Source organism: Streptomyces sp. NPDC002838, from assembly GCF_040295365.1.
GTDB lineage: Bacteria > Actinomycetota > Actinomycetes > Streptomycetales > Streptomycetaceae > Streptomyces.
In genome coordinates this window covers 54,695-168,364 of the sequence record NZ_JBEOVF010000019.1, presented here as the reverse complement: position 1 = coordinate 168,364, position 113,670 = coordinate 54,695, and the positions used below count along the sequence as shown (strand labels likewise).

The following is a 113,670-nucleotide window of genomic DNA, read 5'->3' as shown; positions in this document are numbered from 1 at the left end:
GTGTGACGGCGGGCCGCTATCCGGATTCGTCGCCGAGCCGTTCGGAGTCCAGGACGGTGATGCGGCCGCGGGCGAGACGGATCAGGTGCCGGTCGGCGAAGTCGCGCAGGACTTTGGTGCAGGTCTCCCGGGAGGTTCCGGCCAGGGCAGCGAGCTGTTCGTGGGTAAGGGCGATCTGCGGATGGCGGGTGCCGGGGCGCAACGGTCCGGCCGGTGGCTGAGCTGTGGTGAGGGTGAGCAGGGTTGTGGCGATGCGCTGGGCGACGGATTTGAAGACGCTGTCGGACAGGCGCTGTTCGAGGTCGGCGAGACGGCGGCCGAGGCGGAGCCCGGACGGGACCCGCCAGTACGTGGCGGCCAGGGCGACCTGCGCGGCGGCTGGCGTTTCATCGCCTGAGGTTAGGGCTGCTGCGAGGCGGTGGTGAGTTCCACGGCTTGAGCTTTGCGCGCGGCGGCGAAGACAGCCCTGCGGGCACTGAACGGGTCGTGGGTGGCGGGCAGCCATGGGTGGGTCGCCAGGGCGGCGGCCAGTCGCCTGCACTCTTCCTGGGCTGCGAGCCACCGCTCTCGTTCTGTGTGCGTGATGTCGATTCGTCCCGCTGCGATGTCCGCTCCACCCGGGAGGGTGTCGGCGAGTGCTTTCAGGCGCTGAAGGGCGGAGTCCAGCGCCAGCCTCGCCGCCACTAGATCGCCGGGAATCTCCCAGCCGTCCACGTTCCACGTGGACCTGTACTCCGGCGGCGGTCCCTTCGACAGCCAGTCGGAGGCATCGATGGGATCGCCACTGTCGCGGGGCCGCGCAAGCTCCGTGCGAATCCCGGTGTCCTCGCCATAGTGGCAGTGCGGGTCGGGCGGGAGCGGCTCGGCGGGGAGGAGCGCGGCGGTCGAGCCGGCAGCCGACGCCGGCAGATAGGGATCCGGTTCCGGACGGCCCTGGAGGAACTCCGCCTTGTCCGACGGCTTCACCCACATGTGCCACCCGCGCCGCCGCCCTGTGCGTGCTCGCATGAACAGCGTCACGAGCTCGCCTGTGGCCGTGATGCGCACCATGTCGTCGTAGTGCGCCTGCGTCGATTCCCACGTGGCGTGCCAACCGCCACAGCGCGTACCAGTCCTCGGGCATTCGCGCTGAGTGCTCCAGTCACAGCGGACCATGCGCAACGCCTTCACGCCTCCTCGTACGCGCAAGGCGTCCCGACTGCCCACGTCCTGCCATCGCTGGACATTCAGCCTGGCCCAAGGCGCCCGATCGATGGCGAGCGAGTTCTCGTTCGTCACGAGCCACAGCGGTGTCAGGCCGTCGCCCAACGCAGTGCGCGTCCTGTTGTCCACAGAACCACTCGCGATCGGCGAGATCTGGATCTCGTAGCCGATCTTCTTACCGCCGACCCCGGCGACCGTTACATCCGTACGACGGCGACCATGTACGGCTCGGTCTTCGACGGAGACGTTGAAGCCCTCTCGACTGGCTGTTTCGGCGGTGTGGTTCTTGAGCGCCTTGTGCAGCTCGCTCTCGCCCGCTGTCTCGGACACCTCGCCCCTGGTCACATGCCGGGCGTGGTAGCGGCCGTTCTTCTCGACGATGGTCATGAACCCGGGGCAGACGGTGCCGTATTCGTGGGCCCCGAGGCAGTAGAGAAGGTCGGGCTTGTAATTGCGGTGAATCTCCTGCAGGAGCTCCGGTCGGTCCGGGTTACCCAGGTCTGATGCACTCAAGTCGATAGTGATCCCGTAACCGCGATGCAGCACGTTGTGGGTCATGCTTTGAGAGTAAGTCCTGCCTCTGACAACAGAGTTGGCTGCTGCTGCTGCTGCTGCGGCAGGGCTGGTCGGTGGCGGTGCCTCTGTCGACGAGCAACCACGCTCCCTGAACGCGCCGCTTGCCTTCGGGCGCTGTTGTGGTCGGCTGGGATCCAGTTCTGGGTGTTGCGTGAGGGGGATTGAGCATGTTCTGCGGCCCCTGAGCGGAGGTGAGATGGGGGCGGGAGGATGGGTGGGTGCTGTCCCGGGCCTGGGGTCTGACTCATGACATGTTTGACCGAAGTGTCCTGATCTCACGGTGTCGGCTGCTGGCCGGGGATGGTGCGTTGTCGGTGCCGGGCCGGCGGGGTGTGTCCCGATAGGGGCCTGCCGATCGTTGTGGCGTCCTCACGATTCTGACCGCCCGACGCGGCCCGGTACCGGCAACGCGACGCGCCGTCGGACTGGAAAGGGGAACGGACATGTCTAGATCGACCATGTCCAGTACGCCGCCTGCTCCCAAGACCCGCCGCCGTCGCCCTGCGGGTGAGGTGGTGTTGGGAGTGGACACGCACCGGGATGCCCATGTGGCTGCGGTGCTTTCTGTGATGGGGACAGTGCTTGCCACTGACGAGTTCCCGGCCACTGCGGCCGGGTACTGCGATCTGCTGAAGTGGGCCAGGAAGTCGGGAGCCGTGAGGCGGGCCGGGGTGGAGGGGACCGGTTCCTACGGGGCGTCCTTGTCGCGCTATCTGCTGGCCCAGGGCATAGACGTGTTTGACGTGAATCGGATGGATCGGGCAGATCGCCGTCGGCGCGGCAAATCGGATCCGCTTGATGCTCAGAACGCGGCGCGAGCCGTATTGAGCGGGCGGGCCCGCGCCCGGGCGAAAGCGCGCGACGGGCCGGTGCAGATCGCGAGAATGTACAAAATCACGAAGGTGTCGGCCGTCAAAGCGCGCACGCAGGCCATCAATCAGCTCAAGTCCGTCCTGATTACTGCCGATCCTGCCTTGCGGGAAGAACTGGCCGGACTGGGCAATGCCGAACTTTTCCGGGCCTGTGCGCGGTTCGCCGACGTGAGCAGTCGCGAGGAGGACGGTGAGGAGTCGGTGCTGCAGGCCACTCGGATCACGCTGGGTCTGCTGGCTCACCGGATCGGCCAGCTCTCCGAGCGGATCCGGGATGTGGACGTTCGTCTGGCCCGCCTCGTCAAATGTCACGCCCCGCAGCTGCTCGACGTGGTGGGGGTCGGTCCGGACACGGCCGTCGCCTTGCTGATCACGGTGGGGGACAACCCGGAACGCCTGGACAGTGGCGTCCTTCGCCGCCCTGTGCGGGGTCAGTCCTGTCGAGCGTTCCTCGGGACGCCGGCAGTTCCGTCGCCTCAACCGTGGTGGCGATCGTCAGGCAAATGCCGCGCTCCATCGCATGGTGTTCACCCGCCTGCGGGTCGACCCGCGCACTCAGGACTACTACGAGCGCCGGATCAAGGAGGGCAAGACCCGGCGTGAAATCGTCCGTTGCCTCAAACGCTACGCTGCTCGGGAGGTCTTCCACCTGGTCAAACAGCTATAGCCAGGACCCCGCTTATAGGGGCTGTCGTGACAGATGAGAGGCTCGGACGGGTGAGCGAGACACCACCGAACACCCTGCAGTACCGCTTTGACGGGCCAGAAGAGGCTCCCGTCCTGATCCTGGGTCCCTCTCTGGGTACCACATGGCACATGTGGGACCGACAGGTCCCCGAGCTGGCCAAGCAGTGGCGTATCTTCCGGTTCGACCTGCCGGGGCACGGCGGCGCGCCCGCGTACCCGGCCGGCTCGGTCGGCGACCTCTCCGCACGGCTGCTCGCCACGCTCGACAGCCTCGGCGTGCAGCGCTTCGGCTACGCGGGCTGCGCCCTCGGCGGTGCGGTCGGCATCGAGCTGGCCCTGCGCCACCCGGAGCGCCTCGCCTCGCTCGCGCTGATCGCCGCCTCGCCCCGCTTCGGCACGGCCGACGAGTTCCGGCAGCGGGGCGTGATAGTGCGGACGAACGGGCTCGACCCCATCGCCCGCACTTCCCCCGACCGCTGGTTCACGAGCGGGTTCGCCGCCGCGCAGCCGGCGATCACCGAGTGGGCCGTGCAGATGGTGCGCACCACCGACCCCGGCTGCTACATCGCGGCCTGCGAGGCGCTCGCCGCGTTCGACGTACGGCCCGAACTCGGCCGCGTCGGCGTCCCGACCCTCGTCCTCGTCGGCTCGGACGACCAGGTCACCGGCCCCGCCGAGGCCCGCACCCTGGTCGCGGGCATCCCGGACGCCCGGCTCGCCGTCGTCCCCGGCGCCTCCCACCTGGTCCCGGTCGAGCAGCCGGCCGCCGTCACCGACCTGCTGGTGAGACATTTCTCCACCGCCTGGCAGCCCGCCTTCGACTCCACCACCGGCCAGATGGCGGCCATCGGGGCGGCCCCGGTCAAGCCGGTCCTGTCCGCCGCACCGCCACAGCCCGCGCCCCGCCCCGAGATCGCCCCGGCCGTGGAACCGCAGGTCATGAGCCGCCCCGACCCGTACGACGCCGGGATCAAGGTCCGCCGCGAGGTACTCGGCGACGCGCATGTCGACCGGGCGCTGGCGCAGGCCGACGAGTTCTCGGGAGACTTCCAGGAGTTCATCACCCGCTACGCCTGGGGCGAGATCTGGGACCGGCCCGGCCTCGACCGCCGCTCGCGCAGCTGCGTCACCCTCACCGCGCTTGTCGCGGGCGGCCACCTGGAAGAACTCGCCTTCCACACCCGCGCCGCCCTGCGCAACGGCCTCACCCCCGCCGAGATCAAGGAGGTGCTGCTGCAGGCGGCGGTCTACTGCGGCGTACCGGCGGCGAACAGCGCGTTCAAGGTGGCCCAGCAGGTCATCCGCGAGGAGACCACCCCCACCGAGTGAGCCCCGCCCCCGCCCCGGGGGCAGGATGGATCCATGAAGCTCACGAAGAAGTCGCACGCCTGCGTCCGCCTCGAAAAGGACGAGCAGACGCTCGTCCTCGACCCCGGTGGATTCAGCGAGGAGGACGCCGCGCTCGGCGCGGACGCGATCCTCGTCACACACGAGCACCCCGACCACTTCGACGAACTGCGACTGCGTGCCGCCATGGAGAACGACCCGGCCGCGCAGATCTGGACCCTGAAATCGGTCGCGGAGAAGATCTCGTCGGCCTTCCCCGGCCGTGTGCACACCGTCGGCCACGGCGACACCTTCACCGCCGCCGGCTTCGACGTCCAGGTCCACGGCGAACTGCACGCCGTCATCCACCCGGACATCCCGCGCATCACCAACGTCGGCTACCTCATCGACGACGGCAAGGTCTTCCACCCCGGCGACGCCCTCACCGTCCCCGACCACGCCGTCGAGACGCTGATGCTCCCGGTCATGGCCCCCTGGAGCAAGATCTCCGAGGTCATCGACTACGTCCGCGAGGTCAAGCCGCAGCGCGCCTACGACATCCACGACGCCCTGCTCACCGACCTCGCCCGCCCGATCTACGACCGCCAGATCGGCGCCCTGGGCGGCGCGGAGCACCTCCGGCTGACGCCCGGGGACTCGGCGCAGGTGTGACCGCACCCGGGCGGGCGGCGTTGTCGGACCCGCCCGGTAGGTTGTGAGGCATGCGCATCGCGACCTGGAACGTGAACTCGATCACCGCCCGCCTGCCAAGGCTCCTGGCCTGGCTGGAGAGCAGCGGCACGGACGTGCTGTGCCTCCAGGAGGCCAAGGTCGCCGAGGAGCAGTTCCCGCTCGACGAACTGCGCGACCTGGGCTACGAGGCGGCGGTCCACGCCACCGGCCGGTGGAACGGCGTGGCGGTGCTCTCCCGCGTAGGCCTGAAAGAGGTCGTCAAGGGCCTGCCCGGCGACCCCGGCTACGACGGCCTCCAGGAGCCCCGGGCCATCTCCGCGACCTGCGGCCCGCTCCGCGTCTGGTCGGTGTACGTGCCGAACGGCCGCGAGGTGGACCACCCCCACTACGCCTACAAACTCCAGTGGTTCGAGGCCCTGAAGGCCGCCGTCGCCGGCGACGCGGCAGACAGCCGCCCGTTCGCGGTGATGGGCGACTACAACGTGGCCCCGACGGACGACGACGTGTACGACAGGTCCGCTTTCGAAGGCTCCACCCACGTCACCCCCGCCGAGCGCGCCGCCCTGGCGTCCCTGCGCGAGGCCGGCCTGTCCGACGTGGTCCCGCGGCCCCTGAAGTACGAGCACCCGTTCACTTACTGGGACTACCGCCAGCTCTGCTTCCCCAAGAACCGCGGCATGCGCATCGACCTGGTGTACGCCAACGAGCCGTTCACCAAGGCGGTCACCGACGCATACGTCGACCGCGAGGAGCGCAAGGGCAAGGGCGCGTCGGACCACGCACCGGTCGTGGTGGACCTCGAGGTCTAGCCCAACAACCTCAAGTCCACCGACTCCGCCAGAGCGGCCAGCCCCGCGTCCCCCGGATGAAGATGGTCCCCGCTGTCGTACGCGGGCAGCATCCGCGCCGGATGCGCGGGGTCGCGTACCACCCCGTCGAAGTCGAGCACGCCGTCGAACACGCCCGCGTTCCGGATCCACGCGTTGACCGCGACCCGTTCCGCGTCGACGGCGGCCGTGCACCGTGCCTCGCCCTCGCACGGCAGGATCGTCGCCGCCAGCATCCGCAGGCCCCGCGCGTGCCCTCGGTCCGCGAGTTCCCGCAGCCCGGCGATCACCTGCCCGGCCGTCGCACCCCACCGCACGTCGTTCACGCCCTCGAAGACGATCGCCGTACGCGCGGACGTCTGGGCGAGGACGTCCCGGTCGAACCGGTGCAGCGCGCTCACCCCGCCCGTGTCGGTGGAGACCCCGTCGCCGGGATACCGGTCGGTGACCACACGGTTCGCGGAGATCCCCTGGTTGAGCACCCCATAGCGGGGGACCACATTCTGGTGCAGCAGCCGTGTGGCCAGCACATTGGACCACCGCCGGTTCGCGTCCACCGTGGACTGGTCGCCGTCGGTGATCGAGTCCCCGAGCAGCACCACCGAGCCCGGCCCACCGCCCACGTCCACCCCGGTCAGCAGTGGCCAGCTCGTCACCACCGAGGTGTACGCCGCCGGGGAGGCGTCCGCCGCGTGATCGCCCGGCTCGCTCACGTACGACCGCTGCATCGCCAGCCGGTGCACGGGCACGGCCGTCACCGCCCGGGGCAGGTGGAAGCTCACCAGCAGATTGGCGTCCGCCGGCACCGCGAAGCCCAGCGGATCACTGAACGTCTGTGCCCCCGCCGGGATCTCGACCCCCGCCGCACCCCGGAAGGCCAGCGGCACCGGTGCTCCCCGCGCCGCCGCGCCCCGCGCCTGCACCGCCACCGTGGCACTGCCGATCCGTACCGGCGCCGCCGCGAACGTGTTGTCGAACCGCAGCCGTACCCGCGGCCCGCCCACCGATGTGTGCACCACGAGCCGCACCGTCCGGTCCGACCAGGGGCCCACAGCCGGATAGCCGGACGTCGCCGCCGCCCAGCTCCCCGTCCAGCCCGGCGCGGCGGCCCGCACCGACAGCGCGAAGACATGCAGGTCGGATGCGAGAGGCAGCCGTACGGAGACGACCTCGCGCCCCGGCACGAGCGGCACTGTCACGACGTACAGCCGTGCCTTTTCGGCGAGTTGGCCGCCGGGCGTGTTGATGTGCGGCAGTGCGACCGCCTTCGTGGCGAGCGGGCCGGTGCGCCAGTCGGGGGCGGTCAGCCGGTACGAGGAGCGGCTGCCGTCCGCGTACGAGACCGTACCCGTGCCGCTCACCGCGTCACCGCCAGTGCCCGCCACGAGGAAGGCGAGCGCGTCACCGCGCCCCCGCACGCGGACGTCCTGTCCGGCGGCCCGCACATTGTCCGGCTCGCCCGGCTGCCGCCCCGGCCAGGTGAGCCGCGCTCCCTGCACGGTGAGGGCCCGGCCCGCCGTCCAGCCCGCGGCCGTGAGGTCCCGCGCCGACAGGGAGGCGCCCGAGCCGTCGAAGTCCGCCTCGCCCGGGAGGGAGTCGTCGCTGACCGCCCTGTTGTCGAAGAGCCGCTCCAGCGGAGGGGGTTCCGCCCCTGTGTCGGGGGCTGCCGACGCCGAACCTCCCGGCACGAGGGCGGCGAACAGGGCGAGGGCGACCGCACCACCCCAGAAGCATCGGCGCAAGGCCGACTCCTTCCGTTCACGACGGGACAGACAGGACGGGACAGACAGGACGGGAGAAAAAGTCGGGACGAGAGACGGGACGAAAGGCGCTTCGTGAAGCTAAAGAGGCATCGGTGAAGCGTCAACGAGCCATGCGCGAACATGGCGTGAAGTCGACCGGAATCGAGGGCCCGCGCGCCTGTGGTGCGCATGGCAGGGTGGATGACACGCTGGGTGTATGAAGATCCCTTTTCTGGGCGGCCGGCGGGAGAAGCCCGGCGCCCCCGACCCCGAGGGCATCGCCGAACTCCTCTCCGAGTGCGAACTGCTGCGCTCGCAGGCGTCCCAGGAGGGTGTCCGACTCGACGACACGGCGGCCTCACTGGAGGCATTGGACCAGCTGGTGCCGCGCTGGCGGGACGACGAGGAGATCCTGCCGTGGCTCGGCAACGACGCCGGGCTCTATCTCGGCACGGTCATCGTGCGGACCGTCCCCGGCGCCACCTGGGATCTGTGGCCGGACGGCCAGCCCGTCATCCGGCTGGCCTCCGGCCGTGAGTTCGACGTCGTGGCCTCCGGGCACGAGTGGGCCGCCAGCGGCGTGCCAGAGCTCTCGCAGCTGTACGCCGAAGTCGCCGAGGCGTGAGTCCCTGGCCCGCAGTTCGACGTAAATACGGCTAATGCCCGAAAAGTGCGTGTCGCGGCTTAGTTCAGATTTTGTCCGGATAAGTTGCGGCAATCACGAGACAGCTGAGAGTGGGTAGGGCTGCGTATGGCCGTCGATCCGTTGAGCGAGCGGGCCAAGGACTTTCTCTCCAAGATCCTCAGGCACTGAGAGGGGCGGCGGTCACCGAGCCCGCCCCGCCCGGCAGCAGCCGGAGATCACTGCTCGCGCACCGGAATCGACACGCACGACGGGTCGTTCGCCGGCGAGGAGAAGGTCAGCTGCGCCCCGGTCGGGTTGTGCTCGACGTAGAGCGGGTCGACCGTGTCGACCACCAGGGCCAGCCGGTGCCCTGCCGGGACGTCGTAGGCCGTGGAGAACAGTTCCAGGTCGACGTCGAACGGCTTCCCGGGCGTCTGCCCGTGGAAGGTGTACGGCGCGTTGCTGACCAGCTTGCCGAGGCCGAGCGGCCCCACGTCGTAGAGGTAGGCGACGAGGGTGCCGCTCTCCTTGGTCGGGGTGAGCGTGGTGTGCATCTTCGCTGTGCCGCGCACTCGTTGGGCGGTGGCGTACTTCCCCGACTGCCATACGGCGGTCCAGCGGCGGGGGAGCAGGGGGATCGAGGCGACCGGGGGCAGCTGGGCCACCTGGTCGAGGATGCTGGAGAGGAAGACCACTCCGCCGTTGGCGCCCGAGTCGACGTTCGCGCGGATCGTGGTGGTGCCCGCGAGGGCGATCTTCTTCCGGGTCGCGCCGACGGACTTCCAGTCCGGATAGCCCTCGTAGCCGCCCGAGGAGCGGGACTTGAGCCGGACGGGCCGCTCGCGGTCGATGCCGTTGTCCTCGCCCTGGAGGTAGTGGTCGAACCAGCGCTCGGTGTCGGTCCACACGTCGTTGGGTAGGCCGAACAGTCCGGTGACCTCGGCGGTCGCGTGGTCGCCGGGGCGCATCTCCAGTCGCTTGGGGCCGGTCAGCTTCTCGTAGAAGTCCGTGTACTGGTTGGGCGGGAAGATCGTGTCGCCCCAGGCGTTGGCGAGCATGACGGCGGTGTCGTTCTTGTTCAGCTGGTCGACGTACGTCGCAGCGGAACGTTTCTTCCCCCAGGCGACGATCTCCGGTTCCTTGGCCAGGTTGGAGGCGTAGAAGTTGTCGAAGATCTGCCGGAGTTCGGCGCTCTGGCGGCCGGTGACCAGGCTGGCGCCGTCCAGGAGACCGGCGGCCTGGACGTGCTGGGTGCGACCGGAGTAGATCGAGTCGATCAGGTCGGCCCAGCCGCTGAGGGAGGCGACCGCCTTGACCCGCTTGTCGTGCGCGGCGGCGAGCAGGCTGATGCCGGCGCCGTACGAGACGCCCGCCATGCCGATGTGCTGAGCGTCGGCGGGGGTGTTGGCGAGCGCCCAGTCGATGACCCTGGACGCGTCGGCTATGTCGGGCGGGCCCGCGACTTCTATCTCGCCGCCCGATTGCCAGAAGCCGCGCACGTTGTAACTGACCACGATGTAGCCGGAGTTCGCGAGCTTCTGGGCCTGGGCGAGGTACTCGACCTGGGGCAGGCCCCAGCTCGTGGGCAGCACGAGCAGCGGGTGGCGGCGGGTGCCGTCGGCGCCGGCGGGCGTGATGACGTTCGCCTTGAGGACCGCGCCGCCGTCGCCGGTGATGTCGACGAAGCGGATGCCGGTCGCCGCCTGGGCGGTGGGGGCGAGGCCGAGGGCGCTACCGGCGATCAGGGTCGCGGAGACGGCGCCCGCGGCGGTCGTACGCAGGGCCTTGCGATGGTGTCCCACTTGTCACTCCTCACTCGTGTCAGTGCAAAGTGACCCGACGGTAACCTCGGGCTCTTACCGTAGGTAACCCGCCGGTAAGTTACGTGGGAGTAACGATTGTTGAAATGTGTTGAAAATCAGGAGGCGCGGTGGGAGTTGCGCGGAGCCGACGGTGCCGGCAGCGGGGTCTGTGCCGCCCGGGTCACGTCCGCGACCAGCTCGACCACATCGGGGCCGTACGCCTGCGAGTTGACGACCTTCAGCAGCAGGACGAAGGAGTTGTTGCCGTGCTTGCGGGTGAGCCGTTCGTGGTTGCGGGCGAGGTAGCGGGTCGTGGCCTGGTTGGTGATCGAGGTCTGGCCGCAGAAGAGGAAGACGGGGCGGCTGCCGTTGCTCTGGTCGACGGTGAGCCGGGCGAGGAGCGCGTACTCGGCCTTGCCGGCCTCGACGCGGTGGCGCTCGGAGCCGACCTGGAAGGCGCCGCGGTCCGGACCGGGTTCGGCGTCGACGTTCACGCGCACGCCCGGGAGCAGGGAGGACAGGTGGGCTGCCATACGGCGATTGGAGGCCGGGCCGCCCACGCAGAACTCGGTGCGCTCGCCGAACCCCTGTCGTGCCGCGTCGTGCGGGACGACCTGGGCATGGGCCTTGCAGTCCTTGATCAGTGCGGCGAGCTCGAGGAGCGCGAAGACATCGTGGCGCATCACCATCAGCTCGGGACCGCTGGCGCCGCGGTTCACCACCAGCACTGACTCGGCGTTGTCCGGCAGCCCGAAGAAGGCCTGCTTGCGGCGGAGTTTCCGCTTCCACAGGTAGGTCCGGGCGAGCCAGCCGAGCGCGGCGCTGATGCCGGCGGCCACCACACCCAGGACGATGTTGCGCACGTCGTCATTCATGGGCGCGCATGGTAGCGGGCGAACGCAAACCCATGTTCGACACGGGGCACGCCGGGCCCATTTGTGGTCCTGACGAGGGCATGGCGATGGGATTAGGCTGCGCCCACGGTCTCTTCTGGAGGTGCGGATGCGTCGCCCTGTCGCGCGCAAGCTGTCGGTCCTGGCGGTTTCGGTCGCCGTGGTGTCGGTGGGAGCGGCCGCGCCGCCCACCCCTCAAAGTGGCGCCGTCGAGAAGGCGCCCCTCGCCGTCGGCTACGGCGGCGCGGTCGCCAGCGTCGACGCGGACGCCTCCGCGGCCGGCATCGAGGTGCTGAAGAAGGGCGGCAACGCCGTCGACGCGGCCGTCGCCACGGCCGCCGCCCTCGGCGTCACCGAGCCCTACTCCTCCGGCATCGGCGGAGGCGGCTACTTCGTCTACTACGACGCCAAGTCCCGCAAGGTGCACACGATCGACGGCCGCGAGACCGCGCCGCTGACCGCCGACGAGAACCTGTTCGTGGAGAACGGCAAGCCGCTCGCCTTCGCCGACGCCGTCAGCAGCGGCCTCGGCGTCGGCACACCGGGCACTCCGGCCACCTGGCAGACAGCGCTCGGCAAGTGGGGCAGCAAGAAGCTCGGCAGCGTGCTGAAGCCGGCCGAGCGGATCGCCCGGAACGGATTCGTCGTCGATGGCACGTTCCGCTCTCAGACGGCCGCCAACGAGACCCGGTTCCGGTACTTCCCGGACACCGCCGAGCTGTTCCTGCCGAACGGCCAACTGCCCGTGGTCGGCTCCACTTTCAAGAACCCCGATCTCGCCCGCACCTACCGGGAGTTGGCCGAGATGGGCGTCGGCGCGATCTACCACGGCAAGCTCGCCGAGGACATCGTCGACACCGTCAACGACCCGCCGGTGGACCCTGGTTCGGGCTGGAACGCCCGCCCGGGCGAGCTGTCGGAGAAGGACCTCGCGGCCTACCGGGCCAAGCTCCAGGCACCCACCAGGACCTCGTACCGAGGCCTCGGCGTCTACTCCATCGCGCCCTCCTCCTCCGGCGGCACCTCCGTCGGCGAGGCCCTCAACATCCTGGAGAACACGGACCTTTCGAAGGCGAGCGAGGTCCAGTACCTGCACCGCTACATCGAGGCCAGCCGGATCGCGTTCGCGGACCGGGGGCGCTGGGTCGGCGACCCCGCCTTCGAGGACGTACCGACGAAGCAGCTGCTGTCGCAGCAGTACGCCGACTCGCGGGCCTGCCTCATCAAGGACGACGCCGTGCTCACCAGCCCCCTCGCACCCGGCGACCCGCGCAATCCGGCGGCCTGTGCCACGGGAGGCACGCCGGCTGAAACGACGTACGAGGGCGAGAACACCACCCATCTGACGGCGGCCGACAAGTGGGGGAACGTCGTCGCCTACACGCTCACCATCGAGCAGACCGGCGGAAGCGGCATCACGGTCCCCGGCCGCGGCTTCATCCTCAACAACGAGCTGACGGACTTCTCCTTCGCCCCGGCCAACCCGGCCGTGCACGACCCGAACCTGCCGGGCCCGGGCAAGCGGCCGCGCTCGTCGATCTCACCGACGATCGTGCTCGACCAGCACAACAAGCCGGTGGTGGCGCTGGGTTCGCCCGGTGGTGCGACCATCATCACGACCGTGCTGCAGACACTGACCGGGTTCCTCGACCGGCGGCTGCCGCTGGTCGACGCCATCGCCGCCCCGCGCGCCAGCCAGCGCAACGCGGCGCAGACCGACCTCGAACCCGGGCTCTACAACGACACCACCGGCCTCAAAGCCCAACTGGAGGCCATCGGGCACTCCTTCAGGCAGAACCCGGAGATCGGCGCGACCACGGGCGTGCAGCGGCTGCCGAACGGCAAGTGGCTCGCCGCCGCCGAGAGGGTACGGCGGGGCGGCGGCTCGGCGATGGTGGTCCACCCGGCGTCGTGAACGCGGCCGGGCACGGTCACAACTCGGGGGCGGGCGGCAGGTCTTCCGTACGGAACGTGAGCATCCCGCCCTCGACGTCGACCGTCACCCGGCTGCCTTCCTCGATCCGGCCGTCCAGGAGCAGCCGGGACAGCTGGTTGTCGACCTCTCGCTGGATGGTGCGGCGCAGCGGCCGGGCGCCGTACTCGGGCTGGTAGCCGCGCTCGGCCAGCCAGTCGACGGACGGGTCGGTGAAGTCGACCGAGATGCCCTGCGCGTGCAGCAGACGGCGGGTCTTCTCCAGCAGCAGATTGGTGATCCGCCGCAACTGGTCGGTGGTGAGCTGGCGGAAGACGACGACCTCGTCGACGCGGTTGAGGAACTCCGGCCGGAAGTGCTCGCGCAGCGGCCGCAGGATCTGCTCGCGGCGCGCCTCCTCGTCCGCCTCGGCACCGCCCGCCCCGAACCCGATGCCGGCACCGCGCCGGGTGATCGCCTCGGAGCCCAGGTTGCTGGTCATCACGATGACCGTGTTGGTGAAGTCGACGGTCCGGCCCTGTGAATCGGTCAGCCGGCCGTCGTCGAGGACCTGGAGGAGGATGTTGAAGACGTCCGGGTGCGCCTTCTCCACCTCGTCGAGCAGGAGCAGCGAGTACGGGTGCCTCCGGACGACCTCGGTGAGCTGCCCGGCCTCCTCGTGGCCGACGTATCCGGGCGGGGCGCCGACCAGACGGCTGACGGTGTGCCGCTCCTGGTACTCGCTCATGTCTAGACGGACCATGCGCTCCTCGCTGCTGAACAGGGCCTCCGCGAGCGCCCGGGCCAGCTCGGTCTTGCCGACGCCGGTCGGGCCGAGGAACATGAAGCTGCCGATCGGCCGGTCGGGGCTCGCGAGCCCCGCGCGGGAGCGCAGCACGGCGTCGGCGACGACCCGGACCGCCTCGTCCTGACCGATGACCCGCTGGTGCAGATGCTCCTCCAGGCCGAGCAGGCGGTCCTTCTCCTCCTCGGTGAGGCTGCTGACCGGGATGCCCGTCTGCCGGGACACGACCTCCGCGATCGCCTCGGCGGTGACCTTCAGGTCCATGCCCTCGTCGACCTCGTCGTCGCCGGTGGCCTCGGCGATCCGCCGCTTCAACTCGCCGATGCGGTCGCGCAGTTGCGTGGCCTGCTCGTACTGCTCGTCCGCGACCGCCTGGTCCTTGTCCCGGGTCAGCTGCTCGACCTCGCGCTCCATGGCCCGTACGTCCGTGCCCTTGGTGCGGGCGCGCAGCCGGACCCGGGCGCCGGCCTGGTCGATCAGGTCGATGGCCTTGTCCGGCAGACGGCGGTCGGTGAGATAGCGGTCGGACATCTCGACGGCGGCCACCAGCGCCTCGTCGGCGTAACGGACCTGGTGATGGGCCTCGTAGCGGTCGCTCAGCCCGCGCAGGATCTCGATCGTGTCCGCGACGGACGGCTCGGGCACCAGGATCGGCTGGAAGCGGCGGGCCAAGGCCGCGTCCTTCTCGATCCGGCGGAACTCCTCCAGCGTGGTCGCGCCCACGATGTGCAACTCGCCGCGCGCCAGGGCGGGCTTGAGGATGTTGCCGGCGTCCATGGACCCGCTCTCGCCGCCGCCTCCGGCGCCCACGACGGTGTGCAACTCGTCGATGAAGACGATCAGTTGTTCGGAGTGGGCGCGGATCTCGCCCACGATGTTGTTCAGCCGCTCCTCGAAGTCCCCCCGGTAGCGGGTGCCCGCGACCACGCCGGTGAGGTCGAGGGCGACCACCCGCCGCCCGTTGAGCACGTCCGGCACGTCACCGTCGGCGATGCGCTGGGCGAGCCCCTCCACGATCGCCGTCTTGCCGACGCCCGCGTCACCGATGAGGACCGGGTTGTTCTTGCCGCGCCGGGAGAGCACCTCGATGGTCTGCTCGATCTCCTCGTCCCGCCCGATCACCGGGTCGATACGACCCTGGCGGGCCAGGTCGGTGAGATCGCGGCCGTACTTGTCCAGGGTGGGCGTCTCGGCGGCGCGCGGCCGTTCGCCGCGGGCCTGCGTGGTGTCCTGTGCCGCCTCGGGCGGCAGGCCGGAGGGCGCGAAGCGGGCCGAGTTGAGGATGTGCCCGGCCGCCGAGTCGGGGTTCGAGGCGAGCGCGCTGAGCACGTGCTCCGGGCCGATGTACCCGGCACCGCGCGCCCGGGCCAGATCGTGCGCGTCCAGCAGGGCGCGCTTGGCGGCCGGGGTAAGGGACAGTGAGGTCGGCGGCGGGGCCTCGCCCGGCGGGTGCTGGGCCGGGCCGGAGCGCTCGTCGATCTCCGTGGCCAGCGAGTCGGGATCCGCACCGGCACGGCTGAGCAGGCTCCGGGTCGGCTCGGCGGCCAGCGCGGCCCGCAACAGATGCTGGGTGTCCAGATCGCGGCTGCCGTGCTCGGCGGCGTACTGGGCGGCGCCCCGCACCAGCTCCCGGGCGGGCTGGCTCAGCAGCCGTCCGATGTCGATCTGGCGGGGACCGGGGCGCGGTCCGCCGAAGAAGCGTGCGAGGAATTCTCCGAAGGGGTCGTAGCCCTCTGGGCCGGTGAAGCCGCTGCTCATGGCGTTCCCATCCGGCGTCCCTGCGCGGGCAGGGTCGCCCTCGCTGATCGACGTGCCGGAGTCGGGTAACCCGGGTGGAACCTGGTTACACCTGGGGCGCGCGTTCGTAGAACACCTTCGCACGATCGGTGGCCGGGGGCACCTCCAGAGAGCCGTCCGCGGCCCCGACAGCGGTCTTCGGGTCAGTCAGTTCTTCGGGTCAGTCAGTGGTCTTCCAATCAGTCTTCGAGCAGGGCCGGCTCCGCGAGCGTCTTGCGCACCCGCGGACGCCAGTCCGCGGTGCCGACCTCGTGGTGGGCGGCGGGGAAGCGGCGGGCGGCACGCCGTACGTGGACCACGGCGCCGACCGGGTTGGTCTGAAAGGTGACCTCCAGCTCGCCCGGACAGCCCGGGCGAGGCGCGTGGTCCGGTAGTCCTCGGTCTCGCCGTCGGAGCCCGTGCCGGCGTGGACGCGCAGGTAGACGCACTTGACGTACGTGTCCCGCCCACCGCCCCTGACCAGCACCTCCCCGCAAGTCCCCGCCGGCACGGGCTCCGACGGCAGGATCTGTGTGTCCACCTCGATCGCCTCGCCGGAATCCCTGATCCGGAACAGCCGCTCGAACCCCACGTGCGCCCCTCCTCGAGCCCGCGATGATCAGGCAAGAAGGCAAAACAGCGGCGTCGGGACAGGTCAGCGTGCCGTCAGGATCCGCGGCCCCGAGTCCGTGATCGCCACGGTGTGCTCCGCGTGCGCCGCCCGGGAGCCGTCGTTCGTACGGAGGGTCCAGCCGTCCGGTGCCGCGTGGTAGCCGTCCGTGCCGCCGCCGATGAGCATGGGTTCGATGGCGAGGACCATGCCGTGTCGCAGAGGGAGGCCGCGCCCCGGCCGGCCCTCGTTCGGGACCGGCGGATCCTCGTGCATACGGCGGCCCACGCCGTGGCCGCCGAAGCCGTCCGGGATGCCGTACCCCGCCGCGCGGCACACCGAGCCGATCGCGTGCGCGATGTCGCCGATGCGATTGCCCACCACCGCCGCCTCTATGCCCGCCGCGAGCGCCCGCTCCGCCGTCTCGATCAGGCGCAGGTCGGCCGCGCGCGGCCTGCCCACCACGAAGCTGATCGCCGAGTCGCCCGCCCAGCCGCCGAGCTCTGCGCCGCAGTCGATGGAGACCAGGTCGCCGTCGCGCAGCCGGTAGCGGGTCGGGATGCCGTGCACGATCGCGTCGTTCACGGAGGCGCAGACGACGGCCGGGAAGGCCGTGGGCGCGAACGAGGGCCGGTAGCCGAGGAAGGGCGAGCCCGCCCCCGCCTCACGCAGTACGTCGTGCGCCACCTCGTTCAGTTCCAGCAGGGAGACGCCCACGTCAGCGACCTTTCGTACGGCCGTCAGGGCGCGGCCGACGACCTGGCCCGCCTCGTACATGGCGTCGATCGATGTGTCTGTCTTCAGCTCCACCATGCCAATTACTATACCGGTATTACAATGACGGTATGGTGCGCACCCCTCTCACCCCCGAAGAACGCGAACGCGGCGAGCGGCTCGGCCGGCTGCTGCGCGAGGCCCGTGGCGGCCGCAGCATGACGGACGTCGCGGCGAGCGCCGGCATCTCCGCGGAGACCCTCCGGAAGATCGAGACGGGGCGTGCGCCGACACCGGCGTTCTTCACGGTCGCGGCGCTGGCGCAGGCCCTCGGTCTGTCGATGGACGACTTGGCGGGGCGGTGCGTGCTGGTCGGTTTGTGAAGCAAGTGCGGAGGCCGCCGCACGTCACGTTTCGGCAGGCCGGGCGTAGTCTGCGTCCGGTCGGAAAACTTCCTGTAGCGCTCCCGTAACACGGCTGGTGTTGCCTTACGGACCGGAGTGCTCCGGTCTGGCAGGAGTTGGGCGATGACTCTGGATCAACTCCCCAGTCAAGTGCGGGAGTTTGCGAACTACCTGGACGGCCTGCTGGCGCGCCTGGACCAAAACGGCGGCTGGTGCGGGGTGTTCTGGCAGCGCGACCCGGATGGCATGCAGGCCTGCCTCGACGGGCGTGAGATGCCGCCCTGGGACGTCGTGGAGGCGCTGCTGCAGGACCTGGCCACACAGTACGGCCCCGGTGGCGCCGCTCCGGAGGCCGAACGCGCCCGCGCCCTGCATGCCGCCGCGCTCGTCGCGTACGACGCCCGGCCTGGCGGGCGGGACGCCCTCGGGGACCGGTTCGACGTGATGCTCCGCGAGCAGCGGTACGCCGCCGAACGACACGCGGAACTGGGCCGGTCGCTCGCCTCCGCCACCACCCAGGAGGAGGCCGACGCCATCCGCCTCGACCTCGCCTGGGCCCGCGACGACCACGAACGCGCGACCCGCCGCTGCGCCGAACTCCGGTCACGCCTGGCGGAACTGGACCGACGCTCGACCGACAACCAGGCACAGGTGATCCGACGCGGGCAGGCGGGGGCCGGGGCCGGGTCGCGCGGGGGCGGCTCTTATGGTGTGGGGTCGGGTGGGCTTGAGTCGTATGGCGGGCGGCCGGACACGGGCGAGGCGTACGGTGGGCGGCCGGACACGCGCGAGTCGCATGGTGTGGGGCCGGATGGGCGTGAGTCGTATGGCGGGCGGCCGGACACGCGCGATACGCACGGCGCCCGGCCGGACACGCACGAGTCGTACGGCGAGCAACCGGACACGCGCCAGTCGTACGCCGAGCAACCGGACGCGCGCGAGTCGTACGGCGAGCGAGCGGGCGGGCACGGCGGGTACGGACCCTCCGGCGCGCGCGCGGACGCCGCCCCCGCAGGCCCCTCGTACGAGTCCGAGTTCCCCGACATACCGCAGCAGCGCGACGTGCGGTCCGCCGCCGAGGCGGCCGCCCGGCGTGAGAGGGAGCGGGCCCGTGGCTGGGCGGCGGACACGCATGACACCCGTGCGGGCCTGCGCGACCCCCGTCACGAGAACTCCGCCCGCCTGTCCGGACCCCGCACAGCCGCCGCCGACGCGATGACCGGCCTGCACGGCGGACCTGGCACCTCCGGTCCCGCCCAGGCCACGAACCCCGAGCAAGATCCCCGCTTCCCCGCTCCGACGGAGCAGGCCCCCGCCGATCCCCCCGCCCCACCCGAGCCGGCCCCCACCCCCAAGCAGCGCAAGCGGCGCCGTGGCGGTGCCCGCTTCGCCGGGATGGCCGAGGAGGAGGCCGCCCCCGTCGTCGTACCGCCGACCGCCGTACCGGACCTGCCCGCCGCGCCCGTCGCCACCGGCCGCACCCCGCGCGGGGCCCGGTTCGCCAGGGCCGCCAAAGCGAGCGCGCGGCCGGAGCCGCAGGCCGAGCCACTGGACACGGCGGACCGGCGGGAGACCGCCGAGACCGTCGAACGGCTGGTCCGGCTGCGCGGCGAGGGCCGCAGCGGTGAGGCGCACGCCCTGCTGGCCGAGATCGCGTACTGGCCCGCCGCCCGCTACCCGCTGCTCGCCGCCGAGATGCAGCGGGCCGGGCTCGGCGCCGACTGGGCGACCCTGCTGTGGGAGGCCGCCTCGCTGCCCGCCGACCGGCTCGTCGCCGCCGCCGACGCGCTGGTCGAGGCCGGGCGCGGCACCGACGGGGAGCAGATCCTGCGGCAGGGCGTCGCGCGGCCCGCCGCCGAGATCGGGCAGGCCGTGCTCGCACTGGCCGCCGACGACCGTCGCCGCGAGATCCGCGCGCTCCTCGACGCCTACGTCCGCGTCCGCACCCCGGAGGAGGCCGCCCGCAGCGCCGACCCCGACCCGCAGACCCTGGTCCCGCTCCTGGTGGAGGCCGCCCGGGGCGTCTCGGACGAGCGCCACTGGGACCTGGTCCACGCCCTGCGGGTCGCCGGACACCCGGTCTGAGAGCCGGACGGGCCCCGGCCCGCCACTCCTCTCACCGGCCCGTGGCTTTCACCCACAGGAGGGTGAAACGTGATCGACTCCGCGGGTTAACGACGATGGTCTTGGCAAGCCTGCCGGGGAGGCTTACGTTCGTGCCTCTACGACCTGCGTCTACGGGCGTAGAGGCTCTGACGTCACCGTCGAAGGAGCAGCTCATGGCCAACGTCGTACGTGCCGCTCTGGTCCAGGCCACCTGGACCGGCGACACCGAGTCCATGGTGGCGAAACACGAGGAGCACGCCCGCGAGGCGGCCCGCCAGGGCGCGAAGATCATCGGCTTCCAGGAAGTCTTCAACAGTCCCTACTTCTGTCAGGTCCAGGACCCGGAGCACTACCGCTGGGCCGAGCCGGTGCCTGACGGACCGACGACACGTCGTATGCAACAGCTCGCGCGCGAGACGGGCATGGTCGTCGTCGTCCCGGTGTTCGAGGTCGAGCAGTCGGGCTTCTACTACAACACCGCGGCCGTGATCGACGCCGACGGCACCGTCCTCGGCAAGTACCGCAAGCACCACATCCCGCAGGTCAAGGGCTTCTGGGAGAAGTACTACTTCAAACCGGGCAACATCGGCTGGCCCGTCTTCGACACGGCCGTCGGCAAGGTCGGCGTCTACATCTGCTACGACCGCCACTTCCCGGAAGGCTGGCGCCAACTCGGCCTGAACGGCGCCCAGCTGGTCTACAACCCGTCCGCCACCCACCGCGGACTCTCCTCCCACCTCTGGCGGCTGGAACAGCCCGCGGCGGCCGTCGCCAACGAGTACTTCGTCGCCGCGATCAACCGCGTGGGCGTCGAGGAGTACGGCGACAACGACTTCTACGGGACGTCGTACTTCGTCGACCCGCGAGGGCAGTTCGTGGGGGACACCGCCAGCGACAAGGAAGAGGAACTCGTCGTCCGTGACCTCGACTTCGACCTGATCGACGAAGTCAGGCAGCTGTGGGCGTTCTACCGCGACCGGCGGCCCGACGCCTACGAAGGGCTGGTGAAGCCGTGACCAAGGACCTGCTGGGCCGCCACCGGGCCGTCCTGCCCGACTGGCTCGCCCTCTACTACGAGGACCCGCTCGAGATCACCCACGGCGAGGGCCGGTACGTCTGGGACAGCGAGGGCAACAAGTACCTCGACTTCTTCGGCGGCATCCTCACGACGATGACCGCGCACGCGCTGCCCGAGGTGACGAAGGCGGTCAGCGAGCAGGCCGGGCGGATCATCCACTCGTCCACGCTGTATCTCAACCGCCCGATGGTCGAACTCGCCGAGCGAGTCGCCCAGTTGAGCGGCATCCCGGACGCCCGCGTCTTCTTCACCACCTCCGGCACCGAGGCCAACGACACGGCCCTGCTGCTCGCCACGACGTACCGCCGCAGCAACACGATCCTGGCGATGCGCAACAGCTACCACGGGCGGTCGTTCAGCGCGGTCGGCATCACCGGCAACCGCGGCTGGTCGCCGACCTCCCTGTCCCCTCTCCAGACGCTGTACGTCCACGGTGGCGTGCGGACGCGCGGCCCGTACGCCTCCCTGGGCGACGACGACTTCATCGCGGCCTGCGTCGACGACCTGAAGGACCTGCTCGGCCACACCCGCCCGCCCGCCGCACTGATCGCCGAGCCCGTTCAGGGTGTCGGCGGCTTCACCTCACCGCCGGACGGACTGTACGCAGCATTCCGTGAGGTGCTGAACGCATACGGGATCCTGTGGATCGCCGACGAGGTGCAGACCGGCTGGGGACGCACCGGCGACCACTTCTGGGGCTGGCAGGCCCATGGCCAGAACGGCCCTCCCGACATCCTCACCTTCGCCAAGGGCATCGGCAACGGCATGTCCATCGGCGGGGTGGTCGCCCGCGGCGAGATCATGAACTGCCTGGACGCCAACAGCATTTCGACGTTCGGCGGCACCCAGATCACCATGGCGGCGGGCCTCGCCAACCTCACGTACCTGCTGGAGCACGACCTCCAGGGCAACGCCCGGCGCGTCGGCGGGCTGCTCATCGAGCGGTTGCGGGCGGTCGGAGCGCAGATTCCGGAGGTACGGGAGGTACGCGGGCGCGGGCTGATGATCGGCGTCGAGCTGGTGAAACCCGGCACCGACCAGGCGCACCCCGAGGCCGCGTCCGCCGTGCTCGAAGCGGCCCGCGCGGGTGGGCTGCTTCTCGGCAAGGGCGGCGGGCACAACACCAGCGCCCTGCGGGTCGCCCCGCCCCTGTCCCTGACCGTCGCGGAGGCCGAGGAAGGCGCCGCGATCCTCGAAGACGCTCTGAGGAGCATCCAGTAGGCCCAGCCTGAGCAAGGGAAGCACACCGCCATGACCACCACCTTGGAGCCCCTGGAGCCGACCCTGTCGGTCAGGCAGGTCCTCACGCTGGAACGGGTCCTCGCCGGGGAGCCCGAGGTGGTGGCCGGCGCGAGCCAGCTCGACCGGGCCGTGCGCTGGGTGCACGTCGCCGAGGCCGCCGACGTGGGCGTGATGCTCAGCGGCGGCGAGATGGTGCTCACCACCGGGGTGCTGCTCGCCGGCGACGAGAGCGCGCAGGCCGAGTACATCCAGTCCCTGCACCGCGCGGAGGCGGCGGCCGTCGTCCTGGGCCTGGGACGGGCGTTTCCCGCCCCGCCGGACGTGATGCGCCGGGCGGCCGAGCGGTGCGGGCTGCCGATGGTCGTCCTGCACCGGCCCTTCCCCTTCGCCGAGCTGACCGAGGAGGTCCAAGCCCGCCTCGTACGGCGGAAGTTCGCCGCCGTCAGCCTCTCCGAGTCCGTACGGACCGCGCTCACCGGACTCATCACCGCGGGCGCCCCGCTCCAGCGCCTGCTCGACGAGATCGCCCACCACAGCGCCTGCCCCGTCGTCGTCACCAACCTCGCCCACCGCGTCCTCGCCACCGCGGGGGAACGGCCGGCCGTCGACGACGTGCTGCGCGACTGGGAGCGCATCGCCCGCCAGGCCGGCGGCAGCGAGGGCGACGGCTGGATCCGCGCCGAGCTGACCGGACGTGGAGAGCGGTGGGGACGGATCGTGTTGTGCGGCTACCGGGGCGACACCGCCACCGGGCGGCTGCTCGCCGACCGGGCCGCCGAGGCGCTCGTCCTGCACCGCATGCTCGGCGGCAACTCCGCGCACACCTGGGAGGAACAGTCCGCGCAGAGCCTGCTGACCGACCTGGTCAGCGGGGTCGTGCCGGCGCGGCAGCTGCTGCCCCGGGCGCGGGCGGCCGGACTGCCGGTCAACCGGCGCACCTTCGTCCCGCTGGTCATCCGCGACGGAGAACCGGCACAACTCGAGCGGGTACTGCGCCTGTTGGGGCTGCCCGGGATCGTCGCCGAGCTCACCGACGGCGCCACCGCCGTCCTGCTGAGCCTGGCCCGGGACCAGGACGCCTCGGTGCTCGTGGCGAACTTCGCCGCCCGGGTGCGCTCGGAGGCCGCCCGGACGGTCCTGGCCGCCGCCGATCCCCGCATCGCCTGGGACGACGTCCCCGCCGGGCTGCGCGAGGCCCAGCACGTCGCCGACGCCGTGGCCGACTCCTCGGCCGTGCTCGACCTTCCGGCCGTCGTACGCCTCAAGGACGTCCATCTGCGCGGCCTGATTCGGTTGCTGCGCGACGACCCGCACGTGCAGTCCTTCGCGGAGCGGGAGCTGGACGGGCTGCTGTGCGGGGCCGGCGAGGACCTGCTCGCCGTACTGCGCACCTATCTCGCCACCGGCCGCAACAAGTCGCGGACCGCGCAGCTCCACCACGTCTCCCGGCCCGCGCTCTACCGCCGGCTGGAGGCGATACAGGCCCGGCTCGGCGTCGACCTCGACGACTTCGAGCAGGCCGCCTCGGTGCACATAGCGCTCCTCGCGCACGACGCGCAACAGGGCTGAAACATGCGACGACCTGGGAAAACGGCGGTGAAACATGGGCCCACGACAGGGTGACACCGTGGCACGCCGCACGCCCGCAGACGTGACACCGTGCAACTCAAACCGGATCTCAGGACTTCCTAGGCTCCTCGCACACCGAGCGACCGGAGGTCCCGATGAGCAGAGTGATCCGTGCCGCCCTCTTCCAGACCGCCTGGACCGGCGACAAGGAATCGATGATCCAGGTACACGAGCAGGCGGCCCGCGACGCGGCCGCGCAGGGTGCTCAGGTCCTGTGCTTCCAGGAGCTGTTCTACGGGCCCTACTTCTGCCAGGTCCAGGACAAGGCGTTCTACGAGTACGCCGAGCAGGTCCCGGACGGCCCCATCGTCAAACGGTTCCAGGCGCTCGCCAAGGAACTGGGCCTCGTCCTGATCCTGCCGATGTACGAGGAGGAGCAGCCCGGCGTCCTCTACAACACGGCCGCCGTGATCGACGCGGACGGCTCCTACCTCGGCAAGTACCGCAAGCACCACATTCCGCAGGTGCCCGGCTTCTGGGAGAAGTTCTACTTCCGCCCGGGCAACCTGGGCTGGCCGATCTTCGACACGGCCGTCGGGAGGATCGGCGTCTACATCTGCTACGACCGCCACTTCCCGGAGGGCTGGCGGGCACTGGGCCTGGAGGGCGCCGAGATCGTCTTCAACCCGTCGGCCACCTCGCGCGGCCTGTCCGGCTACCTCTGGCAGCTGGAGCAGCCTGCGGCGGCCGTCGCCAACGAGTACTTCGTCGGCGCGATCAACCGTGTGGGCGTCGAGGAGTACGGCGACAACGACTTCTACGGGACGTCGTACTTCGTCGACCCGGAAGCCCAGTTCGTGGGCGAGGTGGCCTCCGACAAGGAGACCGAACTGGTCGTCCGGGACCTGGACATGGCCAAGCTGCGCGAGGTCCGCGATCGCTGGCAGTTCTTCCGCGACCGCCGCCCAGAGGCTTATGGCCCTCTGACCGCACCGTAGTCAGGCACGGGATCCCGCGCCCCGTAAGGGGCGCGGGGCTGTGTCCGATATGCGGCTACCGCCGCGCGGGCGCGACCAGCCACAAACGACCCGCACTTTTCGACCACACCCAGCGGAGCGTGAACGCATGAGCAGCCGTACCGTCATCCGTGGTGGTCTCGTCATCACCGCGTCCGACGAGATGCACGCCGACGTCCTGATCGAGGACGGCCGTATCGCCGCCCTCGCCGCGAGCGGCACCCCGGCCGCCGAGGCCTGGACGGCCGAGCGGACCATCGACGCCACCGGGAAGTACGTCATCCCGGGCGGGGTCGACGCCCACACCCACATGGAGCTGCCGTTCGGCGGCACCTTCGCCTCCGACACCTTCGAGACCGGCACCCGGGCCGCCGCCTGGGGCGGAACGACGACCATCGTCGACTTCGCCGTGCAGAGCGTCGGCCACACCCTGCGCGAGGGCCTGGACACCTGGCACGCCAAGGCCGAGGGCAACTGCGCCATCGACTACGCCTTCCACATGATCGTCTCGGACGTGAACCAGGAGACGCTCAAGGAGATGGACCTGCTGGTGGGAGAGGGCGTGACCTCTTTCAAGCAGTTCATGGCCTACCCGGGCGTCTTCTACAGCGACGACGGCCAGATCCTGCGCGCCATGCAGCGCTCCGCCGAGAACGGCGGCCTGATCATGATGCACGCGGAGAACGGCATCGCGATCGACGTCCTGGTCGAGCAGGCGCTGGCCCGGGGCGAGACCGATCCCCGCTATCACGGGGAGGTGCGCAAGGCGCTCCTCGAAGCCGAGGCCACCCACCGCGCCATCAAGCTCGCGCAGGTCGCCGGCGCGCCCCTGTACGTCGTGCACGTCTCGGCGATGGAGGCAGTCGCCGAGCTGGCCAAGGCACGCGACGAGGGGCTGAACGTCTTCGGGGAGACCTGCCCGCAGTACCTGTTCCTGTCGACGGACAATCTGGCGGAACCCGACTTCGAGGGCTCGAAGTACGTGTGCTCGACGCCGCTCCGTCCGAAGGAGCACCAGGCCCACCTCTGGAAGGGTCTGCGCACCAACGACCTCCAGGTGGTCTCCACCGACCACTGCCCCTTCTGCTTCGTGGGCCAGAAGGAGCTGGGCCGGGGTGACTTCTCGAAGATCCCCAACGGCCTCCCGGGTGTCGAGAACCGCATGGACCTGCTCCACCAGGCCGTCGTGGACGGGCACATCTCCCGCCGCCGCTGGATCGAGATCGCCTGTGCCACCCCGGCCCGGATGTTCGGCATGTATCCGAAGAAGGGCACCATCGCCCCCGGCGCCGACGCGGACGTCGTCATCTACGACCCGGACGCCGAGCAGATCGTCTCCGCCGAGACGCACCACATGAACGTCGACTACTCGGCGTACGAGGGCAAGCGCCTCACCGGCCGCGTCGAGACGGTCCTCTCGCGCGGCGAACTCGTCATCACCGAGCGGGAGTACACCGGGCGCGCCGGACACGGCACGTACACCCCCCGCTCCACCTGTCAGTACCTCAACTAGGAGCGGAGCCCATGGACTTCGGACTCGTCCTGCAGACCGACCCGCCGGCCTCGCGGGTCATCAGCCTGATGAAGCGCGCCGAGCGCAACGGCTTCACGTACGGCTGGACCTTCGACTCCGCCGTGCTCTGGCAGGAGCCGTTCGTGATCTACAGCCAGATCCTGTCGAACACGTCCAAGCTGAAGGTCGGCCCGATGGTCACCAACCCGGGCACCCGCACCTGGGAGGTCACCGCCTCCACCTTCGCCACCCTCAACGACATGTTCGGCAACCGCACGGTCTGCGGCATCGGCCGCGGCGACTCCGCGATGCGGGTCGCGGGCCGCAAGCCGAACACGCTGGCCCGCATCAGCGAGGCCATGAAGGTCATCCGGGCGCTCGGCCGCGGTGACGAGGCCGACCTCGGCGGTACGGTCGTCAGGTTCCCGTGGATCAAGCCGGGCGCCGAACTACCCGTATGGATGGCCGCGTACGGCCCCAAGGCACTGAAGATGACGGGCGAGGAGGCCGACGGGTTCATCCTCCAGCTCGCCGATCTGTACCTGACCGAGTACATGGTGAAAGCGGTCAAGGACGCGGCCGTAGCCGTCGGCCGAGACCCCTCCGAGGTGAAGATCTGCGTCGCCGCCCCCGCGTACGTCACCGAGGACGACTCGCCGGAGGCGCTCGCCCACGCGCGCGAGCAGTGCCGCTGGTTCGGCGGGATGGTCGGCAACCACGTGGCCGACCTGGTGTCGAAGTACGGCGAGCACTCCGCCGCCGTACCCGACGAACTCACCGACTACATCAAGGCCCGCGAGGGCTACGACTACTCCCACCACGGGCGCAGCGGCAACCCCGACACCCAGTTCGTGCCCGACGAGATCGTCGACCGGTTCTGCCTGATCGGGCCGGTCGAGAAGCACGTCGAGAAGCTGAACGCGCTGCGTGCGCTGGGCGTCGACCAGTTCGCCGTCTACGACATGCACGACGCCCAGGAAGCGGTCATCGACGCGTACGGCACACAGGTGATCCCGGCCGTCAACGGCTGACCCCGACCCGCCCACCGCTCAACTCCCCACCCCCCCCAACCCCCCACTCCTGTTCTCCCCTCCCCACCTCCCCGGGGAGGGGACCGGAGCCCGCACGGCCTTTCCGGACCCACCTCATTTGATTGGCCTGCCCATGACCGACACCGCTCCCACGGCCATACCGCCGTCCACTCAAGTCACCCTCGCCGACGGCCGGGTGGAGCTCGCCCCGGGCGCCCCCGCCCCGAGCGGCCGCTACGCCAACGAGGATCTGCTGCCGGTCCCGGTGGAGAAGCGCACCTGGACCACGTACAACTTCTCCGCACTGTGGGTCGGCATGGCCCACAACACGGCCTCCTGGACCCTGGCCTCCGGTCTGATCGCCGTCGGCATGGACTGGAAGCAGGCGGTGCTCACCATCGCCCTGGCCAATGTGATCGTGCTGGTCCCGATGCTGCTCACCGGGCACGCCGGTCCGAAGTACGGCATTCCCTTCCCGGTCTTCGCCCGTGCCTCCTTCGGCATCCGCGGCGCCAACCTGCCCGCCGTCGTACGGGCGTTGGTGGCGTGCGGCTGGTTCGGCATCCAGACCTGGATCGGCGGCGAGGCGATCTACTTCCTCGCCGGGAAGCTCATCGGCAACGGCTGGACCGACGTCGGCAAGATCGGCGGCTACGCCTGGACCATGTGGCTGTCGTTCGCGATCTTCTGGGCGATCCAGGTGGCGATCATCTACCGGGGCATGGAGACGATCCGCCGCTTCGAGAACTGGGCGGCGCCCTTCGTGCTCGTCGGCGCCTTTGTGATGCTGTGGTGGATGAGCGACAAGGCCGGCGGCTTCGGCCCGCTGCTCGACCAGCCCTCCAAGCTGGGCTGGGGCGCGGACTTCTGGAAGCTGTTCTGGCCGTCCCTCATGGGAATGATCGGCTTTTGGTCCACTTTGTCATTGAACATCCCGGACTTCACCCGGTACGGCAAGAGCCAGAAGGCCCAGACGTGGGGTCAGGCGCTCGGTCTGCCGACCACGATGACGCTGTTCGCGCTGCTGTCGGTGATGGTCACCTCCGGTTCGCAGGCGGTCTACGGCGAGACGATCTGGGACCCGGTACAGCTCGCCGCCAAGACGGACAACGTCGTGGGCTTGCTGTTCGCGCTGGTCACCGTGCTGGTGGCGACCCTGTCCGTGAACATCGCGGCCAACCTGGTCTCGCCGTCCTTCGACTTCTCCAACATCGCGCCCCGCAAGATCACCTTCCGCGCCGGCGCGCTCGCCACCTGCGTCCTCGGCGTGCTGATCTTCCCGTGGAAGCTGTACTCCGACCCGCAGGGCTACATCTTCACCTGGCTCGGCCTCGTCGGCGGTCTGCTCGGCACGGTCGCCGGCATCCTCATCGCCGACTACTGGATCCTGCGCCGCGCCAAGCTCGACCTGACCGACCTGTACCGCACGGGCGGCCGCTACTGGTACGAGGGCGGCTGGAACTGGCGGGCCGTCGTCGCTTTCGCCGTCGGCGGCGTCCTCGCCATCGGCGGCGCCAGCTTCAAGCCGCTGATCGACGGCCGGCCGATCCCGGCGCTGGAACCGCTGGCCGACTACGGCTGGGCGGTGGGCCTGGGCACGTCGATGGTGCTGTACGTGCTGCTCATGCTGGCGCGCGGACGGGACCGCCTCGAGGCCTGACCCGGCTGCCGGAGAACCGCTGCTCGGAGAACTCCCGTTGGAGAACTCCTGTTGGAGGACGGTCAGCCCTTCTGGCCGTCCTCCAACGCGGCGACCGCCTCCTTGGCGGCCTTGATGGCCCCCTTGTTGATCTCGTCCGTACTGGGCGCCTTCTTCGACTCGAAGTCGCTGCCGTTGTACGTGACGACCACCAGCGCGTTGGACGCGCGCACCACCACCGTGCCCTCGCGCGTCTGCTGCTTGTCCTCGGTGGTGAGGTTCACCACCGAGTACGCCGAGTCGCCGAGACCGGGCACGTCCCCGCCTCCGCTCTTCTCCGTCACGCTCTGCTTGTACGACTTCTGTGCAGCCTCGTCCGACTCGGTGATCTCGAAGGAGACGTCGAGCCAGCGGTAGTCGTACCCCTTGAGGGCGTTCCAGGAGCAGGTGCGGCGTACCTTCGAGTCCGTCGACCGAATCTCCTTGCCGGCCTTCTTGGCGCCCGGCACGAGCGACGTGATCGTCTTCCCGGCCAGGCTCGCGCACGGCGCGGGCGCGGCGGCGTACGTCTTCGACGCCGCCGACGTGGACGGGGCGGAGGCGGACTCGGTCCCGGTCTGCTGCGCCTCGTCGTGGCTCTCGGCCGGCGTCGCGGCGAACGGGCCGGACGCCAGGGCCCAGCCCGCCACGGCGAGCACGGCGACGGGGGACAGACGCGCGGTGAGGGCGAGCGGCAAGGGAAGCGAACTAGAACGCACGGCGCACTTTTCGTGGGGGACGGTGCGGAGGGAGTCCGCACTGCGGACGGGACGCCAGTGTCACATGACTGCCTGTGGGGCGGAAGTGCCAACTCGCTCCGTGGCCGTGCGATCACTGTGTCCCTCGAGGGGCGTCACGGTCACCTCCGCGTATCCGTCCAGGACTGTCCGGGCGGCGAAGAACATCTTGCCTGGTGGACGGCCCAGTGGGTGCCGACGGAGCCGCTCCACGCCGCCTGCCCGGGGTTGGCGATCGTCGTCATGAAGCCCCCTGAGTGATATGGGTGGAAAGGGAGCCTTCGATACGGTCCACGGCGGCGAAGGCGCCGTACGCGACGAGATGCACCAGACAGTGGTCGGTGTGCTCCGGCCGGCGCCAGGCCGCCACGTCCTCGTCCGTGATGCGGTACGGCGCCAGGGCGGCCAGCAGCGCCAGGCGCGCGCCCGGACGCTCCCGACGGTCCGGGAACCCGCCCAGGGCGAGCGGCGGATGCGCTCCGTCCCAGTCCCGCAGCGTCCGCCGTACGAGGGCCTGGTCTTCGGCGTCGAGGAGGCCGGCGCCCGCCATGGCCGCCGTGCGCAGGGCGTCGTACGCCGGGCCGACGGCCGTGCCGGCCGCCCACGCGGGTCCCTCGCCGGGGTCGTCGAGCAGGGCGAGGGCCGCGCCGGGGCGGGCGGCACGGCGTACCGTCCGCGCGAGCGAGCGGCCCACGAGACTGCGTACCGGCCTGAACCGCTGGGCGTTGCCCGGCAGGAGCCGCTCGGTGAGCAGGGCCGACACGATCCGGTTGATGAAGTGGAAGGAGAGCGCGGTGCCCACGTAGCCGGGGGTGTGCTCGGCCGGGAACGGCAACGGCTGCGCGGCCGGGCCCGGGACACGGGTCTGCTTCCCCCAGGCCAGCACGCGCGCGTGGGTCTCGTTCTCCGGTCGCTCCCCGCGGGCCAGGCGTTCGGCGAGCGCGTGGTCGCCGGTGGCGTGCAGCAGCATGGTGTGCGCGTCCACGCAGAACGGGCACTTGTTGGCGAGCGACACCCCGAGTGCCGCCACCTCCTTGCCGGTACGGCTGCCGGGGCCCGCGATCAGTGACTCGCGCATCAGCGCCCAGGCGGGCGCGAGGAGTTCGGGGGCGGAGGAGAGGACCACGAAGGTGACCGGTTCGGCGATGCCGAAGTCGTGCGCGATCTGCGCGTACACCTCGGCGACGCGACCGGTGGCCGCTTTGGGCGGCAGGGGCTCGGTGTGGCGGAAGGGTGTGGACATGGACAGCAGCGTGCGCCTCGGGGGCACCCGCGGTCGTCGTACGGCCGAAGTCAGTCGGCACTGCGTCGGCGGGGCGGGCCGGAGCGGCTCACTACTGCCGGGGGAGTAGTCGGGGAGTTGTCCACAGGGCTGACGCCGGTGTCGGTGCGGCGGTCTACTGTGCGTGCATGAGCGGACACGTGGCCGGCACAGTCACACGCAGACGGCTCGCCGACGCGGCCCTCGCGGTCGTGGTCGGCGCCCTCGTCGTGACCACGGCCGCGTTCGACGGTGACACCAGGCCCGTCGACTACGCGCTGATCGTGCTCGGTTCAGCCGCCCTGGCGTTCTACCGCGGCGCCCCGCTGGCTGTGCTGGCCGTCACCACGGCGACCGGCGCGGCGTACGTCCTGCACGCCCACCCGGGCACGCTCGCGGCCCTCCCGGTCCTCGGCGCCGTGCACACCGCCTCCCGTGCGGGACACCGGGGTTGGGCGGCCGCGGCGGGCGGGCTCTTCCTGGCGGCGTACGTGGCGACGGGGCCGATGACCCAGGAGGTGGTCGAGAAGACCACGCTGCTCGCGGGCTGGTTCCTGTGCGCGGTGGTGACGGGCCTGGCGGACCGCAACTGGCAGGCCTATCTGCGGCAGACCGAACAGCGCGCGCTGGAGGCCGAGCGCACCCGGGAGGAGGCGGCGTTGCGCCGGGCGGGCGAGGAACGCCTGCGCATCGCACGGGAGTTGCACGACTCCCTCACCCACAGCATCTCCATCGTCAAGCTCCAGGCGGGCGTGGCCGTGCACCTGGCCCGCAAGCGGGGCGAGGAGGTGCCGCCCGCGCTGCTCGCCATCCAGGAGGCGGGCGGCGAGGCGATGCGCGAACTGCGGGCCACGCTGGAGGTGCTGCGCACCGACGAGCCGACCGGCAGGCCCGCGCAACTGGTGGAACGGGCGCGGGCGGCGGGCCTCGCGATCGAGCTGACGGTGACGGGCGACGAGTGTCCGCTGCCGGCGACCGTCGACCGGGCGATGTACCGCATCGTCCAGGAAGCCCTGACGAACGCGGCACGGCACGCGGGCCCGGCGAAGGTGCACGTCCAACTCGACTACGAAGAGGATGGGTTGACGATACGCGTGGACGACGACGGAACCGCCGACCCGGCCCGCCCACCGACGCCCGGCAACGGCCTCACCGGCATGCGCGAACGCGTCACGGCCCTCGGCGGCACGCTGCACACCGCCCCGCGCGCGCAGGGCGGCTTCTCGGTCCGGGCCGAACTGCCCCTGGAGGCCGCGAGATGATCAGGGTGGCACTCGTCGACGACCAGGCCCTGATGCGCGCCGGATTCCACGCCCTGCTCGACGCCGAGGACGGCATCGAGGTGGTCGGCGAGGCGGCGGACGGCGAACAAGGCCTGGAGCTGATCCGCGCCCAGCTGCCCGACATCGCGCTGATCGACGTACAGATGCCGGTGATGACGGGCATCGAGACGACCCGCCGCATTGCCGCCGACCCGGCCCTGTCCGGCGTACGCGTCGTCATCCTCACCAACTACGGCTTCGACGAGTACGTCTTCGAGGCGCTGCGCGCGGGCGCGAGCGGCTTCCTGCTGAAGGACACCGAACCGGCGGAACTGCTCCAGGCCATCGAGGTGGTGGCCCGAGGCGAGGCCCTGCTCTCCCCGTCGATCACCCGCACTCTGATCGGCGAGTTCGTCTCACGGCCCCCCGACCGTGCCACGGCCCCCGGCCTGGAATGCCTCACCCGCCGCGAACGCGAGGTCACCGCCCTGGCCGCCCGAGGACTCACCAACGAGGAGATCGCCGTGCACATGGTCATCAGCCCGTTCACGGCGAAGACCCACATCAGCCGCGCGATGACGAAGCTGGGGGCGCGGGACCGGGCGCAGCTGGTGGTGTTCGCCTACGAGTCGGGGCTGGTCGCCGCGCGGGGCGGGGATCACCGGTTCGAGGCCTCGGAGTTCTGACAGGCGCTGTTCCGACAGATGCTGTCCTGACAGGTGCTCCGGCCGGTGCCTACGATCGCGCCGTGGCCCGGATCGTCGTCGCGGGGGGTCAGCGGGGCTCACCGGGATAGGTGCCGAAGTTCCACCGGTTGCCCTCGGGGTCGCGGGCGGCGAAGTCGCGGGAGCCGTGGTCGGTGACGTACAGGTCGGTGGTTATCTCGGCGCCGGCGCCCTTGGCACGGGTGTGGACGGCGCCCGGGTCGGCGGTGACGACGTAGGCGCTGAAGGCGCCGGGCGGCGTCGGGCCGGTACCGCTCTCCTGCCCCTCGCGCACGGAGCCCAGCATGATGCCACCGCCTTCGGGCCAGCTCAGCTCGGCGTGCTCGACCACGTCGCCGTCGCCGTACACCACGGTCTCCTCGAAGCCGAAGGCGTCGACGAGGAAGCGGATCAGTGCGCGGGCGTCGTTGGCGCACAGGGCGGGCCAGACCTGCGGGGCGGGCGGCTGCTTGGCGATGTCGGGCGTACTGGTCATGGGGATGCGCCTCCAGCCTGCGGGAGTCGGCAGTGGATCGGTCGATTTGTCCCCACCAGGGTTACGCGGGCGGATGGTGGCCGGATTGGATGTTTCGGAACTCCTCCGCCAGCCAGGCACTCGGCGTACAGGAGGCCAGGGCGGAGAACTCGCGGTCGAGGTGGGACTGATCCGCATAGCCGCAGTCGGCGGCCAGACCCGCGAGGTCGGGGAGGCCCATGGGCTTCCCCTCGCTCGAGCGGAGTCGAGAGTGGGAGAGGGTGGCCAGGCGGCGCCGTGCCAGGTCGAAGCGGATGACCCGGGCGGCCGCCTTCGGGGTGAGTCCGACCTCCTGGCGGAAGCGGTTGCGCAGGTGCCGGTCGCTGAAACCGGTCTCGGCGGCGAGCGTGTCGATGCGCAGGCGGCCGCCGGCGGTCAGCAGTCGGTGCCAGGCGTACGCGACCGGTGAGGCGCAGGTGATCCCCACGTGCTCGTGATGGAACATGACATCGAGCAGCCAGCTGTCGACGACGCGGAAGCGGGCAGGCCAGTCCGGCGCCTCGCGAATCCTGTCGTGGACCTCGTGCACGCCCGCGCCCAGGACGTCGTCGGCGTGGACGTCGGTCCCGGCCAGCTCCCCTGCGGGCAGCCCCAGCAGGACACGTGCGCCCAGTGGGCTGATGGCGACCTGGATGCCGGACTGCCGTCCCGGGATGTCGATGAGCGCGGGCGCGAGGTGCAGGCCGCCCAGCAGGGTGGGATAGTCGCCGGGGGCGGCGGCCGGATCGGGGTGGGCGGCCATGCTCAAGGGTTCGTCGAGGGTGAGGATCAGCGTCAGCCAGGGCGAGGGCAGCCCGCGGTGCCGGCTGGGAGGGATGCCGCGCTGGCGGTAGCCGGAGCACCAGCCGACCAGTCCCCGCAGCGGCGCCGCCGGAGTCGCCCGCACCGCCTCGTCCACGATCTCGGCACCCATACGGCCATTGTCGTGCCCGCACGCGCCGCGCAGCCAGGGAAGCCACTGCCTCTCCTGGTGGAGGGGTGGGCTCGGGGTGGCCCTCCAAACCGCCTCGACGTTGCGGGCGGCGACTTCCACCATGGCCGCGCGGGCACGCCGTGGTGGGTCGCGGGTGTGACGGGCAACCCGGCCTCCGCTGTCCGCGGCTCATGATCATTGATCGGCGGTCTTGCGGTCTTGCGGTCATGCGGTCATGCGGTCCTGCTGTCGTCCACCCGCTCGCCCTCCGCCTGGGACGGCTCGGTCCTGGGGACCTCTGCGTGCTGCTCCTCGGCGGCACGCTCGGCCGGTTCATCACGCTCGCCCTCGGCCTGGGAAGGCGTGTGAGAGTACAGCCAGGGGTCGTAATCCGAGGCTTTGGTTGTCATGGCGGGCCTCCCTCGGTCGCTCAGCTCCCATGCTCCCCCTCGACCGCGGCCGCGGCCAGAGCAGCCGGCATTCAGGGGTTTGCGTCCTTGTGAGTAGCCTGAGCGCAGATCCGACCGGCCGACGCGCGAAAACAGCGAGGTGAGAGCCCGAATGTTCACCACCCGCCCCACCCTCCAGGGCACCTTCGGCACGGAGGCCCCGGGGGCGGGCCACTGACCTGGGCTTTCGGAGCCTATTGAGTCTCTGACCTGCGGGAGCGTGTCTTTCGGTGTCTTTCACAGGGGTACCGGCTTGTGTCGCTCGAAGTCCCCAGAGCCTCCCCGAGCAACGAGAAACTCCCCAGCAGAAGGTCGTTCACCTGCGGCTTTGGGGTGCGTTCCTGGAGATGGTGTGCGGGTACGACCTGATCCGGGTTTGCTCCGGCTTAGGGCGTGCAGATCATTAACTCGTGGCTTTCCGCTCGGTGGTTCGTTGGACTGACATGAGCGGGATGGAACAACGGGCCGTGCTGGCAGCCAAGTTCGAGGCGATTCTGCCGCACCTCGACGAGCGGCAGCGTCGCCTGTTGATGGGGGCGGAGGCCCAGTCCCTCGGCCACGGCGGGATCAGAGCCGTCGCCCGTGCCGCCGGTGTCCGCGAAGCCACTGTCTCTGTCGGAGTGCGGGAACTCGACTCCGGCCAGGCTCCGTTGGGACGCATCCGCCGGCCCGGCGCTGGCCGCAAACGCGTCGTCGACCGGAACCCAGCCGTTCGGGAGGCACTCCTCACGCTGGTCGAGCCCGATGTCCGCGGCGACCTCATGTCGCCGCTGCGCTGGACCACCAAATCCACCCGCGAGCTGGCCGGGGAATTGACCCGCCAAGGCCACAGGATCTGTGCGGACACGGTGGGCGACCTCCTGCGCGAGGAGGGCTTCAGCCTGCAGAGCAACGCCAAGACCCTGGAAGGCAAGCAGCACCCCGACCGGGACGCACAGTTCCGCTACCTCAACGAGCAGGCCCGCGACCACCAGGAGTGCGGGGCTCCTGTGATCAGTGTGGACACGAAGAAGAAGGAACTGGTCGGCCCGTTCAAGAACAACGGCCGTGAATGGGAGCCGCGAGGCGAGCCGGTGCGGGTCGACACCCACAACTTCCCCGACCGCGAGCTGGGCAGGGTGGTGCCCTAGGCATCTGCGACGTCGCCGCGAACACTGGCTGGGTCAACGTGGGCACCGACCACGACACCGCCGCGTTCGCTGTCGAGTCGATCCGCCGCTGGTGGAACGGAGCCGGGCAGGCCGCTTATCCGACGCCCTGCCGGCTGCTGATCACCGCCGACGCGGGCGGCTCCAACGGGTGTCGCACCCGCACCTGGAAGACCGAACTCGCCCGGTTCGCCGCCGAGGCCCGACTGACGATCACTGTCTGCCACCTGCCTCCGGGAACTTCGAAGTGGAACAGGATCGAGCACCGGCTGTTCTCCCACATCACCATGAACTGGCGCGGCAGGCCCCTGACCAGCCACGAAGTCATCGTCGAGAGCATCGCTGCGACCACCACCAAAACCGGCCTGACCGTGCACGCCGAACTCGACACCAACCCGTACCCCACCGGCATCCAGGTCAGTGACGACGAGATCGCCGCCCTGCCGATCACCCGGCACCGCTTCCACGGCGACTGGAACTACACCCTCCACCCCCAGCACCCGCGGACGCGACAGCGATCAACAGCACGTCAGACCAGCCCCGGCGAACAGGCCACATCGCCTCACGCAGCGTGCGCTGCAGGACCCTGAACTGACCGGGATGACCCGCCAACAGCTCAGCGAACTTATCGCCACGCTGGCTCCTGCGCTGGAGGTTCAACGCGAGCATGTGCTCCGCGCACGTCGCGGTCACGAGCGCCTGGTCGCCCCCGGTACAGGCGCCAAAGCCAAGCTCACGCCAGCCGAGCGGATCCTGGCAACTGTGCTCCACCTGCGCAAACTCGCCACCATGGACCTCCTCGGCCAACTCTTCGGCGTCACCGCCCCGACCATCAGCCGCGCCAAACAGGAAGTCCACCCACTCCTCGAAGCACACGGTCACCACATCACCACCTCAACCGCCCGCCTCCGCACACCAGCCGACGTCGCGACCTTCCTCGCCTTCGACCCCACCCAAACCAAGGTCAAAAAGACAAGTTAATGATCTGCACGCCCATGACAACGGGCGGGGAGAGCACTTGGCAGGCGGGATCGCGGAACGGGGCGACTGGCGAACCGCCTGCGATGCGGGTCAGCTCACGATGAGCCCGCCGCGGGCCGGGTCGAGTCCGGTAGCGAAGCGGATGATGCCGACCCAGGTGGCCGCGCCGGCCAGCACGGCCGTGGTGCACAGCACCAGCAGGGCCCCGAGTCGGCAACGGCGGCCACGGACCTGGCGCGGGTCGGGCAGACGGTCCAGGACATCGGTCAGGCTGCCCCAGCGCTCGACGTCAGGGCAGGAGGTGTCCGGCAGGCGGTCGTGGTGGCGATTCGGGTGGCCAGGAGGACGCCGGTCGGCTGCTGGGGTCGCGGGTACCGACTTCCCCGCTCAGACCGCTCCGGCTGGGCTGCTGTTCGGGCCCCCGAATGCACGGCGGCATCGGCACGAGCGGGGTCGTCTCGCAGGGCTATCCAGACCTTGGGCTACACCGACCGCGCCGGCATGAAGTTCCCGATGCATGGGGCGGTTGTGGGAGGGAACTGGGGCGGAGTGGCATGCCTGGGCATGACCGCCCGGTTGCACCGGCATTACGTGAAGTCTGAGGGAGGCTCCATGAACTCTGGTGACATTCCCGTGCTGACCAGGCTCTCCGATTCGCAGCAGACGATCCCTTCCGCCGACGAGGACGTGCGGGGCCGGAAGGTGACCGACCGCTCCGGCAACGAACTTGGCAAGGTGAGCGACCTGATCATCGACGAGGAGGAGCGCAAGGTCCGCTTCCTGCTCATGGAGTACGGCGGCTTCCTCGGCATCGGCGAAAAGAAGAGCTACATCCCGGTCGACGCCGTGGCCGACGTCACCGAGGACGAGGTCCGCATCGACCGTACGCGGGACGACGTCGTCGATGCGCCCGAGTACGATCCGGAGCTCGTGGACCAGCGCGAATACTCCGACCGGGTCTACAGTCACTACGGCTACGCCCCCTTCTGGGGGACCGGCTACATTCCCCCGCGATTCCCCTACCGTCTGTGAGTACCGTGCGCGCGGCCCCTGCTCGCGCCCTCCGCCTTCAGGTCCTGCACGCCGACTGAGCACCGTCACGGACCGGGCGTTCGCTCAGGACTGTGCGGCCGGTGCGTACGGTGGGCGCGTGCAACTACTCCCGGAGCCGGTCCGGCGCCCTGCTGCCTGATGCGTCGTGATCTTGCTTGTCGCGGGGGTCGTCTACATAGCGGCTTCGAGGAGGCCAGGGTCGGAGTCGAGGTCGAGTCGCGGTTCTTGGCCGCCGGGAAGGAAAGCGCCCCACGGGCGGTGACCGGTTCGACCACCAGGCGGGACAGAGTCCACTCCAGCGCCGGACGGTTGACCCGAAGGTGGACGACCTCGACGAGGGTGGCCGCGGAGGTGATCACCACAGGTCATCGGCGCGTGCGAGGGCGAGCCAGCCGGTGACCGTACGGTCGCGCAGGACGGCCTTGGCCAGTCCCTCATTGTCCAGGACCAGCGTGCCGCCGGGAACGTCGGCGACATGGATGAGTTCGCTGAGATTGTCGCGCTCGATCTGGCGGGCGACGGCGGCGGCCCATGATGCCAGTGCAACCGGCGCCAGCGCGGTCACGCGTCAAGGGCCGGACACGCCGAAGGGTGCCTCGGCCGTGTCTGCCGCCATGGTCGGTGTGTCCGCATTCGCGTACCTCGCCTCAAGCATCCATGTCCGGCGCCGGGGCACCCCTGCCCGCCCGCCACGAGGAGGAGCAGTTCAGTAGGGCCCGGCTTCCTGGCCGGATTCCGCGGGCTTTGGGGGATGCGCGCGCAATGAGCCGGGGTGGGCTTTGGCGGTCGGGTCGCGCCTGGTCTTGATCAGGCTTGCCACGGTGACGACCGCGAGCACGAGGGCGATCACGGCGAGGCTGATCGGGGTGGGAATCTCTGGGACTCCGTCGTACAGGTCGACATGCGCCCAGTGCAGGATGAGCTTGACGCCGATGAACGCGAGGATCAGCGAGAGCCCGGCGGCCAGATACACCAGCCGGTCCAGCAGTCCCTTGACGAGGAAGAAAAGAGCGCGCAGGCCGAGCAGGGCGAAGGCGTTGGCGGTGAAGACGATGTAGGGCTCTTGGGTGACCCCGAACACCGCGGGGATGGAGTCGAGCGCGAAGAGCAGGTCGATGCTGCCGATGGCGAGCAGGACGATGAGCAGCGGGGTGACCATCCGGCGCCCGTCGACGCGGGTGGTGAGTCTGCCGCCGACGTAGTCGGCGGTGATGGGCAGGAGCCGGCGGGCAGCCTTGACCATGACGTTGTCCTCGATGTCGGGGTCCTCGTCGCGGTGCCGGAACAACTGGACGGCCGTGTAGATCAGCAGCAGGCCGAACAGCAGGAACATGAACGAGAACAGCGCCAGCAGGGTGGCGCCGAGCGCGATGAAGATCGCGCGCATGGCCAGGGCGAGCACGATGCCGAAGGTGAGCACCTTGTGCTGGTGTTCCGCCGGCACGGCGAAGGTGGTCATGATGATGACGAAAACGAACAGATTGTCGACCGACAGGCTCTTCTCGACGATGTAGCCGGCGAAGTACTCGGTGCCGAACTCTCCGCCGTATCGCGCGGCGAACCAGACGCCGAAGCCCACCGCGACGAGGATGTAGAACACCGACCAGGCGGTGGCCTCGCCGTAGCCGACCCGGTGCGGGCGTGCGGCGGCCAGGATCAGGTCGACAGCGAGCAGGGCGAGGATCAGGCCGATGGTGACGGCCCAGGTGAGTGCGCTGATGTCCAGCACCGGTCCTCCCTTCAGTATCGGTGCTGCGGCGGTCGCCTTTGCCGACGCCGCCTCCGGGTGAAGGCCGGCAGCAGGGCGGCTGGCATCCTGCTCGACGCAGTACTGGCAGTACAGCAGCATCAGGGCGCCCACGGCGACGATCCACAGCGTCAGCAGGACAGGGCTTCCAGCCGCAGGTCGACAGACAGCCTGAGCGAGGGAGCACACGACAGGGACTCCCGGTACTCTCTGCCGTCCGCGACCCGCGCCGCCCGTCTGCCCCGCCCAGCCCACCGCGGCCGACGGCACAGAGCCGCCACGACCCACACGGCGTGAGTTGCGCGAGGGCTCCGCAAAGCAGCTGCACAGATCCACCGTACGCACCCGCCGAACTGTCCTTTGTGAACGGCCCACCCCGGTGACATGCAGTCATCCTTGAGTGGCTGGCCTTCAGCGAGATTCGTTGGAGGGCCTTCTTGACTCCGCGCGGTCCTTCGTGCGTGACACGGCTGGAAGTGACAGGAGCGCGTGTTGACGCGGGCCTGCGCCCGGGAGCCGGTCGCGGCCGGACGTCCCCTGCAAAGAACCGGCGGCGGGTGATCGTGCACCGCCCCCGCCGCAGCGGGCAAGGCAGCGGACGACGGCTGAGGCTCTTCAGGCGAACGCGACGGCAGCATCAGTGGCGACCGTACGGTCGCGCAACACGGTCTTGGCCAACCGCTCGCTGTCAAGGTCGAGCGTGCCGCCCGGGTCGGGGTGGCGCACGCGCCCAGCCCGGTGGATGGTTGCGATCTTCGCCGGTCACCCGTTCCTATGATGGCCACATGCCCGGTCTGCGCGAGCTCGCGGAGCGCACACCGCCGCAGCGGGAACGCCACGTCGACCTGCTGCGGGCGTTCGCCATCCTGCATGATCCGGTCCTGGCGCGCGATGTGCTGGAGTCGCTGCGCCGCAAGCTCGACGGCGGTGAGGCGGCCGTGGAGACGCTGCGCCGCAAACGCAAAATGCTGGTGCACGCGCTCCACTACGCCGTTGAACGTGGCGAGTTGGGCAGTCACCCGCTGAACAAAGTTCGCTGGCGGGTGCCCAAACCGGCGGTCGGTGGACCCGCGGGTGGTAGCCAAGCCTCACCAGGCACGGGATCTGCTGAGCGCCGTCTCCTTTTCAGCGCACAATGATGCCCGGCACCGTCTGAAGTTTGGGGAACGCAGCCTCGATTACCGGGCTAATCACGATGACGGAGTGGAATACCTGCGTTCAAAGGATGCCCAATTCCTGCCTCCGGCCAGGACTGATCTGATCGGCGTGTACCCAACCCCTCTCAGCAATCGAGCTGATGGGACGAGTCGGGTGGAGTCGTCGGGAAGCGCTCTGAACAGACCTGCATGCCGCAGAGCGGCCTGCAGGTCACTGCCTGTCCTCGTGGCAGCGGTGGTGGGTGGGCGGGCCGCCGGAAGCTGGGGTAAGCAGCCGCCGTCCGGCAACCTCGGGAGGGACGATCGCGGCCGGTCCGCCCGGCGGCGTGTAGAGCGCCCGGCAGGACGTGGTCTTTGATGGCTGATGGATTGGTGTCCGGTCCGGCTGTGATCCCGCTGCCTCAGGGACGGGTCCGGCGCGGTGGTGCGCTTGGGGAGTGCTCCTGGTTTGACATGCATCTCGGCGGAGACCCAGAGCGTCTGGAATCTGCCGGATGCGCAAGCGCGGTATCCGGATGGAGGGGGCATTGGGTGATGGATGAGCTGACGGTGGTCTCTGGTGATGGGCAGCGGGCTGCGCAGAGCCAGGAGTTTTCTTCTCTCTCGGTGATGGCCCGGTCCGACGGCGTAGCCGCGGGGGGCCGGATGGTGAGCTTCTTCGTGGACATAGACCGAGAACACGCAGGTGTGGAGCGCCTGTCCCTCAGTGGTCGGGGCCGCCAGGGTGAGTCGTGTACGCGCGAGGGTGCTTGCGGTGGCGGTGGACGGCTGTGCTTGCCGCACTGAGGCCCAGGGAGAAGATCAGCGCGAGGGCCAGGCCGGAGCAGAAGATGGCCAGCGCGTTCATGGTGGCGATGTCCTGACCGAGTACGGAGACGGTGTACTCGGGTCCGCCAGAGAGGTTGTCGGCGATCACCAGGCCGGTGAAAGCCCCTGTGGCCGCCAGGAGGAGCAATCCGAGGACGATCATCTGGGTCATCTCCTCGACGGAGTTGTTCCACTGGTATTGGCTGGAGGCTGACCGTGTACCCCACAGTCCTGTCCGGGACACAAGGACGGTGCGCGGGAATGCGGGCGGGAATGCGGGCGCCGAGCATCGGCATTCTGCTGCCTGTCTTCCGGATCCGTCGGCCTGCCGAAAACGCGCGTGAGCGTTACATCTGGTCAGAGGACGATGTGGTCCTTCTTCTGCCCGGCCGGTGGCGTAGTGCGCACCAGAGCAGCAGGAGCCCCGCGGCAAGGGATCCACTGAGCCCGGCGGTGAGGTCGGCGACCGTGTCGGTGTAGCCGACCGGAATCTTCTCGTGGGCCACTTCGGTGGCCAGCCACTCGTACATTTCCCACACGGCCGCGATCGTGGCACCCAGAGCGGCGGTGATCAGCGGGCCGGCGGGGCGGCGCAGGGTTGGGTCACCGGGCGCGGGCAGCAGCCGCCACTTGGACAGCAGCAGGTGCAGCGTGGCCGCCGTGGCGCCGGGCGTGATGGAGTGCACGACGGTGTCGTACCAGTCGGCCACGCGGTACCAGTGGCCCACGTAGGACCATGTGGCCCAGGTCAGTGCCGCGCAGAAGACAAGGTCGAGGAGCGCTGGCAGCCGCGCGGCGCGGGGCACGAGCAGGACCAGGAACAGCAGGCCCAGGTATGCGGCGCCGTCCCCGGATGTGGCGGCGACAGTGATGGCGCTGACCAGCGCCGTGGCACGGACGGCGTCGGCGGTGAACCGCGCGGCACGAGCCCGAACTTGGGGCATACAGCCCCGACTGCCCCTCTCGGTGCCGAGTAGTCGTGCGACGCACGTCCGTGTTCCGCAGAGCCCGCCACCCGACGGGGTGCGCCGTAGGGAAGGGTGCGGTCGCGGTCGCGGAGGTGCAGGTACCGGCCAGGCGCGGAACCCGGCCCGGTGCGGGGGTGGTCGGCACCGCAGCAGAAGGGGCATCGGATGCGCACCGGGCGTTTCTCCTCGGGGAGCCGGTTGGGTATGGGTGCCGGGAAGATTCGCCAATGTGAGGGAGGCGGGCACGGTAAGGGGACCAGGAGCCCACGGCCCGGCGCACCGGCATCGCCGAGGGCAGAAGCGCAGCAGGCAGGGTGCACGGCGGCCGGATGGCCGGCAACAGTCGGCGTGCACCAGGAACACACCCCCGCGACGCCGGGTGGATCACCCGTCGGTCGGCGAACGGCGGCGCCCGGCCGTGCGGTCAGGGGACCGGGCTGTGCGCCCATCGCCCGGCCAGCGCCTGTTCGACGAGCTGGGTCAGCTCGGTCAGTCGGAGGCGCTCAGCAGGGTGGAGATTCTGGGCCTCGATGGTGGAGCGCAGCCGGGTGAGTGCGGCGACGACGGGCGGATGCCGGTCGGGTGCGCTGCTCCAGGCGAGTTCGCGCAGCAGCATCGCGATGCGGGCGAGGACGGCGGGCTCGGCGGCGCTGTAGCGCAGCGGCTGGGCCACCGCCAGATCCAGCAGGTCCGCCAGGTTCGGGCGTCGCAGCACCACTCTGACCTGCTGGTCGTCGTCGAACAGCAGGTGGGGGCCGAGGTCGCGCTGCGCCAGCTCGCACAGCAGCGCGGAGGAGTGGGACAGGGCGTGGACAGCGGTCGTCGGGTCGTTGACCCCTGGGGAGAGTGCTTTGGCGGCGATGTCGGTGAGCTGCCTCAGTCCGAAGGCGATGTCTTGGAGGTCGGTGCGTTCGGCACCGGTGATCACTGCTTCGGCGGCTGCTTCGATCAGACGTGCCCGTGTCTCGGGGGCGAACGGCTCGCCGGCGCGTGGCCAGGCGGCTCCCATGGGCGTGCCGGTGATCAGAGAGCTTCCGGGGCTGCGGTCGATGAGCAGGACGGCGTCGGCTTCCATGGCTGCCTTCAGAAGGTTCCCCTCGTCCACGGAGGTCAAGAAGCCGGAAGCGCCGACGGTCAGGGTCAGCGCGTTCGCGGGCGGTTCCGGTGGTGCGCCGCGATGGTTTCTGGCAGTTGGGTGCCCGCGTGGCGTGTCCTTCATTTCCGGAAGGAGGCGTTGGATGGTGCGGTCGGCGGCGGAGTGGACGCTGCTCATCATCGTCTCGACGCGGATCTCGCGCGCCAGGTGCGACAGGAAGAGCACGAGGGCGAGCATGCTGGCCAGCGTGAGCAGGAAGGCCACCGTGACCGACATCTGGGGGACGAAGCCGGTCTGCTCGTCCTCGCCGGTGCGTACGGTGCGCAGCACGGTCAGGGCGTAGGTGAACGTGGTGAGGAAGAGTGCCAGAGTCGTCTGGACGTACCGGTCGGCGGTGAAGGTCCGCAGCAGGCGCGGGGAGAACTGGCTGCTTGCCAGTTGCAGTGTCAGCACCGTGAGCGAGAAGGTCAGTGCCGTGACCGTGACCAGGGAGCCGGCGATCGCCTCCAGCACCGAGCGCGCGGCGTCCGAGTTGCCGCTGAACAGGTAGTCCCTCAGCCAGGACGGCATGTCGTGCTGGGTCCGTTTGTCCACCCGCGGCATTCCCACGCCTGCGACGACGGCGAGCGTGACTCCCAGCGTCGGTAGGGGCCACAGCTGCGCCCGGAGCGTGTCACGCATGGGCACAGGGGATACGAGTCGGTAGCCCGGCCGGGACCGAGGGGGTCGCCGAGGCAAGAGGGGTGGGCAAGCGCTTGGGCATCAGCACGAGCCCACGTTACAGACCGTGACAAGTCGGGCGAACGCTGAAACGCCACCGCGGGCCATTCCGCCCGGCCGAGCGTGTCGCGGGTTTCTGCGCCGGCTGCAGCCTTGGTCTCCCTAGCCTCGGCATGATGTGGGCGTTTCACGCCAGATAGCTGCTTATTTGTTGATACTAGCGTTTTGCTCCATTCAGGGTGGACAGTCGGCTTGCATGGGAGTGACGGGAGTCATCCGAAACGAGGGCGGATGGGCGTGGCGACGGCTCGCCGTAGTTCTATGCGTGCCGGTCATCGCACTGTCGCTGCTTGTGGGCTGCGGCCGGGACAATCCGCTGAACGAAGCCGCCGAGCGGTTCGAGATGGTGGAGATCGACTATGAGCGTGCCATTCGCCTGTCAGTGGCCGAGGTGACCGCCGGTGAGTTGGTTGCCCTGGAGCTCAAGGAGCCTGAGTCGGTGTCGCCGGTGTGGGAGAGCCGGGTCGCGGATCAGGACGGACAGCTCCGGACGGTGCGACTGGACGCCACCCGGGGTGATGTGCTGGGGACGAGTTCCGGTCCCGACCTGACCGGTTCCGAGCGGCAGGCGCTGGTGCGACTGCTGGAGCAGGCGCGGCTCCTGCCGGGTGAGGCGGCCCGTGAAGCGGCCGATACGACGAACGGCGAGGTCGTCACCGCCATCGAATTGGAACGGCGGGGCGGCGGCCCGGTCTGGATGGTCAGTGTTCTCGGGGTTGCCGATGAGTCGGCGACGGTCCACGTGGTGGACGCGAAGACCGGTGAGATCCTTGACCGCCGCCCGGCCTGACGCGGACACGGGTCGCAAGAGCCCGACGGCCGGGTACATCGGTGGGGTTGTCATGGCCGGTCACGGTGCTTGTGGCTATGCCCAATACCCAGGAAGCCGCCGTGCTCCAGGACCAGGAAGCGGACCTTCTGCTCCTCCTGGTCGATGCCCAGGGCGCCGACCTTGCCGAGTTCGTAGCCGGACCGGTCGGTCACCTTCCGGCCGCGAATGTCCTCGTCAGGGGAGGAGACCACGTGAGGTGAGTCGGAGAGCCTGGTCAGAACGGGGATGTCGCCGGATTCCATGAGACGTCCCTGGAACGCCATGGTGGTCGCTGCGGCCGGGGCGTGCCCGGCCGTTCGTTCCCTTCCCGGTTTCCAACTCCAGCCCGGGTATACGTGTGGCCGACGGCACGGGCGAGAAGCTGTGCCTCGCCGCACGCAGAGCGGGAAGCACGCGGGGCTGGGGCCCCGACGTTGGTGAGCAGGGATCGCTGACAGGGGTCGGTCCGCCCACTGCTTGGTCATCGTTTCTTGGCCGCGGTGAGTGCCAGAGTGGTCGTCTGCTCAGGGGTGCCCTCGATGGGGACAACCGCGCCGGACTCGTCGGCGGCCAACGGTTCCAGAGCGTCGATCTGGGACTGCAGGAGATGCGGCGGCATGAAGTGGCCTTGCCGCGCCGCGAGCCGACTGGTGATCAGCTCCGCAGAGCCGTCGAGGTGGAGGAAGAAGACGTCGGGTGCCGCGGCGGCCAGCCGGTCGCGGTAGCGGCGCTTCAGAGCCGAACAGGTGACTACGCCGCCCCGGCCGGCGTGCTCGGCGAGCCATGTGGCGATCATCTCGAGCCACGGGCGGCGGTCCTCGTCGTCCAGCGGGATACCGGCCCGCATTTTGGCCACGTTCTGTGACGGGTGAAAGTCGTCGGCCTCGGCGTAGGGAAGGGCGAGACGCTGGGCGATCTTCTGACCGATGGTTGTTTTTCCCGACCCCGAGACTCCCATGACGACGATCAAAGGAGCGGCGTTGCGCGACATCGGCTCAGTCTAGTACAGCCGTGACGGCGCTCTTACGGTGCGTCATCGCAAAAGAGTCCTGGCTCAGGCCCGCCCTACCCGCGCCAGCGACAGCGAGATGGTGGCCAGCAGGATCAGCACGCTGCCGGTGGCTATGTCGTTGATCCGCGCCGCATCTGCTTTCGCGTGTCGCCGTAGCTCACCACGAACGGTGCGGCGATGAGCCACGCACCTGCTGCGACGGCAAGGTCGGACACGGGCCCGCGCTGGCGCACCATGCGAGCGACAGCGACGAGGAACACCACCACACCGACGATCATCTCGTTCAGGTGCGCGTCGACCGCAGGCTCGTTGAATGGATACCCGATGATCCAAGCCCCGATGAAGAGCCAGACCCCTGCCGCCGGCATCATCGCGCTGATGAGCGAGTTCCGCACCTCTCGGGTCAGTTCGCGCTTCCGCGCCATGGGTGCCTCCTGGCTAGGCCGTGGGGCGACGGCGAGCGATGCCGACGTGCACTACGGGCTATGAGCTGGGACGGGCTCTGGTCGTACGTGGCAGCGTCCGGGTCCCTGTTCCGCAGCCATATGTACCAGCTCGGTATCAAGCCGGGGACGTAGTTCACGTGCCGTGGGCGTACGTCGTTGCGGATCGAGGGCCCCGCTCGGAGTTGCAGCCAGCCGTCCGCGCGAGAGACACCGTGGCTGTCGTCCTCTCGTATGTACGTGCTCAGCGGACGGTGGTGGCGCACGCCGCCCACGATCTCCGTGCGGTCACGGGTTGTCACAGTCACAGGCGACGAACGCCACCGCATGGTGTCGCGCCGCCATACGGCCAGTGGTGAGGCGGCATGCATTCAGCCGTGTGCAGGACTTCTGCGTTCCCAGACGCGAGAAGGAGCCTGCGCATGCCCGCGCAGCGCAGTCGGGCGGATCACGAGGTCAGGAATGCACAGCCGGAGTCCCTGTCTGTACAGCAGTTTCCGGTTGGATGGCTATGCCTGCAGGTCGATGACTACCTTGACGTCGTCGGGCTGCCGCTGGAATGCCTCCTTGGCGCTTTCGAGCGGTACACGTCGGGTGATCAGGCGTTCCAGCCAGGTCATGTCGGCCTTCGCCAGAGCGTTGGCGGCTTGCTGGTAGTGACGCAGGTTCGCGTTGACGGATCCCACCACGGCGTCGTTCTGCAGCACGATGTCCCTGTTGACGGTGCCGGCGTCCACGGTGATGTGGCGACCGGCGGGCGAGACGCCCGTCAGGCACACCACCCCGTACGAGGCCGTGCCAGTGATCGAAGCGAAAACGAGGCCGCTCGCTCCGGTGGCTTCGATGATGACGTCCGGGCACACCCTTTCGATCACTTGCTCGGCGTCGTTGGTGTGGTAAGTGGCATCGAGATCCTGGACCAGCTGGGGCTTGGGACCGTCGCTGACGCGGTCCAGTACGTGCACCTGCAGCCCGCGCTGGGTAGCGAGCAGGGCGGCCAGCAGGCCAATCGGGCCGGCGCCGGTGACCAGTACGCGCCGCGGTGCGAACCAGGAGCGCGCACCGACACGCTCAACCTGTTCCCACGCCTTGGCGACGACGGAGGTTGGTTCCATAAGCACGCCGACACGCTCCAGATGCGGCTGTAGTTTCACCGCATAGTCGGGCTCTACGCACCAGGCTTGGGCGCCGTAGCCGTCGAGTTCCTTGATGCCGCGCTCGGTGTAGCGGCCGTTGCGGCACATGTCGAACTCTCCGTGGCGGCAGGCACCGCAGGGCACGGGGTCCGGTCGGCGTACCACCCCGGCCACGAGGTCGCCGGCCGAGAACCCGCTGGCCGGCGGCGCTTGTTCCACACGGCCCAGTGACTCGTGCCCGAGGATGTGCCAGTCGCGGCCGGGTGGCGCCCATCCGTACTGGCCGTTCGCGATCTCTCGGTCCGTCCCGCAGACACCCATCGCCAAGCCTCGCACCAGCATCTCGCCGTCCACCGGTGTCGGGGTGTGTAGTTGCCGTACCTGGAGGGAGTGCCTCTGGCCAGGCTGTACGGTCAATGCGTGCATGGGTTGTCCCGCCTTTCTCCTCGCTCGTTCGTCGGTTCTGTCGCTCGCTACCGCAGTTCCGGCCCGGTGAGCGGATGCCGGCCGAGACGTGTCGTGATCAGTTTGCGGATGGTGATCACGGCCGCCGCGGCGGTGACGCTGCCCCACGAGGGTTCGTCCGCGAGCCTGATCAGCCCGGCAGCGGTGAGGAAGTCGAGCAGTACGCCCAGAGAGAGGTGTACCTGTTTGATCGACGTGTACACCACGCCGGTGCTCAGCAGCCCTGCGGCCGTTGCCGGCACGGCCGCTGTACGGAGCCAGTCCGTCCTCGGCTGGCGGCCTTCTTCTCATCGTGTTCAGCGCGTTCCTGGGCGGTCTCCCGGCCCAGGAAGTAGTTGAGCGCGGTACGGATCGCGGCGATGGCCGCCAGCTGCCCGATCTCGGTGAAACTCGGCGCCACTGCCGTGCGCAGGACGTCCCCCCGCGAGCTGGAACTCGAGCCCGAGAACCAGGAAGCGGCCCAGGCTGAGCCGGATGCGGTTGAAGCCGGACACCCGACGGCCCCCGCGCATACCTGCCATCACGAACTGGACGAACGCCCAGACGGCCCCGGCGAAGATGATCAACGCTCCGGCGGACTCGATCACTCTGACAAGCAGACCAATCACGTCACGCAGAGTGGACTCGGGCAGCACGTCCATCGACAGGAGCATGCTCCGCCGGTACCCGTCGTGCAGGCCGGGTCATCCATCTCCTGCGCGTCTCACCCGCGCGGCCCACGACGGAAGCACCAGGCGACAGCACAAAACTTGAAGCGGGCAGTCACGTGGGCGCCGGGCCTTGCGGGCCAAGCTCGTTTGGTATTGGAGGCCCCGTCAATTGGATCAGGTGGAGTTGCATGGGTGCGGACCAAAGGGGCACTTGAGGCGGAGCACTGTGCAGCACCGGAAAGTGAAGAGGGGAGCTCGGAATGGCCGCAGACAAGATTCCGATTCTGAGGAAGATCAGCGAGTCTGATCAGGCGGTGGCTTCCGTCGACCAGGACGTCCGGGGCCGGAAGGTGGTCAACATGGTCGGCGACGAGCTGGGCAAGGTAGGTGATCTACTTGTCGACGAGGAAGAGAGCAAGGTCCGCTTCCTGCTAGTGGAACACGGGGGCTTCCTCGGTATAGGGGAGAAGAAGACGTTCGTTCCGGTCGACGCCGTCACGGAGATCACCGCTGACTGTGTATACGTTGACCAGTCGCGAGAGCAGGTAGAGGGCGCTCCCGAGTACGATCCCGCCCTCGTTGAGGAGCCCGACTACTACAGCCTCGTGTACAACCACTATCGATACCCGCCGTTCTGGGGACCCGGTTACGTGTACCCCGGCTACCCGCCGCCCCGGGCTTGATAAAACCCATGGGCTGGCCGGGCCGAAATCAGGTCGGGAACCTCCGTCTTCGGCATCCAGCCTCCGGCTGTAAATGCCGACCAACGGCGCTGGCCGGTGAGTCCCTACATAGGGCTGTATCGAATGTCTGTGCCGAGCGGCCGATCGCTGACGGAACATGCCAGGCATGTTGCCAGGGGTGAAACCGTTCCACTGGTAGGGCGAGACGCGAGTCCCGCACTGACCGGCCGTGATCACGACAGGCACGGGCTTCTGCCCCTGCTCGAAGGCCAGGTGCAGCATGGTGGTTTGGCCGCCTTGGGCGTCCGAGACCGTGGTCGTCCGACTCGATAGCGGTGCCGCCGGGCAGTTCCTTCTGAAGATCGCCCCTTTGACTGGTGCCCCAGGCGATCAGGTTCTTCCCGCTCATAATCGGTGCTGTCCCTGATGTAGTCGGCCATGACGGGTTGCCAGGGCGAGCAGGGCGGTGGTGACGGCCGTGGGGATGCGCCTGGTCCCGCCAAGGAGGGTGCGCATAAGCCGATGCATACGCCGTCCCGGGCTGGCCCAGCCTTTCGCGTGGCTGTTCTCTGACGTCGGCCTGCGCGCGGAGGGCGCCGGGGCGGGTGGTGCGGTCGAGTGATGGGCGGGCCGAGGTCGCGTGCTGTCGTTCGGCGGTGGGAGATATGTGAGGACCGCCGTAGCGGTCGGTCGGCGGAGACCTGCCCCGGTTTGGCACCTGCAGGGTTCCGCGCCCGTTGCCGAGGCACGGGCGGGCTCTCCGCCGACCGGGGCGGTACTCGGAGCCACTTCGGCGTCCCTGCGGTCCTGCGGCCGACGCCCGCGCCGCCGGTACTGGACGGCGAGGAAGAAGGACACAAGAGACGCCATGACAAAGGCCACACTCAGGACGGCGGTTCCGGCAGGGTCGGCCGCGAGCCAGCCGTGGCTCCCGGCCGTGACCGCGAAGAACGCCGCCACACCGGCGAAGAGTACGGCTTCCGTTTTCATCCGTGGCGCCTCTTCTCTGCTCGTTTCATGTCAGGGTGGTGCAGGTCGAAGGCAGGCGATTCGGAGCGGTTGCGCGGCAGGGCGATGAAGTTGTGGCGCGGCGGTGGGCGGGAGGTCGCCCACTCCATTGAACGCCCGAATCCCCACGGGTTGTCCGACTCGACCCTCTTCCCGTATCGGGCCGTCTTCCAGACGTTGTAGAAGAAAGGGAGCGTCGAAAGGCCGAGCAGGAAGGCACCGATGGACGAAACGGTGTTGAGCGGGGTGAACCCGATTCGGCCGCCAGATAGTCCGGGTAGCGTCGGGGCATCCCGGTCTCACCGAGCCAGTGCTGCACCAGGAACGTCGTCTGGAAGCCCACGAACAGCGTCCAGAAGTGGATCGTCCCGAGTCGCTCGTCGAGTATTTTCCCGGTGAACTTCGGCCACCAGAAGTAGAACCCGGCGAACATCGCGAAGACGACGGTCCCGAAGAGGACGTAGTGAAGGTGAGCGACGATGAAATAGCTGTCGGTGAGGTGGAAGTCCAGAGGAGGTGACGCGATGATCACCCCGCTCAAGCCCCCAGCAGGAAGGACACCAGGAAGCCGACCGCGAACAGCATGGGTGTCTCGAAGGACAGGGAACCATGGCGCATGATGCCGATCCAGTTGAAGAACTTCGCCCCGGTCGGCACGGCGATCAGGAACGATGCCGCAGCGAAGAACGGCAGCAGCACCGCGCCCGTGGCGAACTTGTGATGCGCCCACACGACGGCCGACAGCATCGTGATAGCGATCGTGGCGCCGACCAGACCGAGGTAGCCGAACACCGGTTTCCTGGAGAAGACGGGAAGAACCTTGGTGATGATGCCGAAGAACGGCAGCGCGACGATGTACACCTCGGGGTGCCCGAAGAACCAGAACAGGTGCTGCACCAACTGGAGCCCGAGACGTGCGAGTTCAGCCCGCGTCAACAGCGCCAGCACCCCGCCTAGCAGGAAGAAGCCGAACGCGGTGACCATGTAGAGGTTGCCGATGACTTTGTGATCGGTGGTCCGTGTCCAGCGCACCAGCGCCCGCCCGAGCGGCGGGACCCGAGGCCGGTGGACCTGTGCGGGGCCTTCAGTCACTTCGGTCATGTCCTGGTCCGCAGTTCACCTGGGCTCACCGGGCGCTTCCTCGCGTCGCTCCGCCTTCTCGCCGCTGTGTCACCCACCCGTGCCGCAACCCGCTCCTGCCAGGAGGTATGAGTGGATTAGCCAGAGTGCCATAGTTTCTCCCCTGTAGTTGACAGCCCGGCCGGGCGCGGTACATGACGGCTTGGGTGCCAAGTCACCGGAGAAATGACGGACGCTCGGTCCCGACCGGAGCGGTGAGCGGCGGGCGCGATGCGGTGCGGCTCGGGCCGACAAGCAGGAGCGGCATGTCGAAGGCCGCCAGGCAACTCAGGGCGTAGCCACCGGAAAAGATCGGCGCGGCGCGGCTCCGGGCGCAGCGCCGACCGCGCGACACGTCGGGTTTCGAACCTCTCACGGTCGGTTGCGGCCCGAGGGCCTGTGTTCCCCATCGTTCGTTGAGGTTTCGTCCCTGGCGGGAGGGTCACCTGGGGATGGACAGGGTCATCTGGGCCAGAGGGAAACGGCAGCGGGACGTCCACGGCCCCTCATCCTGGGTGACGCCCCGCCGCTGTCGACTGCAGATGTTGATGCGCATATGCCGGTCCCTGGCCGTGGGCGCCTGCCCGATGCGGTGGCGCAACCTCGTCTCGCCGGTGGTCGATGTCACCCGGCACGGAGACCACCCAGGGGCTGGACGAGTGAGGTGGCTGCTGTGCGGGCTACGTTCTCACTGGGCCGCCTGGCCGGTGTTCGGGTAGGCGTGCACTGGAGCGTCTTGGTCATTTTCGTCGTGATCCTGGTGGGGCTGGCTGGGGGCCGCTTCCCGGAAGATCATCCGGATCGCCCGGCATGGCAGTACTGGTGCGCCTCATCGGTGACCGCAGTGGTCTTCCTGCTGTCGCTTCTGGCTCATGAGATCAGCCACGCACTGGTGGCCCGTCGCAACGGTGTGCCCGTCGACGACATCACCCTGTGGCTCCTCGGAGGGGTCGCCCGGCTCAAGAGCGAGGCGTCCACCCCGGGAGCGGAACTGCGTATTGCCGGCGTGGGGCCGCTGGTCAGCCTGCTGCTCGGCGGGGTGTTCGCTCTGGCGGCCGGGCTGCTGGACGGGGTGTCCGACGCCGGGCTCGTGGTGGAGGCGCTGGCCTGGCTGGCTGGGATCAACATCCTGCTGGCCGTCTTCAACGCCCTGCCCGCCGCGCCGCTGGACGGCGGCCGGCTGCTGCGTGCGATCGTGTGGTGGAAGACCGGAAGTCCGCTGCGCGCCACCGTGGTGGCTACGGGGGCGGGACGGCTGCTGGGGTGGGCGCTCGTCGGTATCGGCTTGTACCTCGTCCTCGTCGGGGCTTTCTTCAGCGGCGTCTGGCTGGTGGTCATCGGCTGGTTCATCCTCGCGATGGCAACGATGGAAGGCGGCCAGGCACGACTGCGTGAACTGCTGGGCGGAATCCCGGTGAGCGACGCGATGACGACCGATCCGGTGAGCGTCCCGGCCACCACGACCGTCAGCGAGTTCCTCGCCGATCCGCGCTATCGCTACCGTCACTCGGCCTTTCCCGTCGTCGACGACGGGAACACCGCGGCCGGCCTGGTCACCCTCAAGGGCGCCGACTCGGTCCCGGAGACGGAGCGCGCGTCCACCGCCGTCGCCCGCGTGATGGTGCCGGTCGACGACCTGCCGACCCTCCACCCCGACGACCCGCTGGCCCGGCTCGTGCCCGAGCTGCAGACCAGCTCCGCCCACCGTGCCCTCGTACTGGAAGGAAGCCGCCTGGTCGGGATCGTCACCTCCTCGGACATCAGCCGGGTCACCTCCTGGCTGAGCTCCTCGTCCGCCTGGCGGGGCCGGACCTTGTGAGCGAAGCAGTAGGGCCACGCCTGCGGTGTTTATTTACTGAGGGGCGGTGACGACAACCGCGTACCTGCCCACTCCGAGGAGTTGGTCGCCGGGGATCTGCTCTTCGTCGGTCAGCAGGTGACCGATGCGTCCTGATCGCTCGTCGAATTCGACATCGAGTACGGTGCCCTTGTCGAGGCCCGTTTCGGTCAGCACCGGTTTCCCGATGGGGTCGTGTGCCGCGTGGGCGTGGTCGGCGGGGTCGATGTTCTTCTCGTCGCGGATACGGCCGGCCTCTTCGACGGCGACAGCGTCGGGGCCGAACGACTGGACGTTGTTCCAGTCCAGGGTGTGGTGTCCGCGGCCTCCGGTCCTCAGGCGCAGTCCGGAGATACGCGCTGGTGACGGTGCGACGGTGCACGCGGAGACCGTCCCGACCGTCTCGGCTGTCGCGAGGTCCATGACGACCCTGCCCTGGGCCTGGGTGAACAGCATCAGTCGCCCTCCTGCGGGTCGTGCTGGAGACGGTTGCGCAGGCTCTCCGCGGCGGCACCGAACCCTCCCAAGTCACCAACGCTGCACTGTGCGGTGGCTTCCGGAACAAGCACCCGTTCGCCGGAGACGGTGACCGGGCCGGGCACCGGCACCAGGACGCGGCGGTGCTCAGCGGTTTCGATCTCGTAGCCCGCCACCACCGGTGTCCTTCCCATCCCGACGATGGCGTCGGTGACGGTACCCAAACGTGCGCCCCCGCGGGTCACGACGGCCACACCCAGCACGTTTCCGCCGCCCGGCTCCTTCGCGCCCGACCGGGCGGCCGTGTCGTCCTCCTCCAGCGTGCTCTCGTCGCGCACCATGACCGCGTGCGGCCCCAGGCCATGGACTTTCTCCCACAGCAGGGCACGGTGGAGTGGCCCCGCCAGCAGTCCGCGGCCTGCGAGGGTGAAGCATCGGATGCTGCCCGTCGAGGGATCGAAAACGAGGTCCTTGACCTGCCCGAGGTCTTCCCCCGCCAAGGTGACCACTGGTTTCTTCGTGATCGCGCTGGCTCGCATGTAGGCGGTCACGGCTTCCGCCCTCCTCCCCGCCGAGGTCGGCGGCCCTGGGCTATGACACCGCCGGAGCGGCGCCGTGCCTGCAGTGACAGAACGGAGGCGCCGGCGGCCAGGAGGATCGCGAGAGCGATGATGAGCCAGGTCCACCATTCCATCGCCGTGCCCCTTTGCTCAACGAGCTATCGCCCGTATGCCCTCTCTTCAGGGTCCGTCCACCGGTGCTCGGCTGTCGACCGGAAGAGGTGACGGTCGGACAGGGGTTTGTCAGGTACAGGGGACTGGATCGGGTCGCCGGACGTCTCGGCTCCTTGCCGCAGGACGGTGTTGAGCGCTGCCAGCCGTGAGCGCAGCACCTGGTGTGCGAACCGGGCAAGGCGGTTCTGGAAGAACGCGGTGGAGGCCTGGTCGTCACAGGACGGGGAGGCCGCGCGGAGCGTGACCAGGTCGGACCATCGCACGTCGTTTGCCCCGACACTGACCAGGACGACGGACGCCTCTGTGGCCCGCTGTGCCTGGGCGAGCTGCGGCGGGGCCACCTCGCGCCGACGATCTGCACGCCGAGGATGCCATCGCGGATCGTGGCGCCGGAGCAGGCGAGGTTGAGCACGCGCCAGTCGTTGGTCCGGGCCAGTACCCGCGGGTAAGGAGTCCGCAATGCGCCGGCAGGCCCTGTCCAGATGGCTGGCGTCGGGCAGGGAGCGGTTCCCGGTACCGGCGGCTGTCGAGTCGCCCAGGCCCTCCCGCACATCGGTCAGCGGTGGCCCTTCGGCCCTGGGTACCGGGAACACTCCAGCGGCGCGGAGCCCACTCGCACCGTCTGACCGGCCGCCGACACCGGTTGCAGCGGAGTGATGCGCACCGCCAGCCACACTGCGGCCAGCGCCAGAACCGAAAGCCCGAGAACGTACAAGGCGGCGACCGCCACCCGACGCCGTACCCCGCTGGCTTTCCGTGGTGCCGGTCGTTTCCGTCTCGACCTCAGTGCTCCCACTTCCGTCCCCCTGGCGCGGTGCGGGCAACGGCCGACATGGTTCGCGAGCGTGGTGAAGGAGGGAGCACGGAAGATGTGCGCCTCCGAGGCACGCGCGGACCGGCGAGGTAGGAGGTGGTCACGGGGACGACTCCGCCGTGCCCACCGTTCTGTGATCGCTCATTGCCTGTGGTCACTGCCTCGTTGACGTCATTCGTCCGGTGAGGGGGATGTCAGTCCTGGTGCGTCGGTGGCGTCGTCGTCGACGTAGGTGGGGATCTGGGAGTGCACCTGCAGTGCGATCTCGCCGGCTCGTTCGAAGCGCAGGGTGATCCACACGAAGTCCCCGCCCCGGATCTGCTGACGCAGGTCCCTGAGCAGCAGGTGGGCGCGTCCTTTCTCCAGTTCGACGAGATTCCCGGTGGGCAATGCGACCGGGCCTCGTACAGTGCCGTCCGCGCTCACGATGTCCACGGAGCGTGCGACGGCCGTCTCCGCGCCGAGCAGCCTGTCCTTCCGTTGTCCCTGGTTGAACAGCCAGAGATAGAAGGGAGCGTCGTCGCCCGGCTCCCACGGGCCGTCGGGGGGTTCGGCGATGTGCGCGTAACGGATCAGGACCGGTCCGACACGGGCGTTGGCACCCGGCGGGTTGTACTCGTTCTCTGTACTGCCGCATCCCGTCGCCCCCCACATGGCCGCGAGACAGCCCACCACGAGGAAGACGACTGCCCTCCGCCACGGCCCCGATGTCCTTGTCCACCCCGTCCACGCCACCTCGTTCCTGGAGTTCCGGCACCGCACGGGGCGCCGCTGTTACGCATGCCCCGCCCACCGTCGCCAGGCGTCACTCCTTGGCCCAGGCGAGGGGACAGCCCACAGGACCGGGGGTGGTGCGCCTACGGGGCGGCGAAGCCGGCTTGCGGCGTGTTCTGGATGGCCGGAGCGGAGCGGGGTGCCTTCCGGCCGCCCCGAGGCAGAGCAGGCGGGCAGGCTGCCAGGGGGACTTGCCTCCCTCCGTGCCGGGCGTCCTGGGCTGGATGCTCTTATCCGTCCGCCGGTGCCGGGATGACGGCGACGGGGCAGCGCGCCGTGTACAGGACCTCGCTGCTCACCGAGCCGAGGAGAAGCCTGCGCAGGCCCGCTCGGCCGCGCGAACCGACCACCAGCAGGTCGGTTTCCTCGGACAACTCCGTCAGGTACGTCGCCGGATGCGTCCACTCGAGACGCAGCGCGACCGGTACGCCTGGGTACCGTCCGTTGAACTCGGCGATCCGTTCCTCGAGGAAGTGCCGGGCACTGTCCTCGGTCTCGCGCACATCCGGTCCCACTGCGGTGCCGCTGACCGGGAGCGGCAGTAGCGCGGACCCGGTGCAGGGCATGCACGACCTGAAGGTGGGCCGCCCGGCGGTCGGCCTCCGCGAAGGCGAACTCCGCTGCCTCCGGCGAGTAATGCACGAGGTCGGCACCGACGACGATGGGCCGGCCCGGGGTCTCGACCGGTCTGCCAGGACGTGTCACCGGCACCGGGCACTGGGCGTGCGTGGCCACCTGAAGGCTTACCGAGCCGAGAGGCAGGCGCGGGAACCCGCCGGCGCCGCGATGACCCAGCACCACGAGGGACGCAACCCGTACGCATCCCTCGTGCTGGAGGCAGGAGAGTCGGTCGTCACCCTCGCCAAGTGGCTGGGGCATTCGTCGCCGACCATCACGCTCGACCACTACGCGCACTTCATGCCGGAGGCGGGGAAGAAGGGGCGCAGGGCGATCGATAGCCTGCTGGGGGAGCGAGCGGAGGAGAGCTCCGGCCCGAACTCCCCAGATTCTCCCCAGGCCCGATCTTGAGCGCAGATTGGACCGGCCGACGCGCGAAAACAGCGAGGTGAGAGCCCGAATGTTCACCACCCGCCCCACCCTCCAGGGCACCTTCGGCATGGTGTCCTCCACGCACTGGCTGGCCTCGCAGTCGGCGATGGCTGTGCTGGAGGGTGGTGGGAACGCGTACGACGCGGCCGTGGCGGGGGCGTTCGTGCTGCATGTCGTCGAACCGCATCTCAACGGGCCCGCCGGTGAGGTGCCGATCATGCTCGCCCCGGCGGGCGGTGAGGTGCGGGTGCTGTGCGGGCAGGGCGTCGCACCGGGCGGGGCGACGGTCGCGCACTACAGGGGACTCGGTTTGGATCTCGTACCCGGTACGGGGCCCCTCGCCGCCGCCGTGCCCGGCGCGTTCGACGCCTGGATGCTGCTGTTGCGGGACTACGGCACCAAGTCCCTCGCCGAGGTTCTGGGGTACGCCATCGGCTACGCCGAACACGGGCACGCGCCCGTGGAGAACGTCGGCGCGACCGTCGAGACCGTGCGGGAGCTGTTCGAGACGGAGTGGACCTCGTCGGCGGAGGTGTACCTGCCGGGCGGGAAGGCTCCGCGGCCCGGCACGCTGTTGCGCAACCCCGCCCTCGCCGCCACCTGGAAGCGGCTGCTCGCCGAGGTCGCGGGCGCGGGGGACCGGGAGGCGCAGATCGAGGCCGCGCGGGAGGTGTGGCGCACCGGGTTCATCGCCGAGGCCCTCGTACGGCAGGCGCGGCGGCCCACCATGGACACCAGCGGCGTGCGCCACACCGGCACGCTGACGGCCGCCGACCTCGCCGGCTGGTCCGCCACGTACGAGGAGCCGGCGACGTACGACTGGAACGGTTGGACCGTGTGCAAGGCGGGATCTTGGAGCCAGGGACCGGTGCTCCTCCAGCAGCTCGCCCTGCTCCCGCCCGAACTGCCCCGCTACGGGTCCGCCGACTACGTCCACCTGCTGATCGAGGGCTGCAAGCTCGCCATGGCCGACCGGGAGGCCTGGTACGGGGACGCGGCCGAGGTGCCGCTCGGCGAGCTGCTGTCGACGGAGTACAACGAGGCCCGGCGGGGGCTCGTCGACGACAAGGCCTCGTACGAGCTGCGGCCCGGGAGCCCCGGTGGGCGCACTCCGCGGCTGCCCACCGTTGCCCAGCACCCCACGTCGCCCCTGCCGGGTGCCGGTGAGCCCACCGTCGCCAAGTACCCCACGTCCCCCGTGCCCGGCGAGCCCGACGTGGCTGCCGACGGCCGTACCCGGGGCGACACCTGCCACCTCGACGTCGTCGACCGCTGGGGCAACATGGTCGCCGCCACCCCCAGCGGCGGCTGGCTGCAGTCCAACCCCGTCGTGCCCGAGCTGGGCTTCCCGCTCGGTACCCGGCTGCAGATGACCTGGCTGGAGGAGGGCCTGCCGAACACCCTCACCCCGGACCGTCGCCCCCGCACCACCCTCACGCCCTCGATCGCGCTGCGCGACGGCGTGTCGGTCATGGCGTTCGGCACGCCCGGCGGGGACCAGCAGGACCAGTGGCAGCTGCACTTCTTCCTCGCCGTCGCCCTGCGCTCCCCGGTGCGCGGCGGCCTCGACCTCCAGGGCGCGATCGACGCCCCGAACTGGCACAACGACAGCTTCCCCGGCTCCTTCTACCCGCGCGGCATGCGACCGGGCAGCGTCACCGTGGAGGCCCGCACGGACGCGGGCGTCGTCGAGGAGCTGCGGCGGCGCGGTCACGACGTCACCGTCGGGGACCCCTGGTCGGAGGGGCGGCTGTGCGCGGTCGCACGGGACCCGGAGACCGGGATCCTGTCGGCGGCCGCGAATCCACGGGGCATGCAAGGGTATGCGGTGGGCCGCTGACCTGGGTCCGGGTATTCATGGCGATTCCACCCCCTGTACCCCGGCCAGGTAGGGATTGTCAGTGGCGCGTGCTCTCATGGAGTCATGATCGAAGACACGGAAACCATCGACGAGTTTCTCGCCCGGCACGCGGCCGACGTGGAGGAAGCGGTGCGCAAGGCGGCCGCGGCCGAGATCATGCCGCGCTTCCGCCGGCTCGCCGCCCACGAGGTCGACGAGAAGACCGGCCCGCACGACCTGGTGACGGACGCCGACCGCAGGGCGGAGCAGTACCTCACCGAGGCGCTCGGCGCCCTCCTGCCCGGTTCCGTCGTGGTCGGCGAGGAAGCGGTGCACGCCAACCCGACGACCTATGAGGCGATACAGGGCGACGCGCCGGTCTGGATCGTCGATCCCGTGGACGGGACACGGCAGTTCGTGCACGGCGACCCCGGCTTCTGCACGCTGGTCGCGCTCGCGCAGGGCGGAACCCTGTTCGCCTCGTGGACATACGCGCCCGTGCGCGACCGGATGGCCACGGCCGTGCGGGGCGGGGGCGCGTTCCTCGACGGCGAGCGGCTGTTCGCCGGTGTCCCGGAGCCCGGCCGTGACCTGCGCGTGGCCACGTCCCACCCGGACTACACCACCGAGGAACAGAAGCGGGCACTGCTCGGCCTGTGGACCGAGGGCGTGGCACCGCGCGCGTGCGGTTCGGCAGGACTGGAGTATCTCGCCGTCGCCCAAGGCGAGTCGGACGCCACCGCGTTCTCGTGGGAAGCCGCCTGGGATCATGCCGCGGGCCTGCTCCTGCTCGAGGAGGCGGGCGGCACCCACCTGACCCGCGCGGGCGAGCCGTTCCGGATCACGGGGCACAATGTCCTCCCGTTCACCGCGGCCCGGGACGCGGCCACGGCCCGCCGGGTAGTGGGGCTGCTGGGAGGGTCGTAGCCCGAGTGCGTGGTGGGGCTGCTCAGGGCGTCGTGACCCCGGGTGGTGCCCCGTGGCCCGAGGCTGTCAGTCCTCCGTCATATCCTGACCTCACTGGCCATCGGCTGACGAAGGGGTCCGAAGGTGCCGTCGATGCTCGATGCGGTCGTGGTGGGTGCGGGGCCGAACGGGCTGACCGCTGCCGTGGAGCTGGCCCGCCGCGGCTTCTCCGTGGCCGTCTTCGAGGCCCGCGACACCGTCGGCGGGGGAGCCCGCACCGAGGAGCTCACCCTCCCCGGCTTCCACCACGACCCGTGCTCCGCGGCCCACCCGCTGGGCATCAACTCCCCGGCGTTCCGCGCCCTGCCCCTGGAGCGGTACGGCCTCGAGTGGCTGCATGCCGAGCTGCCCATGGCGCACCCCTTCACCGACGGTACGGCCGCCGTGCTGTCCCGGTCGGTCGGCGAGACGGCCGCCTCCTTCGGGCCGCGTGACGCGGGGACGTACCGCAGACTGGTCGAGCCCTTCCTGCCGCAGTGGGACACGCTGGTCCGCGACTTCATGTCCCTGCCGCTGACCGCGCTGCCCCGGGACCCGGTCACCCTCGCCCGCTTCGGGCTGGTCGGCCTGCCCCCGTCGACGTGGCTGATGCGCCGTTTCCGCGACGAGCGGGCGAAGGCCCTGTTCGCCGGCCTCGTCGCGCACGTCATGGCCCCGCTCAGTGGCCTCGCCACCGGCGCCATCGGCCTGGTCTTCGCCCTGGCCGCGCACGCCCGCGGCTGGCCCGTGGCCCGCGGCGGTTCCCAGTCCATCTCCGACGCGCTCACCGCCTACCTGAAGGACCTCGGCGGCACCGTCCACACCGACTACGAGGTCAAGCGCCTCGACGACCTGCCGCCCGCGCGCGCGTACGTCTTCGACACCTCGCCCACCGCCCTGGCCCGCATCGCCGGCCTCGGCCGCTCCTACGAGGGCTACCGGTACGGCCCCGGAGTCTTCAAGATCGATTACGCGCTGGACGGCCCCGTGCCATGGACCGCTCAGGAGGCGCGCAGGAGCACCACCGTGCAGATCGGCGCCAGCAGCGCCGAGATCGGCACCGCCCTGCGCGCGGCGTCCCGCGAGGGCCGGGCGCCCGACCGGCCGTTCATGATCACCGTGCAGCCCGGCGTCGTCGACCCGACGCGGGCCCCGGCGGGCAAGCAGGTCTTCTGGGCGTACGGCCACGTCCCCAGCGGCTGGACCGGAGACCTCACCGACGCCATGGAACGCCAACTGGAGCGCTTCGCCCCGGGCTTTCGCGATCGCGTCCTCGCCCGCGCGACCGCCGGCCCGCCCGAACTCGCCGCCCGCAACGCCAACTACGTCGGCGGCGACATCGGCACCGGCGCGTTCTCCGGGCTCCAGGTCATGCTGCGTCCCAGACTCTCCCTGTCCCCGTACAGCACTCCGCACCCGGCCGTCTTCATCTGCTCCTCGGCCACCCCACCGGGACCCGGCGTGCACGGGATGTCGGGACACAACGCTGCGAAGGCCGTCTGGAGGAAGTTGCGACAGACATGACCACCCTCACCCTCGTCCAGGGCGACATCACCCGGCAGAGCGTCGACGCGATCGTCAACGCGGCCAACTCCTCCCTGCTCGGCGGTGGCGGCGTCGACGGCGCCATTCACCGCCGAGGTGGCCCCGCGATCCTGGAGGACTGCCGCAAACTCCGCGCCTCCCACTACGGCAAAGGCCTGCCCACCGGCCAGGCGGTCGCGACGACGGCGGGCGAGCTGGACGCGCGCTGGGTGATCCACACGGTGGGGCCGCGTTTCAGCCAGGACGAGGACCGTTCGGAGCAGCTGGCCTCCTGCTACCGGGAGTCGCTGCGGGTCGCCGACGAACTCGGCGCCCGCACGGTCGCGTTCCCGGCCGTCTCCGCCGGCATCTACGGCTGGCCGATCGGGGACGCCGCCCGGATCGCCGTGGAGACGGTGCGGGCGACCGAGACGGCGGTCGAGGAGATCCGGTTCGTCCTCTTCGACGAGCGGGCGTACGAGGCGTTCGCCGCGCAGGTCCGCTGACGGTGTCGAGGGCCCTGGCCCAACAGGACCGCACAAAGTCCGACAGGATCATTGCTTCGATTGTGTTCGGGTCCTAGGGTTCCCCTGACTACTCGGTAGTTGTTTTTGTCACCAGCAGTTGTGTTCTGACCCGACATCAACTTGCGGATACCCCCACAGCAATCGACAAGACCTGACGCACCCTCAGTTCGCGCAGCGCACTGTCGTACCGAGGAAGGCCACCGTCATGCCGCACCCGCACGTGCTCCCCACAGACCGTCCGGTCGTCAGTCGCCGCCGTCTCCTGGAGGGCTCGGCCGCCGTCCTCGGCGCGCTCGCCCTCTCCGCGTCGCCCGTCACCGCGTACGCGGCCGGGCGACGCGAGGCCGCGGCGGACGGATCGCCCGAGTGGAACGGCAACATCGCCGTCTTCCGGCTGGGCACCGAGCCCCCGCACACCACCCTCATGCCGTACCAGGACGTCAGACAGGCCCTGGCCGGCGACCGCACGCGCTCCCCTTACCGGCTGAGCCTCGACGGGAAGTGGAAGTTCGCCTACGTCGACCGCCCCGACGACCGCGACACCGACTTCTACCGCCCCGACCTCGACGACAGCTCCTGGGACACCATCCCGGTGCCGTCCGTCTGGCAGATGCACGGCTACGACTTCCCGATCTACGTCAATATCACCTACCCCTGGTGGGGCCCCAACGGCCTGGGGGAGGAGCCGCAGCCGCCCGCCGCGCCGACCCGCTACAACCCCGTCGGCCAGTACCGCCGTACGTTCACCGTCCCCAGGAACTGGTCGGGACGGCGGACGTTCCTGCACTTCGAGGGCGTCAAGTCCGCCCACTATGTATGGATCAACGGGGAGTTGGTCGGCTATCACGAGGACTCCTTCACCCCCGCCGAGTACGACATCACCAAGTACCTCAAGCCCGGCACCAACCGGATCGCGGTGGAGGTGTACCGCTACTCCGACGGCGACTGGCTGGAGGACCAGGACATGATCCGACTGAGCGGCATCTTCCGCTCGGTCTACCTGTACTCCACCCCGGCCGTGCACCTGCGCGACTTCAAGTTGGACACCCCGCTGAGCGACGACTACACGGCCGCGGAACTGTCGGTCACCGCGAGCGTGCGGGACTACGAGGGCGGATCCGGTGGGCGGTATACAGTCGACGCGATGCTGTATGACGCCGACGGGCACCCTGTCTGGTCCCGGCCGCTCCAGCAGACCGTCGCCCTCGGCTCCGGCGCAGAGACGACCGTACAGGCCGCGAAAGCCGTACCCGCGCCCAAGCTCTGGTCGGCCGAGCACCCGAACCTCTACACCGCCGTCCTACGGCTGCGCGACCCTGCGGGCAGGGTGATCGAGACCCTCTCGCACCGGGTCGGCATGCGCGAGTTCGCGCTCAAGGACGGGCTGATGCGCATCAACGGCAAGCCCGTCTCCTTCCGGGGCACCAACCGCCACGAGATGCACCCCGCCCGAGGCACCGCCCTCACCCGCGCGGACATGATCGAGGACATCGAGATCATCAAGCGGCTGAACATGAACTCGGTCCGCACCTCGCACTACCCCAACAACCCGCTGTGGAACGAACTCGCCGACGAATACGGGCTGTACCTCGTGGACGAGACCAACCTCGAGACGCACGGCATCCGCGGCGAGTACCCCGGCAACCACGCCGATTGGACCGAGGCGTGCGTGGCCCGCGCGCAGAACATGGTCCACCGCGACAAGAACCACGCCTCGGTGGTCATCTGGTCGCTCGGCAACGAGGCCGGCGGCGGCAGCACGTTCGTCGCCATGCACGACTGGATCCGGTCGTACGACCCGACGCGCGTCATCCAGTACGAGGGCGACGACCGCCCCACCATCAGCGACATCCGCTCGGAGATGTACGACACGCCTCAGCGGGTCGAGCAGCGGGCGAAGGACACCGCCGACACCCGGCCGTACGTGATGATCGAGTACTCGCACGCCATGGGCAACTCGAACGGCAACTTCAAGAAATACTGGGACATCATCCGTCGACACGACGTCCTCCAGGGCGGCTGGATCTGGGACTTCGTCGACCAGGCGCTGAGTTGGCCCACCCCGGCGCGCAAGCTGCTGACCGAGACCGGCCCCGGAAAGCTGCGCGGCGAGATCCTCGCCCCCAGCGGCACCTTCGACCGCGCCAAGGGCGTCTACGGCGGCACCGTCTTCGCCCGCGACACCAGCCTCGACCTCACCGGCTCACTGACCCTGGAGGCCTGGGTCACCCCGCACGTGACCGGCTACCACCAGCCGATCATCGCCAAGGGCGACACGCAGTACGCGCTGAAGCAGTCGGACCGGAACCTGGAGTTCTTCATCCACGGCGGCGGCCAGTGGGTCACCGCCACCTGGGCGCTGCCGGACGACTGGACCGGCACCGAGCACCACCTCGCCGGCGTCTTCGACGCGGACGCGGGCACACTGACCCTCTACGTCGACGGCGCGGCCAAGGCCACCCGGACCACCACCCGGCGCCCCAGCAGCAACACCGCGCCCCTCGCACTCGCCACCGATGTCGACAACATCTCACGGGAGTTCAGCGGCACCATCCGCCGGGCCCGCGTGTACGCCCGTGCGCTGAGCGCCGCCGAACTGGCCTCCGACAGCCGCGGATCCGGCGACGAGGGCGTGCGGTTCTGGTTCGACGCGGCCACCGTCGGCGTCACGGAGAAGCGGTCGAAGGAGAAGACGTTCTTCGCGTACGGCGGCGACTGGGGCGACAACCCCAACGACGGGAACTTCGTCGCCGACGGGATCGTCACCGCCGACCGGGGGCACACCGGCAAGGCAGCCGAGATCAAGCGGGTCTACCAGGCGATCAACGCGGCCCCGGCCTCCGGTGGCGCTCCCGGTGCGGTCACCCTCACCAATGAGAATCTCTTCACCAATCTCCGAGAGTTCAACGGCAGTTGGCGGCTCGTCGCGGACGGCAAGGTTGTCCAGCGCGGGAGGCTGACCCGTGCTCAGTTGGACGTGCCGCCGCTGTCGAGCAAGGACGTCACGGTGCCGGTGAGACTCCCGGCCGACCCGGCGCCCGGCAGGGAGTACTTCCTGGAACTGTCGTTCACCACCAAGGAAGCCACCCCGTGGGCGAAGGCCGGCTTCGAGGTGGCCGCACAGCAGCTCGCCCTCGATGCCGACAGCCCGGCCGTGACGCCGGTGCCGCTGGAGAGCGTGCCGGCGCTTCGCCACCAGGAGGGCGACGGGGCGATCACGGTGAACGGCAGGGGCTTCTCCGTCACCGTCGACAAGGCCAGCGGCGTCATCACGTCGTACGAGGCCCGGGGCACCCGGCTGATCACCTCCGGCCCGGCGCCGAACTTCTGGCGTGCGCCCACCGACAACGACCACGGTAACGGCCAGCACACCCGCAACCAGACCTGGCGCGACGCCGGCGCCCGCCGCAAGGTGACGGACGTGAGCGTGCGCGCCCTGCGCGACAAGGCCGTCGAGATCAAGGTCAGCGGCACACTGCCGACGACCACCGAGTCGACGTACACCACCACGTACACGGTCTTCGGCAACGGCGAGATCAAGGTCGACCACACCCTGCACCCGGGCGCGGCGAACCTGCCGTACATTCCGGAGGTCGGCAGCCTGCTCTTCCTGCCGGGCCGCCTGGAGCGGTTGCGCTACTACGGCCGCGGGCCCGAGGAGAACCACTGGGACCGCAACTACGGCACCGACGTGGGCATTTACTCCGGGACCGTCTCCGGGCAGTGGACCTCCTACATCCGCCCGCAGGAGAACGGCAACAAGACCGACGTCCGCTGGATCGCTCTGACCGGCCGCGACGGCACCGGGCTGCTCGTCTGCGGCGATACGCTCCTGGAGGTCAACGCCTCGCACTTCACCCCGGAGGACCTGTCGTCCGGGGTGCGTCACGACTACCAGCTCACCCCACGCGAGGAGGTCGTCCTGCGCGTGAACCACCGGCAGATGGGCGTCGGCGGCGACAACAGCTGGGGCGCGCACACGCACGACGAGTTCAAGCTCTTCGCCAACCGCGACTACTCGTACAGCTACCGGCTGCGGCCCCTCACGGACGTCGACGAGGCGATGGCGGCCTCGCGGCGGCCCACGGCGACGGACTTCGCCGGGTAGCGCCCCGCGTACGGCTCCCGGCAGGGCGTGCTCCGCGCCCTGCCGGGCCGGGTTTCCCAGCTATGGACCCGTTGCCCCCGGCCGAGAACACGGAACACTCTTCAGCCCACCAACTCGGGCCTCTCACTGGTCGGCGGCGTCACTGATGCCCAGCCGCAGGTGCTCCACGTGGTAGACGGCCTGGTCGAGCAGCTCGGCGACATGGTGGTCGTGCAGCGCGTACACGACCGACCGGCCCCGGCGCTCGCCCACGACCAGCCCCAGATTGCGCAGCAACCGCAGCTGGTGCGAGCACGCCGACTGCTCCATGCCCACCTCCGCGGCCAACTCCGTGGCCGGCAGCGGCCCTTCGCGCAACCGCGCCAGGATCAGCAACCGGGAGGGGGTGGACAGGGCCTGGAGCGTGGTGGCCACCTTGGCGACATTGTCCGCGTCCAGACGTACGCGCTCGACGGCGTCCTGCGCGGTGGTGACGGCTCCATGACCCATGGCAGTATCTTACTCATCGCACATGAACAGATGAATGAGTATTCATGTGTTCCTGTATGGTGGCTCGGGTGTCCACAACTCTCGCCCCCACTCACGTCCCCTCACCTGCCCGGTCGGCACCCCGCCGGCGCACCCGTGTCCTCGCCCTGCCCGAGGCCCGCTGGGCGCTCGCGGCGACCGTCGCCTTCCTGCTGGGTCTCGCTCTGGACCTCGGCGGCGGTGTGCCGTATTGGGTGTACGGGCTCCTGTATGCGATCGCCTACATCGCAGGCGGCTGGGAACCGGCTCTCGAAGGCCTGCGGGCGCTGCGCGAGAAGACCCTGGACGTCGACCTGCTGATGATCGTCGCGGCGCTGGGCGCGGCCGCGATCGGGCAGGTCCTGGACGGCGCCCTGCTGATCGTCATCTTCGCCACCTCCGGCGCCCTGGAGGCCCTGGCCACCGCCCGCACCGCCGACTCCGTGCGCGGTCTGCTCGACCTCGCGCCCACCACCGCGACCCGGCTGGCCGAGAACGGCGAGGAGACGGTTCCGACCTCCGAACTCTCCGTCGGCGACGTCCTGTTGGTCCGCCCCGGCGAGCGCATCGGCGCCGATGGCAGCGTCCTCGACGGCACCAGCGAGGCCGACCAGGCCACCATCACCGGCGAGCCCCTCCCGGTCCCCAAGGTATCCGGCGACGAGGTCTTCGCGGGCACCCTCAACGGCACCGGCGCCCTGCGCGTCCGCGTCGAACGCGACCCCGCAGACTCGGTCATCGCCCGCATCGTGACCCTGGTCGAGGAGGCCTCACGCACCAAGGCGCCGACACAGCTGTTCATCGAGAAGGTCGAACAGCGTTACGCGGTCGCCGTGGTGGCCGCCACGATCGCCGTCTTCGCCATCCCCCTGGCCTTCGGCGCCGATCTCACGGACGCGCTGCTGCGCGCGATGACCTTCATGATCGTCGCGTCGCCGTGCGCGGTCGTCCTCGCGACCATGCCGCCCCTGCTGTCCGCCATCGCCAACGCCGGCCGGCACGGCGTCCTGGTCAAGTCGGCCGTCGCGATGGAACGCCTCGGCGAGATCGACACCACCGCCCTGGACAAGACCGGCACCCTGACCGAGGGCGCGCCCGAGGTGACGGACGTACGCCCGCTGCCGGGCTCGGGTCTCGACGAGGACGAGCTGCTCGGGCTGGCCGCGGCGGCCGAGCACCCCAGCGAGCATCCGCTGGCGCGAGCGGTCGTGGCGGCCGCGCGGACCCGAGGCCTGCGGATCGCGTCTGCCGAGGACTTCGCCGCGACGCCGGGGCGCGGGGTCACGGCGGTGGTCGAGGGCAGGGTGGTGGGAGTCGGCCGTATGGAGGTTTCCGCCGACCGTATGCATATCGACGGCCGTATGCAGGATTCTGCCGACTCTGTGCGCGCCGGCGACCGTATGCGGGCTTCTGTCGACTCGGCTGACGCCGTCGACCGTCCGCGGGATCTCGTCGACTCCACCACCGGCGACCGTATGCGAGATTCCGTCCACCGCACGCAGACCTCCCTGGACACCGAGAACGGCGGCACCGTAGTCCTCGTCACCCGCGACGGCACCCCCGTAGGCACTCTCACCCTCACCGACCGCCTCCGCCCCGACGCCGCCGCGACCACCGCCGCGCTCACCGCCCTGACCGGAACCGCTCCCGTCCTGCTCACCGGCGACAACGCCGGCGCCGCCGCCCGCGTCGCCGACGCCACCGGGCTGACGGACGTCCGCGCGGAGCTGCTGCCCGAGGGCAAGGTCAACGCCGTACGCGACCTCCAGCAGGCCGGCCGCAAGGTGCTGTTCGTCGGCGACGGTGTCAACGACGCGCCCGCCCTCGCCGCCGCCCACTCCGGCATCGCCATGGGCCGCGCGGGCTCCGACCTCGCGTTGGAGACGGCGGACGCCGTCATCGTGCGCGACGAGCTCGTCACCGTCCCGGCGGTCGTAGAGCTCTCCCGCACCGCCCGTCGGCTCGTCGTGCAGAATCTCGTGATCGCGGGCACCTTCATCACCGTGCTCGTCCTGTGGGACCTCATCGGCCACCTCCCGCTGCCGCTCGGTGTCGCGGGACACGAGGGCTCGACGGTCCTGGTCGGCCTGAACGGACTGCGGCTGCTGCGCGAGTCCGCGTGGCGATCCGGCAGGGTCCAGGACACGTGAGGTTGATGTCGGATTCTCGCCAGCCCCGGTTCGGGCCGTGCCCGATGCTGGACGCATGCAGATGGGGATGCACACCGACACCGAGCGCTGCGTACGCGCCGTTCAGTCCAAGGACTCCCGCTTCGACGGCTGGTTCTTCACGGCTGTCCTGACCACCCGCATCTACTGCCGGCCCAGCTGCCCGGTGGTGCCGCCCAAGCCCGAGAACATGACGTTCTACCCGAGCGCGGCGGCCTGCCAGCAGGCCGGGTTCCGGGCCTGCAAGCGATGCCGGCCCGACACCAGCCCCGGCTCCCCGGAGTGGAACCAGCGCGCCGACCTCGTGGCCCGCGCCATGCGGCTGATCGCCGACGGCGTCGTGGACCGCGAGGGTGTGCCCGGCCTCGCCGCCCGGCTCGGATACAGCACCCGGCAGATCGAACGCCAGCTGCTCGCCGAGCTGGGCGCGGGCCCGCTCGCCCTCGCCCGCGCACAGCGCGCCCAGACGGCCCGGCTCCTCATCGAGACGACGCCGCTCACGATGGCGGAGATCGCCTTCGCCGCCGGCTTCTCCTCGATCCGCACGTTCAACGACACCGTGCGCGAGGTCTTCGCCCTGTCGCCCAGCGACCTGCGCGCCCGGGTACCGAAGAAGACCTCCCCGGCCACCCCCGGCGCCCTCACCCTCCGCCTCCCCTTCCGCGCCCCCCTCAACCCCGACAACCTCTTCGGCCACCTCGCGGCGACCGCCGTCCCAGGCGTGGAGGAGTGGCGGGACGGCGCCTACCGGCGCACGCTCCGACTGCCGTACGGCCACGGCATCGCGGCCCTCGCCCCGCGCCCCGACCACATCGCCTGCCGCCTCACCCTCAGCGACCTCCGCGACCTGACCGTCGCCATCAGCCGCTGCCGCCGAATGCTCGACCTGGACGCCGACCCGGTCGCGGTCGACGACCAACTGCGTACGGATCCGGTCCTGGCGCCCCTGGTCGACAAGGCGCCCGGCCGACGCGTCCCGCGCACGGTCGACGAGGCGGAGTTCGCCGTACGGGCGGTACTCGGCCAGCAGGTCTCCACGGCCGCCGCCCGCACCCACGCCGGCCGCCTGGTCACCGCGCACGGCGAACCGGTGGACGACCCCGAGGGCGGCCTCACCCACCTCTTCCCGGCCCCCGAGGCGCTCGCCGTCCTCGACCCCGAGACACTCGCGATGCCCCGCACGCGCCGCACCACCTTCACCACACTGGTACGCGAACTCGCGGACGGCGCCCTCAACCTGGGCGTGGAGAGCGACTGGTCGGAAACCCGAGCCCGGCTCCTCACCCTCCCCGGCTTCGGCCCCTGGACGGCCGACGTCATCGCGATGCGCGCCCTCGGCGACCCCGACGCCTTCCTCCCGACCGACCTAGGAATCCGCCGCGCCGCCCAGGAGTTGGGCCTGCCGTCGACCCCCGCGGCGCTCACGGCCCGCGCGGCGGCCTGGCGGCCCTGGCGGGCGTACGCGGTCCAGTACCTGTGGGCGACCGACAGCCACCCGATCAATTTCCTTCCTGTGTAAGGACGTTCGTGATGAGTTCGACAAAGCGGCACACCGTGATCGACAGCCTCTACGGCCCATTGACTCTCGTCGCCGACGACGGCGTCCTGTGCGGCCTCTACATGACCGATCAGCGCCACCGCCCCGGCGAGGAGACCTTCGGAGCCCGGGCCGAGGGTCCCTTCGTGGAGGCGGAGGAAGAGCTCGAGGCCTACTTCGCGGGCGAGTTGAAGGATTTCACTCTCCGACTCCGCCTGCACGGAACCCTGTTCCAGCGCAGCGTCTGGGACCAGCTCCGCAAGATCCCCTACGGCGAGACCCGTACGTACGGCGAACTGGCCGACGCCCTCGGCAACCCCGGAGCCTCCCGGGCCGTCGGCCTCGCCAACGGCAAGAACCCGATCGGCATCATCGTCCCCTGCCACCGCGTGGTCGGCGCCGACGGCAGCCTCACGGGCTACGGCGGCGGACTGGACCGCAAGCAGCGGCTGCTGGGCTTCGAGAGGGGAACGGCACTCTTCTAGCCGTTCGACCTCCTCGGTCTAGCCGCCGATCCCGCGCAGCAGCTTCGGCAATGCCGTACCGATCGGCTCCCGTATCATCTCGTCGGCCCGGTCGTCGTACGGCGTCGGCTCGGCGTTGACGATGATCAGCCGTGCCCCGTGGTCGGCGGCGACACCCGCGAGCCCCGCCGCCGGCTGGACCTGCAGACTGGTCCCGACCGCGATGAACACCTGGCAGGCCTTGGTGATGGCGACGGCCTCGCCGAGTACCACCGGGTCGAGCCGCTCGCCGAACATCACCGTGGCCGACTTCAGGATTCCGCCGCACTCCAGGCACGGCGGATCCTCCTCACCGGCCTCGACCCGGGCGAGCGCGTCCTCCATCGGGCCGCGCGCATGGCACTTGGTGCAGACGACCTTGCGTGCGGTGCCGTGCAGTTCGAGCACCTTGCGGGCCGGCATCCCCGCGAGCTGGTGCAGCCCGTCCACGTTCTGCGTGATCACCCGCACCGGCACCCCGGACCGCTCCAGCTCGGCCACGGCCCGGTGCGCGGCGTTCGGCTCGGCCTGGAGAGTGCGGTTCTTGCGGCGCATCTGCCAGGACCGTCGCCGGATCTCCGGATCGCCCATGTAGTACTCGTACGTCGCCAGCTTCTCGGCCCCCGGATCCCGCCGCCACAGTCCGTTCGGACCGCGGTAGTCCGGGATGCCGGAGTCGGTCGAGATACCGGCGCCGCTCAGGATGGCGACGAGGGGCTTGGTCATGTCACCGAGGGTAGGACGGGCGGTCCGGGGCAGCGAACGGATATCCGGCACTCGAACGGAAGTGCCGGCTCGCAGGGATCCCCAGTGCTAGGGTCCGCGCATGGCAACCAAGGTCACCGTGTCACTCGACGCTCAACTCGTCGTGGAAGTCATGGTCCTCGCGGGGGTGGGCAGTCCCCAGGACGCGGTCGAGCTCGCCGTCCGCGACTACATCGAGCGAGGTCACCGCACGGAGGCCCGGATCGCCGCGCGCGACGAGGCGTTGCGCGAGGTGGATATGAAGCCGCGGGACGTCGAGAGCTGACCAAACCCGTCCGTCGGCGTCAGCCGACCCGGTGCCCGTTCTCCAGCTCCGCCGCCCCCGTGCCCTCGACGAGGACGTCCAGCGCGGCCAGCACGCGGTGGCCCGTGGCGCCCGGCAGGTACTGGGCGAGTTCCTCGCGCGGCACGAGCCGCCAGGACAGCAGCTCCTCCTCCTGGAGCCGGATCGCCTTGAGGTCGTCCTCGCCGAGGACACCGCCGTCGTACAGATACGCCACCAGCGGCGGCCGGGCCGTCCCGTGCACCCAGTCCACCGCGAGCAGCCGGCCGAGCTCCCGGTCCAGGCCGATCTCCTCGGCGGTCTCGCGGCGCGCGCCCTGGCGCGGGGTCTCGCCGTCGTCGGACTCGATCGTGCCGCCCGGAAGCGCCCAGCCCTCACGGTAGTTGGGCTCGACGAGCAGCACCCGGCCCTCGGCGTCACGGAAGAGGGCGGCGGCTCCGGCGAGGACGCGGGGGAGCCCCGCGATGTACGTGGCGAAGTCTTGAGCGGTGGTCATCCGGGAAGGGTAACCACCCCCGACGCGAGCGGTGCAAACTGCACTCTATCTAGTGATATATGAGAGACGAGGGCCCAGGGCGTGCACCCGCAGACGGCCGGCGGTGGTTCCGTGAGGCCAACGCCGCTCCGCAGGCCACCAGGGGCGTGGGCCTGTATGCCCGGGTCTCCTCCTTCCCTTGTGGTCGAGCACGAGGACCGGCTGGGACAGTTGAAACTGCACTGGTCGAGGCGGCGCTGTCGGCGTCCGGACGGCAGCTGGTGGTGCTGGACGACGGCGAGGCCGAGGACGACCTGGCGCGGGACATGATGGAAGTCCTGATGTCGTTGTGCGCCTGCCTGTACGGGCGCCGCTCAGCGCGGAACCGGGCGGAGAAGGACCTTCAGACCTCCGTCTCCACCAGCCGCAGTGTCCGCTCCGCCAGTTCGCTGATCCGCACCCCGTCGTAGCCGAACACCGCGCTGCGCACCGTGTCCTCCAGCGGGTCCTTCCACTGTGCCGGGATGGCGTCCGCCCCGGTCAGTACGCCGGCCACCGAGCCCGCGGTCGCGCCGTTGGAGTCGGTGTCCAGGCCGCCGCGGACGGTGAGCGTGATGGTGCGGGTGAAGTCGCCGTCGCCGTACAGGAGCCCGGCCGTCAGCACGGCGGCGTTCGGGATGGTGTGGATCCAGCCGAGCCCGGCGGTCTCCTCGGCGACCGTGGTGAGCGTGTCCTCCCAGGTCATCCGGGTGTCGTGGAGGGAGACGACCCGGCGCACGGTACGCGCCAGCCGGCTGCTCGCCGGGACGACGGCGAGCGCCTGGTCGACGGCGTGCCGCACGGTCGGCGCCGTGAACGCCGCCGAGACCAGTGCCGCCGCCCACATCGCGCCGTACACGCCGTTGCCGGTGTGGGACAGCACCGCGTCCCGGCGGGCGAGCGAGGCGGCGCGGCGCGGGGCGTCGGGGCAGGTCCAGCCGAAGATGTCGGCGCGGATGAGCGCCCCGATCCACTCCTGGTACGGGTTGTCGTACGTCGCCGTCAGCGGCGGCTTCAGCCCGTTGGCCAGGTTGCGGTATGCGGCCCGCTCGGCGGTGAAGGTCTGCAGATACGGCAGCCGCAGCAGCCACAGATCGCCGACCTGCTCCGTGCTGAAGTCGAAGCCGTGGGTCTCCAGGAGGTCCAGGCCCAGGATGGCGTAGTCGACGTCGTCGTCGCGGCAGCTGCCGTGGATACGGCCGCGCACGCACTCGCGCCACTCGGGCCGCAGCTCGAAGCCGTCGCTCTCGCCGACGGGCTCGGGCAGGTAGTCGGTGAGCGGCAGGGCGGCGGCCTGCCGCAGATAGCGGTCGATACGGTCCCGCGTCCACAGGTCGCCCTGCTCGACCGGCTTGCCGAGCATGTTGCCCGCGATCCGGCCCAGCCAGCCCCCGAGGACGCGGTCGGCGAGCTCTGGCTCAGTACCCACAGGGGTCATAGCAACGGTCTACCCAATTCCGGCGGTGCCCGCGCAGGGTTCGGGCCGCCCGCAGGGACGCTTCCCGGCCTCGGTCCACGGGCCGGTCGGTGCATGACGGCGGGGTGCTCCTCCGGTTAAGGTCACAGCGGCGCGACTGGCCCTGACGTGCGTCGGGCCCGGAGAGCAAGGGGATGGCAAGGTGGCGGACGCTGCAGTGAACGGTGCCCAGAGGGTGCTCATCGCCGCGGACAAGTTCAAAGGGTCGCTGACGGCCGTACAGGTCGCCGAGCGGGTGACGGCCGGGCTGCGTCGGGTCGTCCCGGACCTCCAGGCGGAGGCACTGCCCGTGGCCGACGGCGGCGACGGGACGGTGGACGCGGCGGTCGCGGCCGGATTCGAACGGCGGGAGGTACGGGTCGCAGGTCCCCTCGGCCAGGAGGTGACGGCGGCCTTCGCGCTGCGCGGCGGCACGGCGGTCGTGGAGATGGCGGAGGCGAGCGGGCTGCAGCGGCTGCCGGCCGGCGTCTTCGCGCCGCTCACGGCGTCCACGTACGGCTCCGGCGAACTGCTGCGGGCCGCGCTGGACGCGGGCGCCCGGACGATCGTGTTCGGCGTCGGCGGCAGCGCGACCACGGACGGGGGCGCGGGAATGCTGTCCGCGCTGGGCGCGCGGTTCCTGGACGCGGACGGGGAGCCGGTGGCACCGGGCGGTGGCGGCCTCGCCGACCTGGCCTCGGCGGACCTCTCGGGCCTCGACCCGCGCCTGGCCTCCGTCGAGCTGATCCTGGCCAGCGACGTCGACAACCCGCTGACCGGCCCGAAGGGCGCGCCCGCGGTGTACGGCCCGCAGAAGGGCGCCTCGCCGGACGACGTGCAGACGCTGGACGCGGCGCTGGCGCACTACGCGAAGGTGCTGGAGGAGACGATCGGCACGAAGGCCGCGGAACACGCCGCCTCGCCGGGCGCGGGCGCGGCGGGCGGCATCGGCTACGGCGCCCTCCTCCTCGGCGCGCGCTTCCGCCCCGGCATCGAGGTCATGCTCGACGTCCTGGGCTTCGCGCCCGCACTGGCGAAGGCCACCCTGGTGATCACCGGCGAGGGCTCCCTGGACGAGCAGACGCTGCACGGCAAGGCCCCGGCGGGCGTCGCCGCGGCGGCCCGTGCGGCGGGCAAGGAGGTCGTCGCGGTGTGCGGACGCCTCGCCCTTCCGCCGCAGGCGCTCGGCCGGGCCGGGATCCGGCGGGCGTACCCCCTGACGGAGGTCGAGCCGGACGTGGCGAAGTGCATCGCAGACGCGGGGCCGATCCTGGAGCGGGTGGCGGAACAGATCGCGCGGGACTTCCTGACCTGAGGGAGCTCCTCCCGAGGCAAAGCCGAAGGGCCCCGAGCCAAGCAGCTCGGGGCCCTTCGGGTTGTCCTACGACCGCTACGGCAGCTGCGCCGCCCGCGCCTCACGCCGGTTGTCGCGGAAGTTGTTCACCCGGCGAGCCGTGGCGAACAGCGGGATCACCGCGCCCATGACCAGCTGGAGCGCGCAGCCCGTCTGAAGGAGCAGCTGTCCGCTCGGCGCGTCGAACGCCCACGCGGCCAGCAGGCCCATCGACAGGACGATCCAGGAGAGCATCGCCACCGCGAGGCGGCCCCGCGGCTTCGGGTACTCCACCCGGCTCACCATCAGCCACGCCGTGCCGAGGATCGCGAGCAGCGTCGCCACGAAGGGCAGCTCGAGGAGCACGATCGAGACCACCGTCAGCGCGCCGAACGGCGACGGCATGCCCTGGAAGGTGCCGTCCTTCACCGTCACGCAGGAGAATCTGGCCAGGCGGAGCACCACGGCCAGCAGCACGACGATCGCCCCGACCGCGGCCACCCGCTGGTGCGCGTCGTCCGCGACCATGCCGTACACGAGTACGAAGTACGCCGGTGCCAGGCCGAAGCTGATCAGGTCCGACAGGTTGTCCAGCTCCGCGCCCATCGGAGAGGAACGCAGCTTCCTTGCCACCAGGCCGTCGAAGAGGTCGAAGACCGCCGCGCACAGCATCAGGATCACCGCCGTGGCCGCGCTGTGGCGGGCCATGCCGGACTCCTGGCTGCCGGTGAGGTGCGGGATCAGGATGCCGGTGGTGGTGAAGTACACCGCCATGAAGCCGCACGTGGCGTTGCCGAGAGTGAGGGTGTCCGCTATCGAGAGGCGGAGAGAGAGGGGCATCTCCTCCTCTTCGTCCGCCTCGTCCGCCTCGGGCACCCAGCCCGCCTGGGTTTCTGGATCAATCACGGTCAATGCGAGTCACCCCAGCCACGGTCTTCTGGCCGACCTCGACCGCGACCTCCACGCCCTCAGGCAGGTAGATGTCGACGCGTGAGCCGAACCGGATCAGACCGATGCGGTCGCCCTGCTCGACCTTCGTGCCCTGCGGGATGTACGGCACGATGCGACGGGCCACCGCGCCGGCAATCTGGATCATCTCGATGTCGCCGAGTTCGGTGTCGAAATGCCAGACTACGCGCTCGTTGTTCTCGCTCTCCTTGTTGAACGCCGGAACGAACCCGCCCGGGATGTGCTCGACCGACGCCACGGTGCCGGAGAGCGGCGCACGGTTGACGTGGACGTTGAGCGGGCTCATGAAGATCGCGACGCGGGTGCGGCCGTCCTTCCACGGCATGATGCTCTGCACCACACCGTCGGCGGGCGAGATGACCCGGCCCTGGGTGATCTCGCGCTCGGGGTCGCGGAAGAACCACAGCATGCCCGCCGCGAGCGCGGTGGCGGGCACGGCGACGGCCTTGGCGGCGCCGGACTTGCGCGCGCGTACCAGGCTGAGGGCTGCGGTGGCGACCGTCGGGAGGAGCCACGGCGATGCTCCGCGCGCGAGGCGTACGCCTGCCAGGCTGTCGCGATGTGCAGAGGTTTGGCTGTGGGGCATGGATGACCTTCGTAGCGGATGATGCCGCGCTGCGTGAGGGGGACGGCGGCTTTCCCGGGATCGTACCGGTCGCGGGCCACAACTGGGCAAGCCAGGAAGCCGAGTCGGCGGCTGAAGAGTATTGACGGGGTGTGATCTTCTTCTCGAAGAAAACACCCCAAACCGCACATCTAGCCCTGGAATCGATACTCTTCGAGTAGCCTGCGACCGATGATCATTTTCTGGATCTCGGCGGTACCTTCACCGATCAGCAGCATCGGAGCCTCACGGTAGAGGCGCTCGATCTCGTACTCCTTGGAGAAGCCGTAGCCGCCGTGGATCCGGAAGGAGTCTTCCACGACCTCCTTGCAGTACTCGGAGGCGAGGTACTTCGCCATCCCTGCCTCAAGGTCGTTTCGCTCCCCGGAGTCCTTTTTGCGTGCCGCGTTCACCATCATCGCATGAGCGGCCTCCACCTTGGTAGCCATCTCCGCGAGCTTGAACTGGATGGCCTGGTGCTGGGCGATCGGCTTGCCGAAAGTGTGACGCTGCTGGGCGTACTGGACGCCCAGTTCGAACGCACGCTGAGCGACGCCACAGCCACGCGCCGCCACGTTGACGCGTCCGACCTCCACGCCGTCCATCATTTGGTAAAAACCTCGGCCGGTGCCGCCGCCGAGCACGCGATCGGCCGGAATCCGCAGGCCATCCATGATGAGCTCGGTGGTGTCGACGCCCTTGTAGCCCATCTTGTCGATCTTCCCCGGGATGGTGAGACCCGGGCGGACCTCTCCGAAGCCGGGCTCCTTCTCGACCAGGAAGGTCGTCATCGACTTGTGGGGCGCGGTGCCCTCGGGGTGTCCTTCGTCACTTCGGACGAGTACGGCAACCAAGGTTGACGTTCCGCCATTGGTGAGCCACATCTTCTGGCCGTTCAGGACGTACTCGTCGCCGTCCCTGACCGCCTTCGACGTGATCGCCGAGACGTCCGAGCCCAGGCCCGGCTCCGACATCGAGAAGGCACCGCGGATCTCGCCCAGCGCCATCTTCGGCAGGAAGTAGTCCTTCTGCTCCTGCGTGCCGTGCTGCTTGAGCATGTACGCCACGATGAAGTGCGTGTTGATGATGCCGGACACCGACATCCAGCCACGGGCGATCTCCTCCACGCACAGCGCGTACGTCAGGAGGGACTCGCCCAGACCCCCGTACTCCTCGGGGATCATCAGACCGAACAGGCCCAACTCCTTGAGCCCGTCGACGATCTGCTGCGGGTACTCGTCGCGGTGCTCCAGCTCGGTGGCGACCGGGATGATCTCCTTGTCCACGAAGTCGCGGACGGTGGAGAGAATCTCCTGCTGGATGTCGGTCAGACCGGCGGTCTGGGCGAGTCGCGCCATGACTACTTCTCCTGGTCCTTGAGCTGGGGCCGGCCCGGCTGCTCGCCGCCGCGCTCCTTGATGTACGTCTCGGTGGGCACCATCACCTTGCGGCGGAACACGCACACCAGCGTGCCGTCCTGCTTGTAGCCCTTGGTCTCGACGTGGACGATGCCGCGGTCGTTCTTCGACTTCGACGGCCACTTGTCGAGCACGGTCGTCTCGCCGTAGATCGTGTCACCGTGGAAGGTCGGCGCCACGTGCTTGAGGGACTCGATCTCCAGGTTGGCGATCGCCTTGCCGGAGATGTCCGGCACGGACATGCCGAGCAGCAGCGAGTAGATGTAGTTCCCGACGACGACGTTCTGGCCGAAGTCCGTCGTCTTCTCCGCATAGTTGGTGTCCATGTGGAGCGGGTGGTGGTTCATGGTGAGGAGACAGAACAGGTGGTCGTCGTACTCCGTGACCGTCTTGCCCGGCCAGTGCTTGTACGTCGCCCCGACCTCGAACTCCTCGTAGGTGCGTCCGAACTGCATGGCCGTCACGCCTCCGGGATCTCGAACGTGCTGGTGCGTCGCATGCCGGCGGCGCGTCCCTTGCCCGCGATGACCAGGGCCATCTTGCGGCTGGCCTCGTCGATCATCTCGTCGCCGAGCATCGCGGAGCCCTTCTTGCCGCCCGCCTCTGACGTGTAGTAGTCGTACGCGTCCAGGATCAGCTCGGCGTGGTCGTAGTCCTCCTGGGAGGGCGAGAAGATCTCGTTGGACGCCTCGACCTGACCCGGATGGAGCACCCACTTGCCGTCGAAGCCGAGCGCGGCGGCGCGCTGGGCGACCTCGCGGTAGCCCTCGACGTTGCGGATCTGGAGGTAGGGGCCGTCGATCGCCTGGAGGTTGTTGGCGCGGGCGGCCATCAGGATCTTCATCAGGATGTAGTGGTAGGCGTCCGCCGGGTAGCCGGGCGGCTGCTCGCCCACGACCAGCGACTTCATGTTGATCGACGCCATGAAGTCGGCAGGGCCGAAGATGATCGTCTCGATGCGTGGAGAGGCCTGAGCGATCTCATTGACGTTGTTGAGGCCCTGGGCGTTCTCGATCTGCGCCTCGATGCCGATGCGGCCGACCTCGAAGCCCATGGTCTTCTCGATCTGGGTCAGGAGCAGGTCCAGCGCGACGATCTGCTGGGCGTCCTGAACCTTCGGCAGCATGATGCAGTCGAGGTTCGGGCCGGCGCCCTCGACGACCGTGACGACGTCTCGGTACGTCCATTCGGTCGTCCAGTCGTTGACGCGCACGACCCTCGTCTTGCCCGTCCAGTCACCTTCGTTGAGGAACTTGACGATGGTGTGCCGCGCCTCGGGTTTGGCGAGCGGCGCGCACGCGTCCTCCAGGTCCAGGAAGACCTGGTCCGCCGGGAGACCCTGCGCCTTCTCCAGGAAGCGGGGGTTGCTCCCCGGCACGGCGAGGCAGGAGCGCCGCGGACGAAGACGGTTGACGGTCATGCGGGGACCTCCAGGGGGTCGAGCTTGTTCGCTTTGCGGATCTCGTCGACGATGCGGCCGATGATTCCGGTGATGTCGAAGTCCTTCGGAGTGAAGACCGCGGCCACTCCGGCGGCCCTGAGCTGCTCGGCGTCACCGTTGGGGATGATGCCACCGGCGATCACCGGAATGTCTGTGGCACCGGCCACACGCAGCCGCTCCAGCACGTCCGGCACCAGTTGAGCATGCGAGCCGGACAGGATCGACAGGCCGACCGCGTGCACGTCCTCGGCGAGGGCCGCGTCCACGATCTGCTCGGGCGTGAGCCGGATGCCCTGGTAGACCACCTCGAACCCGGCGTCGCGGGCCCGCACGGCGATCTGCTCGGCGCCGTTGGAGTGGCCGTCCAGGCCCGGCTTGCCCACCAGGAAGCGAAGCTTGCCGACGCCGAGGTCCTTCGCCGTCAGGTCCACCCCGCGGCGCACCCGGGCCATCGCGGTCCCCTCCTCGGCGGCGACGGCCACCGGCGCGGACGACACGCCCGTCGGCGCCCGGAACTCGCCGAACACCTCGCGCAGCGCCCCGGCCCACTCGCCGGTCGTGACCCCGGCGCGGGCGCACTCCAGGGTGGCCTCCATGAGGTTGGCGGTGCCCTTGGCGGCCTCCTTCAGCTTCTCCAGCGCCTTGCAGGGGCGTGGGTGGTTGAAGGGCGGCTGGTAGCGCGTGTCGCGCCAGTGCTGCAGCGAGGCGATGACGCGGGCCTCGACGGCCGGGTCGACCGTCTGGATGGCTGTATCGAGGTCGGCCGTCAGTGGATTCGGCTCGGTCGTCTCGAAGACGTTGACGCCCACGATCTTCTCTTGACCGGACTCAATACGGGCCCGGCGCTCGGCGTGCGAGGCGACGAGCTGCGACTTGAGATAGCCGGACTCGACGGCCGCCATCGCGCCGCCCATCTCCTGGATCCGCTCCATCTCGGTGAGCGATTCCTCGACGAGTTCGCTCACCTTGGCCTCGATCACCTTCGAGCCCTCGAAGATGTCGGCGTACTCCAGCAGGTCGCTCTCGTACGCGAGTACCTGCTGCATGCGCAGCGACCACTGCTGGTCCCAGGGGCGGGGCAGACCCAGCGCCTCGTTCCAGGCCGGGAGCTGCACGGCACGCGCGCGTGCGTCCTTCGAGAGGGTCACCGCGAGCATCTCCAGCACGATCCGCTGGACGTTGTTCTCCGGCTGGGCCTCGGTCAGGCCCAGGGAGTTGACCTGGACGCCGTAGCGGAAGCGGCGGTGCTTGGGGTCCTCGATGCCGTACCGCTCACGGGTGACGCGGTCCCAGATGCGGCCGAACGCCCGCATCTTGCACATCTCCTCGATGAAGCGGACACCCGCGTTCACGAAGAAGGAGATACGGCCGACGACGTCGCCCATGCGCTCCTGCGGCACCTGGCCGCCGTCACGCACGGCGTCCAGCACGGCGATCGCCGTCGACATCGCGTACGCGATCTCCTGGACCGGCGTGGCGCCCGCCTCCTGCAGGTGGTAGCTGCAGATGTTGATCGGGTTCCACTTCGGGATGTGGGAGACCGTGTACGCGATCATGTCCGTCGTGAGCCGCAGCGACGGCCCCGGCGGGAACACGTGCGTGCCCCGCGACAGATACTCCTTGACGATGTCGTTCTGGGTCGTGCCCTGGAGCTTGGTGACGTCCGCGCCCTGCTCCTCCGCGACGACCTGGTAGAGCGCCAGCAGCCACATGGCGGTGGCGTTGATCGTCATCGAGGTGTTCGTCTGCTCCAGGGGGATGTCCTGGAACAGCCGGCGCATGTCACCGAGGTGCGCGATCGGCACGCCGACCCGGCCCACCTCGCCGCGGGCGAGGATGTGGTCGGAGTCGTAGCCGGTCTGCGTCGGCAGGTCGAACGCGACCGACAGACCTGTCTGACCCTTGGCGAGGTTGCGCCGGTACAGCTCGTTGGACGCCTCGGCCGTGGAGTGACCGGCGTAGGTCCGCATCAACCACGGCCGGTCCTTCTGACGCTCACTCATCTATGACCTCAGATGTTCCGGAAGCGGTTGATGGCGTCGACGTGCTGGGCGCGCTTCTCCTCGTCGCGCACGCCGAGGCCCTCCTCGGGCGCCAGGCACAGGACGCCGACCTTGCCCTGGTGGAGGTTGCGGTGCACGTCGTAGGTGGCCTGGCCGGTCTCCTCGAGGGAGTACACCTTCGACAGCGTCGGGTGGATCTTGCCCTTGGCGATGAGCCGGTTGGCCTCCCAGGCCTCGCGGTAGTTGGCGAAGTGCGAGCCGATGATCCGCTTCAGGGACATCCACAGGTAGCGGTTGTCGTACTCGTGGTTGTAGCCCGAGGTCGAGGCACAGGTGACGATCGTGCCGCCCTTGCGCGTGACGTAGACGGAGGCGCCGAAGGTCTCGCGGCCGGGGTGCTCGAAGACGATGTCGACGTCCTCCCCGCCGGTGAGTTCGCGGATGCGCTTGCCGAAGCGCTTCCACTCCTTGGGGTCCTGGTTGTGCTCGTCCTTCCAGAACTTGTAGTCCTCGGCGGTGCGGTCGATGATCGCCTCGGCGCCCATGGCCCGGCAGATCTCCGCCTTCTGGGGGCTGCTCACCACACAGACGGGGTTGGCACCGCCCGCGAGCGCGAACTGCGTGGCGTAACTGCCGAGTCCGCCGCTCGCGCCCCAGATCAGGACGTTGTCGCCCTGCTTCATGCCGGCGCCGTTCCTCGACACCAGCTGCCGGTACGCGGTGGAGTTGACCAGCCCGGGAGCGGCGGCCTCCTCCCAGCTCAGGTGGTCCGGCTTGGGCATCAGCTGGTTGGACTTGACGAGGGCGATCTCCGCCAGCCCGCCGAAGTTGGTCTCGAAGCCCCAGATGCGCTGCTCGGGGTCGAGCATCGTGTCGTTGTGGCCGTCGGAGGACTCCAGCTCGACGGACAGGCAGTGCGCGACGACCTGGTCGCCCGGCCTCCAGGCGTTGACGCCGGGGCCGGTGCGCAGGACGACGCCCGCGAGGTCGGAGCCGATGATGTGGTACGGCAGGTCGTGGCGCTTGGTGAGCTCGCTGAGCTTGCCGTAGCGCTCCAGGAAACCGAAGGTCGACAGCGGCTCGAAGATCGAGGTCCACACCGAGTTGTAGTTGACCGAGGAGGCCATGACGGCCACCAGGGCCTCGCCCGGGCCGAGCTCCGGCAGCGGAACGTCGTCCAGGTGCAGTGACTTGCGCGGGTCCTTGTCCCGGGTGGAGATACCCGCGAACATCTCCGTCTCGTCCTTGTGCACGGTGATCGCGCGGTACGACTCGGGGAGCGGCAGAGCGGCGAAGTCGTCCGGCGTGGAGTCCGGTGACTGGATCGCGTCCAGGATGTCCTTCATGGTCACGGTATTGCCTCCGGCGAATGGCGTCTTGAGGGGAGACGCTGAGGGTTACGTCGGTGCTGCTGAGGGATGAGGGGTGCCGTCGGTTCGGCGGTGGTGCTGTTCGGCAGCGCTTTGTGGCGCGGGAGGTTGCCTGTGACGCAGGCGTCCGGGTGCGCAGGCCGATGGGCCTTGCTGGGACAGCCGCCCGGACTCCTTCAAGGTATGACACCGCGTGTCACCTCGCAAGGCACTGAGTGCCAGAACTTGCTCTCACATGAAATCTTTACGTAACAAATGAGCGATGATCGATCGAATGGCCTCTTGGGGAGAGGCGAAAAGGGCCTCTGACATGCCAAAACGGCCACCCGGTGGGTGGCCGTCGTCACAGCGGGGAGGAGGGTTCAGCGGTCCTTGAGGGCCTGCTCGATGGTCCGCATGACCTCGTCGAGCGGGGCATCGGTGCGGGCGACGGTCACCAGCACCTCACCCTGTGTGGCGGCCGTCGCCGCGGCCGGTTTCGGGGACGTGGTGCGGCCGGCCATGATCCCCGTCCCGAACGTCTTGCGTACGATCGCGAAGGCGTGGTCCAGCTGCGCCTCGACGTCCCCCTGGCCGCCCGCCCGCAGCCAGCGCCGCAGGACGTGGTTGTGGGCGGTGACCACGGCGGACGCGGCGACCTCCGCCAGCAGCGGGTCGTCGTTGGCGTCGTCGTCGTGCGCGTGTTCGTCGAAGTGGCCGAGCAGGTAGCGGGTGAAGAGGCGCTCGTAGCGGGCCACCGACGCGATCTCCGCCTCGCGCAGGGTGGGCACCTCGCGGGTGAGCTTGTAGCGGGCGACCGAGATCTCAGGCCGGGCCGCGTACATCCGCATGACTTCCTTGATGCCGCGGCACACCGTGTCGAGCGGGTGCTCGTGCGCGGGGGCGGCGTTGAGGACCGCCTCGGCCCGGATCAACGTGTCGTCGTGGTCCGGGAAGATCGCCTCTTCCTTGGAGCGGAAGTGGCGGAAGAAGGTGCGGCGGGCGACCCCGGCCGCGGCTGCGATCTCGTCGACGGTGGTCGCCTCGTACCCCTTGGTCGCGAACAGCTCCATCGCCGCGGCCGCCAGTTCTCGGCGCATCTTGAGCCGCTGGGCGGCGGCGCGGCTGCCTGCGGCACGTTCCGGCGCGTCGGGCGTAGCTGGTGTACGTGAGGACTTGGCGGGCTGGGACATGAGGTGAACGTACTGCATGTGCGCAGCTTGATGCGCATGTCCCCGGGTTCCCCCGCCCTCCGGGGGCGGGGGAGTGCCGGGCCCGGCGGGTGGGGGCGAGCCGTGCCGGGAGGGCGGGGGAGAGCCGGCCGGATCGAGCAGTCCGCCCCACTCCTGTCCTGCTCCGAACCAGTCGCCGGGATCCTCAGCGCCGGGCATGTTCGCGGAAGCCGCGGCCCGTCTTGCGGCCGAGGCAGCCCGCGGCCACCAGGTGCTCCAGGAGCGGCGCCGGAGCCAGTCCCGGGTCGCGGAACTCACGGTGCAGAACCTTCTCGATGGCCAGGGAGACGTCCAGGCCGACGACGTCCAGGAGCTCGAAGGGGCCCATCGGGTAGCCGCCGCCCAGCTTCATCGCCGCGTCGATGTCGTCAAGAGACGCATAGTGTTCCTGCACCATCTTGATCGCGTTGTTGAGGTACGGGAACAGCAATGCGTTGACGATGAAACCCGCCCGGTCTCCACAGTCGACCGCATGCTTCTTGATCTTGACGCAGACCTCGCGGACCGTCGAGTGGACGTCGTCCGCCGTCAACACGGTACGGACCACCTCGACCAGCTTCATCGCCGGCGCCGGATTGAAGAAGTGCATCCCGATCACGTCCTGCGGACGCGAGGTGGCACGGGCACAGGCGACCACGGGCAGCGATGACGTCGTGGTGGCCAGCACCGCGCCCGGCTTGCAGACCTTGTCCAGCGCCGCGAACAGCTGCCGCTTGACCTCCAGGTCCTCGGCGACGGCCTCCACGGCCAGGTCGACGTCGGCGAAGGCGTCGTACGAGCCGGCCGGAGTGATCCGGTCCAGGGTCTGCGCGGCGGCCTCGGCGGTCAGCCGGCCCTTGTCGACGGAGCGCGAGAGCGACTTGCCGATCCGGGCCTTGGCGGCCTGCGCCTTCTCCTCGCTGCGGGCGGCGAGCACGACCTCGTACCCGGCCTTGGCGAACACCTCGGCGATGCCGGACGCCATGGTGCCCGAGCCCGCGACGCCGACCGAGCGCACCGGACGGCCCGGGGCGAGGTCCGCGCCCTCCAGCGGCGTCAGCGCGTCCCGCACGACGGTGGCGCTGCCCGGGGCCTCGTAGGTGTAGAAGCCGCGGCCCGACTTGCGGCCGGTCAGGCCCGCCTCGCTGAGCTGCTTGAGGATCGGCGCGGGGGCGTGCAGGCGGTCGCCGGACTCGGTGTACATGGCGTCCAGGACCCTGCGGGCGGTGTCGACGCCGATCAGGTCGAGCAGGGCGAGGGGGCCCATCGGCAGCCCGCAGCCGAGCCGCATCGCGGCGTCGATGTCCTCGCGGGAGGCGTACTTGGCCTCGTACATCGCGGCCGCCTGGTTGAGGTAGCCGAACAGCAGCCCGTCGGCGACGAATCCGGGCCGGTCGCCGACCGCGACGGGCTCCTTGCCCAGCTCGACGGCGAGGTCGGTGACCGCGGCGACGGCCTGCGGCGCGGTCAGCACCGAGGAGACCACCTCGACCAGCCGCATCGCCGGGGCCGGGTTGAAGAAGTGCAGGCCAAGGACGCGCTCGGGGCGGGCCGAGTCGGCCGCCAGCCGCGTGACCGACAGGGCGTTGGTGCCGGTCGCCAGGATCGTCTCGGGCCGCACGATCCCGTCGAGTTCGCGGAAGATCTGCTGCTTGATCGAGTACGACTCCGGAGCCACCTCGATGACCAGGTCGGCGTCGGCCGCGGCACGCAGATCGGTGGAGGTGCGGATCCGGGCGAGCAGGTCCGTGCGCTCCTGTTCGGTCAGCCGCCCGCGCTTCACGGCGCGGGCCGTCGCGGCCTCCAGGGTGGCGACCGACTGGGCGGCGGCGGCCTCGCTGATGTCGATGCCGACGACCTCGCGGCCGGCCTGGGCCAGGACCTCGGCGATGCCGGTGCCCATGGTGCCGAGGCCGACGACGGCGACGGTCTTGAGCGGGGACAGAGGGGTGTCGGACAGGGGAGTGGCCATCGCGGGACTCCAGGTGAGGGTGACGACTGGGAGCGCGCCCGGGTGCGCCGGGTGAGGCCTGGCCGAAGCCGGACCGACGGGCGCACCGGGTGCGAGAGGAATGCGGGTGTTGCCGGGCTGCGAGCGCACACGCCCGGTGCCGTGGTGCCGGGCGCGCACACGCCCGGAGAACGGCGGGAACCGACCGGCCCTGTCCCGGGGCCGAGCCGTACTGAGGTACGCGATGTACCGAACCGACTTCCCCCACTGCCTCGAAGGTGTGGGAGGGACTCCCATCGCGGTGGCTGCGTCACCAGGCCACCACGAGCAGATCCGCGAGTGGGTAACTCGCTCGTATGAGCTTAACTCGTGGGTAACGAGCGCGCCAGCCCCCGAGTTTGTGATGTGGGTCCCGCGGCCCGGACGGCACGCATAATCTCGGGTTCCATGGACGAAGAGTTGCGATCACTCACGGAACGCTTACGGCAGGAGTCCGGGGCGTCGGCCGTGTACGACCGTCTGGTGGCGACCGAGGACCTCGACGAGCTGGCCGGAGTGCTCACCGAGCCCGGGCAGCCGTTGTGGGCCAGGGAGCTGGCCGCGTTCCGGCTCGGCGTCGTGGGCGACCGGCGCGCCTTCGAGTCCCTCGTCCTGCTCCTCAACCACCGCGACCCGCCGCGCTGCGCCTCCGCCGCCCACGCCCTGGCCCGCCTCGGGGACCCTCGCACGGCCCGCGCGGCCGCCGCTCTCGCCACCAACGAACTGCGCGTCGCCTACGCCCTGCACCCGGTCCGGCTCCTGGTGGAACTGCGCGCCCCCGAGGCCGTACCGGCGCTGATCACCACCCTTGGACGGCGGCTGCGCCCGCACGACCCCTACCGCCGCGTGGCCCTCGCGTGCGTGGAGGGGCTCGGCGCGCTGGGTGACGCCCGCGCCAGACCCGTACTGAACGAGGCCCTCGCGCACCCGGCGCTCGCCGAGGCGGCGGTGCACGCACTGGCGCGGATACCCCGGCAGCGGTGAGTCGTCAGTCCCCGAGCTTCTTGGTACCGCACTTCGGGGACGGCGACGCCGTCCACCTCGAAGGGGTCCTCGGCGCCGTCAGCGCGGATGCTGTCCTCCCGCCAGCCGGTCGCAGTCGGCGACGGTCATCTCCCGCACCCGCACCCGCGGAGCCCTCACTCGCTCACCACCGCGAACGCCTCGATCTCCATCAGGAATTCGGGCCGGACCAGCGAGGCCACCTGGACCGCCGAGGCGGTCGGCAGGCGGTCGTCGGGTATGTGGGTGGCGCGGGTCGCGCGGATCGCGGGCATGTGGGCCATGTCCGTGACGAAGTAGGTGAGTTTGACGACGTCGTCGAAGGTGGCGCCCGCGGCGGCCAGGCAGCGGCGGAGGTTCTCGAAGACCTGGCCGGCCTGGGCCGCGGGGTCGCCCTCGCCGACCAGCTTGCCGTCCTCGTCCAGGGCGACCTGGCCGGAGACGGCCACGAAACGGCCTGTGCCCAGGACGACGTGGCTGTACTGGGTGGCGGGGGCGACTCCGTCGGGGGCGGGAATCCTCGTCAGCTCACTCATGCGTCCATGGTGGACCATGGGACTGACAGCGCCCCCGACGGATCGTCAGGCCGGACTCAGCCGCGGAAGCCGATCAGCCCGTGCAGCGTCGAACCACGCGACGACGTCGACGCGGCCTTCGAGTTCAGCGGCTCGGGATCGGGCAGCGCCTGGCACACCGCGTCGGCCTCACCGGCGCCGCGCGGCACCGAGCCGTCGGTCAGGTAGTCCGCCAGGTACTTGTCCAGGCAGGTGTTCCCGCTCAGCGAGATGCCGTGGTTCCCACCGCCCTGCTCGACCACGAAGCTGGAGCGGGCGAGCAGCCGGTGGACCGTCGCGCCGCCCTGGTACGGGGTGGCCGCGTCGTCCGTCGCCTGGAAGATCAGCACCGGCGGCAGCTTGCCGTTGGCGACGTTCACCGGGTGCAGCGACCGAGTCGGCCAGAACGCGCACGGCGCGTTGTACCAGGCGTTGTTCCAGGTCATGAAGGGCGCCTTCTCGTACACCGCCCAGTTGTCCTTGCGCCACTGGTTCCAGTCGCGCGGCCAGGAGGCGTCCCCGCACTCCACGGAGGTGTAGATGCTGTAGCCGTTGTCGCCCGCGGCGTCGACGGCGGCGAAGTTCTCGTACGCCTCGACCAGCGGATCTGCGTTCTTGTCGTTCACATAGGCGGCGAACGCCTCGGCGAGGTAGGGCCAGTAGCCGTTGTAGTAGCCGCCGGGGAGGAAGGTGTCCTCCAGCTCGGAGGCGCCCACCTTGCCGCCGGCCGGCTTCTTGGTGAGCGAGGCACGCATCGCGTACCACTTGGCCTCGATCTTCTCGGGATCGGTGCCGAGCTTGTAGGTGGCGTCGTACTTCGCGATCCACGCCATCAGTGCACGGTGGCGGTCGTTGAACGCGTAGTCCTGGGCGAGGTTGTCGTCGTACCAGACACCGGTCGGGTCGACGACGGAGTCAAGGACCAGGCGCCGCACCCGGTGCGGGTAGAGCTTGCCGTAGACCGCGCCGAGGTAGGTGCCGTACGAGTAGCCGAAGTAGTTGATCCGCTGGACGCCCAGTGCCCTGCGGATCGAGTCCATGTCCTTCGCGGCGCTGATCGTGTTGATGTACGGCAGTACGCTCGCGTACTTCTTGCCGCAGGCGGCGGCGAAGGACTTGGCGCGCGAGAGGTTGGCCTTCTCGATCGCGGGGGTGCTCGGTACGGAGTCCGGGCGCACCGGGTTGAAGTAGCCCGGCTCGCAGTTGAGCGCGGGCTTGCTCGCGCCCACCCCGCGCGGGTCGAAGCCGATCACGTCGTACTGTGCCGCGACCGCCTTGGGCAGCGAGGACGCGACGTATCCGGCGAGCGTCAGACCGCTGCCCCCGGGGCCGCCGGGGTTGACCAGCAGCGGGCCCTGGTACTTCTGCGCGGTGTGCGGGACGCGGGACAGTGCGAGCGTGATCTGCCGCCCGTGCGGGTTCGCGTAGTTGAGCGGCACCTTGAGGGACGCGCACTGGAGAGTCGGATAGTCGGTGGTGCCGCATTTCGTCCAGGTGAGCTTCGCGGCTTGAGCGGTTTCCGCGGCCCGTGGAGCGCTCGCCTCGGCGGGCAGGGCCGTGACGGTACCGGCCACGACGACGGCGGCACCGCACAGCGCGGCTGCGCGTTTTCTCATGGAGTCCTCCCAGGACGGAGGGGCTTCGGACCGCGAGGGTCACGGTCCACGCCGCATCGTCCCGGAAAGCACGCTCGGAAGAACGCGTTCTGGCAATTCTTGACCCAATCGGGTCGCGGGATGCGCTCGAATGATCTCAGATAAGCGTAAGTTGGGTCGGTTCGGTCAGATTCGGCTCAACCGGCTCCGGCTCCCGGATGCGCCGCGGCATCCCTCCGCGCGCGGGACCGATGCCGTACTCCTCGGCGAGTTCGTGGACCTGACGGGTGATCCGGCGCTGGTACCACTTCGGGGCGTAGGCGCCGTCCGCGTACAGCCGCTCGTAGCGGCGCACCAGATGCGGGTGCTCCCGGGTCAGCCAGGCCATGAACCACTCGCGGGCCCCGGGGCGCAGATGCAGCACCAGAGGAGTGACCGACGTGGCCCCGGAGGCGGCGATGGCCCGTACGGTGACCCGCAGTTGGGCCGGGTGGTCACTGAGGAACGGGATGACCGGCGCCATCAGGACACCGCACCCGATGCCGTGCTCGCCGAGGGTCCGTACGACCTCCAGGCGCCGCTCCGGCGCCGGCGTGCCCGGCTCGACGGTGCGCCACAGGTCGGGGTCGGTGAAGCCGACCGAGACGGAGATGCCGACGTCCGTCACCTGTGCCGCCTGCGTCAGCAGGTCGAGGTCGCGCAGGATCAGCGTGCCCTTCGTCAGGATCGAGAAGGGGTTGGCGTGGTCGCGCAGGGCGGAGAGGATGCCCGGCATCAGGCGGTAGCGGCCCTCGGCGCGCTGGTAGCAGTCGACGTTGGTGCCCATCGCTATGTGCTCGCCCTGCCAGCGGCGCGAGCCGAGCTGGCGGCGCAGCAGCTCCGGCGCGTTCACCTTGACCACGATCTGGGAGTCGAAGTCCAGGCCCGTGTCGAGGTCCAGGTAGCTGTGCGTCTTGCGGGCGAAGCAGTACACGCACGCGTGCGAGCAGCCCCGATAGGGGTTGACCGTCCATTCGAACGGCATGCGCGAGGCACCCGGCACCCGGTTGATGATCGAGCGGGCCCGCACCTCATGGAAGGTGATTCCGCGGAACTCGGGCGTGTCGAAGGTGCGGGTGGTCACCGCGTCCGCGCCGAACAGCGCGGCGTCGGCCCGGCTGTGTTCGCCGGACTCTGTGAGGTTCTCCCAGCGCATGAGGCCTCCTCGGTAGCACTGCCGCATAGAATAGAACACATGTTCCCTTGATCGTGCGACCCGTATGTTCGATCACTGTGCGATCGCTTCCGGACCCCGATTTGGGCGGCCGGGGAGCGGGGTGGTTGGCTTGCCCCAAGCCCGAGAACTCAGGTCCTGGAGGAAGTCAATGGCGCAGGTCGAGGCCACTACGGAGCGGATCGTCGCGGCGGACGCGGAGAAGGTGTTCGACGCCCTCGCCGACTACACCGGCACGCGCGCGAAGCTGCTGCCCGAACACTTCAGCGAGTACGAGGTGCGCGAGGGCGGCGACGGCGAGGGCACCCTCGTCCACTGGAAGCTCCAGGCCACCAGCAAGCGCATCCGCGACTGCCTCCTGGAGGTCAGCGAGCCCACCGACGGCGAACTCGTCGAGAAGGACCGCAACTCCTCGATGGTCACCACCTGGCGGGTCACCCCGGCCGGCGAGGGCAAGTCCCGGGTCGTCGTCACCACCACCTGGCAGGGCGCCGGCGGCATCGGCGGCTTCTTCGAGAAGACCTTCGCGCCCAAGGGTCTGGGGCGGATCTACGACGCCGTGCTCGGCAAGCTCGCCGCCGAGGTCGAGAAGTAAGCCCAACGGGCCATCCGTGACGGCGCGTTGGCCCCCTCACCGGTTCGAGTGGATCTCTCCGTCGCCTTTCGGTACGGCGTAACTCGTCGCGCTTGCACGCAGTTGTCGCTTTACGCGGGAATTGTGTGGCAGCGCGACGAGGGGAGCGATACGTGGGCGGGGTCACTCTGGTACAGGACGAACCGGCCGCGGCGCCCCCGCAGAGCCCCGCACCGCCGCCGGACCCGAGCGCCGAACTCAGCCCGCGCCGGGTGCGGTTGGTCTTCCTCGCGCTGATGCTCGCGCTGCTGCTGGCGGCGCTGGAGCAGATGATCGTCGCCACCGCGCTGCCGAAGATCGTCGGCGAACTGCACGGTCTGGACAAGATGTCCTGGGCGATCACCGCCTACCTCCTCACGGCCACGGTCGGACTGCCGATCTACGGCAAGCTCGGCGACCTCTACGGCCGCAAGGGTGTCTTCCAGTTCGCGACCGTCGTCTTCGTCGTCGGATCCGCCCTCGCGGGCCGGGCCGGGACCATGGACCAGCTGATCGCCTACCGCGCGGTGCAGGGCGTCGGCGCGGGCGGTCTGATGATCGGCGTGCAGGCGATCATCGCGGACATCGTGCCGCCCCGGGAACGCGGCCGGTTCATGGGCCTCATCGGCGCCGCGTTCGGCCTCGCCTCGGTCGCCGGACCCTTGCTCGGCGGCTACTTCACCGACCACCTCTCCTGGCGGTGGTGCTTCTACGTCAACGTGCCCTTCGGCCTGATCACCCTGGCCGTCGTCGCCGTCGTACTGAAGCTGCCGAAGCCGACGGCCAAGCCGCGGCTCGACCTGCTTGGTGCGCTGCTGCTCACCGCCGCCTCCACCTGCCTGGTGCTGCTGACCAGTTGGGGCGGCACCGAGTACGCCTGGGACTCGCGCGTAGTCCTCGGCCTCGGCGCGGGCGCGGTGGCGGCCACCGTCCTGTTCCTCGTCGCCGAGCACTTCGCGGCCGAACCCCTCATCCCGCTTCGGCTCTTCAGGGATTCCGTCTTCAACGTCACTGGCTTGGTGGGTCTGGTGATCGGCGTCGCCCTGTTCGGCGCCGCCAGCTATCTGCCGACCTTCCTGCAGATGGTCGACGGGGCCTCCGCCACCGAGTCGGGCCTGCTGATGTTGCCGATGATGGCCGGCATCGTCGGCGCCTCGATCATCTCGGGCCAACTCATCAGCCACACCGGGCGCTACAAGATCCATCCGATCCTCGGCAGCCTCCTCGCCGTGGCCGGCATGTGGCTGCTGTCCCGCCTCGACGCCGACACGCCCCGACTGCACTACAGCATCTGGATGGCCGTCCTCGGCGTCGGCATCGGCATGGTGATGCCGGTCCTGATCCTCGCCGTGCAGAACTCCGTGCGCCCCGCCGACCTCGGCACCGCCACCAGCGCCAACAACTACTTCCGGCAGATCGGCGGCAGCGTCGGCGCCGCGATCTTCGGCACCCTCTTCGCCGACCGGCTCGCCGACGCGCTGCACGAACGCCTGCCCGCGCGCGCGGGCGCACAGCTTCCCGACTCCGATTCCATCACCCCGCAGCTCGTCCACGCGCTGCCCCCGGCGGTGCGCGACGGCTACATCCGGGCGTACGCCGACGCCATGCCGAGGATCTTCCTCTACCTCGTGCCGGTCCTCGTCCTCGGCCTGCTCATCGCTCTCTTCCTCAAGGAAAAACCCCTGGTGAACGCCACCGGGTCGCACAACGCCCCCGCCACCGAGCCGGAGGCCGCGCAGGTGAACACCCCCATGCCGCAGGCCCGTTCGCCGTACGCCGCCGGAAACCCCGTCTGCGGCACCGTGCAGCACCCCGACGGGACCGTCGTACCCCGCGCGGCGCTCACCCTGATCGACGTCACCGGACAGCAGGTCGGGCGGGGCGCGAGCGGTGAGGACGGGCGGTACGCGCTGGCCACGCCGGGCTCAGGGGCGTACGTCCTGATCGCCGCGGCGGGTGGCCACCAGCCGCGGGCGGTCTCCGTGACCGTCGGGGAGCGGCCCGTCGAGCTGGACGTCGTCCTCGGGGCCGCCGGTCGCCTCGCCGGGACCGTGCTCACCGCGGACGGCACCCCGGTGCGCGACGCCACCGTCACGCTGACCGACGTGCACGGCGAGGTCGTGGCCACCACCCGCACCGGCCCCCAGGGCGGCTACGTCATCACCGAGCTGGTGGCCGGCGAGTACACCCTCGCCGCCGGCGCGCACGGGTTCCGCCCGGCCGCGTCGCCCGTGACCGTCCGGGCCTCCCGGGACACCCGCCAGGACATCGAACTCGCGGGCGGCGCCTCGCTGCGCGGCACCGTGCGGGCCGGCGGCGGACGGCCCGTCGAGGACGCGCGCGTGACCCTGCTGGACGTGGCGGGCAACGTCGTGGACACCCTCACCACCGGCCAGGACGGAACCTTCCGGTTCGTCGACCTGGCCTCCGGCGAGTACACGGTCATCGCCGTCGGCTACCCGCCGGTCGCCACCGTGCTCCAGGTGGCGGGCGGGGGACACACGGACCGGGACCTGCATCTGGGGCACGAGGACTGACCCGGGTCGGCGCGCCCGCCCTATGAGAACGGGTGGCCCGGCCCTACGAGCACGGGTGTCCCGTGCTACCAAGACCGGCGTGCTGCCCCGCGTGTCTCGGTGTGTCTGTCCACGAGTTCCGGCGCCCCCGTCCAACGTCGTGCGTCCGCCCCGCGAGTCCCGCGCGCTGCCCACGAGCCTCGGCGCGCGCCCGCCCTATGAGAATGGGTGGCCCGGCCCTACGAGCACGGGCGTCCCCGCGCTATCAAGACCGGAGCCGCCCCGCGAGTTCCGGTGTCCGCGCCCCGCGCTCGGTGCGTCCCGCATGCCGCCCAACGAACCCCGGGGCGCCCCTCACGAGCAACGGCGTCCGCGCCCAACGAGTCTCGGTGCGCCTGCCCCGCGAGTTCCGCCGCCCCCGCCCCACGAGTCTCGGCGCGTTCGTCCCATGAGGTCGCGCTCCCGCCCCGAGGCTCAGTGCGCCCACCTCACAGCCCTGGTGCGTTCGCCCCACGAGCTCCGGCCCTCGCGCCCCGAGGCCCAGTACGCCCACGCCCCAAGCCACTGGCGCGCCCCGCCCACGGCCACCGGCGCCCAGCCATGCGCACGAGCGCCGGCGCGCGCCGTGGGCCAGTTCGTGCGCCGGTGCGATCCCCTGAAAGCAATTCCCCCGTTGGCGCACATCGTGACCGACCGCCGCCGTACGGTGGTGACGGCGGCACAGATCTTGCGGAGCCGTGGGGAGAGAGGGCCTGGGCCATGGACCGTGGCACCGAGAGGGACGTGTCTCCCAGCCGCGGAGCTGGGGACGGCGCGGTGGGACGCACCGCCGCCGGCCGCGTCCCACTGGCCGTGGTCGTGGTCGACCGCGACGGACTGGTGTCCCACTGGAGCACGGGCGCGCGACGCCTGTTCGGCGCCGCCAAGGAGGAGGCGATCGGACGGCAGGCGGTCGATCTGCTGCCCGTCTCCGGAGCGCTGCCCGAGGAGGACGCCGCTCCCTACGGGGCGTACGCGGCGTACGACGGTCTCGGACCCGGTCTCGAGTCGTCCCTCGACGGAGGGCTGTCTTACCCTGCCGCGGGCCGCGCCCGCCTCACCGTGCCCGGGCGGGAGCGGGTGGACGTCCTGTGGTGGGCCTATCCGCTTGTGGGCCCCGGGCGGGAGCGGCTGCTGGTGCTGGCCGCCGACGCGGGCGGGCTGCGGCTGGACCACGCCGAAGAGGGCGCCGAGGACGTGGCGTTCGAGCGGATCGCACCCGGCTTCGCGCTGCACACCGACTTCCCCGGCGCCGAGGAACTCGCCCGTCGGCTCCCCGAGATCCTGCCCAGCATGAGCGTCGAGGAAAGCGCCCGCATCGTCGCGCAGATCCTCGAACTGGGCTATCCCGTCCTGGAGTTCAGTCAGAACGACCGGGTACCCGTCACCCCCGACTGGGGCGTGCCCCGGCGCGCGGAGCGCAGGGCCCGCCGGGAACGAGCGGCACTCGCGGCCGCGGCCGGTCAACCCCTGCCGGAAGACCTCGCCGACGAGGGCGAGGACCTCGAGTACGCCGCCGTCCGCGAACGCCTGGAGTTCCTCAACGAAGTCAGCGGCCGCATCGGCACCTCCCTCGACCTGTCCCGGACGATCGTCGAGGTCAGCAAGGCCGTCGTGCCCCGCTTCACCGACGTCGCCGGCACCTATCTGCGCGAACAGGTCGTCGCCGGTGAGGGCTTTCCGGAGGGCGTGCCGGACACGACCACCATGTGGCACCGGGTCGCCGTCGAGCACACCGACGAACCCGGCCGCTGGGACGACGTCGTACCGGTCGGCGAGGCCATGCCGTTCCCGGCGCACACACCGTTCTTCCAGTGCATGACCAGCGGCGAACCCGTCCTCGTGCCGCGCATCAGCGAACAGATGGGCCACGCCATCGCCTCGCAGTTCGAGAAGCGGGACATCCGGCCCCTCATCACGGGCCGCTCCATGCTGGTCGTCCCCCTGAAGGCACGCAACGTCGTCCTCGGCTTCATGATCCTGCTGCGGCACCCGGAGCGCGTCGAGTTCAACGACATGGACCGGGTCACCGGCGCCGAACTCGCCGCCCGCGCGGGCCTCGTACTCGACAACGCCCGTATGTACACCTACCAGGAGAGCGTCGCCGAGACCCTCCAGGACAGCATGCTGCCGCACATCCCGCCGCGCATGGCGGGCTGCGACATCGCCACCCGCTATCTGCCCGGCACACTCCTCGGGCGTGTCGGCGGCGACTGGTTCGACTCCGTGAAACTGCCCGGCGCCCGCACCGCCCTGGTCGTCGGCGACGTCATGGGCCACGGCCTCAACTCCGCCGCCATGATGGGCCAGTTGCGTACGGCCGTACAGACCATGGCCGCCCTCGACCTGCCGCCCGCCCAGCTGCTGCGCAACCTCGACGACCTCGCCCAGCGCCTCGGCGACACCTACCTCGCGACCTGTCTGTACGCCGTCTACGACCCGATCGCGAGCGAGCTCCACCTCGCCAACGCCGGTCACATCCCGCCCGTCCTGGTCCGCGCCGGGGACGGCGGCAGCGAGCTGCTCGACCTGCCGACGGGCGCGCCCATCGGTGTCGGCGGGGTGCCCTTCGAGGCGGTACGCGTGCGCGTGCAGCCCGGCGACCGGCTCGTGATGTGCACCGACGGACTGGTGGAGATGCGGGGCGAGGACATCGGCGTGGGCCTGGCGACCCTCTGCGAGTCCGCCGCCCACCCGGCCGCGTCCATGGACGACGCCTGCGACACGATCATCCGCGCCCTCAACACCCGCGGCGGCCGCAAGGACGACGTGGCCCTGCTGATGGCCCGCCTCAACGGCATCGAGCCGGACGACGTGGCCGAATGGCGGCTCTCCCTCGACCCTGGGGAGGTCGGCCGGGCCCGCGCGGTGGTCCGCGAGCAGCTCCACGACTGGGGGCTGGCGAGGCTCGCGTACACCGCCCAGCTGCTGGTCAGCGAGCTCGTCACCAATGCCGTACGGCACTCCCGCAGCCGCCCCGTCGACCTGCGCCTGGTGCGCGGCGACACCCTGCTGTGCGAGGTGGACGACGACGACCACGACCTGCCCACCCTGCTGAGCGCCGGTCCCGGCGACGGGTTCGGGCGCGGCCTGCGTGTGGTCAGCACCCTGGCGCGGGAGTGGGGCACCAGCCGGACGAAGGCCGGCAAGACCGTGTGGTTCGAGCTGACGCTGCCGCGGCGCTGACCGACCCCGGCGGCACACGGCGCGCACGGGGCGTACGAGGCGCACAAGGTGCGCGGGTTGCACTACGCACTACGGCGTACCTGGGTCGAACGCGCCGTGAAGGAATGCGCCGGGCGCTTGTCGCCGTGACCGGGGCGCGATACACCGTACTGGCCCGTCACTTGCGGCGGGCGGCCGTCGCACCCTGGGGAGTTGGTCATGAGCGTGACGAGTCGTTATCGGGAGGCCTGGGAGGGCTTCTGGCGCGAGGCTCCGGGGGAGCAGGGGGCGGTGCTCTGGGACGCGGAGCCGATCCTGACCGCCGGCGCCCATCTCGCCCTCTTCGAGCCCCATCTGGTCGACCACGACCTGCCGTTGGTGGACCTCGGCTGCGGCAACGGCACCCAGACGCGGTTCCTCGCCGACCGCTTCCCCCATGTCATCGGCGCCGACCTGTCCGCCGCGGCTCTCGACCACGCCCGGCGCGCCGACCCGGCGGGACAGGCGACGTACCGGCTCCTGGACGCCGCCGAGACGGGGGAGGCCAAGACGCTGCACGCGGAACTCGGCGACGCCAACGTGTACATGCGAGGCGTCCTCCACCAGGCCGATCCCGACGACCGGCAGCCGCTGGCGGACGGGCTCGCCGCACTCGTCGGTGAGCGCGGGCGTGCCTTCCTCGTCGAACTCTCCGAGTCCGCCAAGCCCGTCCTGCTGGGCCTCGCCCAGAGCCCGGCCGGCCCGCCGCCCAAGCTCGCGCCCATCTTCCGGCACGGCATCGCGCCCGGCGAGGTCGCCGACGACGCGGTCCCTCTGTATCTCCACGCGGCCGGGCTGGCCGTCCTGGCCAGTGGCGAACTGCCGCTCACCACCACGGAGTACCGGCCCGACGGCACCCGGATCGAGCTGCCGTCGAAGTGGCTGGTGGTGGGGCGCACGGTGTGACGTGGGGTGGCGGTCGGGGCCGGAGGGAACTCTCAGAGACGTCGGAGCGTTGTCAACTACGGGAAATTGTCAGCGTAGTTGTCGATGCAGTTGTCAACAAAACCGACATCATGGAGGCCCCACCGTGACCTCGACCCACCCCCGCCCGACCCGGCGCGCCGTCCTCGGCGGCACCGCGCTGGCCGCCCTGGCCGTGACGGTCGGCGCCAGTCAGGCAAGCGCGACCCCGAAGGCCGGCTGGCCGACGGAGTTCCCGCTGCCGAACGGCTGGCTCCCCGAGGGCATCGCCATCGGCAACAAGCCGTACGCCTACATGGGATCCCGCGCCAACGGCGCCATCTACCGCACCGACCTGCGCACCGGCGAGGGCAAGGTCCTCTACGCGGGCGGCACGGGCCTGATCTCCGTCGGCCTGAAGGTCGACGACCGCGAGGGCCTGCTGTACGTCGCCGGGAACACCGGCGTCGGCCGGGTGCACGACTCCCGCACCGGCGAGCTCCTCGTCACCCACCAACTGAGCGAGACCACCGGCCACTTCATCAACGACGTCACCCTGCTCGGCGACCGCGCCTGGTTCACCGACTCGCGTGCCGCCGCCCTCTACGCCGTCCGGCGTGGCGGGAGGAACGGCGAGATACGCACCCTGCCGCTCACCGGCGACTGGGTGCAGCTGCCCGACGTCAACAACGCCAACGGCATCGTCGGCACCCCCGACGGCCGCGGCCTGATCGTGGTCAAGAGCACGCCGGGCGAGCTCTACCACGTGGACCCCAAGACCGGCCACGCCACCAAGATCAAGCTGGTCGGCCAGGACACCGTCGTCAACGGCGACGGCCTGTGGCGCATCGGCCGCACGCTCTACGTCGTACAGAACCGCCTCAACCTGATCAGCGTCTGGGACCTCGACAAGAAGGTCACCACCGCCACCCTGCGCGAGACGATCACCGACCCGCGCTTCGACGTGCCCACCACGGCCGCGCGCTTCGGTGACCGCCTCTACCTGGTCAACGCGCGCTTCACGACGACCCCGACGCCGGAGACGACATACAACGCCGTCGCCATCTCCCTCTGACCTCGCTCGAAAAGGGGCTCGCCCTCCGGCACCGTCAGCACCGGAGGGCGAATCACCGCAGGGGGCGGCCGTCAGCCGGCTACACGGCCGCGGCGGTACGCCACCCAGCCCGCGCCCAGCAGCGCGACCGCCAGCGCGGCGACGGACAGCACGGTGACGCCGGTGGAGGCGAGGCTGCCGCCCGCCGTCGACGTGCCCGCGGTGCCGGTGCCGCCGGTCGTGGAGCCGGAGGTGCCGCCGCCGGTGGTGCCGGTACCGCCCGACGAGCCGGAGCCGCCCGTACCGCCCGTGTCACCGGTGCCGGGGTCGGTGTCCACCGGGTCCTGGCCGACGAAGCTGACCGGGACCTTCACGTCCTGGGAGCGGTCGCCGGAGAGGGTGTGGTCGGCGCGCGTGGCGAGCACGCACGTCGCCTTGAAGCAGTCGGTGAACTCGTCCTTGGCGTCCACGGTGAGCTCGACCTCGAAGGAGCCGCCCTCGTCGTACGGGATCGCCAACTCCTCGCCGTAGTCCGGCGGGTTGGAGGAGATCCACGCGGAGGAGTGGGACCCGCCGGTCATGTCGACGCCGCCGATGCACGGCGTGGGCAGTTCGCCGGTGCCGTTGTCGACGCACAGGGCGACGTAGATGCCCTTGTCCTCGGCGTAGCCGGAGCCGGTGATCTTCAGGGTCTGGTCCTCGGTGGCGAGGTTGTTGACCGGTGTGACGGTGAGCTTCTGGCCCTCCGGGCCGGTGACCGTCTTGGTGCCGGACGGCTCGGTGTCGCCGTCGCCGCCACCGTCACCGCCGCCGTTGCCCCCGCCGGCCTCGGTGACCGTGAGCGTGAGAGGTGAAGTGCGTGTCGTGCCCACGGAGTTGGTGAACTCGGCGCGGTACAGGTAGCCGTCCTGCGAGGCCTTCGCGGTGAAGGAGTACGCGTTCTTCGTGGCGCCCTCGACCGCGGACCAGGTCTGGCCGTCGTCCGGGCTGACCTGCCAGCGCACGGTGGGCTTTGGGGTGCCCTCCGCCGCGGCGACGAACGTCACCTCGTCGCCCGGTGAAACGGACTGGTCGGTGGGGGACTGGGTGACCTTGGGGGAGACACGGCGGTCGAACCTCACGACCTCGCTCTCCTCCTGGTTGGTGAGATAGACGGAGGTGGCGCCCGGGGCGACGGCGAGGCCCGCATGGGTGCCGGCGCGGCTGCCGGGCAGGGCGACCGGCTCGGCCGCCTGCTCGAAGGTGGCGCTGTCGAACACCTGGAGGGAGCCGGTGTTGTCCGCGCCGTTGTCGGCGTTGCCGTAGTCCTCCCGCAGCACGAAGGCCTCGCCGGTGGTCCTGTCGAAGCCCGCCGCCGTGGGGCGGTCCTTGCCCTTCAGGGTGGTCAGCAGCTTGGCGTCCTTGTCGAAGACGAGCACGTCGTCCCCGCTGCCCACCCAGACGTTGCCGGTCGCCGGGTCCGGTTCGACGAAGAACACGGAGGCGTCGGGGAGTTCGGCCGTGGCCGTGACCTTGAAGGAGCCGGTGTCGACGCGCCGCAGCTGCCCGCCGGTGAGGCCGGTGGACCAGGCGGCGTCGTGGGCGGTGTCCACGCCGAGGTAGTAGCCGCCGTCGAGGGTGAGGGTCCGCTTGACGGTGCCCGTGGCCGTCTCGACCTCGGAGAGGGCGGGGCCCTGCGCCACCAGGACACCGGCGGCGTCGGCGCCCGCGCCGATGCCGGTGACCTCGGTGCCGGTGAGCCAGACGCCCTTCGCGGCCGTGTCGCCGTCCTTGGCGGTGCCTATGCCGCGCAGCGGGTAGTGGAACACGGCCCCGTCGCCGGGGAGCGGTGCGACGACACGGCGGACCACCCGGGGGGCCAGGGCGCCGGTGGAGCCGGGGGCCTGGGCGATGTGGCTGAGGACCTTGCCGTCCTTGGGGTCGAGGGCGTACAGGCCCTGCTCGGCCACGTCCGCGGTGTCGGGGATGTTGTCCGAACCGACGTACAGCTTCCCGGAGTCGGGGTGCAGCATGAGGTCCAGCGGCCGGCCCGCGGTGGTGAACTCGGCCGACCGCGCGTAGCTGACGGTGCCCGCCGGTACGTCCACGCCGTCGCCGCCGCCGTCACCGGGGTCCTGGCCCTCGAAGCTGATGGGGATGCGGACGTCCTGGGAGCGGTCGCCGGTGCCGTTGTGGTCGACGCGGGTGACGACCGAGCAGGTCACCTGCAGACAGTCGAGGCCGCCGTCCTTCGCCTTGACCTCGAGCTCGACGTCGAAGGTGCCGCCGACGCCCCACGGAATGGCGACCTCGCCGGCGCCTTCGTCCGGCGCGCCCTCGGGGATGATCCACTTCGACGCGCCGCTGGTTCCGCTCTGGTCGGCACCGCCGAGGCAGGGGCTGGGAATGCGGTTGTCGCCGTTGTCCTTGCACACGGCGACGTAGATGCCTTTGGTGTCGTCGTAGCCGGAGCCGGTGACGCGGAGGTTCTCGCCGTCCGGGTTCAGGTGCGCGGAGGCGGAGACGGTGAGCTTCTGGCCGTCCTTGCCGAGTGCCGTCTTCGGGGTGTCGGCGGCCTGGGCGGTGGAGCCGACGGCGACGGAAGCGGTGACGAGCGCGGCGGCGCCGAGGAGCGCCGCCGGGCGTCTGCGATGCATGGAGATTTCCTCACTGTCGGGTGCGCCCCGCACCCTGGACGTGCCGGAACGGGCCGGCCGGACGACCGACCCGCGGGACCCGTCGGAGCTACGGGCGCTTACTGGAAGCTGATCGGGACGTGCACGTCGTACTTGCGGTCGTTGGTGTCGAAGTGGTCGGCGCGCGTGACGACGGCGCAGGTGACGTCGTCACCGCAGACCCGGCCGTCCTCGAGGGTCGCCTTGACGTAGATCTGCGCGCTGAAGGTGCCGCCGCTGCCGAACTTGGAGCTGTTGGCGAACATCCCGCCGAAGGTGTTGTTGACCCAGTGCGAGGCGCCGGCCGAGCCGTCCTCGTCCTGCCCGCCCAGGCAGGGGGTGGGCTTGTTCGCGCCCGGGGCGCCGTTGACCACGCACAGGCCGACGTAGATGCCCTGGCCGGTGTTGAAGCCGGAGCCGGTGACGGTGATGACCTGGCCGGCGGCGGCGGCCGAGTCCGGCGCGGTCACCGACAGGTTGTAGGTGGTGCTGCCGTCGACGATCGTGCGGGTCGAGGTGGCGGCGGAGGCCGAGGTGGCCAGGCCCAGGGTGAGGGCGGCGGAGGCGGCGGCGGCGAGGCCCGTGCGGGCGGCGGTGCGGGCGGAAGGAACGGCTCTCATGGTGAGCACTTCACCTTTCTCGGTGCGTGGAACCCTGAGGGTTGAGGCTCGGGGTTAGGTAAGGCAAACCTAAATATGATTCCCGGCTGCTTGTCAACGAACCGTCTGGGACTTCCAACTCCCTTGAGTACGACGGGACTTGGACATGCCGAGGAGCGGACCGTGCGGCCCGCTCCTCGATGCCCATCAGTCCGAGGCCCGGACCTCGAAACGCGTGACGGCCCCGCGCTCTCCGGAGACGGTGTAGAGCTCGACGGAGTGCGCGCCCTCGGCGGCCGTCGCGTACACCGGGAAGGCCCGGGAGATACGGCCCTCTTCGTCGGCCACCGCCTGGTACCGGGTGTCCTCGTCGATCGCGACGAGCACCACCTCGCCGGGCTCGAAGCCCGCGCCGCTGACTTCCTGCTCGCCGCCCGCCACGAGGCCGGCGTGCGCCACCGCGGCCGAGGGTCCGCTCTGTCGCCGTGGCGCCGTCTGCCGTTTCTCCGGGGCGGTGGCGCTCGGGGACGGTTGCGGTGTCTCGGCCGGCGGATCCGGCAGTTCGGGTGCGTCGCCGCTCCCTGTCCCCACCGTCACCTCCAGGCGGCCGAGGCCGTCCCCCGCCGTGAACCGCTGCCCGCTCCACCGCGACAGCAGTCGGGCGCCGTCGTCCGTCAGGGATGCCCGCAGTCCGGTCCACGTCACGCCGCCCGTGCGTACGGCGGGGGAGGCGTCGTCCGTCGCCACATCGGCCAGCGCCAGTTCGCGGGCCTCGCCGTCGACGGCCGTACGCGCGAAGAGTGCGCCCTCGCCGCCGCGCAGCTCCAGCCGCAGACCGCCGAGCGTGAGGGGCTGCGCGGACGCGACGGACCCGGTCAGCCGGGCCGTACCGGCCAACTCGACTTCGGCGTCACCGGTTTCGGGGTCCGTGCCACCGCCCGTGGCCGGGAACCAGGCGCGGTCGCCGGATCCCCGTACGGCGGGTTCGGTGACATCGACCGACACGCCGTGGTCGGTCAGCTCCGCCTCGGCCGTGGCCCAGCTCGCGAAACCGCCGGACACCTCGCGGGGGAACGTCTCCCCGTCCTGTGCGGTCGCCAAGCCCGGGCACAGCAGCGCGAGCAGGGCGCCGCCCGCCAGAGCGGCGGCACCGGGTCTCTTCGCCATCTTCAATTCTCCCTCTGCTATGAGGTTGAGTCGGTGTCAGCGAGCGCGCACCGCCCGAGGTCAGCCGGCGCTCGCGCCGCCCGCCTGCCCGGCCCGGCGTCGGCGCGCCCAGAACCAGGTGCCGGTGCCGGCCGCGACCAGCCCGGCCGCGGTGAGCCCGACCGTCAGGGCGGCCGAACCGGTACTGGCCAGCGGCCCGCTCGACGGCTTCTCGCCGGTGTCGCCGGAACCGCCTGTAGTGCTCGCGGTGGCGGTGGCGGTGGCGCTCGGCGTCGGCGAGGCGTTGTCGTCGCCCGTCGCGCTCCCGCCGCTGCCGCCGAACGTCACCGGGAGGCGGACCGTCTGGGTCTGGTCGCCGCCGCGCGTGTGGTCGTTGCGCGTGATCACGGCACAGGTCACGCCCGACTTGGTGCAGTCGGTGTTGGCGTCCTTGGCGCGCACCTTGAGCCGCACGCTGAACGTGCCCTTGTGTCCGCTGCCGCCGTACGGTTTCGCCAGTCCCTCGCCGTACGACGGCGGGTTGGAGGAGATCCACGCGGACGCCCCGGACTCGCCGGACATGTCGACACCGCCGACGCAGGGGGTGGGCGTCTTGCCGGCGCCGTTGTCCACGCAGAAGGCGACGTAGATGCCCTTCTCGGTGTTGTAGCCGGTGCCGGACACCGTCACCGTCTCGCCCGCAGGGTCGAGTCCGGAGGCCTTGGGGACGGTGAGTTTCTGCCCCTCCGGCCCGGTCGCCGAGGTGCCCGCGGCTGCCGCGGGCGAGCCCGTCGGAAGCGTCAGAACGATCGCCGCGGCCGCGGCCGCCCCCGCAACTCGCCTGCCGCGCAAGCCACTTGCCCCATTCACGTCAACACCCCCACCAAGAGTTATTAAGGTAAACCTAACCTAAGCTACTGATCGTATGCATGCCACATGGGAGACTCGAAAGGCTGAGCGATGCGTATGTCCGGAAGATCCGCAAAGTGCCTGCGGCGCCGGGGTATTGCCCCCCTCGCCCTGGCCCTCGCGCTGCTGACGGCCGCGTGCGGGGGCGGCTCCGACTCCTCGGGGACGGCTTCGGAGCCGGGCGCGTCCCCGGTGTCCGCGAGCGCACGGGCGGCGGCGGCCGGGAGACAACTCGCGAAGAACACCCTCGTGCCCCTCGAAGGCAAGGCGCCCACACCCGAGTTGCCGGTCACCGTCGACTCCTCCGACGGGCGCCAGGTCACCGTCGAGGACACCTCGCGCATCCTGCCGCTCAACGGCGGCGTGGCGGAGATCGTGTTCACGCTCGGGCTCGGCGACCGGGTCGTCGGCCGTGACATCACCGCCACCTTCGAGGAGGCGAAGAAGCTCCCGCAGGTCACCAAGGCACACGACGTGAGCGCGGAGAGCGTGCTGTCGCTGAGGCCGACCGTGGTGCTGGCCGACACCGACACCGGTCCCGAGGAGGCCGTCGACCAGATCCGGGACGCCGGCGTTCCGGTCGTCGTCCTCGACCCGGCCACCAAGCCGGCCGACGTCTCCACGCGCACCACCCGTATCGCCGAGGCCCTCGGCGTCCCGGAGGCGGGCAAGGCCCTCAACGCCCGTATGGACAAGGAACTTTCGGCCGCCCGCGCTGCCGCTCCGAAGGGCAGCGAGCCCAAGGTGGCCTTCCTGTACATGCGGGGCAGCGCGGCCGTCTATCTCATGGGCGGCAAGGGGTCGGGCGCCGACTCGCTGATCGATGCCGCGGGCGCGGTGGACGCGGGCGTCGAGGCGGGTCTGGACAAGCCCTTCACGCCCCTCACCAGCGAAGCGCTCGTCAGCGCCCAGCCGGACGTGATCCTGATGATGGACAAGGGCCTTGAATCGGTCGGCGGCGTCGACGGCCTCGTCGACATCCCGGGCATCCGCGAGACACCGGCCGGCACGAACCGACGGGTCGTCACCCTGGAGGACGGGGTGCTGCTCAGCTTCGGGCCGCGCACGCCGCTGGTCATCGACATCCTCGTCGACCGCATTCATGGGGGCTGAGCGGAAGGCCGTACCGCCTGTCCTCCATACGTGGGTACAGCCGTGGCCCCGTTCCCGGCCGGCGGGAACGGGGCCACGTAGGGGAGCGGTTACAGGCCGGCCGCGGCGCTGCGCAGGTTTCTCGCCGGGCCGACCTCGACCTCGCGGGCCTTGCGCTCCAACAGCTCGACAAGGCCGCCCGCCGCGGCACCGACCGCGACGGCGACGGAGACGGCCATGCGGCGCTCGCCGGCCGAGCCGTAGGCGCCGGCGGTGATGTGGTTGGCGGCGAACTCCAGGTCGGCGTCGGGCAGGACGACGGCGTGGTTCCTGGCGCCGCCGAGGGCCTGGACGCGCTTGCCGTGCGCGGTCGCCTGCTCGTGCGGCTATGACCTCGTCCTCAGCACCCAGACCCGCACCCGACACGAGCACACCGCCGTCGAGACGCTGCCGGCCTTCCGTGGCGAGGCGCTGATCCTGCTCGGCCCGACCGCTCCCGCGGACACCCTCGCCGCCCGAGACCGCAGGTCGCAGGACGTCGTACGCGGCACCACGGCCGAGCCCGCCTGACCCGCTCGGCCGGCCCTGTCGCCGTGGGCAGGACGGCGGTCCTCTGCTTGGCTTCAGCCCGTATCCCGGGCTTCGCCGCCTTGCGCCGACCGGGAGTCACCCGGGCCGCCCACAGCGTTCAGCACAGCCTGGCCCTGGCTGTCGACGAACCTGGTGAAGACCTGCTGGGCGTAGCCGAGGACGATGGCCCAGGCGATGATCTGCGCCGAGGAGTCGAGGGAGGTCAGCCCGGGCACGAACTCCCCGCTCATCAACAGCAGACCCAGTACGGCGGTGAGCGCGCCGGTCGGCAGCTTCAGCAGCGCCAGGGCCACCGGCACGTTGTACGGGGTCGACGTGCCCTTGATGCGGCGCAGCGAGGCCGCCGCGGCGACGGAGGCGGCAACGATCCCGATGATCTCGACGACGAGGTAGTCCCACGGGCCTGCGACCTTGGCGAAGTTCTCGTGGCTCTTCTCCGGGAACGGCCGGGTCCGGGTGGGACAGACGACGGCGAAGGACCTGAGATCGGGCTGGACCGGCTGGAAGCACAGGGGCACCAGCTCCGGGTGCCGACTGCCCAGAACGGCGACCGCGATCGCGATGACCGCGAGGCCGAAGGTCACCCAGAGGACGATACGGACGAAGCTGAGGACACGGAGCTGCTCGCGCTGCAGGGTCTGGCGGGCGACGGTCACCGCGTCGATGAGCGTCTCGCGTTCCTCGCGGGTCAGACGCCTCGACTCCGGTGTCGCTGTGAGCGCGTTCTTCGTGATCTGTTCGACCCGGATCCTCCGCGGATCGCTGACGGGAAGGTGTTCCCGGATCAGGGCCAGCAGGTTGGGGATCCGCGCCGTGACGTCGTCCAGCGGGGCGAGTCGCAGCAGAAGATTGAGCGCCGCGTCGAGGTGGGTCTGGGCCGAAGCCAGGTGCGTCGGAGTCAGACGCCGGGGGCAGTCGCAGTGATCGAGCCGCTCCTCGGCGAGGTCGAGCTCGGCGACCGCCCTCCCGTAGAGCACCGGTGCCGCGTCCCGTACCAAGGGGTCGTCGTCCCGCTCCGCACGTTGCTTCTTGGTCTCCAGCAGGGCCCGGAGTTCGCCGATGCGCGACCGAACCGACTCACGGAGCTCCCACTGCCGCTTCTCGCACCTCTTGCGGGACCGGCGCCCCTGCTGGTGATCAGTCATGAGGCCCACTATCGCCGTGCTCCCGCTCAGGAGCGGCTCCGCAGCCGTCACCCCTCTTCCATTCGGTCCAATCGTCTGGACCGACGGACTGACGCACCATCAGGAGACGTACTTCCGTACCGTACGGAGGGAAGCGGCCTTACTGGCGCCGGCGCGGGGAACGCTGCCGAACCTCCCGTCCCCTTCGTGGCGGGTTCCCCCGCCGGCGCGTAACGTGACGCAGCATGAAGATCCTGATCAGCGCCGACATGGAAGGAGCCACCGGTGTGACGTGGCCCGCCGACGTGCTGCCGGGGACGCCGCAGTGGGAGCGGTGCCGGGCGATGTTCACCTCGGACGTCAACGCCGCCGTGCTGGGATTCTTCGACGGGGGCGCCGACGAGGTGCTCGTCAACGAGGCGCACTGGACCATGCGCAATCTGCTGCTCGAACGACTGGACGACCGGGCGCGGATGCTCACCGGGCGGCACAAGTCCCTGTCCATGGTGGAGGGCGTGCAGCACGGCGATGTGGACGGCATCGCCTTCGTCGGCTACCACGCGGGCGCCGGCATGGAGGGCGTCCTCGCGCACACCTACCTCGCCAACTCCATCACCGGGGTGTGGCTGAACGACGTACGGGCGAGCGAGGGGCTGCTCAACGCGCATGTCGTCGCCGAGTACGGCGTGCCGGTCGTCCTCGTCACCGGTGACGACGTGGCCTGTGAGGACGCGCTCGGCTATGCCCCCGAGGCGCTGAAGGTAGCCGTCAAGGACCACGTGTCGCGGTATGCGGCCGTGTGCCGTACGCCGGGCAGGACCGCCGCCGACATCAGGGCCGCGGCGAAGGAGGCCGCCGCCCTGGCGGCCCGGCAGGAGCCGGTACCGGGCGGCCCCTTCACGATCGCGCTGGAATTCGACGCCGAGCACCTCGCGATGGCCGCCACCGTCGTACCGGGCGTGGCCCGCGTCGGCGAGCGGAAGGTCGTGTACACCAGCGAGCGCATGTACGAGGGGATCCGCACCTTCAAGGCGGTCACCACGATCGTCTCGGCCGCGGTGGAGGAGCAGTATGGCTGACCAGCAGGCCCTGGACGAGGTCGTCGAGTTCACCTCCGACCTCATCCGCATCGACACCACCAACCGGGGCGGCGGCGACTGCCAGGAGCGGCCCGCCGCCGAGTACGCCGCCGCACGGCTCGCCGAGGCGGGCCTGGAGCCCACGCTCCTGGAGCGCGCCCAGGGCCGTACGAACGTCGTCGCCCGGATCGAGGGGACCGACCCGTCGGCCGACGCCCTGCTCGTCCACGGTCATCTGGACGTCGTGCCCGCCGAGGCCCGGGACTGGAGCGGGCACCCCTTCTCCGGGGAGGTCCGCGACGGGGTCGTGTGGGGGCGCGGCGCCGTCGACATGAAGAACATGGACGCGATGATCCTCGCCGTCGTCCGGGCCTGGGCACGTCAGGGCGTACGGCCCCGCCGCGACCTCGTCATCGCCTTCACCGCCGACGAGGAGGCGAGCGCCGAGGACGGCTCCGGATTCCTCGCCGACCGGCACGCCGGGCTGTTCGAGGGCTGCACGGAGGGCATCAGCGAGTCGGGCGCGTTCACCTTCCACGACGGCGCCGGGCGGCAGATCTACCCGATCGCGGCCGGTGAGCGCGGCACGGGCTGGATCGAGCTCACGGCGCGCGGGCGGGCCGGGCACGGCTCCAAGGTGAACCGCGAGAACGCCGTGACCCGTCTCGCCGCCGCGATCACCCGGATCGGCGAGCACGAGTGGCCGCTGCGGCTCACCCCGACCGTGCGCGCCGCGCTCACCGAGCTCGCCGCGCTGTACGGCATCGACACCGATCCGCGCGACGTGGACGCGCTGCTGGACAAGCTCGGCCCGGCGGCGAGCCTCGTCGAGGCGACCGTCCGCAACAGTGCCAACCCGACCATGCTGGACGCCGGATACAAGATCAATGTGATTCCGGGGGAGGCGGTGGCATACGTCGACGGGCGCTACCTGTACGGCGCCGAGGCCGAGTTCCGCGCCACGCTCGACCGGCTCACCGGACCGGACGTGCACTGGGAGTTCCACCACCGCGAGGTCGCCCTCCAGGCACCGGTGGACTCGCCGACGTACGCGAAGATGCGCGCCGCCGTCGAGGAGTTCGCGCCGGAGGGGCACGTGGTCCCGTACTGCATGTCCGGCGGCACGGACGCCAAGCAGTTCTCACGCCTCGGCATCACCGGCTACGGCTTCGCGCCGCTGAAGCTCCCCGAGGGCTTCGACTACCAGGCGCTCTTCCACGGAGTCGACGAACGCGTGCCGGTCGAGGCGCTGCACTTCGGGGTGCGGGTGCTCGACCGTTTCCTGCGGACGGCGTAGGCAAGTGGGAGACAGTATGCGGACGTCGGCATACGGTTCGTGGTCCTCGCCCATCGACGCGGCACTCGCCGCCGCGCACGACGGGCACCCCGAATTCGTGGGCTTCGTCGGCGACGAGGTCTGGTGGACCGAGCCGCGGCCCACCGAGGGCGGTCGGCGCACACTCGTACGACGGCGTAATCAGGAGGTGGGGCGCGAAGCGCCTCCTGGGAAGGGCGGTCGCGGGAGACGGGCGGGCGGCACCGAGGAGTCGGGTGCTGTCGGCTCCGTGGAACGTGCGCAGTCGGGCCATCGAGTACGGCGGACAGCCCTGGGCCGGGACGGTGGTCGACGGCGTGCCGCTCGTCGTCTTCGTGCACTTCGCCGACCAGCGCCTCCACCGGTACGAGCCGGGCGGCGAACCGCGCCCGCTCACCCCCGTGTCCCCCTTCGGCGGCGGACTGCGCTGGGCGGAACCGCAGGTGCGCCTCGACCTCGGGGAAGTGTGGTGTGTGCTGGAGGAGTTCGCCTTCGAGGGGGAGGGGCACGGGTTCCGGCGAGCCGAGACGATGATCCGGGTGCTGGAATCCGAACTCTCCCTGTATGCCCAGGGCTTCGGGCTGAAGCCGCCCGGCATCCCGACTCTGCAGCTGTCCGAGGGAAGGAACACGTCGATGGAGCGGGCCCGGTGAAGGAACTCGTCCGTCCGTCCCGGCTCGCCCCCGGTGCCCGCGTGGCCGTCGTCGCGCCCAGCGGACCCGTTCCCGAGGAGCGGTTGCAGGCCGGGCTCGACGTGCTGCGCGGCTGGGACCTCGATCCCGTCGTGGCACCCCATGTGCTGGACCGGCACGGCGAGTTCGGCTATCTGGCGGGTACGGACGCCGACCGGGCCGCCGATCTGCAGGGCGCCTGGTGCGATCCGGCCGTGGACGCGGTGCTGTGTGCGCGGGGCGGGTACGGGGCGCAGCGGATGGTCGACCTGCTCGACTGGGCGGCGATGCGGGCGGCCGGACCCAAGGTGTTCGTGGGCTTCAGCGACATCACGGTGCTGCACCAGGCGTTCGCCACACGACTGGACCTGGTCACGCTGCACGGACCGGCGGCGGCCGGCGTCGACTTCGTCAAGAACGCCCGGGCGCAGGAGCACCTGAAGGCCACGCTGTTCGCTCCGGAGACGGTCCGTACGATCGCCTCCGCCGGTACGGCCATGGTTCCCGGCCGGGCCCGGGGCGTCACGCTGGGCGGCTGTCTCAGCCTGCTCGCCTCCGACCTCGGTACGCCGCACGCTCACACCGGTGCCCGGGGAGGCCTGCTGCTGATCGAGGACGTGGGCGAACGGACGTACCGAATAGACCGGATGCTGACCCACCTGCGGCGCAGCGGATGGCTCGACGGCGTCACCGGGATCGCGCTCGGCTCCTGGGCCCGGTGCGGTCCGTACGACGAATTGCGCGCCGTCCTCGCCGACCGGCTCGGCGGACTCGGTGTGCCCGTGGTGGAGGAGTTCGGGTTCGGACACTGCGAGGGGGCGTTGACGATCCCCTTCGGGGTGGCGGCGGAACTCGACGCCGACGCGGGCACGGTGACGCTCGACGCACCCGCTCTGCGCTGAGCCCGTTTCCCTGAATACCCGTCAAGAAACACACGTTTCGGCGATTGACCTCGCCTGACACGTGTCACACCATGGCTGTCGACCAGTGCTTACTGGCCGGTAAGTCGGGCTGTTTCTCCCTGTGATCGTCCTCAGTGTGGAGGCCTTCGTGTCCCGTCGTGTGCCCAGACTCCGAGTCCCGCTCGCTCTTCTGCTCGGTACCACGCTCACCGCTCCCCTCGCCCTCACCACTCCCGCGTCCGCGGCCGGCCCGTTCACCGTCACCGCACTGACGTTCACCGTCCAGGCAGGCGGCCGCACCTGCACGATCGACGCCGACCTGTACCGGCCCGCCGACGTGAACCGCGGCCACCCCGCGCCTGCCGTGCTCGCCACGAACGGCTTCGGCGGCAGCAAGGCGGACGGCCAGACGGACGCCATCGGCAAGGCCTTCGCCCAGCGCGGCTATGTCTCACTCGTCTACTCCGGGCTCGGCTTCGGCGAGAGCGGCTGCCTGATCTCGCTCGACGACCCGGCGATCGACGGAGCGGCGGCCTCGGAGCTCATCGACTTCCTGGGCGGGAAGCGGGCCGCCGACGACGGAACCAACGCCGACTTCGTGACCCTCGACAGGGCGGGCGATCCGCGGGTCGGCATGCTGGGCGGCTCCTACGGGGGCGCCATTCAGTTGGCGACGGCGGCCGTCGACCACCGCGTCGACGCGCTGGTGCCGATGATCACCTGGAACGACCTGGCGTACTCCCTCGACCCGAACAACGCGGTGGGTGCCGGGAACGTGCCCGGTGCCTTCAAATGGCAGTGGACGAACGGCTTCTACCTCATCGGCGAGGGGCAGCCGCTGCTGCTGCCGAGCCTCGATCCGTCCCGGATCAACTCCCTGCCCTGCCGGCACTTCGTCCGCAAGGCCTGCGACACCATCCACACGCTGAACTCCGGCCGCTACCCGGCGGACCGGACCGCCGAACTGCTCGCCTACGCGCACAGCGTGTCGCCGATGTCGTACCAGAGCCGGATCGAGGCGCCCACGCTGTTGGTCCAGGGGCAGGCCGACAGCCTCTTCAATCTCAACGAGGCGACGGCGACGTACAAGGCCCTCAAGGCCCGGGGGACGACCACGAAGATGATCTGGCAGTCGTGGGGCCACAGCGGCGGGGTGACGGACCCGGCCACCGGTGAACTCAACCTCGTCGAGGGCAACTTGGAGACCAGCTACGTCGGCAGGCGCATCCTGGCCTGGTTCGACCGCTACCTGCGCAAGCAGAACGACGTCGACACGGGCCCGGCCTTCGCCTACTACCGCGACTGGATCAACGACCCCACCAGCACCTACGCCACCGCCGACCGCCTCCCCGCCCTCAACCAGAAGCTGTACCTCTCCGGCGACGCCAAGCTCGTCGACAACCACCGGAAGGTGACCCGGGGCAGCCGCACCTACACCAACCAACTGGTCCCCACCAGCCATTCGGAGCACTCGCTGGCCAGTGTCCTCGGCCTGCCGGACCCGGCGCCGTACGACACCGAGGGCACCTACCTCGGCTGGACGAGCGAGCCGCTGGCACGCACGGTCGATGTCGTCGGCGCGCCGAGGGCCACGCTGAAGGTGATCTCCCGGAAGGCCGAACGCACCCAGAACTCGGGCGACGCCGCCGACAAGCTCGTGCTGTTCGCCAAGCTCTACGACATCGCCCCCGACGGCACCAAGACCCTGGCCCACCGCCTGGTCGCCCCGGTCCGCGTCCCCGACGTGAGGAAGAGCTTCACGGTGACCCTCCCGGGCATCGTCCACCGCTACGAGAAGGGCCACCGCCTGCAGTTCGTGATCGCGGCGAGCGACGACGCGTACTTCGGCAACCGGGGCATCAAACCGGTGACCGTGGCGAGCGCGCCGGGGGAGACGGGGGTGCTGGAACTGCCGGTGGCGGGCGGCTGAGGGGCGGGGCCAGGGAGTCGTAGGGTGGCCGGATGCCCGACAGCGCTTCCCGTTACCTTGCCGAAGGCCCTCGCGTGGGGATACGTCACTTCACCTACGAAGACGGTGCCGAGTTCACCGCCCGGGCCCGGGAGAGCAGGGAACTGCACCGGCCGTGGCTGTTTCCCCCGGACAGCGCGGGAGCGTATGCCGCGTACGCCGGGCGGCTGATCGAGGATCCGGCCAAGGCCGGGTTCCTGGTGTGCGAGAAGGCCGCGGAGAAGGGCGACGGCGGGGCCATCGCCGGGTTCATCAACATCAACAACATCGTCGAGGGCGGCTTCCAGTGCGGTGCCCTGGGCTACGGCGCCTTCGCGCACGCCGCCGGGCGCGGGCTGATGCGCGAGGGGCTCGATCTTGTCGTCGGGTACGCGTTCGGGCCGATGCGGCTGCACCGGCTGGAGATCAATGTGCAGCCGGGCAATGCCGCGTCCATCGCGCTCGCCCGCAGCTGCGGGTTCCGGCTCGAAGGGTTCTCGCCGGACATGATCTTCATCGACGGGGCCTGGCGGGACCACGAGCGCTGGGCGATCACCGCCGAGATGCGGGCTTGACGCTGATCTTCATCGTGTCCAGGTCCGTCACCGTCGTGCTCGACGCGTGGGCCTGCGCCTTCACCG

The 113,670-nt window shown here is 70.2% G+C and carries 95 protein-coding genes and 8 pseudogenes; 49 read left to right on the top strand and 54 right to left on the bottom strand.

The window, feature by feature from the left end:
• Positions 1 to 16: 16 nt before the first annotated feature.
• Together ABT063_RS24475 and ABT063_RS24470 are read right to left on the bottom strand one after the other, a co-directional pair.
• The gene (locus ABT063_RS24475; protein WP_351060039.1) at positions 17 to 505 is read right to left on the bottom strand and encodes a Crp/Fnr family transcriptional regulator; all 489 of its coding nucleotides are present in this window, start codon (positions 503 to 505) and stop codon (positions 17 to 19) included.
• A complete protein-coding gene (locus ABT063_RS24470) occupies positions 400 to 1,761 on the bottom strand; it encodes a competence protein CoiA family protein (RefSeq protein WP_351060036.1) in 1,362 nt (453 codons plus the stop codon). The genes ABT063_RS24475 and ABT063_RS24470 overlap by 106 nt, the downstream gene beginning before the upstream one ends.
• Positions 1,762 to 2,237: 476 nt before the next feature.
• On the opposite strand from ABT063_RS24470, the pseudogene ABT063_RS52275 reads away from it, so the two are divergent.
• The 4 genes and pseudogenes from ABT063_RS52275 to ABT063_RS24445 all read left to right on the top strand — a co-directional run bounded on the left by ABT063_RS52275 (position 2,238) and on the right by ABT063_RS24445 (position 6,166).
• Positions 2,238 to 3,318 (top strand): annotated as a pseudogene (locus tag ABT063_RS52275) (IS110 family RNA-guided transposase).
• A gap of 50 nt (positions 3,319 to 3,368) precedes the next feature.
• Positions 3,369 to 4,667 carry a bifunctional 3-oxoadipate enol-lactonase/4-carboxymuconolactone decarboxylase PcaDC gene (gene pcaDC / locus ABT063_RS24455; protein ID WP_351060030.1) on the top strand — a complete coding sequence of 433 codons (1,299 nt, stop codon included), beginning with the start codon at positions 3,369 to 3,371 and terminating at the stop codon, positions 4,665 to 4,667.
• Between the two features lie 33 nt (positions 4,668 to 4,700).
• Positions 4,701 to 5,336, top strand: a complete 636-nt coding sequence (locus tag ABT063_RS24450) for an MBL fold metallo-hydrolase (RefSeq protein WP_351060027.1) — start codon at positions 4,701 to 4,703, stop codon at positions 5,334 to 5,336.
• A gap of 50 nt (positions 5,337 to 5,386) precedes the next feature.
• Positions 5,387 to 6,166, top strand: a complete 780-nt coding sequence (locus ABT063_RS24445; RefSeq protein ID WP_351060024.1) for an exodeoxyribonuclease III — start codon at positions 5,387 to 5,389, stop codon at positions 6,164 to 6,166.
• On the opposite strand, the gene ABT063_RS24440 is transcribed toward ABT063_RS24445, so the two are convergent.
• On the bottom strand, positions 6,163 to 7,926 hold the full coding sequence (locus ABT063_RS24440; RefSeq protein WP_351060021.1) for an SGNH/GDSL hydrolase family protein: 1,764 nt from the start codon (positions 7,924 to 7,926) through the stop codon (positions 6,163 to 6,165). The two genes, ABT063_RS24445 and ABT063_RS24440, sit on opposite strands and share 4 nt — an antisense overlap.
• 217 nt (positions 7,927 to 8,143) lie before the next feature.
• Between ABT063_RS24440 and ABT063_RS24435 the strand changes: the two genes are divergently transcribed.
• On the top strand, positions 8,144 to 8,551 hold the full coding sequence (locus ABT063_RS24435; RefSeq protein WP_351060018.1) for a DUF6278 family protein: 408 nt from the start codon (positions 8,144 to 8,146) through the stop codon (positions 8,549 to 8,551).
• Positions 8,552 to 8,787: 236 nt separating this feature from the next.
• Here the strand turns inward: ABT063_RS24435 and ABT063_RS24430 are convergent, their stop codons facing one another.
• The gene (locus ABT063_RS24430) at positions 8,788 to 10,353 is read right to left on the bottom strand and encodes a CocE/NonD family hydrolase (RefSeq protein WP_351060015.1); all 1,566 of its coding nucleotides are present in this window, start codon (positions 10,351 to 10,353) and stop codon (positions 8,788 to 8,790) included.
• Between the two features lie 116 nt (positions 10,354 to 10,469).
• On the bottom strand, positions 10,470 to 11,228 hold the full coding sequence (locus tag ABT063_RS24425; protein WP_351060012.1) for a hypothetical protein: 759 nt from the start codon (positions 11,226 to 11,228) through the stop codon (positions 10,470 to 10,472).
• 127 nt (positions 11,229 to 11,355) lie between these two features.
• Between ABT063_RS24425 and ggt the strand changes: the two genes are divergently transcribed.
• Positions 11,356 to 13,161: a gamma-glutamyltransferase gene (gene ggt / locus ABT063_RS24420; protein WP_351060009.1), complete on the top strand. Its 1,806-nt coding sequence runs from the start codon at positions 11,356 to 11,358 to the stop codon at positions 13,159 to 13,161.
• 16 nt (positions 13,162 to 13,177) lie between these two features.
• On the opposite strand, the gene ABT063_RS24415 is transcribed toward ggt, so the two are convergent.
• A complete protein-coding gene (locus tag ABT063_RS24415) occupies positions 13,178 to 15,721 on the bottom strand; it encodes an ATP-dependent Clp protease ATP-binding subunit (RefSeq protein ID WP_351060006.1) in 2,544 nt (847 codons plus the stop codon).
• A gap of 673 nt (positions 15,722 to 16,394) precedes the next feature.
• Positions 16,395 to 17,162, bottom strand: coding sequence for a type I methionyl aminopeptidase (map, locus tag ABT063_RS24410; protein WP_351060003.1), 768 nt, complete (start codon positions 17,160 to 17,162; stop codon positions 16,395 to 16,397).
• A gap of 32 nt (positions 17,163 to 17,194) precedes the next feature.
• Here map and ABT063_RS24405 point away from each other — a divergent pair, with 32 nt between their 5' ends.
• The 9 genes from ABT063_RS24405 (at position 17,195) to ABT063_RS24365 (ending at position 28,682) form a co-directional block, all read left to right on the top strand.
• Complete coding sequence (locus ABT063_RS24405) at positions 17,195 to 17,446, top strand: helix-turn-helix domain-containing protein (protein WP_095748857.1); 252 nt, start codon at positions 17,195 to 17,197, stop codon at positions 17,444 to 17,446.
• Between the two features lie 144 nt (positions 17,447 to 17,590).
• A complete protein-coding gene (locus ABT063_RS24400; protein ID WP_351060001.1) occupies positions 17,591 to 19,552 on the top strand; it encodes a hypothetical protein in 1,962 nt (653 codons plus the stop codon).
• A gap of 194 nt (positions 19,553 to 19,746) precedes the next feature.
• Positions 19,747 to 20,589 carry a nitrilase-related carbon-nitrogen hydrolase gene (locus tag ABT063_RS24395; protein ID WP_351059999.1) on the top strand — a complete coding sequence of 281 codons (843 nt, stop codon included), beginning with the start codon at positions 19,747 to 19,749 and terminating at the stop codon, positions 20,587 to 20,589.
• Positions 20,586 to 21,872, top strand: a complete 1,287-nt coding sequence (locus ABT063_RS24390; protein WP_351059997.1) for an aspartate aminotransferase family protein — start codon at positions 20,586 to 20,588, stop codon at positions 21,870 to 21,872. Before ABT063_RS24395 ends, ABT063_RS24390 begins: the two co-directional genes overlap by 4 nt.
• Before the next feature lie 30 nt (positions 21,873 to 21,902).
• On the top strand, positions 21,903 to 23,462 hold the full coding sequence (locus tag ABT063_RS24385) for a PucR family transcriptional regulator (protein ID WP_351059995.1): 1,560 nt from the start codon (positions 21,903 to 21,905) through the stop codon (positions 23,460 to 23,462).
• A gap of 155 nt (positions 23,463 to 23,617) precedes the next feature.
• Entirely contained in the window at positions 23,618 to 24,460 is an 843-nt protein-coding gene (locus ABT063_RS24380; RefSeq protein WP_351059993.1) for a nitrilase-related carbon-nitrogen hydrolase, read from the top strand.
• Positions 24,461 to 24,587: 127 nt separating this feature from the next.
• Positions 24,588 to 25,991, top strand: coding sequence for a dihydropyrimidinase (hydA, locus tag ABT063_RS24375; protein WP_351059991.1), 1,404 nt, complete (start codon positions 24,588 to 24,590; stop codon positions 25,989 to 25,991).
• Positions 25,992 to 26,002: 11 nt separating this feature from the next.
• Positions 26,003 to 27,022 (top strand): TIGR03842 family LLM class F420-dependent oxidoreductase, encoded by a 1,020-nt coding sequence (locus ABT063_RS24370; protein WP_351059989.1) that lies wholly within the window; start codon positions 26,003 to 26,005, stop codon positions 27,020 to 27,022.
• Positions 27,023 to 27,155: 133 nt separating this feature from the next.
• Positions 27,156 to 28,682 carry an NCS1 family nucleobase:cation symporter-1 gene (locus tag ABT063_RS24365; RefSeq protein WP_351059987.1) on the top strand — a complete coding sequence of 509 codons (1,527 nt, stop codon included), beginning with the start codon at positions 27,156 to 27,158 and terminating at the stop codon, positions 28,680 to 28,682.
• Between the two features lie 62 nt (positions 28,683 to 28,744).
• On the opposite strand, the gene ABT063_RS24360 is transcribed toward ABT063_RS24365, so the two are convergent.
• Together ABT063_RS24360 and ABT063_RS24355 are read right to left on the bottom strand one after the other, a co-directional pair.
• Positions 28,745 to 29,398: a hypothetical protein gene (locus ABT063_RS24360; RefSeq protein WP_351059985.1), complete on the bottom strand. Its 654-nt coding sequence runs from the start codon at positions 29,396 to 29,398 to the stop codon at positions 28,745 to 28,747.
• A 280-nt stretch (positions 29,399 to 29,678) separates the two neighbouring features.
• Positions 29,679 to 30,680, bottom strand: a complete 1,002-nt coding sequence (locus tag ABT063_RS24355; protein ID WP_351059982.1) for a carboxymuconolactone decarboxylase family protein — start codon at positions 30,678 to 30,680, stop codon at positions 29,679 to 29,681.
• A gap of 167 nt (positions 30,681 to 30,847) precedes the next feature.
• On the opposite strand from ABT063_RS24355, the gene ABT063_RS24350 reads away from it, so the two are divergent.
• Together ABT063_RS24350 and ABT063_RS24345 are read left to right on the top strand one after the other, a co-directional pair.
• Complete coding sequence (locus tag ABT063_RS24350; RefSeq protein WP_351059979.1) at positions 30,848 to 31,960, top strand: sensor histidine kinase; 1,113 nt, start codon at positions 30,848 to 30,850, stop codon at positions 31,958 to 31,960.
• Positions 31,957 to 32,646: a response regulator gene (locus tag ABT063_RS24345; RefSeq protein WP_351059976.1), complete on the top strand. Its 690-nt coding sequence runs from the start codon at positions 31,957 to 31,959 to the stop codon at positions 32,644 to 32,646. The genes ABT063_RS24350 and ABT063_RS24345 overlap by 4 nt, the downstream gene beginning before the upstream one ends.
• A gap of 88 nt (positions 32,647 to 32,734) precedes the next feature.
• Here the strand turns inward: ABT063_RS24345 and ABT063_RS24340 are convergent, their stop codons facing one another.
• From ABT063_RS24340 to ABT063_RS24330, 3 genes are all read right to left on the bottom strand, one after another.
• Positions 32,735 to 33,160: a VOC family protein gene (locus ABT063_RS24340; RefSeq protein WP_351059973.1), complete on the bottom strand. Its 426-nt coding sequence runs from the start codon at positions 33,158 to 33,160 to the stop codon at positions 32,735 to 32,737.
• A 61-nt stretch (positions 33,161 to 33,221) separates the two neighbouring features.
• Positions 33,222 to 34,112: an AraC family transcriptional regulator gene (locus ABT063_RS24335; protein WP_351059971.1), complete on the bottom strand. Its 891-nt coding sequence runs from the start codon at positions 34,110 to 34,112 to the stop codon at positions 33,222 to 33,224.
• Positions 34,113 to 34,345: 233 nt separating this feature from the next.
• The gene (locus ABT063_RS24330) at positions 34,346 to 34,522 is read right to left on the bottom strand and encodes a hypothetical protein (RefSeq protein ID WP_351059969.1); all 177 of its coding nucleotides are present in this window, start codon (positions 34,520 to 34,522) and stop codon (positions 34,346 to 34,348) included.
• Between the two features lie 482 nt (positions 34,523 to 35,004).
• Between ABT063_RS24330 and ABT063_RS24325 the strand changes: the two are divergent.
• Both ABT063_RS24325 and ABT063_RS52270 read left to right on the top strand, forming a co-directional pair.
• Positions 35,005 to 36,210, top strand: a pseudogene (locus ABT063_RS24325) (ISAzo13 family transposase); the annotation flags it as partial.
• 99 nt (positions 36,211 to 36,309) lie between these two features.
• Positions 36,310 to 36,690 carry a helix-turn-helix domain-containing protein gene (locus ABT063_RS52270; protein ID WP_502990877.1) on the top strand — a complete coding sequence of 127 codons (381 nt, stop codon included), beginning with the start codon at positions 36,310 to 36,312 and terminating at the stop codon, positions 36,688 to 36,690.
• A gap of 90 nt (positions 36,691 to 36,780) precedes the next feature.
• Here the strand turns inward: ABT063_RS52270 and ABT063_RS24320 are convergent, their stop codons facing one another.
• Entirely contained in the window at positions 36,781 to 36,948 is a 168-nt protein-coding gene (locus ABT063_RS24320; protein ID WP_351060075.1) for a transposase family protein, read from the bottom strand.
• 354 nt (positions 36,949 to 37,302) lie between these two features.
• Here ABT063_RS24320 and ABT063_RS24315 point away from each other — a divergent pair, with 354 nt between their 5' ends.
• Complete coding sequence (locus ABT063_RS24315) at positions 37,303 to 37,722, top strand: PRC-barrel domain-containing protein (RefSeq protein ID WP_351059966.1); 420 nt, start codon at positions 37,303 to 37,305, stop codon at positions 37,720 to 37,722.
• A gap of 278 nt (positions 37,723 to 38,000) precedes the next feature.
• On the opposite strand, the pseudogene ABT063_RS24310 reads toward ABT063_RS24315, so the two are convergent.
• A pseudogene (locus tag ABT063_RS24310) lies at positions 38,001 to 38,224 on the bottom strand (DNA-binding protein); the annotation flags it as partial.
• Between the two features lie 225 nt (positions 38,225 to 38,449).
• Positions 38,450 to 39,679 carry a TerC family protein gene (locus ABT063_RS24305; protein ID WP_351059963.1) on the bottom strand — a complete coding sequence of 410 codons (1,230 nt, stop codon included), beginning with the start codon at positions 39,677 to 39,679 and terminating at the stop codon, positions 38,450 to 38,452.
• Between the two features lie 596 nt (positions 39,680 to 40,275).
• Between ABT063_RS24305 and ABT063_RS24300 the strand changes: the two genes are divergently transcribed.
• Positions 40,276 to 40,629, top strand: coding sequence for a hypothetical protein (locus ABT063_RS24300; protein ID WP_351059960.1), 354 nt, complete (start codon positions 40,276 to 40,278; stop codon positions 40,627 to 40,629).
• 721 nt (positions 40,630 to 41,350) lie between these two features.
• On the opposite strand, the gene ABT063_RS24295 is transcribed toward ABT063_RS24300, so the two are convergent.
• The 3 genes from ABT063_RS24295 to ABT063_RS24285 form a co-directional block, all read right to left on the bottom strand.
• Positions 41,351 to 41,626, bottom strand: a complete 276-nt coding sequence (locus tag ABT063_RS24295; RefSeq protein ID WP_351059957.1) for a hypothetical protein — start codon at positions 41,624 to 41,626, stop codon at positions 41,351 to 41,353.
• 175 nt (positions 41,627 to 41,801) lie between these two features.
• A complete protein-coding gene (locus tag ABT063_RS24290) occupies positions 41,802 to 42,398 on the bottom strand; it encodes a DUF2238 domain-containing protein (RefSeq protein WP_351059955.1) in 597 nt (198 codons plus the stop codon).
• Between the two features lie 448 nt (positions 42,399 to 42,846).
• Positions 42,847 to 44,199, bottom strand: coding sequence for a DUF2254 domain-containing protein (locus ABT063_RS24285; protein WP_351059952.1), 1,353 nt, complete (start codon positions 44,197 to 44,199; stop codon positions 42,847 to 42,849).
• Positions 44,200 to 44,416: 217 nt separating this feature from the next.
• Here ABT063_RS24285 and ABT063_RS24280 point away from each other — a divergent pair, with 217 nt between their 5' ends.
• On the top strand, positions 44,417 to 45,088 hold the full coding sequence (locus tag ABT063_RS24280; RefSeq protein WP_351059950.1) for a PepSY domain-containing protein: 672 nt from the start codon (positions 44,417 to 44,419) through the stop codon (positions 45,086 to 45,088).
• A gap of 50 nt (positions 45,089 to 45,138) precedes the next feature.
• Here ABT063_RS24280 and ABT063_RS24275 read toward each other — a convergent pair whose 3' ends face one another.
• The 6 genes from ABT063_RS24275 to ABT063_RS52265 form a co-directional block, all read right to left on the bottom strand.
• Positions 45,139 to 45,372: a PRC-barrel domain-containing protein gene (locus ABT063_RS24275; RefSeq protein ID WP_351059947.1), complete on the bottom strand. Its 234-nt coding sequence runs from the start codon at positions 45,370 to 45,372 to the stop codon at positions 45,139 to 45,141.
• Positions 45,373 to 45,590: 218 nt separating this feature from the next.
• Positions 45,591 to 46,100, bottom strand: a complete 510-nt coding sequence (locus ABT063_RS24270; RefSeq protein WP_351059944.1) for a gluconokinase — start codon at positions 46,098 to 46,100, stop codon at positions 45,591 to 45,593.
• 131 nt (positions 46,101 to 46,231) lie between these two features.
• Positions 46,232 to 46,546, bottom strand: a complete 315-nt coding sequence (locus tag ABT063_RS24265) for an SPW repeat domain-containing protein (RefSeq protein WP_351059942.1) — start codon at positions 46,544 to 46,546, stop codon at positions 46,232 to 46,234.
• A gap of 527 nt (positions 46,547 to 47,073) precedes the next feature.
• Positions 47,074 to 48,126, bottom strand: coding sequence for a glucose 1-dehydrogenase (locus ABT063_RS24260; protein ID WP_351059939.1), 1,053 nt, complete (start codon positions 48,124 to 48,126; stop codon positions 47,074 to 47,076).
• A gap of 47 nt (positions 48,127 to 48,173) precedes the next feature.
• On the bottom strand, positions 48,174 to 48,407 hold the full coding sequence (locus tag ABT063_RS24255) for a hypothetical protein (protein WP_351059936.1): 234 nt from the start codon (positions 48,405 to 48,407) through the stop codon (positions 48,174 to 48,176).
• Positions 48,380 to 48,565, bottom strand: coding sequence for a DUF1622 domain-containing protein (locus ABT063_RS52265; RefSeq protein WP_502990875.1), 186 nt, complete (start codon positions 48,563 to 48,565; stop codon positions 48,380 to 48,382). The genes ABT063_RS24255 and ABT063_RS52265 overlap by 28 nt, the downstream gene beginning before the upstream one ends.
• Before the next feature lie 510 nt (positions 48,566 to 49,075).
• Between ABT063_RS52265 and ABT063_RS24245 the strand changes: the two genes are divergently transcribed.
• A complete protein-coding gene (locus ABT063_RS24245) occupies positions 49,076 to 49,498 on the top strand; it encodes a PRC-barrel domain-containing protein (RefSeq protein ID WP_351059934.1) in 423 nt (140 codons plus the stop codon).
• Between the two features lie 405 nt (positions 49,499 to 49,903).
• On the opposite strand, the gene ctaF is transcribed toward ABT063_RS24245, so the two are convergent.
• Positions 49,904 to 50,488, bottom strand: a complete 585-nt coding sequence (gene ctaF, locus ABT063_RS24240; protein WP_351059931.1) for an aa3-type cytochrome oxidase subunit IV — start codon at positions 50,486 to 50,488, stop codon at positions 49,904 to 49,906.
• Positions 50,485 to 51,409 (bottom strand): annotated as a pseudogene (locus ABT063_RS24235) (cbb3-type cytochrome c oxidase subunit I); the annotation flags it as partial. The pseudogene ABT063_RS24235 and the gene ctaF, both read right to left, overlap by 4 nt.
• Positions 51,410 to 52,460: 1,051 nt before the next feature.
• Here ABT063_RS24235 and ABT063_RS24230 point away from each other — a divergent pair.
• Entirely contained in the window at positions 52,461 to 53,444 is a 984-nt protein-coding gene (locus tag ABT063_RS24230) for a site-2 protease family protein (protein WP_351059928.1), read from the top strand.
• A 33-nt stretch (positions 53,445 to 53,477) separates the two neighbouring features.
• Here ABT063_RS24230 and ABT063_RS24225 read toward each other — a convergent pair whose 3' ends face one another.
• From ABT063_RS24225 to ABT063_RS52260, 6 genes and pseudogenes are all read right to left on the bottom strand, one after another.
• The gene (locus ABT063_RS24225; protein ID WP_351059925.1) at positions 53,478 to 53,918 is read right to left on the bottom strand and encodes a PRC-barrel domain-containing protein; all 441 of its coding nucleotides are present in this window, start codon (positions 53,916 to 53,918) and stop codon (positions 53,478 to 53,480) included.
• Positions 53,918 to 54,490, bottom strand: a complete 573-nt coding sequence (locus ABT063_RS24220) for a PRC-barrel domain-containing protein (protein ID WP_351059922.1) — start codon at positions 54,488 to 54,490, stop codon at positions 53,918 to 53,920. Before ABT063_RS24220 ends, ABT063_RS24225 begins: the two co-directional genes overlap by 1 nt.
• A gap of 167 nt (positions 54,491 to 54,657) precedes the next feature.
• Positions 54,658 to 55,014, bottom strand: a complete 357-nt coding sequence (locus ABT063_RS24215; protein WP_351059919.1) for a hypothetical protein — start codon at positions 55,012 to 55,014, stop codon at positions 54,658 to 54,660.
• Between the two features lie 644 nt (positions 55,015 to 55,658).
• Complete coding sequence (locus tag ABT063_RS24210) at positions 55,659 to 56,222, bottom strand: copper chaperone PCu(A)C (protein WP_351059916.1); 564 nt, start codon at positions 56,220 to 56,222, stop codon at positions 55,659 to 55,661.
• Positions 56,223 to 56,491: 269 nt separating this feature from the next.
• Positions 56,492 to 56,827 carry a universal stress protein gene (locus ABT063_RS24205; RefSeq protein WP_351059913.1) on the bottom strand — a complete coding sequence of 112 codons (336 nt, stop codon included), beginning with the start codon at positions 56,825 to 56,827 and terminating at the stop codon, positions 56,492 to 56,494.
• 184 nt (positions 56,828 to 57,011) lie between these two features.
• A pseudogene (locus tag ABT063_RS52260) lies at positions 57,012 to 57,140 on the bottom strand (hypothetical protein); the annotation flags it as partial.
• Between the two features lie 199 nt (positions 57,141 to 57,339).
• On the opposite strand from ABT063_RS52260, the gene ABT063_RS24190 reads away from it, so the two are divergent.
• The 5 genes from ABT063_RS24190 (at position 57,340) to ABT063_RS24170 (ending at position 66,255) form a co-directional block, all read left to right on the top strand.
• Positions 57,340 to 59,151, top strand: coding sequence for a gamma-glutamyltransferase family protein (locus tag ABT063_RS24190; RefSeq protein ID WP_351059910.1), 1,812 nt, complete (start codon positions 57,340 to 57,342; stop codon positions 59,149 to 59,151).
• A gap of 84 nt (positions 59,152 to 59,235) precedes the next feature.
• Positions 59,236 to 60,078, top strand: a complete 843-nt coding sequence (locus ABT063_RS24185; protein ID WP_351059907.1) for an inositol monophosphatase family protein — start codon at positions 59,236 to 59,238, stop codon at positions 60,076 to 60,078.
• A 132-nt stretch (positions 60,079 to 60,210) separates the two neighbouring features.
• Positions 60,211 to 61,620: a phytoene desaturase family protein gene (locus ABT063_RS24180; RefSeq protein ID WP_351059905.1), complete on the top strand. Its 1,410-nt coding sequence runs from the start codon at positions 60,211 to 60,213 to the stop codon at positions 61,618 to 61,620.
• Positions 61,617 to 62,126, top strand: coding sequence for an O-acetyl-ADP-ribose deacetylase (locus ABT063_RS24175; protein ID WP_351059902.1), 510 nt, complete (start codon positions 61,617 to 61,619; stop codon positions 62,124 to 62,126). Before ABT063_RS24180 ends, ABT063_RS24175 begins: the two co-directional genes overlap by 4 nt.
• Before the next feature lie 226 nt (positions 62,127 to 62,352).
• Positions 62,353 to 66,255, top strand: coding sequence for a glycoside hydrolase family 2 TIM barrel-domain containing protein (locus ABT063_RS24170; RefSeq protein ID WP_351059899.1), 3,903 nt, complete (start codon positions 62,353 to 62,355; stop codon positions 66,253 to 66,255).
• Between the two features lie 123 nt (positions 66,256 to 66,378).
• Here the strand turns inward: ABT063_RS24170 and ABT063_RS24165 are convergent, their stop codons facing one another.
• Positions 66,379 to 66,744, bottom strand: a complete 366-nt coding sequence (locus tag ABT063_RS24165; RefSeq protein ID WP_351059896.1) for an ArsR/SmtB family transcription factor — start codon at positions 66,742 to 66,744, stop codon at positions 66,379 to 66,381.
• A 56-nt stretch (positions 66,745 to 66,800) separates the two neighbouring features.
• Here ABT063_RS24165 and ABT063_RS24160 point away from each other — a divergent pair, with 56 nt between their 5' ends.
• From ABT063_RS24160 to ABT063_RS24150, 3 genes are all read left to right on the top strand, one after another.
• Positions 66,801 to 68,912, top strand: coding sequence for a heavy metal translocating P-type ATPase (locus ABT063_RS24160; RefSeq protein ID WP_351059893.1), 2,112 nt, complete (start codon positions 66,801 to 66,803; stop codon positions 68,910 to 68,912).
• Between the two features lie 67 nt (positions 68,913 to 68,979).
• The gene (locus tag ABT063_RS24155; RefSeq protein WP_351060072.1) at positions 68,980 to 70,449 is read left to right on the top strand and encodes an AlkA N-terminal domain-containing protein; all 1,470 of its coding nucleotides are present in this window, start codon (positions 68,980 to 68,982) and stop codon (positions 70,447 to 70,449) included.
• 11 nt (positions 70,450 to 70,460) lie between these two features.
• Positions 70,461 to 70,952 carry a methylated-DNA--[protein]-cysteine S-methyltransferase gene (locus ABT063_RS24150; protein WP_351059891.1) on the top strand — a complete coding sequence of 164 codons (492 nt, stop codon included), beginning with the start codon at positions 70,461 to 70,463 and terminating at the stop codon, positions 70,950 to 70,952.
• 18 nt (positions 70,953 to 70,970) lie between these two features.
• Here the strand turns inward: ABT063_RS24150 and ABT063_RS24145 are convergent, their stop codons facing one another.
• Positions 70,971 to 71,696 (bottom strand): SIR2 family NAD-dependent protein deacylase, encoded by a 726-nt coding sequence (locus ABT063_RS24145; RefSeq protein WP_351059888.1) that lies wholly within the window; start codon positions 71,694 to 71,696, stop codon positions 70,971 to 70,973.
• Positions 71,697 to 71,796: 100 nt separating this feature from the next.
• Between ABT063_RS24145 and ABT063_RS24140 the strand changes: the two genes are divergently transcribed.
• Positions 71,797 to 72,000: a type II toxin-antitoxin system VapB family antitoxin gene (locus tag ABT063_RS24140; RefSeq protein WP_351059886.1), complete on the top strand. Its 204-nt coding sequence runs from the start codon at positions 71,797 to 71,799 to the stop codon at positions 71,998 to 72,000.
• 19 nt (positions 72,001 to 72,019) lie between these two features.
• On the opposite strand, the gene ABT063_RS24135 is transcribed toward ABT063_RS24140, so the two are convergent.
• The gene (locus ABT063_RS24135; RefSeq protein WP_351059883.1) at positions 72,020 to 72,514 is read right to left on the bottom strand and encodes an NUDIX domain-containing protein; all 495 of its coding nucleotides are present in this window, start codon (positions 72,512 to 72,514) and stop codon (positions 72,020 to 72,022) included.
• Between the two features lie 177 nt (positions 72,515 to 72,691).
• Here ABT063_RS24135 and ABT063_RS24130 point away from each other — a divergent pair.
• Positions 72,692 to 72,963: pseudogene (locus ABT063_RS24130) on the top strand (hypothetical protein); the annotation flags it as partial.
• On the opposite strand, the gene ABT063_RS24125 reads toward ABT063_RS24130, so the two are convergent.
• On the bottom strand, positions 72,897 to 73,970 hold the full coding sequence (locus tag ABT063_RS24125) for an ADP-ribosylglycohydrolase family protein (RefSeq protein WP_351059880.1): 1,074 nt from the start codon (positions 73,968 to 73,970) through the stop codon (positions 72,897 to 72,899). The pseudogene ABT063_RS24130 and the gene ABT063_RS24125 overlap by 67 nt on opposite strands.
• A gap of 214 nt (positions 73,971 to 74,184) precedes the next feature.
• On the opposite strand from ABT063_RS24125, the gene ABT063_RS24120 reads away from it, so the two are divergent.
• A complete protein-coding gene (locus ABT063_RS24120) occupies positions 74,185 to 75,303 on the top strand; it encodes a glycerate kinase (protein WP_351060069.1) in 1,119 nt (372 codons plus the stop codon).
• A gap of 75 nt (positions 75,304 to 75,378) precedes the next feature.
• Here ABT063_RS24120 and pssA read toward each other — a convergent pair whose 3' ends face one another.
• The 9 genes from pssA to ABT063_RS24075 all read right to left on the bottom strand — a co-directional run bounded on the left by pssA (position 75,379) and on the right by ABT063_RS24075 (position 86,288).
• Positions 75,379 to 76,197: a CDP-diacylglycerol--serine O-phosphatidyltransferase gene (gene pssA / locus ABT063_RS24115; protein WP_351060066.1), complete on the bottom strand. Its 819-nt coding sequence runs from the start codon at positions 76,195 to 76,197 to the stop codon at positions 75,379 to 75,381.
• A gap of 22 nt (positions 76,198 to 76,219) precedes the next feature.
• The gene (locus ABT063_RS24110) at positions 76,220 to 76,876 is read right to left on the bottom strand and encodes a phosphatidylserine decarboxylase (RefSeq protein ID WP_351059877.1); all 657 of its coding nucleotides are present in this window, start codon (positions 76,874 to 76,876) and stop codon (positions 76,220 to 76,222) included.
• A 170-nt stretch (positions 76,877 to 77,046) separates the two neighbouring features.
• A complete protein-coding gene (locus ABT063_RS24105; protein WP_351059874.1) occupies positions 77,047 to 78,252 on the bottom strand; it encodes an acyl-CoA dehydrogenase family protein in 1,206 nt (401 codons plus the stop codon).
• A gap of 2 nt (positions 78,253 to 78,254) precedes the next feature.
• A complete protein-coding gene (locus ABT063_RS24100) occupies positions 78,255 to 78,767 on the bottom strand; it encodes a MaoC family dehydratase (RefSeq protein ID WP_351059872.1) in 513 nt (170 codons plus the stop codon).
• 5 nt (positions 78,768 to 78,772) lie between these two features.
• Positions 78,773 to 79,732, bottom strand: coding sequence for an HpcH/HpaI aldolase/citrate lyase family protein (locus ABT063_RS24095; protein ID WP_351059869.1), 960 nt, complete (start codon positions 79,730 to 79,732; stop codon positions 78,773 to 78,775).
• Complete coding sequence (locus ABT063_RS24090; RefSeq protein WP_351059866.1) at positions 79,729 to 81,756, bottom strand: ethylmalonyl-CoA mutase; 2,028 nt, start codon at positions 81,754 to 81,756, stop codon at positions 79,729 to 79,731. The genes ABT063_RS24095 and ABT063_RS24090 overlap by 4 nt, the downstream gene beginning before the upstream one ends.
• 8 nt (positions 81,757 to 81,764) lie before the next feature.
• Positions 81,765 to 83,102: a crotonyl-CoA carboxylase/reductase gene (gene ccrA, locus ABT063_RS24085; protein WP_351060063.1), complete on the bottom strand. Its 1,338-nt coding sequence runs from the start codon at positions 83,100 to 83,102 to the stop codon at positions 81,765 to 81,767.
• A gap of 386 nt (positions 83,103 to 83,488) precedes the next feature.
• A complete protein-coding gene (locus ABT063_RS24080) occupies positions 83,489 to 84,298 on the bottom strand; it encodes a TetR family transcriptional regulator (protein ID WP_351059863.1) in 810 nt (269 codons plus the stop codon).
• 184 nt (positions 84,299 to 84,482) lie between these two features.
• Positions 84,483 to 86,288 (bottom strand): 3-hydroxyacyl-CoA dehydrogenase family protein, encoded by a 1,806-nt coding sequence (locus ABT063_RS24075; RefSeq protein WP_351059860.1) that lies wholly within the window; start codon positions 86,286 to 86,288, stop codon positions 84,483 to 84,485.
• A 426-nt stretch (positions 86,289 to 86,714) separates the two neighbouring features.
• Here ABT063_RS24075 and ABT063_RS24070 point away from each other — a divergent pair, with 426 nt between their 5' ends.
• Positions 86,715 to 87,290 carry an adenylosuccinate lyase gene (locus ABT063_RS24070; RefSeq protein WP_351059857.1) on the top strand — a complete coding sequence of 192 codons (576 nt, stop codon included), beginning with the start codon at positions 86,715 to 86,717 and terminating at the stop codon, positions 87,288 to 87,290.
• Positions 87,291 to 87,445: 155 nt separating this feature from the next.
• Here the strand turns inward: ABT063_RS24070 and ABT063_RS24065 are convergent, their stop codons facing one another.
• The 3 genes from ABT063_RS24065 to ABT063_RS24055 form a co-directional block, all read right to left on the bottom strand.
• Positions 87,446 to 87,844 carry a RidA family protein gene (locus ABT063_RS24065; RefSeq protein WP_351059854.1) on the bottom strand — a complete coding sequence of 133 codons (399 nt, stop codon included), beginning with the start codon at positions 87,842 to 87,844 and terminating at the stop codon, positions 87,446 to 87,448.
• Positions 87,845 to 87,900: 56 nt separating this feature from the next.
• Positions 87,901 to 89,478 (bottom strand): alpha/beta hydrolase, encoded by a 1,578-nt coding sequence (locus ABT063_RS24060; protein WP_351059851.1) that lies wholly within the window; start codon positions 89,476 to 89,478, stop codon positions 87,901 to 87,903.
• 136 nt (positions 89,479 to 89,614) lie between these two features.
• On the bottom strand, positions 89,615 to 90,652 hold the full coding sequence (locus ABT063_RS24055) for an Rv2578c family radical SAM protein (protein WP_351059848.1): 1,038 nt from the start codon (positions 90,650 to 90,652) through the stop codon (positions 89,615 to 89,617).
• A gap of 169 nt (positions 90,653 to 90,821) precedes the next feature.
• Between ABT063_RS24055 and ABT063_RS24050 the strand changes: the two genes are divergently transcribed.
• The 5 genes from ABT063_RS24050 (at position 90,822) to ABT063_RS24030 (ending at position 99,020) form a co-directional block, all read left to right on the top strand.
• The gene (locus ABT063_RS24050; protein WP_351059845.1) at positions 90,822 to 91,265 is read left to right on the top strand and encodes an SRPBCC family protein; all 444 of its coding nucleotides are present in this window, start codon (positions 90,822 to 90,824) and stop codon (positions 91,263 to 91,265) included.
• Positions 91,266 to 91,417: 152 nt separating this feature from the next.
• Positions 91,418 to 93,820: an MFS transporter gene (locus ABT063_RS24045; RefSeq protein ID WP_351059842.1), complete on the top strand. Its 2,403-nt coding sequence runs from the start codon at positions 91,418 to 91,420 to the stop codon at positions 93,818 to 93,820.
• A gap of 738 nt (positions 93,821 to 94,558) precedes the next feature.
• Positions 94,559 to 97,024, top strand: coding sequence for an ATP-binding SpoIIE family protein phosphatase (locus ABT063_RS24040; RefSeq protein WP_351059840.1), 2,466 nt, complete (start codon positions 94,559 to 94,561; stop codon positions 97,022 to 97,024).
• 198 nt (positions 97,025 to 97,222) lie between these two features.
• The gene (locus tag ABT063_RS24035; protein WP_351059837.1) at positions 97,223 to 97,948 is read left to right on the top strand and encodes a class I SAM-dependent methyltransferase; all 726 of its coding nucleotides are present in this window, start codon (positions 97,223 to 97,225) and stop codon (positions 97,946 to 97,948) included.
• A 124-nt stretch (positions 97,949 to 98,072) separates the two neighbouring features.
• On the top strand, positions 98,073 to 99,020 hold the full coding sequence (locus ABT063_RS24030) for an SMP-30/gluconolactonase/LRE family protein (protein WP_351059834.1): 948 nt from the start codon (positions 98,073 to 98,075) through the stop codon (positions 99,018 to 99,020).
• 71 nt (positions 99,021 to 99,091) lie between these two features.
• On the opposite strand, the gene ABT063_RS24025 is transcribed toward ABT063_RS24030, so the two are convergent.
• The 4 genes from ABT063_RS24025 to ABT063_RS24010 all read right to left on the bottom strand — a co-directional run bounded on the left by ABT063_RS24025 (position 99,092) and on the right by ABT063_RS24010 (position 104,250).
• A complete protein-coding gene (locus ABT063_RS24025) occupies positions 99,092 to 101,635 on the bottom strand; it encodes an immunoglobulin I-set domain protein (protein ID WP_351059832.1) in 2,544 nt (847 codons plus the stop codon).
• 98 nt (positions 101,636 to 101,733) lie between these two features.
• On the bottom strand, positions 101,734 to 102,273 hold the full coding sequence (locus tag ABT063_RS24020; RefSeq protein WP_351059829.1) for a hypothetical protein: 540 nt from the start codon (positions 102,271 to 102,273) through the stop codon (positions 101,734 to 101,736).
• A 186-nt stretch (positions 102,274 to 102,459) separates the two neighbouring features.
• Positions 102,460 to 103,419 carry an HtaA domain-containing protein gene (locus ABT063_RS24015; RefSeq protein WP_351059826.1) on the bottom strand — a complete coding sequence of 320 codons (960 nt, stop codon included), beginning with the start codon at positions 103,417 to 103,419 and terminating at the stop codon, positions 102,460 to 102,462.
• A 60-nt stretch (positions 103,420 to 103,479) separates the two neighbouring features.
• Positions 103,480 to 104,250: an LPXTG cell wall anchor domain-containing protein gene (locus tag ABT063_RS24010; protein WP_351059824.1), complete on the bottom strand. Its 771-nt coding sequence runs from the start codon at positions 104,248 to 104,250 to the stop codon at positions 103,480 to 103,482.
• Between the two features lie 108 nt (positions 104,251 to 104,358).
• Between ABT063_RS24010 and ABT063_RS24005 the strand changes: the two genes are divergently transcribed.
• Positions 104,359 to 105,420: a heme/hemin ABC transporter substrate-binding protein gene (locus tag ABT063_RS24005; RefSeq protein WP_351059821.1), complete on the top strand. Its 1,062-nt coding sequence runs from the start codon at positions 104,359 to 104,361 to the stop codon at positions 105,418 to 105,420.
• A 125-nt stretch (positions 105,421 to 105,545) separates the two neighbouring features.
• Here ABT063_RS24005 and ABT063_RS24000 read toward each other — a convergent pair.
• Positions 105,546 to 105,782, bottom strand: a pseudogene (locus ABT063_RS24000) (aldehyde dehydrogenase family protein); the annotation flags it as partial.
• On the opposite strand from ABT063_RS24000, the gene ABT063_RS52255 reads away from it, so the two are divergent.
• Complete coding sequence (locus tag ABT063_RS52255) at positions 105,682 to 105,969, top strand: hypothetical protein (protein WP_502990874.1); 288 nt, start codon at positions 105,682 to 105,684, stop codon at positions 105,967 to 105,969. The pseudogene ABT063_RS24000 and the gene ABT063_RS52255 overlap by 101 nt on opposite strands.
• 53 nt (positions 105,970 to 106,022) lie before the next feature.
• Here the strand turns inward: ABT063_RS52255 and ABT063_RS23990 are convergent, their stop codons facing one another.
• A complete protein-coding gene (locus ABT063_RS23990) occupies positions 106,023 to 107,135 on the bottom strand; it encodes a hypothetical protein (protein WP_351059818.1) in 1,113 nt (370 codons plus the stop codon).
• 224 nt (positions 107,136 to 107,359) lie between these two features.
• Here ABT063_RS23990 and ABT063_RS23985 point away from each other — a divergent pair, with 224 nt between their 5' ends.
• The 6 genes and pseudogenes from ABT063_RS23985 to ABT063_RS23960 all read left to right on the top strand — a co-directional run bounded on the left by ABT063_RS23985 (position 107,360) and on the right by ABT063_RS23960 (position 113,604).
• Positions 107,360 to 108,193 (top strand): M55 family metallopeptidase, encoded by an 834-nt coding sequence (locus ABT063_RS23985; protein WP_351059815.1) that lies wholly within the window; start codon positions 107,360 to 107,362, stop codon positions 108,191 to 108,193.
• Positions 108,186 to 109,490: a M20/M25/M40 family metallo-hydrolase gene (locus ABT063_RS23980; RefSeq protein ID WP_351059812.1), complete on the top strand. Its 1,305-nt coding sequence runs from the start codon at positions 108,186 to 108,188 to the stop codon at positions 109,488 to 109,490. Before ABT063_RS23985 ends, ABT063_RS23980 begins: the two co-directional genes overlap by 8 nt.
• A gap of 16 nt (positions 109,491 to 109,506) precedes the next feature.
• Positions 109,507 to 110,008: pseudogene (locus tag ABT063_RS23975) on the top strand (S9 family peptidase); the annotation flags it as partial.
• Positions 110,009 to 110,157: 149 nt separating this feature from the next.
• Positions 110,158 to 111,081: a S66 peptidase family protein gene (locus ABT063_RS23970; RefSeq protein ID WP_351059809.1), complete on the top strand. Its 924-nt coding sequence runs from the start codon at positions 110,158 to 110,160 to the stop codon at positions 111,079 to 111,081.
• Positions 111,082 to 111,229: 148 nt separating this feature from the next.
• Entirely contained in the window at positions 111,230 to 113,011 is a 1,782-nt protein-coding gene (locus ABT063_RS23965; RefSeq protein ID WP_351059806.1) for a CocE/NonD family hydrolase, read from the top strand.
• A 32-nt stretch (positions 113,012 to 113,043) separates the two neighbouring features.
• On the top strand, positions 113,044 to 113,604 hold the full coding sequence (locus tag ABT063_RS23960; protein ID WP_351059803.1) for a GNAT family N-acetyltransferase: 561 nt from the start codon (positions 113,044 to 113,046) through the stop codon (positions 113,602 to 113,604).
• Positions 113,605 to 113,670: the final 66 nt, after the last annotated feature.

Coding starts and splice junctions, on each gene's coding strand:
- ABT063_RS24475 (WP_351060039.1), bottom strand. CDS start 505: ATGGCTGCCCGCCACCCACGACCCGTTCAGTGCCCGCAGGGCTGTCTT.
- ABT063_RS24470 (WP_351060036.1), bottom strand. CDS start 1,761: ATGACCCACAACGTGCTGCATCGCGGTTACGGGATCACTATCGACTTG.
- ABT063_RS24450 (WP_351060027.1), top strand. CDS start 4,701: ATGAAGCTCACGAAGAAGTCGCACGCCTGCGTCCGCCTCGAAAAGGAC.
- ABT063_RS24445 (WP_351060024.1), top strand. CDS start 5,387: ATGCGCATCGCGACCTGGAACGTGAACTCGATCACCGCCCGCCTGCCA.
- ABT063_RS24435 (WP_351060018.1), top strand. CDS start 8,144: ATGAAGATCCCTTTTCTGGGCGGCCGGCGGGAGAAGCCCGGCGCCCCC.
- ABT063_RS24425 (WP_351060012.1), bottom strand. CDS start 11,228: ATGAATGACGACGTGCGCAACATCGTCCTGGGTGTGGTGGCCGCCGGC.
- ggt (WP_351060009.1), top strand. CDS start 11,356: ATGCGTCGCCCTGTCGCGCGCAAGCTGTCGGTCCTGGCGGTTTCGGTC.
- ABT063_RS24415 (WP_351060006.1), bottom strand. CDS start 15,721: ATGAGCAGCGGCTTCACCGGCCCAGAGGGCTACGACCCCTTCGGAGAA.
- map (WP_351060003.1), bottom strand. CDS start 17,162: ATGGTGGAGCTGAAGACAGACACATCGATCGACGCCATGTACGAGGCG.
- ABT063_RS24405 (WP_095748857.1), top strand. CDS start 17,195: ATGGTGCGCACCCCTCTCACCCCCGAAGAACGCGAACGCGGCGAGCGG.
- ABT063_RS24400 (WP_351060001.1), top strand. CDS start 17,591: ATGACTCTGGATCAACTCCCCAGTCAAGTGCGGGAGTTTGCGAACTAC.
- ABT063_RS24395 (WP_351059999.1), top strand. CDS start 19,747: ATGGCCAACGTCGTACGTGCCGCTCTGGTCCAGGCCACCTGGACCGGC.
- ABT063_RS24385 (WP_351059995.1), top strand. CDS start 21,903: ATGACCACCACCTTGGAGCCCCTGGAGCCGACCCTGTCGGTCAGGCAG.
- ABT063_RS24380 (WP_351059993.1), top strand. CDS start 23,618: ATGAGCAGAGTGATCCGTGCCGCCCTCTTCCAGACCGCCTGGACCGGC.
- hydA (WP_351059991.1), top strand. CDS start 24,588: ATGAGCAGCCGTACCGTCATCCGTGGTGGTCTCGTCATCACCGCGTCC.
- ABT063_RS24370 (WP_351059989.1), top strand. CDS start 26,003: ATGGACTTCGGACTCGTCCTGCAGACCGACCCGCCGGCCTCGCGGGTC.
- ABT063_RS24365 (WP_351059987.1), top strand. CDS start 27,156: ATGACCGACACCGCTCCCACGGCCATACCGCCGTCCACTCAAGTCACC.
- ABT063_RS24355 (WP_351059982.1), bottom strand. CDS start 30,680: ATGTCCACACCCTTCCGCCACACCGAGCCCCTGCCGCCCAAAGCGGCC.
- ABT063_RS24350 (WP_351059979.1), top strand. CDS start 30,848: ATGAGCGGACACGTGGCCGGCACAGTCACACGCAGACGGCTCGCCGAC.
- ABT063_RS24345 (WP_351059976.1), top strand. CDS start 31,957: ATGATCAGGGTGGCACTCGTCGACGACCAGGCCCTGATGCGCGCCGGA.
- ABT063_RS24340 (WP_351059973.1), bottom strand. CDS start 33,160: ATGACCAGTACGCCCGACATCGCCAAGCAGCCGCCCGCCCCGCAGGTC.
- ABT063_RS24335 (WP_351059971.1), bottom strand. CDS start 34,112: ATGGGTGCCGAGATCGTGGACGAGGCGGTGCGGGCGACTCCGGCGGCG.
- ABT063_RS24330 (WP_351059969.1), bottom strand. CDS start 34,522: ATGACAACCAAAGCCTCGGATTACGACCCCTGGCTGTACTCTCACACG.
- ABT063_RS52270 (WP_502990877.1), top strand. CDS start 36,310: ATGACCCGCCAACAGCTCAGCGAACTTATCGCCACGCTGGCTCCTGCG.
- ABT063_RS24315 (WP_351059966.1), top strand. CDS start 37,303: ATGAACTCTGGTGACATTCCCGTGCTGACCAGGCTCTCCGATTCGCAG.
- ABT063_RS24300 (WP_351059960.1), top strand. CDS start 40,276: ATGCCCGGTCTGCGCGAGCTCGCGGAGCGCACACCGCCGCAGCGGGAA.
- ABT063_RS24295 (WP_351059957.1), bottom strand. CDS start 41,626: ATGACCCAGATGATCGTCCTCGGATTGCTCCTCCTGGCGGCCACAGGG.
- ABT063_RS24290 (WP_351059955.1), bottom strand. CDS start 42,398: ATGCCCCAAGTTCGGGCTCGTGCCGCGCGGTTCACCGCCGACGCCGTC.
- ABT063_RS24285 (WP_351059952.1), bottom strand. CDS start 44,199: ATGCGTGACACGCTCCGGGCGCAGCTGTGGCCCCTACCGACGCTGGGA.
- ABT063_RS24275 (WP_351059947.1), bottom strand. CDS start 45,372: ATGGAATCCGGCGACATCCCCGTTCTGACCAGGCTCTCCGACTCACCT.
- ABT063_RS24270 (WP_351059944.1), bottom strand. CDS start 46,100: ATGTCGCGCAACGCCGCTCCTTTGATCGTCGTCATGGGAGTCTCGGGG.
- ABT063_RS24265 (WP_351059942.1), bottom strand. CDS start 46,546: ATGGCGCGGAAGCGCGAACTGACCCGAGAGGTGCGGAACTCGCTCATC.
- ABT063_RS24260 (WP_351059939.1), bottom strand. CDS start 48,126: ATGCACGCATTGACCGTACAGCCTGGCCAGAGGCACTCCCTCCAGGTA.
- ABT063_RS24245 (WP_351059934.1), top strand. CDS start 49,076: ATGGCCGCAGACAAGATTCCGATTCTGAGGAAGATCAGCGAGTCTGAT.
- ctaF (WP_351059931.1), bottom strand. CDS start 50,488: ATGAAAACGGAAGCCGTACTCTTCGCCGGTGTGGCGGCGTTCTTCGCG.
- ABT063_RS24225 (WP_351059925.1), bottom strand. CDS start 53,918: ATGCTGTTCACCCAGGCCCAGGGCAGGGTCGTCATGGACCTCGCGACA.
- ABT063_RS24205 (WP_351059913.1), bottom strand. CDS start 56,827: ATGCCCTGCACCGGGTCCGCGCTACTGCCGCTCCCGGTCAGCGGCACC.
- ABT063_RS24190 (WP_351059910.1), top strand. CDS start 57,340: ATGTTCACCACCCGCCCCACCCTCCAGGGCACCTTCGGCATGGTGTCC.
- ABT063_RS24185 (WP_351059907.1), top strand. CDS start 59,236: ATGATCGAAGACACGGAAACCATCGACGAGTTTCTCGCCCGGCACGCG.
- ABT063_RS24180 (WP_351059905.1), top strand. CDS start 60,211: ATGCTCGATGCGGTCGTGGTGGGTGCGGGGCCGAACGGGCTGACCGCT.
- ABT063_RS24175 (WP_351059902.1), top strand. CDS start 61,617: ATGACCACCCTCACCCTCGTCCAGGGCGACATCACCCGGCAGAGCGTC.
- ABT063_RS24170 (WP_351059899.1), top strand. CDS start 62,353: ATGCCGCACCCGCACGTGCTCCCCACAGACCGTCCGGTCGTCAGTCGC.
- ABT063_RS24165 (WP_351059896.1), bottom strand. CDS start 66,744: ATGGGTCATGGAGCCGTCACCACCGCGCAGGACGCCGTCGAGCGCGTA.
- ABT063_RS24160 (WP_351059893.1), top strand. CDS start 66,801: ATGGTGGCTCGGGTGTCCACAACTCTCGCCCCCACTCACGTCCCCTCA.
- ABT063_RS24155 (WP_351060072.1), top strand. CDS start 68,980: ATGCACACCGACACCGAGCGCTGCGTACGCGCCGTTCAGTCCAAGGAC.
- ABT063_RS24150 (WP_351059891.1), top strand. CDS start 70,461: ATGAGTTCGACAAAGCGGCACACCGTGATCGACAGCCTCTACGGCCCA.
- ABT063_RS24145 (WP_351059888.1), bottom strand. CDS start 71,696: ATGACCAAGCCCCTCGTCGCCATCCTGAGCGGCGCCGGTATCTCGACC.
- ABT063_RS24140 (WP_351059886.1), top strand. CDS start 71,797: ATGGCAACCAAGGTCACCGTGTCACTCGACGCTCAACTCGTCGTGGAA.
- ABT063_RS24135 (WP_351059883.1), bottom strand. CDS start 72,514: ATGACCACCGCTCAAGACTTCGCCACGTACATCGCGGGGCTCCCCCGC.
- ABT063_RS24125 (WP_351059880.1), bottom strand. CDS start 73,970: ATGACCCCTGTGGGTACTGAGCCAGAGCTCGCCGACCGCGTCCTCGGG.
- ABT063_RS24110 (WP_351059877.1), bottom strand. CDS start 76,876: ATGCCCCACAGCCAAACCTCTGCACATCGCGACAGCCTGGCAGGCGTA.
- ABT063_RS24105 (WP_351059874.1), bottom strand. CDS start 78,252: ATGGCGCGACTCGCCCAGACCGCCGGTCTGACCGACATCCAGCAGGAG.
- ABT063_RS24100 (WP_351059872.1), bottom strand. CDS start 78,767: ATGCAGTTCGGACGCACCTACGAGGAGTTCGAGGTCGGGGCGACGTAC.
- ABT063_RS24095 (WP_351059869.1), bottom strand. CDS start 79,732: ATGACCGTCAACCGTCTTCGTCCGCGGCGCTCCTGCCTCGCCGTGCCG.
- ABT063_RS24090 (WP_351059866.1), bottom strand. CDS start 81,756: ATGAGTGAGCGTCAGAAGGACCGGCCGTGGTTGATGCGGACCTACGCC.
- ccrA (WP_351060063.1), bottom strand. CDS start 83,102: ATGAAGGACATCCTGGACGCGATCCAGTCACCGGACTCCACGCCGGAC.
- ABT063_RS24080 (WP_351059863.1), bottom strand. CDS start 84,298: ATGTCCCAGCCCGCCAAGTCCTCACGTACACCAGCTACGCCCGACGCG.
- ABT063_RS24075 (WP_351059860.1), bottom strand. CDS start 86,288: ATGGCCACTCCCCTGTCCGACACCCCTCTGTCCCCGCTCAAGACCGTC.
- ABT063_RS24070 (WP_351059857.1), top strand. CDS start 86,715: ATGGACGAAGAGTTGCGATCACTCACGGAACGCTTACGGCAGGAGTCC.
- ABT063_RS24065 (WP_351059854.1), bottom strand. CDS start 87,844: ATGAGTGAGCTGACGAGGATTCCCGCCCCCGACGGAGTCGCCCCCGCC.
- ABT063_RS24060 (WP_351059851.1), bottom strand. CDS start 89,478: ATGAGAAAACGCGCAGCCGCGCTGTGCGGTGCCGCCGTCGTCGTGGCC.
- ABT063_RS24055 (WP_351059848.1), bottom strand. CDS start 90,652: ATGCGCTGGGAGAACCTCACAGAGTCCGGCGAACACAGCCGGGCCGAC.
- ABT063_RS24050 (WP_351059845.1), top strand. CDS start 90,822: ATGGCGCAGGTCGAGGCCACTACGGAGCGGATCGTCGCGGCGGACGCG.
- ABT063_RS24040 (WP_351059840.1), top strand. CDS start 94,559: ATGGACCGTGGCACCGAGAGGGACGTGTCTCCCAGCCGCGGAGCTGGG.
- ABT063_RS24035 (WP_351059837.1), top strand. CDS start 97,223: ATGAGCGTGACGAGTCGTTATCGGGAGGCCTGGGAGGGCTTCTGGCGC.
- ABT063_RS24025 (WP_351059832.1), bottom strand. CDS start 101,635: ATGCATCGCAGACGCCCGGCGGCGCTCCTCGGCGCCGCCGCGCTCGTC.
- ABT063_RS24020 (WP_351059829.1), bottom strand. CDS start 102,273: ATGAGAGCCGTTCCTTCCGCCCGCACCGCCGCCCGCACGGGCCTCGCC.
- ABT063_RS24015 (WP_351059826.1), bottom strand. CDS start 103,419: ATGGCGAAGAGACCCGGTGCCGCCGCTCTGGCGGGCGGCGCCCTGCTC.
- ABT063_RS24005 (WP_351059821.1), top strand. CDS start 104,359: ATGCGTATGTCCGGAAGATCCGCAAAGTGCCTGCGGCGCCGGGGTATT.
- ABT063_RS23990 (WP_351059818.1), bottom strand. CDS start 107,135: ATGACTGATCACCAGCAGGGGCGCCGGTCCCGCAAGAGGTGCGAGAAG.
- ABT063_RS23985 (WP_351059815.1), top strand. CDS start 107,360: ATGAAGATCCTGATCAGCGCCGACATGGAAGGAGCCACCGGTGTGACG.
- ABT063_RS23980 (WP_351059812.1), top strand. CDS start 108,186: ATGGCTGACCAGCAGGCCCTGGACGAGGTCGTCGAGTTCACCTCCGAC.
- ABT063_RS23960 (WP_351059803.1), top strand. CDS start 113,044: ATGCCCGACAGCGCTTCCCGTTACCTTGCCGAAGGCCCTCGCGTGGGG.